At 46.9% G+C, this 103913-nt stretch carries 73 protein-coding genes, 1 tRNA gene, 1 other RNA gene and 1 pseudogene; 40 read left to right on the top strand and 36 right to left on the bottom strand.

Annotated features, from left to right (window positions below; genetic code table 11):
* The 4 genes and pseudogenes from NC996_RS14670 to NC996_RS14655 all read left to right on the top strand — a co-directional run.
* Positions 1–99, top strand: a pseudogene (locus NC996_RS14670) (IS982 family transposase); the annotation flags it as partial.
* Between the two features lie 120 nt (positions 100–219).
* Positions 220–1881: a D-Ala-D-Ala carboxypeptidase family metallohydrolase gene (locus NC996_RS14665; RefSeq protein WP_190687036.1), complete on the top strand. Its 1662-nt coding sequence runs from the start codon at positions 220–222 to the stop codon at positions 1879–1881.
* 344 nt (positions 1882–2225) lie between these two features.
* Positions 2226–2840 carry a gamma-glutamylcyclotransferase gene (locus NC996_RS14660; protein WP_190439763.1) on the top strand — a complete coding sequence of 205 codons (615 nt, stop codon included), beginning with the start codon at positions 2226–2228 and terminating at the stop codon, positions 2838–2840.
* 194 nt (positions 2841–3034) lie between these two features.
* A complete protein-coding gene (locus NC996_RS14655) occupies positions 3035–3979 on the top strand; it encodes a phosphodiester glycosidase family protein (RefSeq protein ID WP_190687033.1) in 945 nt (314 codons plus the stop codon).
* Positions 3980–4397: 418 nt separating this feature from the next.
* Here the strand turns inward: NC996_RS14655 and bchH are convergent, their stop codons facing one another.
* A complete protein-coding gene (bchH, locus tag NC996_RS14650; RefSeq protein WP_190687030.1) occupies positions 4398–8249 on the bottom strand; it encodes a magnesium chelatase subunit H in 3852 nt (1283 codons plus the stop codon).
* An 89-nt stretch (positions 8250–8338) separates the two neighbouring features.
* Positions 8339–9970 (bottom strand): hypothetical protein, encoded by a 1632-nt coding sequence (locus NC996_RS14645; RefSeq protein WP_190687027.1) that lies wholly within the window; start codon positions 9968–9970, stop codon positions 8339–8341.
* Between the two features lie 567 nt (positions 9971–10537).
* On the opposite strand from NC996_RS14645, the gene NC996_RS14640 reads away from it, so the two are divergent.
* Together NC996_RS14640 and NC996_RS14635 are read left to right on the top strand one after the other, a co-directional pair.
* Positions 10538–11611 (top strand): peptidoglycan-binding protein, encoded by a 1074-nt coding sequence (locus NC996_RS14640; protein WP_190687025.1) that lies wholly within the window; start codon positions 10538–10540, stop codon positions 11609–11611.
* 172 nt (positions 11612–11783) lie between these two features.
* Entirely contained in the window at positions 11784–12233 is a 450-nt protein-coding gene (locus NC996_RS14635) for a hypothetical protein (RefSeq protein WP_190412768.1), read from the top strand.
* A 58-nt stretch (positions 12234–12291) separates the two neighbouring features.
* Here NC996_RS14635 and NC996_RS14630 read toward each other — a convergent pair whose 3' ends face one another.
* The gene (locus NC996_RS14630; protein WP_190687022.1) at positions 12292–13332 is read right to left on the bottom strand and encodes an S-layer homology domain-containing protein; all 1041 of its coding nucleotides are present in this window, start codon (positions 13330–13332) and stop codon (positions 12292–12294) included.
* A 96-nt stretch (positions 13333–13428) separates the two neighbouring features.
* Here NC996_RS14630 and topA point away from each other — a divergent pair, with 96 nt between their 5' ends.
* The 5 genes from topA (at position 13429) to NC996_RS14605 (ending at position 32295) form a co-directional block, all read left to right on the top strand.
* The gene (gene topA / locus NC996_RS14625; RefSeq protein WP_190687020.1) at positions 13429–15639 is read left to right on the top strand and encodes a type I DNA topoisomerase; all 2211 of its coding nucleotides are present in this window, start codon (positions 13429–13431) and stop codon (positions 15637–15639) included.
* Between the two features lie 1020 nt (positions 15640–16659).
* On the top strand, positions 16660–20889 hold the full coding sequence (locus NC996_RS14620; RefSeq protein ID WP_190687018.1) for a type I polyketide synthase: 4230 nt from the start codon (positions 16660–16662) through the stop codon (positions 20887–20889).
* A 107-nt stretch (positions 20890–20996) separates the two neighbouring features.
* A complete protein-coding gene (locus NC996_RS14615) occupies positions 20997–23408 on the top strand; it encodes an SDR family NAD(P)-dependent oxidoreductase (protein ID WP_339380375.1) in 2412 nt (803 codons plus the stop codon).
* 113 nt (positions 23409–23521) lie between these two features.
* On the top strand, positions 23522–30454 hold the full coding sequence (locus NC996_RS14610; protein WP_190687014.1) for a PfaB family protein: 6933 nt from the start codon (positions 23522–23524) through the stop codon (positions 30452–30454).
* Positions 30455–30639: 185 nt separating this feature from the next.
* The gene (locus NC996_RS14605; RefSeq protein ID WP_190687012.1) at positions 30640–32295 is read left to right on the top strand and encodes a PfaD family polyunsaturated fatty acid/polyketide biosynthesis protein; all 1656 of its coding nucleotides are present in this window, start codon (positions 30640–30642) and stop codon (positions 32293–32295) included.
* Positions 32296–32422: 127 nt separating this feature from the next.
* Here NC996_RS14605 and NC996_RS14600 read toward each other — a convergent pair whose 3' ends face one another.
* Positions 32423–33331: a LysR substrate-binding domain-containing protein gene (locus tag NC996_RS14600; RefSeq protein ID WP_190687010.1), complete on the bottom strand. Its 909-nt coding sequence runs from the start codon at positions 33329–33331 to the stop codon at positions 32423–32425.
* A gap of 227 nt (positions 33332–33558) precedes the next feature.
* On the opposite strand from NC996_RS14600, the gene NC996_RS14595 reads away from it, so the two are divergent.
* Entirely contained in the window at positions 33559–34440 is an 882-nt protein-coding gene (locus NC996_RS14595) for an aspartoacylase (RefSeq protein ID WP_190687008.1), read from the top strand.
* A gap of 143 nt (positions 34441–34583) precedes the next feature.
* Positions 34584–35462, top strand: a complete 879-nt coding sequence (locus NC996_RS14590; RefSeq protein WP_190687006.1) for a hypothetical protein — start codon at positions 34584–34586, stop codon at positions 35460–35462.
* Between the two features lie 176 nt (positions 35463–35638).
* On the opposite strand, the gene NC996_RS14585 is transcribed toward NC996_RS14590, so the two are convergent.
* Complete coding sequence (locus tag NC996_RS14585) at positions 35639–36244, bottom strand: thioredoxin family protein (protein ID WP_190412892.1); 606 nt, start codon at positions 36242–36244, stop codon at positions 35639–35641.
* A gap of 72 nt (positions 36245–36316) precedes the next feature.
* Between NC996_RS14585 and NC996_RS14580 the strand changes: the two genes are divergently transcribed.
* Entirely contained in the window at positions 36317–36721 is a 405-nt protein-coding gene (locus tag NC996_RS14580; protein WP_190412776.1) for an NIL domain-containing protein, read from the top strand.
* Positions 36722–36757: 36 nt separating this feature from the next.
* Here the strand turns inward: NC996_RS14580 and NC996_RS14575 are convergent, their stop codons facing one another.
* A complete protein-coding gene (locus tag NC996_RS14575; RefSeq protein WP_190439792.1) occupies positions 36758–38911 on the bottom strand; it encodes a HEAT repeat domain-containing protein in 2154 nt (717 codons plus the stop codon).
* A 78-nt stretch (positions 38912–38989) separates the two neighbouring features.
* Between NC996_RS14575 and surE the strand changes: the two genes are divergently transcribed.
* The 4 genes from surE to NC996_RS14555 all read left to right on the top strand — a co-directional run bounded on the left by surE (position 38990) and on the right by NC996_RS14555 (position 41154).
* Complete coding sequence (surE, locus tag NC996_RS14570) at positions 38990–39667, top strand: 5'/3'-nucleotidase SurE (protein WP_190439794.1); 678 nt, start codon at positions 38990–38992, stop codon at positions 39665–39667.
* 97 nt (positions 39668–39764) lie between these two features.
* Entirely contained in the window at positions 39765–39953 is a 189-nt protein-coding gene (locus NC996_RS14565) for a hypothetical protein (RefSeq protein ID WP_242030430.1), read from the top strand.
* Positions 39950–40207, top strand: coding sequence for a hypothetical protein (locus NC996_RS14560; protein WP_190412779.1), 258 nt, complete (start codon positions 39950–39952; stop codon positions 40205–40207). Before NC996_RS14565 ends, NC996_RS14560 begins: the two co-directional genes overlap by 4 nt.
* Positions 40208–40218: 11 nt before the next feature.
* Entirely contained in the window at positions 40219–41154 is a 936-nt protein-coding gene (locus NC996_RS14555) for an NAD-dependent epimerase/dehydratase family protein (RefSeq protein WP_190687004.1), read from the top strand.
* A gap of 71 nt (positions 41155–41225) precedes the next feature.
* Here NC996_RS14555 and pgsA read toward each other — a convergent pair whose 3' ends face one another.
* The 4 genes from pgsA to NC996_RS14535 all read right to left on the bottom strand — a co-directional run bounded on the left by pgsA (position 41226) and on the right by NC996_RS14535 (position 48600).
* Positions 41226–41753 (bottom strand): CDP-diacylglycerol--glycerol-3-phosphate 3-phosphatidyltransferase, encoded by a 528-nt coding sequence (pgsA, locus tag NC996_RS14550; RefSeq protein WP_190687051.1) that lies wholly within the window; start codon positions 41751–41753, stop codon positions 41226–41228.
* Positions 41754–41864: 111 nt separating this feature from the next.
* Positions 41865–42503 carry a sugar transferase gene (locus NC996_RS14545; RefSeq protein WP_347276560.1) on the bottom strand — a complete coding sequence of 213 codons (639 nt, stop codon included), beginning with the start codon at positions 42501–42503 and terminating at the stop codon, positions 41865–41867.
* Between the two features lie 467 nt (positions 42504–42970).
* Entirely contained in the window at positions 42971–44887 is a 1917-nt protein-coding gene (locus tag NC996_RS14540) for a hypothetical protein (RefSeq protein WP_190687001.1), read from the bottom strand.
* A 74-nt stretch (positions 44888–44961) separates the two neighbouring features.
* A complete protein-coding gene (locus NC996_RS14535) occupies positions 44962–48600 on the bottom strand; it encodes a hypothetical protein (RefSeq protein ID WP_190686998.1) in 3639 nt (1212 codons plus the stop codon).
* Between the two features lie 530 nt (positions 48601–49130).
* On the opposite strand from NC996_RS14535, the gene NC996_RS14530 reads away from it, so the two are divergent.
* The 4 genes from NC996_RS14530 (at position 49131) to cobT (ending at position 52483) form a co-directional block, all read left to right on the top strand.
* Positions 49131–49838, top strand: coding sequence for a Crp/Fnr family transcriptional regulator (locus NC996_RS14530; protein WP_190412784.1), 708 nt, complete (start codon positions 49131–49133; stop codon positions 49836–49838).
* A gap of 58 nt (positions 49839–49896) precedes the next feature.
* The gene (locus NC996_RS14525; protein ID WP_190439805.1) at positions 49897–50424 is read left to right on the top strand and encodes a universal stress protein; all 528 of its coding nucleotides are present in this window, start codon (positions 49897–49899) and stop codon (positions 50422–50424) included.
* A 114-nt stretch (positions 50425–50538) separates the two neighbouring features.
* A complete protein-coding gene (locus NC996_RS14520) occupies positions 50539–51294 on the top strand; it encodes a DUF2232 domain-containing protein (protein WP_190412786.1) in 756 nt (251 codons plus the stop codon).
* Positions 51295–51382: 88 nt separating this feature from the next.
* On the top strand, positions 51383–52483 hold the full coding sequence (gene cobT, locus NC996_RS14515) for a nicotinate mononucleotide-dependent phosphoribosyltransferase CobT (protein ID WP_190686995.1): 1101 nt from the start codon (positions 51383–51385) through the stop codon (positions 52481–52483).
* A gap of 92 nt (positions 52484–52575) precedes the next feature.
* On the opposite strand, the gene NC996_RS14510 is transcribed toward cobT, so the two are convergent.
* On the bottom strand, positions 52576–52953 hold the full coding sequence (locus NC996_RS14510; protein ID WP_190412895.1) for a hypothetical protein: 378 nt from the start codon (positions 52951–52953) through the stop codon (positions 52576–52578).
* A gap of 490 nt (positions 52954–53443) precedes the next feature.
* On the opposite strand from NC996_RS14510, the gene NC996_RS14505 reads away from it, so the two are divergent.
* Together NC996_RS14505 and NC996_RS14500 are read left to right on the top strand one after the other, a co-directional pair.
* Positions 53444–54079, top strand: a complete 636-nt coding sequence (locus NC996_RS14505) for a phycobiliprotein lyase (RefSeq protein WP_190686993.1) — start codon at positions 53444–53446, stop codon at positions 54077–54079.
* 49 nt (positions 54080–54128) lie between these two features.
* On the top strand, positions 54129–55283 hold the full coding sequence (locus NC996_RS14500; RefSeq protein WP_190686991.1) for an extracellular solute-binding protein: 1155 nt from the start codon (positions 54129–54131) through the stop codon (positions 55281–55283).
* Here the strand turns inward: NC996_RS14500 and NC996_RS14495 are convergent.
* The 5 genes from NC996_RS14495 to NC996_RS14475 all read right to left on the bottom strand — a co-directional run bounded on the left by NC996_RS14495 (position 55231) and on the right by NC996_RS14475 (position 64602).
* Entirely contained in the window at positions 55231–55905 is a 675-nt protein-coding gene (locus tag NC996_RS14495; RefSeq protein WP_242037614.1) for a hypothetical protein, read from the bottom strand. The two genes, NC996_RS14500 and NC996_RS14495, sit on opposite strands and share 53 nt — an antisense overlap.
* 99 nt (positions 55906–56004) lie before the next feature.
* Positions 56005–57804 carry an EAL domain-containing protein gene (locus NC996_RS14490; RefSeq protein WP_190686989.1) on the bottom strand — a complete coding sequence of 600 codons (1800 nt, stop codon included), beginning with the start codon at positions 57802–57804 and terminating at the stop codon, positions 56005–56007.
* A 519-nt stretch (positions 57805–58323) separates the two neighbouring features.
* Complete coding sequence (locus NC996_RS14485) at positions 58324–62556, bottom strand: PAS domain S-box protein (protein WP_190686986.1); 4233 nt, start codon at positions 62554–62556, stop codon at positions 58324–58326.
* Positions 62557–62872: 316 nt separating this feature from the next.
* Positions 62873–64000 (bottom strand): aldo/keto reductase, encoded by a 1128-nt coding sequence (locus NC996_RS14480; protein WP_190686983.1) that lies wholly within the window; start codon positions 63998–64000, stop codon positions 62873–62875.
* Positions 64001–64101: 101 nt separating this feature from the next.
* A complete protein-coding gene (locus tag NC996_RS14475; protein WP_190412793.1) occupies positions 64102–64602 on the bottom strand; it encodes a bifunctional nuclease family protein in 501 nt (166 codons plus the stop codon).
* Positions 64603–64734: 132 nt separating this feature from the next.
* On the opposite strand from NC996_RS14475, the gene NC996_RS14470 reads away from it, so the two are divergent.
* Together NC996_RS14470 and NC996_RS14465 are read left to right on the top strand one after the other, a co-directional pair.
* Positions 64735–64905: a hypothetical protein gene (locus NC996_RS14470; RefSeq protein ID WP_190439813.1), complete on the top strand. Its 171-nt coding sequence runs from the start codon at positions 64735–64737 to the stop codon at positions 64903–64905.
* Positions 64906–64993: 88 nt separating this feature from the next.
* Positions 64994–65701, top strand: a complete 708-nt coding sequence (locus tag NC996_RS14465) for a riboflavin synthase (protein ID WP_190412795.1) — start codon at positions 64994–64996, stop codon at positions 65699–65701.
* A 33-nt stretch (positions 65702–65734) separates the two neighbouring features.
* Here the strand turns inward: NC996_RS14465 and NC996_RS14460 are convergent, their stop codons facing one another.
* The gene (locus NC996_RS14460) at positions 65735–67402 is read right to left on the bottom strand and encodes a M23 family metallopeptidase (RefSeq protein WP_242037612.1); all 1668 of its coding nucleotides are present in this window, start codon (positions 67400–67402) and stop codon (positions 65735–65737) included.
* A gap of 119 nt (positions 67403–67521) precedes the next feature.
* Positions 67522–68349, bottom strand: coding sequence for a biotin--[acetyl-CoA-carboxylase] ligase (locus tag NC996_RS14455; protein ID WP_190686980.1), 828 nt, complete (start codon positions 68347–68349; stop codon positions 67522–67524).
* Positions 68350–68444: 95 nt separating this feature from the next.
* Here NC996_RS14455 and pgeF point away from each other — a divergent pair, with 95 nt between their 5' ends.
* Complete coding sequence (gene pgeF / locus NC996_RS14450) at positions 68445–69236, top strand: peptidoglycan editing factor PgeF (RefSeq protein ID WP_190687042.1); 792 nt, start codon at positions 68445–68447, stop codon at positions 69234–69236.
* A 230-nt stretch (positions 69237–69466) separates the two neighbouring features.
* Here the strand turns inward: pgeF and NC996_RS14445 are convergent, their stop codons facing one another.
* The 3 genes from NC996_RS14445 to NC996_RS14435 all read right to left on the bottom strand — a co-directional run bounded on the left by NC996_RS14445 (position 69467) and on the right by NC996_RS14435 (position 75802).
* On the bottom strand, positions 69467–72031 hold the full coding sequence (locus NC996_RS14445) for a hypothetical protein (protein WP_190686977.1): 2565 nt from the start codon (positions 72029–72031) through the stop codon (positions 69467–69469).
* A 468-nt stretch (positions 72032–72499) separates the two neighbouring features.
* Complete coding sequence (locus NC996_RS14440) at positions 72500–74668, bottom strand: iron uptake porin (protein ID WP_339380371.1); 2169 nt, start codon at positions 74666–74668, stop codon at positions 72500–72502.
* A gap of 441 nt (positions 74669–75109) precedes the next feature.
* Entirely contained in the window at positions 75110–75802 is a 693-nt protein-coding gene (locus tag NC996_RS14435) for a RibD family protein (RefSeq protein ID WP_190686975.1), read from the bottom strand.
* 263 nt (positions 75803–76065) lie between these two features.
* On the opposite strand from NC996_RS14435, the gene NC996_RS14430 reads away from it, so the two are divergent.
* Positions 76066–78237: a sensor histidine kinase gene (locus tag NC996_RS14430; protein ID WP_190686973.1), complete on the top strand. Its 2172-nt coding sequence runs from the start codon at positions 76066–76068 to the stop codon at positions 78235–78237.
* 178 nt (positions 78238–78415) lie between these two features.
* Here the strand turns inward: NC996_RS14430 and NC996_RS14425 are convergent, their stop codons facing one another.
* From NC996_RS14425 to rnpB, 5 genes are all read right to left on the bottom strand, one after another.
* Positions 78416–79498 (bottom strand): Gfo/Idh/MocA family oxidoreductase, encoded by a 1083-nt coding sequence (locus tag NC996_RS14425; RefSeq protein WP_190686972.1) that lies wholly within the window; start codon positions 79496–79498, stop codon positions 78416–78418.
* A gap of 90 nt (positions 79499–79588) precedes the next feature.
* Positions 79589–80218 carry a ribonuclease III gene (gene rnc / locus NC996_RS14420; RefSeq protein ID WP_190527984.1) on the bottom strand — a complete coding sequence of 210 codons (630 nt, stop codon included), beginning with the start codon at positions 80216–80218 and terminating at the stop codon, positions 79589–79591.
* Positions 80154–81563: a DICT sensory domain-containing protein gene (locus NC996_RS14415; RefSeq protein ID WP_190412801.1), complete on the bottom strand. Its 1410-nt coding sequence runs from the start codon at positions 81561–81563 to the stop codon at positions 80154–80156. The genes rnc and NC996_RS14415 overlap by 65 nt, the downstream gene beginning before the upstream one ends.
* Before the next feature lie 234 nt (positions 81564–81797).
* Entirely contained in the window at positions 81798–81923 is a 126-nt protein-coding gene (locus NC996_RS14410; RefSeq protein ID WP_277879758.1) for a hypothetical protein, read from the bottom strand.
* 53 nt (positions 81924–81976) lie between these two features.
* Positions 81977–82384, bottom strand: an RNA gene (gene rnpB / locus NC996_RS14405) — RNase P RNA component class A.
* A 176-nt stretch (positions 82385–82560) separates the two neighbouring features.
* On the opposite strand from rnpB, the gene NC996_RS14400 reads away from it, so the two are divergent.
* From NC996_RS14400 to NC996_RS14390, 3 genes are all read left to right on the top strand, one after another.
* On the top strand, positions 82561–83439 hold the full coding sequence (locus NC996_RS14400; RefSeq protein ID WP_190527816.1) for a 6-carboxytetrahydropterin synthase: 879 nt from the start codon (positions 82561–82563) through the stop codon (positions 83437–83439).
* Positions 83440–83703: 264 nt separating this feature from the next.
* Positions 83704–84762: a tetratricopeptide repeat protein gene (locus tag NC996_RS14395; RefSeq protein ID WP_190412803.1), complete on the top strand. Its 1059-nt coding sequence runs from the start codon at positions 83704–83706 to the stop codon at positions 84760–84762.
* Between the two features lie 421 nt (positions 84763–85183).
* Positions 85184–85570 (top strand): CAAD domain-containing protein, encoded by a 387-nt coding sequence (locus NC996_RS14390; RefSeq protein ID WP_347275920.1) that lies wholly within the window; start codon positions 85184–85186, stop codon positions 85568–85570.
* A 293-nt stretch (positions 85571–85863) separates the two neighbouring features.
* On the opposite strand, the gene NC996_RS14385 is transcribed toward NC996_RS14390, so the two are convergent.
* From NC996_RS14385 to NC996_RS14375, 3 genes are all read right to left on the bottom strand, one after another.
* Entirely contained in the window at positions 85864–86460 is a 597-nt protein-coding gene (locus NC996_RS14385; protein WP_190412805.1) for a pentapeptide repeat-containing protein, read from the bottom strand.
* Positions 86461–86628: 168 nt separating this feature from the next.
* Positions 86629–87465 carry a pentapeptide repeat-containing protein gene (locus NC996_RS14380; RefSeq protein WP_190412806.1) on the bottom strand — a complete coding sequence of 279 codons (837 nt, stop codon included), beginning with the start codon at positions 87463–87465 and terminating at the stop codon, positions 86629–86631.
* Positions 87452–87643, bottom strand: coding sequence for a hypothetical protein (locus NC996_RS14375; RefSeq protein WP_190412807.1), 192 nt, complete (start codon positions 87641–87643; stop codon positions 87452–87454). The genes NC996_RS14380 and NC996_RS14375 overlap by 14 nt, the downstream gene beginning before the upstream one ends.
* Positions 87644–88305: 662 nt before the next feature.
* On the opposite strand from NC996_RS14375, the gene ilvD reads away from it, so the two are divergent.
* From ilvD to NC996_RS14355, 4 genes are all read left to right on the top strand, one after another.
* Positions 88306–89991 (top strand): dihydroxy-acid dehydratase, encoded by a 1686-nt coding sequence (gene ilvD / locus NC996_RS14370; RefSeq protein ID WP_190686970.1) that lies wholly within the window; start codon positions 88306–88308, stop codon positions 89989–89991.
* A 109-nt stretch (positions 89992–90100) separates the two neighbouring features.
* Positions 90101–91432, top strand: a complete 1332-nt coding sequence (locus NC996_RS14365; RefSeq protein WP_190439843.1) for a cytochrome P450 — start codon at positions 90101–90103, stop codon at positions 91430–91432.
* Positions 91422–92021: a hypothetical protein gene (locus NC996_RS14360; RefSeq protein ID WP_190527810.1), complete on the top strand. Its 600-nt coding sequence runs from the start codon at positions 91422–91424 to the stop codon at positions 92019–92021. Before NC996_RS14365 ends, NC996_RS14360 begins: the two co-directional genes overlap by 11 nt.
* Positions 92022–92225: 204 nt before the next feature.
* On the top strand, positions 92226–94037 hold the full coding sequence (locus NC996_RS14355; protein WP_190686969.1) for a UvrD-helicase domain-containing protein: 1812 nt from the start codon (positions 92226–92228) through the stop codon (positions 94035–94037).
* Between the two features lie 179 nt (positions 94038–94216).
* Here the strand turns inward: NC996_RS14355 and groL are convergent, their stop codons facing one another.
* Together groL and groES are read right to left on the bottom strand one after the other, a co-directional pair.
* On the bottom strand, positions 94217–95854 hold the full coding sequence (gene groL, locus NC996_RS14350; protein WP_190412812.1) for a chaperonin GroEL: 1638 nt from the start codon (positions 95852–95854) through the stop codon (positions 94217–94219).
* Positions 95855–95975: 121 nt separating this feature from the next.
* Positions 95976–96287, bottom strand: coding sequence for a co-chaperone GroES (groES, locus tag NC996_RS14345; protein ID WP_190412813.1), 312 nt, complete (start codon positions 96285–96287; stop codon positions 95976–95978).
* Between the two features lie 305 nt (positions 96288–96592).
* Here groES and NC996_RS14340 point away from each other — a divergent pair, with 305 nt between their 5' ends.
* Positions 96593–97045 (top strand): ferredoxin, encoded by a 453-nt coding sequence (locus tag NC996_RS14340; RefSeq protein ID WP_190412814.1) that lies wholly within the window; start codon positions 96593–96595, stop codon positions 97043–97045.
* Between the two features lie 201 nt (positions 97046–97246).
* The gene (locus NC996_RS14335) at positions 97247–97894 is read left to right on the top strand and encodes a response regulator transcription factor (protein WP_190412815.1); all 648 of its coding nucleotides are present in this window, start codon (positions 97247–97249) and stop codon (positions 97892–97894) included.
* Positions 97895–97952: 58 nt separating this feature from the next.
* Here the strand turns inward: NC996_RS14335 and NC996_RS14330 are convergent, their stop codons facing one another.
* The 4 genes from NC996_RS14330 to NC996_RS14315 form a co-directional block, all read right to left on the bottom strand.
* Positions 97953–98198 (bottom strand): NIL domain-containing protein, encoded by a 246-nt coding sequence (locus NC996_RS14330; RefSeq protein ID WP_347275919.1) that lies wholly within the window; start codon positions 98196–98198, stop codon positions 97953–97955.
* 99 nt (positions 98199–98297) lie between these two features.
* On the bottom strand, positions 98298–99179 hold the full coding sequence (gene cysW, locus NC996_RS14325) for a sulfate ABC transporter permease subunit CysW (protein WP_190439852.1): 882 nt from the start codon (positions 99177–99179) through the stop codon (positions 98298–98300).
* Positions 99169–100026, bottom strand: coding sequence for a sulfate ABC transporter permease subunit CysT (gene cysT / locus NC996_RS14320; protein WP_190427910.1), 858 nt, complete (start codon positions 100024–100026; stop codon positions 99169–99171). Before cysT ends, cysW begins: the two co-directional genes overlap by 11 nt.
* Before the next feature lie 135 nt (positions 100027–100161).
* Complete coding sequence (locus NC996_RS14315; protein WP_190686964.1) at positions 100162–101301, bottom strand: sulfate ABC transporter substrate-binding protein; 1140 nt, start codon at positions 101299–101301, stop codon at positions 100162–100164.
* Positions 101302–101571: 270 nt separating this feature from the next.
* Between NC996_RS14315 and NC996_RS14310 the strand changes: the two genes are divergently transcribed.
* Together NC996_RS14310 and NC996_RS14305 are read left to right on the top strand one after the other, a co-directional pair.
* A tRNA-Thr gene (locus NC996_RS14310) sits at positions 101572–101643 on the top strand.
* Positions 101644–102016: 373 nt separating this feature from the next.
* Positions 102017–102478: a GNAT family N-acetyltransferase gene (locus NC996_RS14305; RefSeq protein WP_190686961.1), complete on the top strand. Its 462-nt coding sequence runs from the start codon at positions 102017–102019 to the stop codon at positions 102476–102478.
* Positions 102479–102853: 375 nt separating this feature from the next.
* Here the strand turns inward: NC996_RS14305 and NC996_RS14300 are convergent, their stop codons facing one another.
* Positions 102854–103060 (bottom strand): hypothetical protein, encoded by a 207-nt coding sequence (locus NC996_RS14300; RefSeq protein WP_190536310.1) that lies wholly within the window; start codon positions 103058–103060, stop codon positions 102854–102856.
* 107 nt (positions 103061–103167) lie between these two features.
* Between NC996_RS14300 and NC996_RS14295 the strand changes: the two genes are divergently transcribed.
* A complete protein-coding gene (locus NC996_RS14295; RefSeq protein WP_242033976.1) occupies positions 103168–103647 on the top strand; it encodes a MerR family transcriptional regulator in 480 nt (159 codons plus the stop codon).
* Positions 103648–103913 lie beyond the last annotated feature (266 nt).

The raw sequence follows: 103913 nt of genomic DNA, 5'->3' as shown, positions 1-103913 counted from the left end.
CCTGTCAACTTTGCCGTCAATTTGATAGCCGGCTTAATTGCCTACTGCCACCAGCCCAAGAAGCCCTCCCTGATCAACGATGCTGCCTTGCCTGCTTAACCCGAACTCACGTTAGTTAGCGATCGCACTGATTGATATTTATTCTAGGAATCACTCCGGAAAAGCTTCGGAACGGGTGCCAAAGTCATAGAGTGGTTAAGTGGGTTATCAAAACTGGCTATGCCAACACTGACACCAGACCAGCGCAATTACTACTACCTCTTAGAAGCGGAACGAACTGGCATTCACAAGCCGATTCTGGCAGCGCTTTATCAAGTGCTATCTTCACCGCAGTTTTCGGACGGAGAAAAGGGACTGGGCATCTCCCCAGCGAATCGCATTCCCCTACAGGAGGTGGATTCTTTTCCCAAACAAGTGCAATATGCTGCCAATACTATCCGCAGTTTAAGTAACAATCTGGTCGCTCAGGGGTGGAAAGGAGCGGATCTGTGGGACGTACAAAAAGGGCGCTACAGCGATCGCTTTATTCAAGCTGTGGCTGATGGTTATGCACCGCCAGCAAGCGAACCGACAGCAGCGCGGTTGGAAGCCAGCGATGCCAAGGCGTTACTGCAAGCGTACCTAAAAGACATCGAAACCGATTTCAGTGCGGAAGGCTTGCCCCACAATCTTGCCTACCTGGATAAGGCGCTACTGACCCTAGTGGAGCGAGTTCCAGAATACTATACTGGCTTGCCTCATCAACGGGATGCTGCCCTGGAAGTGGTGCGGATGTGGCGTCAGATGGATACAGAAGAAGCCGCGATCGCATCTTTGCTGTCTCCTGGCACTGTCATTGGCGATAACTTCGAGGAATCCCAGATGGATGTTCCTCTCAAGCAATTTATCCAGCGAATTTCTCCCAATTACTCCGGTTATCCCTATCAGCGAGAAGCCCTGCTGCGGCTAGCCCAGCTGTGGCGTCAGCTAGAATCGCGGGAAGTTGCGATCGCTTCTTTGAAAAACAACACCTCCGCCGATACAGGGATTAAAATTGTCGATCCGGCCCTGATTGCCTTTATCCAGCGCATTCCGCAGTACTATCAAGCTTCAGGCAACCAACGCAACGCGCTAACTGAATTAGTTCGGATCTGGCGAAAGTTGGACTCTCGCGCTTCCGCGCTGGCATCATTGGGAATCGACCCTCTACTGCTGAGTGGCACGACAAGCGATCGCACCAGGTTATCGAATCTTGCCGCCCAGCTAGATCGAGAATTGCTGAATTTTGTTCGGCGTCTGCCGATTGAATATAAAGAAATCGACCACCAACGAGAAGCTTTAATCCGCCTGGTTCAACTTTGGCGCGATTTGGCAACCAGAGATCAAGCCATTCGCTCCTTATTTGAGGATCTCAAACGCATGAATCAGGCACGGAAAGATTCTCCGGACGCCGCACCCAAGCCTGTCCCAATCGCTGTCGCCAAGCGTCCCGACAGGTGGACGCTAAGGAATATTCAGCTGTCTGCCCCCATCGTTCCGGATGGCAACTTTACCTGGGCAGAAGCTACCCACGGCGGCACCCGGATGCCTCCTAACCAGGCGACGCTGGATGCCATGATCCGGATTGCGAGACTCGCACAAAGGGCACGCGATCGCATTGGGCGACCCTTCATCATTACTAGCTGGTATCGACCTCCAGCGATCAATCGTGCAGTTGGTGGGGCAAGATACAGCCGTCATATTGTTGGAGATGCGATAGACTTTCTCTGCGAAGGTCTTTCTGGCGATCAACTTTACTGGTCTCTCGACCCTTGGTGGCCCGGTGGTTTGGGTCGTTACACCAGCTTCCCGAACCTGTGTCATCTTGATGCGCGAAGCTATCGGGCACGCTGGCGAAACTAAAGTGAGGCACAGACGTACACAAAAGCTCTTTTTTCCATCAATGGTGAGGGGTTAGGGTTAGCTGACAAATCTTTCCGTATAGGTTGGGTTTCACGCTGTTGAACCCAACCGCAGCCAGTGCTTCGTTGGCTCCGTGCGGGAATGAAACCCAACCTTGTATTTGTACTTCCGCAAGGAAACTCCAAAACATTTGGCTTTTTCAACCCTACCAATCTTTATCCGGTTTCCGGAGGAGAAAACAAAAATTTAATCTACGGTTTGCCTATCGGGATATGAAGGTATACAATAAAAACATTCTGCTAGAATCATGTCCATAGTAAAAACATTTCTATACCTATAGATAGATGAGCGATCGCATTGGACACTTAAAACACACCTGGGTACAATCTCATAATCCTTCACATCCAGCATTGAGATTGCAACAACAGCAACAAACAGAGCCGATGTTCTACTATTTTGCTTACGGTTCTTGTATGTGCCCGGTCGATTTAAAGCGTACATTCGGCGAGAACACCCATAGTTACGTGATTGGTGCTGCCACACTGAAAGGATATCGGCTAGGATTTTATCGTCGCTCGGCGCTTCGCAACTGTGGTGTTTTAGATATGGTGAAAGATCCATCAGCCTCAGTCGAAGGAGTTCTGTATCGACTACCGTGGAGATTGAGCGATCGCTTAGATGAACGCGAAGAAGTCCCTCAAGGCGGTTATCGCCAGGAAATGGTCAACGTTTCCTGCCAAGGTCGGACATATACCAGCGTTCGTACCTACGTTGTCGTTAACAAATTAGCAGAAGAACTCGCCCCCAACGACTGGTACTTCAACGTTGTCCTGCGCGGTGCCTTAACCTGCGGGCTTCCAGAACAGTATTGCTGGCAACTGTTTAACCATATGCATCAGTTACAACAGCGCCACTGGGTCTCATCAGTCTCTACGGTTCGTTTAGTTAGCGGTAATTGATCGTTCGTCATTCGTCATTAATGATTCGTTTTTGGTCAGCAATTCTGAGCAAACACCCAAAAGCTCATGACAACTGACAATTCCCCCCTATTTATTATTTATTAAAATACTTGTAGGGTAGTTAATTTTTACCCTCATCCTAGGTATTGCTAGCCTTAAAATGTAAACATACATTTTTTGTAAATTCTTGGTGTATGTTTACAAAAGCAAAATTTCTAAGCATATTATTAGTAACATTCATTATTGTATCCGCTATTCATATTTATTCCAAAAATGCTTCAAAGATTCCTCAAGTTCAAGTACAAAAAATAATAAACGGAGAAAATACAGCTAATAATTTATGCGATTGCCAAAGCCAAGAATGCCAATTCAGCATAGAATTTATCAGAACGGATCATCAAGGAAATACAAAGGCTAAAGGGGCAAATTATGTTCTTATTTTTGATCCAAAATCTCCGAAACTAGATTTTAAGGTTAGTCTTGCTTTAGCCCATGAAATTTATGCTAAAGATGCTAAAGGAAGATTCCGCAAAGAATATGTTCCAAAACAGTTTCATGAAATTATAGCCGATGAAAATGCAAAACTAAATGGCAAGAAACCGATTGCAGCCATTAACGGGGATTATATAGATCCTGAGAATAAACCCCAAGGCTTGAACATTTCGAGGGGGGTAGAATATTCTGGTTTATTTAAAGATAAGCGGTCTTCCTTTGGAATTTCAGGAGGCACAGAAGAACGAAAAGCGACAATTCAGATTGGGAAAAGAAACAAGCAAAATTTAAACTATAACTTAGTAGGAGGTAATGGAAGATTTTATAAAGATGGAATATTTAAAGATATTTGTAATGACTTGGGAGAATATGCCTGTCAACACGAAACCAGCCGCTCAATGGCAGCGATTACTTCCAAAGGCTATGTAATTTTATTGGTTAACAACGTCGAAACCGATGGGCCATTGTATCCAGATAAGTTTGATGATGTCCTGAAAGGAATTTCTAAAAACCACTGTTTAGGAAATATTCAGGAAGCAATGTTATTTGATGGTGGGTTTTCAACAGCTTTTTACTATAACAACAAAATCTATGTAGAAAACTCTAATCCAATTGGCTCAGTTTTCTTAATTTATAAATCCGAGTAAAGCTTTATTAAGCTACTTTCCAATTCAGGATACAGCAATTCTCTATTGGAGCCAGTAAGGTTTAACCCCATCCCGTTCGTAGAGAGGTTTTTTATATTCCCTCCTGTGAAAGTTCGTGGGTTGGGGTGAGTTTCCAAGCCTATATTGAGCTAAGAGTGATGGAAGAGCGATACGGTATTGAGGTTTAGCACCCAGATGAATTTAGCCTACACCTGCTTGACCTTAACTCAGCAGCAGTCTGCAAAGCAGCATACAGGCAAAGAAGCAGGCTCAAAAATCCGCCTAAGACATTTGATAAGTATCTAGAGACGCTTCTACAACAAGAACTTCCAGAATCAACTGCTACACTGCGGGAGTTGTGTTACGAGATATAGTGTTGTTGGCAGTGCAGGTGTATAAGCAAATTTTTCTATATTTTTTAAACACTTACACCTTCAATTTTAGCCTCCGATAATTCATACAATTCGCGTAACTTCTGTAATTTTTCCTCTGAAGGTTGCCAGAAACCGCGACCATTTGCTTCTATCATTCTGGCGACAATATTGCGGAAAGCTTCGGGATTTGCCTCGCGCAATTTATTTGCCATTTCTGCATCTAAAGCATAGGTATCTGCTGCTTGGTTGTATACCCAATCATCGGTAAAACCAACCGTACCACCCCAACCAATTAGTGCTGTCATGCGTTGGGAAATTTCGTAAGCGCCACCGGAACCTTGATTCGCCATTGCTTCTGCCCATTTGGGGTTTAGCAATTTGGTACGGTACTCCATCCTCAGCAAGTCGTCTAAATTGCGAGGCGTGGTGTCTTTAGAGAAGCTTTCGACGAAGCTGGCGCTAACTTTTTTACCGCGTTGTTTTTCTGCGGCTTTTTTCAAGCCGCCAGTGTTGGCGTAATATTCTTGAATATCGGTAAGACCATATTCAACCGAGTCGATTTCTTGGACAATGCGATCGCTTGTTTGCAACAACTGCGTCAGCACTTCTGGTCTAGCTTGTCCTTTGTCCTTTCTACCGTAGCTGAAGACATTGCGATCGCGCCAAGTATCCCCCAATTCATCCCCCGATTCCCAGTTACCATCGGTTACGCGATCGTTCACTAGAGAACCAAAATCACCGGCAGGGTTAGAAAATAATCGCGCTGAGGGATTGTCTACACCTTGAGATTTCAACGCTAAAGCGTGTTTGCGGATAAAGTTTTGGTCTTCCAGTTCCTCAGCATCAGCGGCGCGTTGAAACAAATCATCCAACAATTCAATAATGTTGATAAAGGTATCGCGGAAAATTCCCGAAAGATTCCCTAACACATCAATACGCGGATGACCGACTTCTGCAATTGGTTTCAATTCATAACGGACTATTCTTCCCGTACCTTCCTTAACAGGTTCAGCACCTACTAATTCCAGCAAAATTCCCAGAGATTCGCCCTTCGTTTTAATCGCATCCAATCCCCATAACATCACTGCCACAGTTTCCGGATAAGAAGCCTGTTCCTTAAGATGTTGGGCGATAATCCTTCTAGCAACTTCTCGACCCCTTTCGTAAGCGGCTGGGGAAGGCATCCGATAGGGATCTAAAGCATGAATATTCCTGCCTGTTGGCAACACACCAGCACCATCCCGCAACAAATCACCACCCGGTGCAGGCGGAATATATTCGCCATTAAGTCCCCGCAGCAAATTAGTGATTTCTTCACTATTTTGTTGCAATAAATCACGTATTTTTATCGCTTCATCTATTAACTCTGGAAGATTAGGATTGATGCGAAATTTAACATTAGGATATGTTTTGTTTAAGGATTCCCAGTGTGCTGATAGTGCTGCCTGGTTGTCTGCGCCTTTAGCAACTGCCTCAATAATGTCTTTTGGCAATTCAAAATAAGCATCAAAATAGCTAATTAGTCCTTCTGGAGTTGGTGGTTCCCCCAGCGTATGCAAACCAGATGAGAAAAGACGATTTTCTAGAACTTGCAGATATTCATACAGTTTTACTAAGTAAGAATTAAAAACATCTGCACTGAACAGTCTGGCATTCTCAGGAGAGAAGTCAATACCTAAGCGTTTAGCATCCTCAAAAGAACAATCTGCATCCAAACCCGTATCTACAATCTTTTTACAAATCGCTTCCTTGAGGGCGTAATTTTTTTGCGGGTCTTCCCGATACTCCGCGATTAAATCGCGCAGCGACACCAATTCTTTGTACAATCCAGCACGACCATAAGGCGGCACATTATGGGAAATCAGCACCCCGTAGCCGCGACGCTTTGCCAACATTGATTCAGAAGGATTGTTCGCCGCATAGATATATAGATTGGGGATATTTCCTAGCAGAATATCAGACCAAGAATAGCCCGTATTACCGAGCGGAGATCCGGGCAACCATTCAACCGTTCCGTGCATTCCGAAGTGAACGACAGCATCAGCTTGAAAGTCGTTTTGCAACCATTTATAGAAAGCGGAATACTGAGGGTGAGGTGTTAAATCGCGCTCAAACATTAGCCGCATCGGGTCGCCGGAAATTCCCAAGGGTGGCTGTACGCCTATCCAAATATTTCCTAGTTGTATCCCTCCAATTTGAAATTCATCTCCATAAGTTTTGATGCCAGTTCCAGTGAGGGATTTCCACTGTTTTTCGATGCGGGTGGTGAGTAGATAGCCTAACCATTCTTCTAGGGTTTTAGCATTAACGTTTGTACCTCCCCTAGCCCCCCCAGATAATCTTGCCCCCTCCCCGTTCACGGGGAGGGTTGGGGTGGGGTTCTCATCCGCCTCTTTCACTATGCGAATTAATTCTTCCCCATCTTCCGGTAATTCTCCAACGTTGTAGCCTTGGTCTTTGAGGGCGTGGAGGAATTTAATTAGACTTCGCGGTACATTCAATAAAGCCGCTGTCCCCGTCGCCCCATATCCAGGCGGAAAACCATATAAAATCACGGCAATTTTACGTTCAGCCGTTGGCTTTTGTCGCAGGGAAATCCATTTTTTCAACCTTCCAGTTAAACGCTGAACTCGTTCTGGAATTAGATAAATATCTTCTCCTACTAATCCACCGAGGGGAACAGGATCGATTGCCCCATCCAGTTCTGGCAAAGCATATAAAACAACACTTTGTAACCCGCCCACACCCTGCCGCGTCCAAGAATGGATATCTTGAATTAGTAGCGGTGCAGCGACGATATAGGGTACATTCTTGGCAGTTAGAATGCGTTTTGCTACTTCCACTTGTCGCCCTGCTTCCATTGACCCCGCAGGGCCACCGACGAGGGGAAAGCCAATCGTAGAGACAATTGCATCTACTGGAACCGCATCTTCAGACAGAGATGAAGTTTCAAGATTACCGAGTTGTCGCTGTTGCATTTCGTAGTCTGTGGTCATCCAATCCCGCACCGCCACATGACCTTCGACGCCGTTGATAAAGATTGGCAAAGGTATCAACCCAGCTTTCTCAAAGTGGCGAATGAGTTGGGGAATGTAAGGCTGTTTGGTGATAACGTGCTTGCGATAAAGCAGAATGCCGACAACTGGGGATTGGAAATTGGGAATTGGAAATTGGGAATTGGAAATTGGTGAATTCTCTTTGTTTTTATCTTCTCCTTTGCGAAGCTGTCGATACCATTCCAAATATGCCCTTGGAGATTCAAAAAAGCCTTGATAATCGGGATGCAGCAATCCCATATTTGGAGTTTCAACTGGCGGCGGAATTTCTCCTACCTTTAACTGCAAATATTTCTCTGCCAGCGTCCAGAACATCGACGCGACATTTTCTGTTCCACCAGCGTTCCAATAACCGTAAATAATTAGCCAGTTGCGTAAGTCTTGCACTTTTTGCACTGGCACAAATTTTAATAATTTTGGCCCAACTTTTAAAAAGCTAATATAACCGGCAAGTTTGTCTTCTTCTCGCCCGTTGCTGAATTTGTCGAGAATGAATTTAACAGGTTTGGGCATTCCCTTGGGCTTGTCGCCAATTTTGAACGCGCCTATCTGAGTGAGGCTCATCAATTCCAAGGCTGACTCAAAGACGAGGCGAATGGGGATATTTTGCACCCTTTGGCGCAACCACATGACTTGGTCGTAATCAAATAGCAGACTGCCAAAAAAGACATCTGCCCCTTGGAGTGCGGCTTCTACGGCGTCTGGTTCCGTCGTGAGGGCGCGATCGCTAAACACCCGAATATCCAACTCCGGACACCTAGCCTGAGCCAAATGAGCTGCCTTCCGGTACAAGTCAGCGTTGAATGATTCAAACCCAGCGATTAGAACAATGCGTTTCATGCCCAGAGAGATTAAAGGTTCCTACTTTCGATCTTAAGCAGGAACCTTGGGGATGGGACGCCTAAGCCCACCCCGACCTCAGATTGCTTTTAGTAACTTGCCCTGAGCATCCCGCTGAAGATATTAAAGTTCTTATCAATCAAACCGATTAAACTCTGAGCATTAGAGAGCGATCGCGGTGGGTTAGAAATCAGCGTATCTAAGGCAATCAAGCGATTAAAATCAACTTTGATGTCACCAGTCCGCTCGGTTTTCCCATCGCTTTCATAAAACTTAACCCCCGCCTTCTTGTGCATAATCTCAATCAACTCCTGCGCCATGATGCCATAGCCAATGGTAGTGGGATGAATACCATCCAAAGAGAATAAGCCGCCTTGAGTGCGACCCGTTGCATCAGATTTAAAAAAGCGGGAATCTGGTACAGGTGAAAGTGCCTGAAGCTCAGGTGGCAACTCGTACTGACCACCCACTTCATCCCACCAAGTCGGTCTGGCTTCCGGGTCTTGGATATAGCGCCTGGATGCCAAGCGATCCAACAAGCCAGCCATTTCAAACAGATACCAATCTCTGCCTTCCTGTCGAGCCTGACGCACCGCATCGGTTATATAGTCGTTGTACTGGTCGATGGCACTATCGATTGCTCGTGCCTCCTCCTCTGTCAGGTACGGGTGCTTATCCGGATCGAATTCTTCTTCGGTAAGCCAAGGCAAGGAGTAGTAAGGGAAGTATCGAGATCCCGGATTAGCTTTATTCCCCTCTTTATTTTTGTTGATACCACGGGCAAAAGGAACGATCGTGACGTGAGGAACCGTTGCCAAGATTACATGGCGAGCGCCGATTTGCTTCACTTCCTCAACCAGCTTGTCCAGTTCAGCCTTAAAGTGAATCGGACGCCAGACAGTATAGCGATCGTTGACCGCCATATCGTCATAACCTTCAGCAGTCCAAGCTGCCTTAAATGTCAGAATACTACCCAGCGCATTGTTGCCACCGATGATAACAAGCAGCGTTTCAATGCCGTTACCATCGCTTTCTTGCGTCCCCTCAGCGCCCAGTGCTGCCGCCGCTTGCAGTGGCGTCAGCGCGTTGCCTTGTGCATCCCGCGCCGAATTCAAAACTCGGATGGCAGCGCGTTCGTTATGATACTCGACAACCTGCCGGAGATAATCGTCTTTGGGGGGATTTTTCCGAATGATGTCTAGGCAAATGTCCGCAGTGCGCGACAGGGTATTCCGCAAATCCCAGCCATAGACTGCCAGGTTGTGATTAATCCCGCGTTGAATGGGGAAGCGGGAGCCTGCGTCACGTTCCCAATAATCCTCTATATCGTCCATGTAGTGGCGTATAAACAACAGCGCTGGAGCGAAATCCAACCAGTTGATATCACCAAACTCCCGATCGAGTTGTCGAGCCAGATGTTCTAGGTTCAGCGGAAACCCGTCTCCTGGCCCGTCGTAGGTGGGATAACGCATCTGGTTAGACCAGCCCATTTCCTTGGCAATCATCATCGGATAGGAGAGGCTAGTATTGAAGATTGCCCCACTTTGAAAGCCGTGAGAGAGAGAGTCCCCAATCGTGACCAGCCGATGCTTAGGAGTTCCTTGTCTACTCACTTCAACGGCAATACCCAGGCTGGGATCTGTAATGGGTTTTCGCGCCTGTGCCTGAATAATTACATCGTCTGGCGTGCGATCGCGCATTCGATTTCCAGAGTCTGCCATAAAGTCTCCTTATTAAAAAAAGCGAACATTCGTTACCAGATGCTCCACAACCGATGAGATAAAATCCGGAATTTGTGTTAAATCAGCAGCGGTTTCAAATTAGCCGGTAGAATCTCTAAGACGATAAGATTCAATTAAATATTGTAGCAATTTGTAACAATATTTAAATCTTTTATTTGAAAAGTGGACAGAAGATTAGGTAGAGGTTTTACTATAAAAGCTACCTCAAGTTCAAGAAAATTTAATTTTATAAAAAAGCCAGATAATTAATTAACTATTAATTATCATAAGTTAGAGGATTGATTTTAGGCATAATATATTTTCCAATAATGTAATTATTAGAATTAAATAGGAAGATAGACAGAAAATGGAAATAATAACTAAAGTTATATATCGAAACTTATTAAGCATTAAGCTATAAAATGCAAGTGTATCGCACAAGCAGTGTAACTCTCATTGGCTGCGTTCTTTTGCAGTGCTAAAATAGCACAAAAGCTAGACTTACTCGATGGCTTTCTGTTGGCTAGTTAACAGAAAAGTTAGCAATATTGAATTCAGGTGGAATCTATGGCTTTTAATATCAGTGCGCTGAAATTACCCACACTCAAAATCGGCTCTAATGGAGCAGCAGTCAGTGCTTGGCAAAGCTTTTTAAAAGAGGCTGGTTATCCGATAGGAACCGTTGATGGAGACTTTGGTAAGATTAGCGATACAGCTACCCGTAGTTATCAGCAAAGGAATAACTTGCCGGTTAATGGAGTTGTGGATAATACCACCTACACCAAAGCTTTGAGCGACGGTTTTCTTTATAAAGTTCCCAATCTTACGGCAGCAATGTTGCTTGCTTATCTGCGCTTTGGCGAGGCAGAGGTTAAAGATTTACAAAAGTCTTTGAATACAATATTGGTTCCGGATTTAACCGTAGATGGAGACTTTGGAGCTAGAAGTAGCCAAGGGTTAGCCCAAGCTTATCTCCAAAGAGATGTGCGCTTGCGTGATGAATTGGAAAATCTACTTTCTGCAACGACTAAGCAGAAATTAGGCGCAGATTTTATCCCAGCAATGGATATCCTCAACGCCTATGCCAAAAGAATTCGATTTCGCTTGAGTGGTCCGCATTGGTATGACAACTTTCCGACTAGCCGCTCGATTTCTGATTTAGCTTCGCCTTTCCGAGAAAAGGTAGCAGCTTTTCAAAAAGCTTTAATTGATGCGGGTGCCCAAACTATTATTGCCGCTACCTATCGACCTCCACACAGAGCTTATATGATGCACTATTCGGCTCGGATTAGTCGAGGAGAAATCAGAGCAGAAAATGTGCCCAAAATGGCAGGAATTGACATTGAATGGGTACATTATACGAACGCTGTAGCTGTACAAGCCGCACAACTGATGGTAGATGAATTCGGCATTGGCGGGAATCCGGTGGCTCTAAAATCTCGCCATACTGAAAGGCTAGCCATCGATTGGAACATTACCTGGGAAGGAATTCTAAAAATAAAAAAGAGAGATGGCACCCTGGTGAATATTGGCGCTCCCACGAATGGTGCCAACAATACGGCTCTCTATAGTGTGGGTGCATCTTATGGCGTATTTAAGCTAGCAAATGACCCGCCCCACTGGTCAGTTGATGGTCGCTAAGGCTGAGGAGTTTTTTGAGTTAAGATTTTGAGTTTAGATTGTAGAGACGCGATTTATTGCGTCTCTATTTATCGATAGTTCAGAAATTTAGATTGGGCAACAGTAAAGCAAAATGGTATGAAAACAAAAGGTAAACTTTGCTGATTGCCGAACATCTACCCAACTGAGAGCTATGCAAGTTCAAAGATTTGACCTTAGCGCGGTTATCATCCGCACTACTGCGATCGCTCTACTGGCATTAATTGCTGGCTGTTCATCCGATCCATATACAGAATCAGCACTCCAGCCAACCAAATCCTCGAATCGCGCCGCTACTACAGCAGAAGTGGGTTTAGCACGCCACTTGAAGCGCACCAAAGCCAAATTTTACGGCGCATATTGGTGCCCTTTCTGCACAAAACAGAAAGAACTGTTTCCAAAAGAGGCGCTTGGCTATATAAACTACATCGAGTGCGATGCGGGTGGTAAAAATCCGCGTCCAGACCTCTGCACGAAGGCAAAAATCAAAGGCTTTCCCACTTGGGAAATTAAGGGGCGGCGTTACTCAGGTCTGCTTTCTTTAGAAGAACTCGCCGAGCTATCCGGGTATAAAGGCGATCGCAACTTCCAAAACCGAATTTGATGCGTGTCGCCAAACGCTTCGCTCAAACGAACAATGCCATGCCCCTACGATGGTTCCCTCATTGTGGCTGCACAGCGGCTGGAGAGGAAATGGGTTGTGCTTGTCCGGCTTGTACGAGAGCTTGATAAATTGCAGCAGCTACCTCAGCACGAGTCGCCGCTTGATTCGGTTTGAGCAAGTTTTGATTCGGATAGTTAATCACAAGACCGGCTGCTGTAGACGCTGCGACACCTTGGGTCGCGTACTTAGGAATCTCCTTGGCGTCTTGATAAGTCTGCAAAGCTTGAGCCGGATTGGACGGTGGTTTCAGCCCTAAGCCGCTAGCAAGCGCAACCAAAACTTGCGCTCTCGGAATTTCTTGGTTTGGGAGAAACCGATTTCCCGGATATCCTTTCAAAAAACCCGTTGCCACAGCCTGCTTGATTCCAGCTTCAGCCCAGTACCCAGCGGGGACATCTTGAAAGTTTGAAGCATTCTGAGCCGGTTTTTGACTAAAAGCTTTTCGCAACGGAGCCGTAAATTCCGCTCTCGTGATCGGTTGATCGGGGCGAAAAGTGCCATCGGTGAAACCCGCGAGGATGTTGCGCTCAACCAGCGCTTGAATGTAAGGACGCGCCCAGTAATTATCAGGAACATCGGAAAAGTCGATCGGTTTAGCTGGGGCAGAAGCTGTGGGGGCTGGTACGGGAACAACCGCCGCTGGGGCGGAAGGTGCAGGCGCGGGTACTGTAGCGGGGGCGACTGACGGCGCTGGGGCGGAAGGCGCGGGTACGGGTACGGGAATCGGGACGCTTCCCGATACCGTGTTTGGATCGTCCGGTATGAGTACCGTTGAGTTTGAGTCGTTTGGTGAAGCAGAAGGTGCCGGAACCGTTGGCTGGGTGGGCGATTCTCCGGGTATCACTATTGGTAGCGGCGCTGCTGGCTTTGGACTCGCCGTGGCGTCAGGAGTCGGCAATCCGGTCAAATTCAACCCTGGCTCCCTTCTACCAATTGACCAGAAGAAAATCGTGCCAATCACGCCGAAGGCAACAACAATGCCAATCAACTCATCAAAGCCAAGCCGAGAGGAACGTGGATCGGGGGGAGGTGATGTCATTTACCTGAGTTCATGCAGCAAGTAGCTTATACCCTAAAATGCCTAGCTAAGTCATCCTTCTTAAAGCAAGAATTAAAAATTTTTGGAGGACAGAACATGAAACTTGTTTTGATAGAAAGCCCTGGAAAACGGCAGAAATGGCAGAAAAGCCTTGGTTCTGGCTACCGAGTGATGGCAAGCATGGGTCATGTCGTTGAGCTGGCGAAAGACGGGGAAGATGCACTGGGATTTGACCTATCAGGCGATCGCGTTACTTGTCGATTTGTCCCCCGTGGCGACCGAGGCAAAAAGGTTCTCACCGAACTGAAACAAGCGGTCAAATCAGCAACCGAAGTCATATTTGCAACAGACCCAGACCGAGAAGGTGAGGTCATTTCTTGGCATCTGGCACGAGAACTCAAGGTAAAAAATCCTCGGCGAGTGGTGACGAGCGAGATTACAGAAACTGCGATTAAAAAAGCAGTGAGCAAACCCCGTCCGCTCGACCAGAACCTCGTAGATGCAGCTCTTTTGAGGACGTGTCTCGACAAGCTGGTTGGCTTCAGAGGCTCCCCTCTCGTTTGGTCGCTCAAAAACGGAGCCAAGTCCGTCGGTCGGGTTCAAAGCGCGACCTTGCACCTATTATGCGATCGCGAGAGAGCAATTACAGCCTTTGTCCCTGAAGATTACTGGTCTGTTTACGTTGACTACGCCGAGGGGTTTCGAGCCTTTTATGCCGGACAAGTCAATGGTTCCGATGAGCCTGAAGTAGAGGAAACCGATGATTCTGAGTCTCCTGACAGCAAAAAAGCTGCTGAAGGAACCAGAGTGACCACACAAACTCTGGCGGATCAACTGGTAGCGACGGCGAAGAGTCATCCTCATCAGGTAGTCAGCACCCAAGGTAAAGTGAGTTTCAAAAAACCACCCGCCGCATTTACCACCAGTTCCCTTCAGCAGGCAGCAGGAGCGCGTCTAAAGCTGAATCCAGAGAAAACAATGCAAGTGGCGCAAAAGCTGTACGAACAAGGATACATCACCTATATGCGTACAGATAGCCCAACTTTATCTGAGGAGTTTTGCGCTTCGGTGCGGAAGTATCTGGAGCAAAATGACCCAGAGAATGTCCCCCAAAAGACGACTGTTCGCAAAAGTGCAGCGCTGTCCCAGGAGGCGCACGAGGCAATTCGACCGACAGAGATTACCCGGCTACTATCCGTCATTAAAGCAGAGTTAACACCCGAAGAAGCTGGATTGTATGACTTGATATGGCGACGCGCGATCGCTTCTCTGTGTCAATCAGCGCGACTCTTGAAGACGAGAATTATCACAAAATCTGGTAGCGTAACTTGGCAAGCTTTGGGTCAGGTGCTACAGTTTGAGGGCTATCTGCGCTACTGGCGGGACATTGGCTCAGACCAAGTGTTGCCGACGCTGAAAGAGGGGCAATCGCTTACCTGTACCCAAGCGGGTGCCGATCAGAAGCAGACAATGCCACCACCCCGCTATTCTGAGTCTAAGTTGATTCAGGTGATGGAGAAACAGGGGATTGGGCGTCCTAGCACCTATGCTCCGACGGTAAAGACTTTGAAAGAGCGGGAGTATGTGGTTCTGAAGAAGGCGTTGCTCGTTCCGACCCAGCTAGGGATGGAAGTTGATGAGTTTTTGGGTCGGGTGTTGCCTGAGCTGATTCGTGCAGATTTCACGGCAAAGATGGAGCGGGAATTGGATGCGATCGCTCACGGTAAGCTGGACTGGCAAAAGTATTTGACTAGCTGGAACCGCGACTATTTTGCCCCAGCACTCAAGAAAGCCGGGGCAAAAATTCCCGTTTCTATGCCGACTGTAACGAATCCAAGCCGAGTTAAGGTCACTCCACCTGTTTGTGAACCCCCGGATACTCGCACCGATACTAGCACGGAGACTCGGTCTGAACTTACTAATATTCGGTGTCCGAAATGCAAACATCCAATGACGAGGGTTTACTCGAAGTCTAAAAAACTTCAAACAGACCATTTTTTGAGCTGTGATGAGCGCAATAATGGCTGCGGTGCTGTAATGTTTTTTAACGTATCCACGCTAGAGTATGAATTGCCTGACGCTAAGCGTAAAAATCCGCCGCGTTCTGACAAGCCTTCTCAGCATTCTTGTCCGATTTGTGGCACTCCCCTAGAGCGCTACAAGTACAGCAAAAATGGTCAAGATAAGGCGATGTTGCGTTGTTCTAACCCGAAAACCAAACAAAATAAATGCAAAGAGGTAGCCTTCTTTGAGAGTAAAAAAGGTAACTGGTGGTCGCCAAAATTTGGCGAGCTTGAAGCGGAGTAATTCAGTAAGAATGCGTAGGTACACCTGTGGCTTGGTTTCTTGATTTACAAAGCGCCTAATTGAAGGACGTTGTTTGCTTGATGGTTTAAGGGTCTGGCGTGTACGCAATCATTATCAAGTTTTAACTAAAAAATAAACGCCAAGTCAGTCCCCCAATTCCTCAACTTGAATTGCATTCTCTTGGCGATCTATTTCAAACTACAGCACAACTATTCACAAAGATCAGCGGCATTTCAACACTTTGGTAGTTGCCCTTATACATAGCTGGAAATAAAATGGCTGTGTATAAGCATACTTTGGGTAAGATTCAGTGGTTAAGGGCACCACATTTATTTAAAAATTTTTATTATACAAGATAATAAATAGAGCTAAATTTAAATTGATAGCAAACCTTATTTTTGCTGCAACGCTTAATAAATTTGAAAAGTATTTTTGTTGTTTTTACCATTGTTTTAATAATAAAGTTAAAACAAAAGGAACTCACCTAGTCTTTTATAGATTATAAAATCAAAACTAAAATAAATACACTCTTCTACCTTTTCAAATTGAATCAAATTTAAATTGTAAAAAATTGAAACCTGTAGTTCCAGCGTACTTGCGATTCTAAATTACCAATTTTAAATACTCTAAGTTTTACTGTGCCTGGGTTTTAACCCCTAAAATTTTTTTTAACCACGATCCCTTAGCTTTATACCCTGTACCCAAGGCTTGGCAGAGAACTCAAAAAAATCAAGTCATTATAACATAAAATTTCAACTACAAGAAAATTTGTTAAAATAGTTAACTTGCTTCAAGGGACTGAAATTGCTATTATTTAAATTCCTGATTTTGCCTATCTCCGTGCAGCCTACAAAGCTTTCGCCCAAGCTGAGAATATGAAGCTGGGTGTACCCACTCGTGTGAAAATAAACAGCAAACTTCCACAGGTTTAAATTGAGTGGATATACAACTACACTAAAGCGGAATAACTTGGTATCATAACCCTTTGAACCAGGAACGTCACTAGCGTCAGGTTGAGGAATGAAGTCTGATAAATCATTGATAAACAACAAAATTAAGCGGCAACTGCAACAAACACCAGTGGCGATTATCGGAATGGGTTGCATTTTTCCGCAAGCCAGGACTCTAGAAGAGTATTGGGAAAATATCATTACAAAAACCGATTGTATCTCTGATGTTCCTCCCTCACGCTGGCGGATTGAGGACTACTACGATCCAGATCCCAAGGCACCGGATAAGACTTATTGCAAACGAGGCGGATTCATCCCGGATATTGATTTTGATCCGATGGAATTTGGGTTGCCTCCCAATATTCTAGAGGTGACAGATGTCGCCCAAATGCTCTCGTTGGTAGTTGCCAAACAGGCAATGGAAGACGCTGGTTACGGTGAATCCAGAGATTTTAATCGGAAAGGCACAGGCGTCATTCTGGGCGTAGGGGGCGGGCAGAAACTAATTACGCCGCTAACTGCCCGTTTGCAATATCCCGTTTGGGAGAAGGTTCTTAAAAACAGTGGTGTATCTGACGAAGATACCCAAAAGATTATTGAGAAGATAAAACTTGCCTATATCGGCTGGGAGGAAAATTCTTTTCCGGGCATGTTGGGGAACGTGATTGCCGGACGAATTGCCAACCGCCTAGATTTAGGAGGGATTAACTGTGTTGTAGATGCAGCCTGTGCCGGGTCATTAAGCGCCCTGCGGATGGCTTTGAGTGAATTGACCGAGTATCGTAGCGACATGATGATCGCGGGCGGTGTGGATGCCGACAATTCGATCTTCATGTATATGTGCTTTAGTAAAACGCCTGCCTTTTCTAAAGAAGGGAATTCTCGTCCCTTCGATATAAATTCCGACGGGATGCTGTTGGGTGAAGGCATGGGAATGATGGTTCTCAAGCGGCTTGAAGATGCCGAACGAGATGGCGATCGCATTTATGCCGTCATCAAGGGAATGGGCACCTCCAGCGATGGCAAATCTAAGAGCATTTATGCTCCTCGTTCGGAAGGGCAAGCCGTAGCGTTGCGTCGAGCTTATGAAGATGCTGGATTTGCACCCTCAACAGTCGGTCTGATTGAAGCTCATGGTACAGGAACCGTCGCTGGCGATCCGACAGAGTTTGCAGGCTTAAATGAAGTTTTTAGCCAAAACAACTCCCAAAAACAACATATTGCCTTGGGGAGCGTTAAGTCTCAGATTGGACATACCAAAGCAACAGCAGGTGCAGCCAGCCTGATCAAAACGGCTTTGGCTTTGCACCATAAGATATTACCCCCGACGATTAATGTTACCCAACCCAACCCTAAACTTAAAATAGAAGACTCACCCTTCTATTTGAATACCGAAACCAGACCCTGGCTTGGCATTGATGATGAAACGCCAAGAAGAGCAGGGGTCAGTGCGTTTGGCTTTGGAGGCACGAATTATCATGTCGTCCTCGAAGAATATCAAAGGGAACATCAACAGGCTTATCGTTTACACAGTACGCCAGCGACCATTCTGCTGGATGCTCCAACAGTAGGAGAATTATTGGCGAAGTGTGAAACCCTAGAGTCGCAATTAGCAAGCGATCGCGGCACACAACATTACACAGAACTTGTCAGCGCTGCGAGTTTAAAAATTCCCGTTGTCTCAGCCAGAGTGGGATTTGTCGCCACCTCTGCCGCAGAAGCGCGTGAATTATTGCAGATTACGATTGACTTACTGAAAAACAAACAGCAAGCCCAATCGTGGGAGCATCCCAAAGGAATCTATTACCGCAAAACTAGCCTGAACCCCCAAGGGAAGGTAGTGGCGCTGTTTTCGGGGCAAGGTTCGCAGTATTTGGAGATGGGTAAGGAACTTGTCCTTAACTTCCCTCAGCTTCGCCAAGCTTACAGCGATATGGACAAATACCTGGGCAAGAATGGGTTGCCACCGATTTCCCAAGTCGTTTTCCCGTGTCCTGTTTTTGACAACGCCCAAAAGGATGCCCAAATTGCGGCATTACAACAGACCGAAAATGCCCAACCCGCAATTGGTGCCTTGAGTTTTGGTCTCTACAAGATTATAGAAGAGGCAGGGTTCAAGCCTGATTATGTGGCAGGGCACAGCTTCGGGGAACTGACAGCACTATGGGCGGCGGGCGTTCTGAATGACGAAGATTACTTTTTCCTCGTCAAAGCCAGAGGTCAAGCGATGGCATTCCCCGACGATCCAAAAGTTGATACCGGCATGATGCTGGCGGTGAAAGGGGATATTTATAAAGTCAAAGAAGTTGTCGAGAATTTCCCCAAAATCACCATTGCCAACTGGAACTCTAACAATCAGGTGGTATTAGCGGGGGCGAAGGGAGAAATCGCCAAAGTCCAGCAAAAATTGGAGCAGCTTGGGTATTCGGTTGTTTTACTACCCGTTTCCGCAGCTTTCCATTCACCGTTTGTCGCTCACGCTCAAAAACGGTTTGCAGAGGTGCTGGATCGCGTTACTTTCAATCAGCCGAAAATCCCGGTATACTCCAATACAACCGGAAATCTTTATCCAGACAATTCCCATACCATCGGACAAACCTTAGCTGCACATATTGTCAATCCTGTGCATTTTAAGCAGGAAGTTGAAAATATTTACGCAGCCGGGGGATATTTCTTTGTCGAAATTGGTCCCAGGAATATCCTGACCAATCTGGTGAAGAATATCCTCGAAGATCGACCCCATTTAGCGATCGCCTTGAATGCCAGTAGCAAAGGAGATAGCCAGCGCCAGTTGTGCGAAGCCTTTGTTCAGTTGCGCGTGGCTGGCTTGTCTTTAGATAACCTCGATCCTTACCTAGTTAAATCAAAAACATCCAATTCTCAGCAAAAGAAGAGATTGAATGTGCCTTTAAACGGCGCTAACTATGTCAGTGAGAAAACCAAAGCTGCTTTTGAACACGCTTTGCAAAACGGACACCAAATCAAGGGAAATCCAGAAAGGGAAAACAGGAATGGGAAATTGACACAGGAGCCGAAGAAATCTTTAGCCCCGAAACCAACACCACACATCGCCCCAATCCCTACCCCTCAACCCGTAATTCCCGTACCCGTAATTCCCCAAGTCAAAATGCCAGAGCCGATACCAGTTCCACCCGCAACCAAATCAGAGGCGCAACCCATGCAACAATCTTCTGTAAATAATCAGGGTCTTCTAGAAAGTTTAGAGCGCAACATGATGCGCTTTCACGAACATCAAGCTGCCAGCCAGCAAGTTCACGAACAATACCTGAAAAATCAGTTGGAATATTCCCAAAGATTTTTCCAGCTCATGCAGCAACATTATTCTCTTTTGGGGGCGGGTAATGGTGCGAATGGGTCAGTTGTGAATGGTCAGGCGTCAATCGCGCCGGTTCGGAACTTTGAGCAAGGACAAAACGGACAAGGAACCTCTGACAAACCACAGTATTCGGTTGTTTCCCCTACTGCCACGACTGTCGTACCGACACCCGAGAAGCTGATACATTCTGGGCTAGCTGCCCCAGAAATCGTCCCTACAGTGCCAGTATCTCCCGTTTCCAGCAATGGTTCGCAGCCAGCCCAGGCTCGCCAAGTAGAGACAAACGGCCTGCAAAATCAAATCGCTCAAGCAGAGCAGGCAGAAGTTGCGCCATCGATCATCGAAAAGACCTCTAGCCCCTCTGTAACAGCGCCGGCGGTGGATTTGACCCCCCTAATCGAATCCCTGTTAGAAGTAGTCAGCGAGAAGACTGGCTACCCCACGGAAATGCTAGAGCTTTCAATGGATATGGAAGCGGATTTGGGGATTGACTCGATCAAGCGGGTGGAAATCTTAGGAGCAATGCAGGAGTTATTCCCTGATTTGCCGCCGGTGAATCCAGAACAGCTAGCCGAACTCCGCACCCTCGCTCAAATTGTTGAATATATGGGCAACAAAGCGCCATCAACAGAGGTTGAGGTTTCTGCTCCAGCGGCAGCAGTTTCAGCGAAGGCAGAAAACGGATTTGTCTCCCAGGAGAAGGCGAATGCTCTGATCCAATCCCTGTTAGAAGTAGTCAGTGAGAAGACTGGCTACCCCACGGAAATGCTAGAGCTTTCGATGGACATGGAAGCAGATTTGGGGATTGACTCGATCAAGCGGGTGGAAATCTTGGGGGCAATGCAGGAGTTATTCCCTGATTTGCCGCCGGTGAATCCAGAACAGCTAGCCGAACTCCGCACCCTTGCTCAAATTGTTGAATATATGAGCCAGGAATCGCGGGTGGCTGAAAAAAAAACTTAACCCCAGAATCGCAGCAAGTTGAAGCTTCAGATGAAGCTTCAACTGAAGTTGAGCACAAGATTCAACGCGGTCGGGCGAGGCTCCAACCTCTAAGTGAGGTAGATTATTTGGATTTCACCTTGCCCGACCATCACATTTGTTTGCTGACCGATGACGGTAGCCCTGCCAGTATCAGATTGGTCAAGTCTCTTTCAGACCGAGGGTGGAAAGTGGTTGTATTAAGTTTCCCCGAATCTGTTATTGCCCAAGGGCTACCGTTACCGGGAGGAATTAACCGTGTGGTGCTGGCAGATTTGAGCGAGGAGCATTTGAAACAACAGCTGATGGCGATCGCGCAAAACTACGGCTCGATTGGCACGTTCGTTCATCTGCATCCCTCAATTCAAGCAAGTCTTGGGCAGGAATCGGAAAGAGCCATCCTCAAGCATATTTTTCTGATTGCTAAGCACCTCAAAAAATCACTGAATGAAGCAGCACGTCAAGGACGCAGTTGTTTCCTCACCGTGAGCCGCCTGGATGGGCAATTCGGTTTAAGTCGCAAAACAGAGTTTAGCGCCATCGGTGGGGGGCTGTTCGGCTTGACGAAAACCCTCAACCTGGAATGGGAACGGGTGTTTTGTCGCGCCATCGATTTGAGTCCCGCTTTCGATGAAGAATTTGTCGCCCAATCGATTGTCGCGGAACTTCACGACCCCAATCGGTTGATTACCGAAGTCGGGTACAGTTCCCAGGGGAGAACCACCCTGGTAGCCGAGATGTGTAGGGTTAAGAAGAACGCTCGCGGCACAACACATCAAATTACTCCATCCTCGGTGTTTCTCGTCAGCGGCGGTGGACGCGGGATTACTTCCCAGTGTGTCATCAAGCTAGCGCAACGCTACCGATGCAAATTTATCCTCCTCGGTCGCTCAAGCATCAATCCGGAGCCAGCATGGGCAAAAGGCTGTGTTGATGAATTTGATTTGAAAAAGCGGATTATGGCAGATATTACTGCACGAGGAGAGAAACCCACCCCAATCAAAGTCCAAAAGACACTGAAGGGGATTTTAGCCCAACGAGAAATCGCCCAAACGCTGGAAGCGATTAAGCAAGCGGGTGGGAAAGCAGAATATCTCAGCGCCGACATTACCGATGCGATCGCTTTAAAGGAAAAACTAGCAGATACCGTCCAGCGTTTTGGAGCGATCTCCGGAATTCTTCATGGCGCTGGCAATTTGGCAGATAAATTGATTGAGAATAAATCCGAACAGGATTTTGAAGCCGTTTATACTGCCAAAGTCAAAGGGTTGGAAAATCTGCTGAGTTGTGTCAATCCGAATCAAATCAAGCATTTGGTGTTGTTCGCTTCAGCGGCTGGGTTTTACGGGAATATTGGTCAATCGGATTATGCGATCGCCAATGAGATTCTCAATAAATTTGCCCATCACTTTAAGCGCCTCCATCCCGAATGTCACGTAGCTTCCTTTAATTGGGGGCCTTGGGATGGCGGGATGGTTACGCCTGAGTTAAAACAAATTTTTGCCGAACGCAAGGTTGAGGTAATTCCCGTTGAAGTGGGAACTCAGATGCTAGTTGACGAACTAGATTTTGGGGAATGGGAAACGGTACAAGTATTGGTGGGGAGTCCTTTGGTAGTCGTGTCTGGAGAGTTAGATTCAGAACTCCGGACTTACCAAATTCATCGAAAATTAAACCTGAAAGCAAACTCCTTTTTGCAAGATCATGCGATTGGTGGTCAAGCAGTATTACCAACCGTTTGTGGTTCAGTATGGCTTGCCAATGTTAGCGAACAGCTATATCCTGGCTACAAGTTTTTTAGCTGCGAAAACTTCAAAGTCTTAAAAGGCATTGTTTTCGATGAAACATTGGCAAGCGAATACATCTTGGAAGTTAAGGAAGTCAATAAATCCCAGAACGAGCAGCTCGAACTCGCAGCGACGATATGGAGTGAAGCGGAACCCGGAAAACGCCGCTATCATTACAACGGTCAGGTGAAACTCCTGAAGGAAATTCCGGAAGCTCCCACTTATGAATTTGACCCCACTCAAAATCAAGAGTTTGCGTTTCTATCGCCTTATCAGGATGGTACCTTGTTTCATGGCCCTAGTTTTAAAGGGGTCAAACAAGTTTTAAATATTACGCCAGAAACCCTGACGATGGAATGTGTTTTACCCCAAATCGCTGAAGAACAGCGGGGACAGTTTCCGGCACAGGCATTCGATTTTGTCGCCAAAGATGTGCAATTTCAGTGCATGTTGATTTGGGTAAGGCATTTTTATCAGGCGGCTAGTCTCCCTTTACGCTGCCAGAAAGGAGAGCATTTCCAAATGATTCCCTTGGGTAAACCATTTTATGTGTCGATGGATGTCATTTCTAGCAATGAAACTAAGTTAGTGGCGAATATTACTTCCCACGATATCCAAGGAAAAGTTTACTCGCGAGTATTTGGGGCAGAAGTGACGATTAGCAAACAACTGAACCGTCTATTCTTTAACTCAGAAAAAGTAGGAGTTAAGTAATGGCGAGTTAAGAAACCATTCAGCGTGCTGTAGTAGCGATCGCTGCTACAGCACAATAGTTAGAGCTTATTTAAAATAAAGTAGTTTTTGATTAAATTTTTTAGGAATATTGAATGGAAAAAATTGCAATCATCGGGTTATCTAGCTTATTCCCAGGCGCAGAAAGTCCTGAGCAATATTGGCAGAATTTAATTGCTAAAAAAGATTTTAAAAGCTTAGCAACAGTCGAACAAATGGGAGTAGATCCCCAAAAGTTTTATTCGACAGATAAAGGGAAGCTAGATAAATACTATTGTTTAAAGGGAGGGTATATTCGAGATTTTCAGTTAGATACCAGCGAGTATCAGATGCCTCCTGAGTTACTGAAAAACTTAGATGAAATTTATCAATGGTCTTTATACGTCTCAAAAGAAGCTTTAAAAGATAGCGGTTATTTAGGAAATCCATCAGTTCTGGAAAAGTGCGGCGTGATTCTGGGGAATCTTTCTTTTCCTACCCGCTTTTCCCATCGTTTTTTTGCACCAATCTATCAAAAGTCTCTGGATTCAGCCCTTCAGCAACTTTTAGAAGAAGAATCTTTCCAACTAAAAAAACCACCTTCTGATGGATCTCTTTTAAATGGAATGTTAGCTGGGTATCCGGCAGCAGTCATTGCTCAAGCGCTGTCTTTATCTGGAATTAATTTATCTCTGGATGCAGCCTGTGCGACATCGCTGTATGCAGTTAAATTAGCTTGTCACTATCTGTTATCCGGCAAAGCTGACCTGATGTTAGCGGGTGCGGTGAGTTGCGCCGATCCGTTCTTCATCAATATGGGATTTTCCATTTTCCACGCTTATCCAGAAGATGGGATATCGCGTCCTTTTGATAAGTCATCCGGAGGACTCGTAGCTGGAGAAGGAGCCGGAATGGTTGTCCTGAAACGATATAGCGATGCGCTGCGAGATGGCGATCGCATCTACGCCACAATCTGCGGTGTTGGCTTATCGAATGACGGGAAAGGGAAATTCGTCCTCAGTCCCAATCCCAAAGGGCAAATCTTAGCCTTTGAACGGGCATATACCGAAGCCGGAATTCATCCCAACAGTATCGATTACATTGAGTGTCATGCCACGGGGACTCCGGTCGGAGATATCACCGAACTCAACTCGATGGAGACCTTCTTCGGTCAGTCTCAAACGGTGCCTCTGATTGGTTCTGTCAAATCCAATTTTGGTCACTTATTAACGGCTGCGGGAATCGCGGGTCTCATCAAAGTGATTTTGAGCATGGGTGAAGAGATCATCCCGGCGACAATCGACGTAATTGACCCCCTCCGTTCAGAAAAAGGCGCGATCGCTGCTGAGCAGATGGTTACTTCCCCGACACCCTGGCCTCAAAAACAACCGACAAAACGCGCCGCCATCAATGCTTTTGGTTTTGGTGGTACTAATGCTCATTTGATTTTAGAATCTTCAGAGGCAACGGCTGGAGAAGGTGAGGATTCCCAATCCCCAATTCCCAATCCTCAACTCAACACTCAACACTCAACACTCAACACTCAACACTCATTAGCGATCGTCGGCATGGATGCCTTCTTTGGCTCCTGTAAAAGTTTAGATACCTTCGAGCGCACGATTTATGAGGGAACGCAGCATTTTATCCCCCTTCCGCCTCAGCGCTGGCAAGGTATCGAAGAGCAACCCCAATTACTCAAAGAATATGGCTTGGCAAACGGTGAAGCGCCTCTGGGAGCCTACATTCAAGATTTTGAACTCGATTTTCTCAATTTCAAAATCCCGCCCCGCGACGAAGATCAACTAATTCCTCAACAGCTATTGATGCTAAAGGTGGCGGACAACGCTATCAAAGATGCAAAACTATCTCAAGGGGGAAATGTCGCCGTGATTGTGGCGATGGGGACAGAACTCTCCCTACACCAGTATCGCGGTCGATGCGATTTATCTTGGCAAATCAAAGAAAGCTTGGAACAAGCGAATATTTCTTTGTCTCCCGAAAAACTTGCCGAACTGGAAGCCATTGCCAAAGATAGCTTGCATCCTCCGGCGCAAGTTAATCGATACACCAGCTTCATCGGTAATGTGATGGCTAGTCGCATTTCCGCCCAGTGGGATTTCACTGGCCCCTCTTTCACCATTTCTGCTGAAGAAAATTCGGTTTTTAAAGCTTTAGAAGTCGCTCAATTACTTCTGTCTAATGGAGAAGTCGATGCTGTTGTCGTCGGCGCTGTCGATCTCTCTGGTGGATTAGAAAACGTATTATTTCGTCAGCAGTTAGCACCAATTAATCAAGGGATTCCTACCTTAAGCTTTGATGAAAACGCGAATGGCTGGATGGTCGGGGAAGGTGCAGGTGCCGTCATTTTAAAGCGGCACGAAACAGCTAAACAGGAGCAAGACCGAATTTATGCTGTTATTGATGCCATCAGCTTAATTCAGGATAATGCCACTCATCAATCGACGAGCGATCGCATACTCACACAAGCTTGTCAGCAGGCGTTCGATTTAGCGGGTATTCACCCTACAGACATCGGGTATCTGGAAGTTTTTGGCAGTGGCGTCGCCTCAGAAGATGAAGCCGAAATCAAAGGTTTACTCTCTGCCTATCAGACTTCCCAAGCGAGTTTAAGTTGTTGCCTGGGAAGCGTCAAAGCCAACATCGGTCATACTTATACCGCTTCCGGGATGGCGAGTTTAATCAAAACTGTCCTCTGCCTGTATCATCGGTATATTCCTGCGACTCCCCAGTGGTCTAGACCGAAACTGCCTCAGATGTGGCAAGGAAGTCCCTTCTACGTCGCCACCGAATCGAGAACTTGGTTCTTAGAACCCGAAGCGTCGAAAAGAGTGGCTGCCATTAACGGCTTAGGCATAGATGGTACTTATTCTCACATCATCCTCTCGGAAGAATTGAGCCAAAAAGAGCGTCCTAGCAAGTATCTGGAACAAACGCCCTTCTATCTATTTCCCCTCACCTCTAATCATCAATCTGCGTTGCTCGAACGCTTGCATTCGCTCCAAAATCTTATTGAAACAGGTGACAATCTATCCGTTGCAGCAACACAAACTTTTACGGCTTTTAGGCAATCGCCCCAGGCGACTTATACGCTAGCGATTGTCGGTTCTCATAAACAGGAAATATTGCGGGAAATTCGCTTAGCGATCGCAGGTATCAAAAAAAGCTTTGAAACTGGCGGAGAATGGAAAACACCGCTTGGCAGTTATTTCACACCGAAACCTTTAGGAAATGAGGGTAAAGTTGCCTTTGTTTACCCTGGTATGGCTAGTTCTGGTCTGGGGCTGGGACGGGACATTTTCCAGCTATTTCCTAAAGTTTACGATAGCTTCTCGGCTCTGACTCCCTATCCAGGTCAGGTCATGCACGAGAAACTTCATTATCCCAGAAGTTTAGAAAAACTTTCCACTCAAGCACAAGCAGAGAAACAGGCAGAATTTTTGGGTGACGGAGTAGCAATGTGCCAAACCGGAATCAGTTTGGCAGTGCTATATAGCCTGATTCTCAGACAGTATTTCCAAGTCCAACCCCAAGTTGCATTTGGGTATAGCTTGGGTGAAGCTAGCAGTATGCTGTTTGCCCTTGACATTTGGCGCGATGATGGGAAATTAAGCGAAGCTTTAGTGTCCTCTCCTCTATTTAGAACTGATTTATGCGGTCCCTGTTTAGCGGGACGTAGGTTTTGGGGTTTGCCAGAAAGCGATCGCTCGGAAAAATTTTGGATTTCCTATGTTCTCAAAGCGCCCGTATCGACAGTTAAGGAAGTCCTAAAGCAGGAAGAACGTGTTTATCTGTCATTTATCAATACTCCAGAAGAAGTAGTAATTGGTGGAGATCCGCAAGCTTGCTTAAGAGTGATTGAAACTCTCAAGTGCAAATATTTCCCCATCAATTTTGACAGTGTATTGCACTGCGAACCAACAAATACTGAGTATGAGGGATTGGTTGAATTACACACAATTCCCATCCAAAATGTACCCGATATTCAGTTTTATTCTGGAGTAAATTACGCTCCGATTAAGCTAGATACTAATTCTCTGGCCCATAACGCCGCCAAAATCTGCTGTATAACGGTTGATTTCCCTAGAATTATTCATCGTGTCTACGAAGATGGTGTCAGAATCTTTATTGAGGTAGGCGCAGGAAACAACTGTTCACGATGGATTAGCGAAACGCTTAAGCAACAAGAGCATATTGCCATATCCATCAATACCAAAGGCGTTGATGACCATACTGGGGTGGTCAGGGTTTTAGCAAAACTTGTGAGTCACGGTGTCTCTGTGGATTTGTCCCCACTTTATTCTCAAGTGCCAGAAAAATCTATCCAACGTCAATCAATTGTTAAAAAAGTTACTTTGGGTGGAAGCCGAATTTATTCTAAAATTTTGACCGCTAAAAATTGTGAGATTTTCCGAAAAGAGATAACAAGAGGTAATAAAGCAAAAGCCATGACAATAGCAAAAGAACCCCAACAGACAACTAATCATCAAAACCAAATGATGAAGATATTTCAGCTACAAATAGCTGTAGCCGAACAATTATTGAATCAAAATATATCAGCTCAGAGCAATGGTCAGATAGCCCCTGCAACTTCAGATCCTCAGCGCAATAGTTACACAAAGCCTTCTAATATTGTTTGGGATGAAGCAGATTTACTAGAATTTGCTGAAGGGAAAATTTCCCGTGTCTTCGGTAAAGACTATGAAATTATCGATTCCTATTCCCGGCGAGTGCGGCTGCCAGTCCCTCCCTATCTCTTAGTGAGCAGGGTTACTAAACTCGATGGGGAAATAAATAGCTTTAAACCCTCTTCAATTACAACCGAATACGATATTCCACAGAATGCCTGGTACGCTGTTGATGGTCAAGCTCCTTGGGCAATCAGTGTAGAATCTGGTCAATGCGATTTATTATTAATCAGCTACCTAGGAATTGATTTTGAGAATAAAGGCGACCTAGTTTATCGCTTGCTTGATTGCACCCTAACGTTTCTGGATGATTTACCCAAAGAAGGACAAACCCTGCGTTATGACATCCGCATAAATTCTTTTGTGCGAAGCGGAGATAACCTACTATTTTTCTTTAGTTACGAGTGCTTTGTTGGGGATAAAATGATCCTCAAAATGGACGGAGGCTGTGCCGGATTCTTTTCCGACGAACAACTCGAAAATGGTAAGGGAATTATTGTTTCCGATAAAGAACTTGAAGCGCGAAGCAAGATTCCAAAGCAAAAGTTTGAGCCTCTGCTAATCTGTCAAAAATCAAGCCTAGATGAGTCAGATATGTTATCCCTCACCGAAGGTAATATTGCTGCCTGCTTAGGAGACCATTATTGGCAAGATGGCTTAAATCCCTCCCTGCGCTTGCCCCCGAAGGCAATGCTCATGATCGACCGCATCACATCAGTAGAACCGACAGGAGGGGCTTGGGGTTTAGGTCTAATTATCGGCGAAAAATTTCTTGACCCAGATCATTGGTATTTCCCCTGCCACTTCAAAGACGATCAGGTGATGGCTGGTTCCCTGATGGCAGAAGGGTGCGGTCAACTCTTGCAATTCTATCTTCTCTATTTAGGATTGCAAACCTACACGGTTGATGCTAGATTTCAACCGATTCCCGGTTTGCCACAGGTCGTCCGTTGTCGCGGACAGGTGACTCCCATTTCGGGCAAATTAATCTATCGGATGGAAATCACTGAAATTGGCATTACACCAAAACCTTATGCAAAATGTAATGTTGAAGTCATCCTGAACGGCAAAATTGTTGTTCACTTCCAAGACCTAGGCTTGCAGCTATCTGAAAAGAACCCCAATCATTCAATTTCTGTTGAACAAGGGATAAACAACTCTCAACAAAAGGCAGGATTACCCCGAAAACCAGCCTTATTAAATGAAGATCAAGTCAACGAGTTTTGTCTGGGTTCGGTTGCTAAGTGTTTTGGCCCAGAATTCGAGATTTATGACAACGGTGGCGTCAAAGCTTCGCGGATGCCCAATACTCATCTCAATTTGGTGCATCGCGTTTTGGAAGTGAATGGTAAGCGCCATGAACTAACAAAAAATTCCAGTATTGTTACTGAATACGACGTTCCCACAGAGCCTTGGTATTATCGCCAAAACTCCTCTCCGACAATACCGTACTCAATTTTAATGGAGATAGCTCTGCAACCCTGTGGTTTTCTCTCTGCTTATTTAGGAACTACTTTGTTGTATCCAAATCAAGACTTGTACTTCCGCAATCTTGATGGACAGGGTCGCCTTCTCAAGGATATAGATATTCGAGGAAAGACGATTACGAATACAGCCCGGTTACTGTCTTCATCCAATATCCAGGGAGTGATTATTCAGAGTTTTGATTTTCAAATGGTTTGCGATGGCGAACCGTTTTATGAAGGAACTGCCGCATTTGGTCATTTTAGCCCCCAATCTTTAGCAAATCAGGTAGGACTGGATCGCGGTAAGGATGTTCCACCCTGGTACGAAACTGAAAATACCACCGGACTCGCGAAAGCAAAAATCGACTTAAGGAGTCCAGAAAGTAGAGCCAAGTTTTATCGCCTTAATCAGGCTCGACCCCATTATCGGCTTGCTCAGTATCAGTTAGACCTCCTGAATGAAGTACGAATTATTCAAGGAGGAGGGAACTATCAGCAAGGCTACATCTATGCCCGAAAAGAGGTAAAGCCGAATGACTGGTATTTCAAGTGTCATTTTTACCTTGACCCGGTCATGCCTGGTTCATTAGGAATTGAGGGGATTTTGCAAGCGATGCAAGTCTATGCCTTGCAGAACGATCTTGGTAAACAATTCAAATCTCCCCGTTTTGTCCAAGCCATCGACCATCTAATCGTTTGGAAATATCGCGGACAAATTCCTCATGGTCATACCGAGATGTATTTAGAGGTTCATATTTCCAAAGTGGATATTACTCCAAACAAAGTCACCTTAATCGGTGATGCCAGTTTGTGGAAACCCAACCTGAGAATCTATGAAGTTAAAGACATCGCTCTTTGTTTAGTTGAGTCTGATTAAAATCTATCAAACTCACACTATGGTTCAGTTAGTACTGTTGGTGAATTAAGAACCTAACCCCCAGCCCCCTTCCCTAGTAGGGAAGGGGAGTCCGGAAGCCCCTCTTCTCCTAAGGGAGGGATTTGGGGAGTCAACCCAACCGACAATCTACAATCTGTTATTGGCTTGAATTGGAAAAAGAAACTATGTTGGCAATACCTTTAACGCAAAACAAAAATGGTCTTCGTTTCTCAGGAAATCCGAACAATCAAAATCCAGTCTGGCAGGGTTCTTTAAATTCTGTAGCTTTTGATGAAGAAGGTATCAAGACTAAACTGCTGAATTTAGATAAACCCTGTTACATCGTTAGCAAGCAAGGCCAAATTGGGGTCACGAACGAAGGTTATTTAGGGGATGCTAATAACGGCAAAACTGAATCCGTGGAAACTTTGACAGCAGTGCCACCGCTAGTTCCTCAACAGTTGGGAGACCCCAGTTTCCTGACTTTCCACGGGGTAAAATATGCTTATAGTACAGGGTCAATGGCGAATGGCATTGCCTCCGAAGAAATGGTAATTGCCCTTGGTAAAGAAAAGATTCTCAGTGCCTTTGGTGCCGCGGGCTTAGTTCCTTCTCGCATTGAAACTGCTATTCACCGCATTCAGCAAGCACTTCCAGAAGGGCCTTATGCATTTAATTTGATCCACAGTCCTAGCGAAGCTGCAATCGAGCGGGGTGCAATCAATTTATATCTCAAATACGGCGTCACCACTGTTGAAGCTTCCGCATTTCTGGATTTGACACCCAACATTGTTTATTATCGGGCAGCGGGACTTAGCCTCAATTCAGCGAATCAAATCGAGATCAAAAACAAAATAATTGCCAAAGTTTCTAGGACAGAAGTTGCAACTAAATTTTTGCAACCAGCCCCAACTAAAATGCTCAAGCAATTGGTCGCTCAAGGGCTAATTACTGAATTGCAAGCTTCCTTGGCTGAAAAAATTCCAATGGCTGACGATATCACTGTAGAAGCCGATTCTGGCGGTCATACAGATAATCGTCCCTTGGTTTGTCTCTTGCCTTCGATTCTGACTCTCAGGGATGAAATTCAGGAAAAATATGGTTACGAACAACCTGTCAGAGTTGGAGCTGCTGGAGGAATTGGTACACCGCAGTCAGCGTTAGGGGCATTTATGATGGGAGCCGCTTATGTGGTGACTGGCTCCATTAACCAGTCCTGTCTTGAAGCGGGAGCTTCCACTCATACTAAAAACTTGCTAGCTCAAGCGGCTATGGCTGATGTGAGTATGGCACCAGCGGCGGATATGTTTGAAATGGGGGTGAAATTGCAAGTCCTGAAACGTGGCAGTCTCTTCCCAATGCGGGCGCAAAAACTCTTTGATTTCTACAAGAACTATGACTCAATTGAAGAAATTCCGGTTGTGGAAAGAGAGAAATTAGAAAAAGAAATCTTCAGGAAGAGTCTAGAGTCGGTTTGGGAAGATACGGTTGCTTATTTTTCTCAACGCGACCCGGATCAAATAACCAGAGCAGATAACAATCCTAAACGTAAAATGGCTCTGATTTTCCGCTCCTATTTGGGCTTGTCCTCCCGTTGGTCTAATGCGGGTGAAAAAGGTCGTGAAATGGATTATCAAATCTGGTGTGGCCCCTCAATGGGATCGTTTAATGAATGGGTGAAGGGTTCTTATCTGGCTCAAGCGAATAATCGTCGTGTAGTTGATGTTGCCGATCACATAATGATTGGTGCTGGCTTTTTGTACCGGCTGCAAAACTTGAAACTACAGGGGTTATCGATGCCTGCACAATACTGGAACTATTGTCCAAAACCTCTTTTTTAGGATAGTCTAAACATTTTTGGTACCAGGGGCTGGCATTTTAAAGAACTTTGCCGTAAAAAGCCTCTGGGCTGTCTCTATCGGTATGCCTTAAACTGTGGAGGCAAGCGATCGCGTATGGGCGTTTTGATTAAGACGCTTTTGAGTGAGTCTGCGCGATCGCTTTTGTCACTCCCAAGAACTCGCGCAAAGTCGCTGAAGCATCGTCCTGTCGCCATACAGCCGCCATTGGGACAGTTGGTGTTGGTTCAGCGATGTTTTTGTATAAGACACCCTTGCGTTGAAGATTTTGGACATTAGCAGGGAGCAAGGCAACTCCAACCCCACCAGCGACTAAGCCGAGTATTGTTAGCATCAGCGTTCCTTCTTGGATGACAACGGGGGAAATACCCGATTGTTGGCACAGATGTTCGAGCTGTTCAGATAAGACTGGAGAGAATTGACGAGAAGGAAGGATGAACACTTCCTGTGCCAGTGCTTTTAAGGAAACTTGAGGTTGGCTCGCCAGTGGATGAGTCTCTGGTAAAGCGACAATTAAAGACTCATGGCAAATCGTCATCCAGGCTAAATCAACTTCTTCTTGCATCCAGGACGGCAAATGGAAAAAGCCAACATCCAGATGGCGATCGCGCAGTGCTTGCATTTGGATGGAAGTTGCTAACTCTCGCCAGACGAGTTCCACAAGCGGAAAACGTTCAAGATAAACTCGCAGAATATCTGGCAAAAAGCTGTTTGCCATTGAGCTAGTAAAGCCGATTACCAAACGCCCGATTTCTCCACGACTAGCACGTTGCGCCATATTGACCGCACGATCTACGCTAGCGATCGCGCTTCGAGCTTCGTCTAAAAAGACTCTTCCAGCGAGGGTTAACTGGAGCGGTCGCTGGGTGCGATCGAACAGCTGCACTCCCAGATCGTCTTCGAGATCGTGAATTTGTTTGCTCAAGGGAGGTTGCGCGATATGCAGACGAGCAGCAGCACGAGAGAAGTTTAACTCCTCTGCAACCGCGATGAAGTAATGCAAATGCCGAAGCTCCATTCGTTCTTCACCACTATGTCTTTGCCCTAATCTTGGCAAGATAGGAATGCAAATGTCAAATTAATATCAGTTTTTAAACACTATATCTTTGCAATATAGTTGCCTAGCCAAGAAAGTATTAGACATCTAGTAAACCCTTCGTTAATCTAGATGAAAAGACGTTATCAACCTCAACACATCTAAGTTAATAGATAGTGTTGTAAATAAGTATAGGGAGCCATTATTTTATGAAGAAGATCGAGCGTGTTGCCATTGTAGGGGGAACGCACGGAAACGAACTCACCGGAATTTACTTAGTGAAGAAATTCGAGCGATCGCCCAACTTGATTCAGCGACCTAGCTTTGAAACTCTTACCCTGTTAGCGAATCCCAAAGCCTATGAAATCGGGAAACGATATGTTGATACCGATCTTAATCGCTGTTTTCTACGCCGAGATTTAGAGAATCCCAATCTTTCTAGTTACGAAGCGCAACGAGCCAAGGAGATTTATGAAAAATTTGGCTCTGGGGGGAGCCATCAGGCAGATTTGGTTGTTGATTTACACAGCAGTACAGCAAACATGGAGCTAACAATTATTCTGGCTAGCAAGCATCCTTTTAACCTTCAACTAGCCGCTTATCTCACATCTTTTCATTCAAAAGTGAAGGTACTTTATTCGACAACCAGAAATCAAGGCACGCCTCATCTGGACTCAATTTGTGAATTCGGCTGCACAGTTGAAGTCGGTGCGGTGGCTCAGGGGATATTAGATGCAACTTTATTTCAGCAAACTGAGGAACTTGTCCAGGCAATTTTAGACTACACGGAAGCCTCTAACCAGGGAACGCCACCTCTTGTAAAAGATACGCTCACCATTTATCACAGCATCCAGACAATAGACTATCCCAGGAATGAGTTTGGAGAGATTCAGGCAATGATTCATCCCCAGCTTCAATTTAGAGATTATGAAGCGCTTCATCCCGGCGATCTCATGTTTTTGACATTTGATGGTCAAGCGATCGCCTATGAAGGTGAATCAACAGTTTATCCAGTCTTTATCAATGAAGCAGCCTACTATGAAAAAGGAGTTGCCATGTGTTTGACTGAAAAGCAGCAAGTCACCATTTAGCAAAAGCCTAAGTGTCGAATTCAGATTCAATCATTTCTAACTTTTCGTCAGTTAAAAAATATCGCGAACTTGGAATTGTGGATTTTATTGATTAACAAAAATAAAAATTAAATTGGTAATTCAAAAACATAAAGGAGTCATAAATGAAGGCGCAGCAGGCAGAATTTTACCAAAGTATTCAAGAATTTTCTCTTGACGATCCTGGGGCTGCTTTTCCCTTTAGTCAAAGGTTAGCAAGAGAAAACGGTTGGACAGTTCAATATACTCAGCGTGCCATTAACGAATACAAAAAATTTATCTTTCTTGCCCTTGTAGTTGGGCATCCAGTCACGCCTTCCGATCAAGTAGATCGAGTTTGGCATTTGCACTTAACTTACACTCATTCCTACTGGAATGAGTTTTGTGACAAAGTTTTAAAAAAACCATTGCACCATCACCCAACGAAGGGCGGTTCCAGCGAACAGGATAATTTTTATAGGTGCTATAACGAGACGCTGAATAGCTACGAAAAACTCTTTGGACAGCAACCTCCTAGCGATATCTGGTCGCCACCCGATACCCGATTTGGGAAAGACATCCAGTGCAAACAAGTCAACACTCATCGGTATTGGCTCGTACCCAAACCATCTTTTACTCTGGCTTGGTTGCCATCTATTTATCTCCCTCGCTTGCCTTTGCGGCAATTCCTAGCGATCGCTCTATTGTCATTTATATTAGTTCTAACTATCAGCAGCTCTACGCTACTGATAGCAGGGATTTCTACCCAGACAACTCACTCTACAAGCTCTGAATTAGCACTGGCTCAAACAAGCGAAAATTCTCCGCTACCTCGCAAGACTCCAACCCCTACTCCTAAGAACAAAGATCGTCTTACTTCGGAAAAATCTTCAGGATCGTTTTGGTGGTGGCTACCAATATTCCTCATTTTTTCCCTGTTCGGAAGTCGCGGCAATAACAGTGGTGGTGGTAGTAGTGGTAGTAATGATAGTACGAACAACGGCTGCGGCTGTGGCTGTATGTGATCGGGCATCTGTTCAAGACCGGACAAGAGACATACAACTAGAGAAACCCTGTCCAAAACCCTTGAGTGGGCGTCATTTTTGGCGTTACCTTCAGCAATCAGATATCACCAGGATGGATTTCTGATTGATCAGTGCAAACCCCAAAAATCTTCTAACAGCGACTGTTCTCGTAATTCTTAATTGCTTTTTACTTGGCTACCGTGGCTGCGAGGATCATCCTGACTAACTTTGGCGGGTGTAACGGGTGATTGGAAGGCAGAAACCTGTCCCCCAGCTTGGGCGTAAGGCAGAGGTACAGAAGCAACAAGGGCGTCAATGTTTGCCTGCATGACGGGACGAGGCACCTCACCAATCGTTTGAGCGATCGCGTCTCCGTTATTGCCGAAATATACAAAATGGGGAATCCCATCAACGCGGTAGCGCGTCATCTCTGGCAACCACTTATTGTTATCCACATTCAGCATGACAAAATTCATCGAATCAGCATACTGCTCTTTCAGTTCGCCCAGATCCTTTGCCATCGCCTGACAGCTGGTACACCAGTTCGCATAAAATTCCATCAACGTCGGCTTGCCATTGCTCAAAGCCACTTCTAACGGTGTAGATTGCTCAGCTTGGGTGTCCAGGGAAACTGAACTTGTCTCAGTTTGCAGTCCCAAGAATAGGAAAACGCTGAGGACAATCGCTACTAAAGCAATCAAGAAGTTTGTGACACGTTTCGCGCCGGTTCCTGGCGACGGCGGCTGGGAGGTTGCAGTTGATTCAGGTGAATTCACAGCCATCGAAGATTTTTTCACGATTGTTATAGATGAGCTACCTTTAGTGTACCAACTCCCTCCAGAGCTACCTTTGCCGTGAAAAAACGAGTAACGTTGACTTTTCCCAAACGAGCGATTCAGATGCCAGTGACTTATCGACTGGCGAAGGATTTTAATGTAGCGGCGAATATTATTCGTGCCCAAGTGGCACCCAATCAAATTGGGAAGCTAGTGGTGGAACTTTTGGGCGATATTGATGCAATAGATGCGGGAATCGAATGGATGCGATCGCAAGACATCAGCGTTTCTTTTGCCAGTCGCGAGATCGCGATCGATGAAGACGTTTGCGTTCACTGCGGGTTATGCACTGGCGTTTGTCCCACAGAAGCTTTGACTCTGGAACCGCAGACATTTCGGCTTAATTTTACGCGATCGCGCTGTATTGTCTGCGAACAGTGTATTCCCACCTGTCCCGTAGAGGCAATTTCTACTAATTTTTGAATTGAAAATGCTTTTTTTTGGCAATTGAGTCCAAGACTAGGCGATCGCATAATTGTAGTAACCACAGCGCTCTTGAATGGCAGCGATCGCATCGAGAATCGTGCTAAGAGCAACGCTATTCTCCGATTTTAAGAGCATCTGGCGTAGATGAGGTAATGCTCCAGCGCTGCCGATTTTCCCCAAACTATAGGCAGCCTTCTCACGAACGCTAACGTCTTCGTGGTTAACAGCTTGCCTGAGCGCCCCTACAGCCGACGGGCTATTGATTTGACCTAATGCCCAGGCAGCACTCCCTCGAACGCTAGCGTCTGGGTGGTTGAGAGCTTGTCGCAGTGCTGCTACCGCCGCTGGAGTGCCGATTTGACCTAATGCCCAAGCAGCGCTTCCACCCACAGTCGCGTCTTCATCGTTCAACGCCCCCAACAGCCCCACCACCGCAGCCGGAGAACCGATTTCCCCTAAAGCCTCCGCAGCCTTCTCGCGCACCCGATAGTCGGTATCGTGCAAAGCCTCCAGCAGCCCGGTTACGGCAATCTGGCAGCCAGTGCTACCTAAAGCAGAGGCAGCATTTTCGCGCACCCGATAGTCGGTATCGTGCAAAGCCTCTAGAAGTCCCGCTACCGCTGCTGGGGAGCCTATTTTTTCTAACGCAGCGGCAGCACTTTGACGAACCCCAAAGTCTTCATCATGTAACGCTTGTCGCAGCCCCACAACGCTGACTTCACTGCCGATTTTCCCTAAAGCCTCAGCAGCTTTTTCTCGAACATCAAAGTTTGGATGGTTTAAAGCTTTCAGTAGCGCCGCTACGCCTTCCTCCTTGCCCATAGAACCCAGGGCATAGGCAGCCATCCAACCCACCCACGAATCGTCATCGTCCAAAGCTTCTAAAAGCCCAGCTACCGCCGCTTGGGCAGGCGCAGGCTCGATGCCCTTTCTGCCGATTTTCCTTAAAGCATAGGCAGCACCCCTGCGAACATAAAAGTCACGATCCTTTAAAGCTTCTAGCAACCCTGACATTGCCGCCGGAGAACCGACTAAACCTAACCCATAGGCAGCACAACTGCGAACCTCATAATCTTCATCTTTCAGCGCCTTCAGCAGCCCCGATACTGCCAACGGATTGCGGGTAAGGCCTAAGCCGAATGCAGCCCTCTCGCGCACCCGATAGTCTCGATCCTGCAACACTTCCAGTAGTGTCGCCACCGCCTCCTCGCTGCCAATTTTTCCTAAAGCATAGGCAGCTCTTCGGCGAACATCAAAGTCATCATCGTTCAACGCTTGCCGTAGCGCCATCACCGTTTCTTGCGTGCCAATCGAACCTAATGCTTCGGCTGCTTTTTGACGCACCCGATAGTTTTCATCATTTAACGCTTGCAGTAGTGCTGATACCGCCTGCTGAGTGGGAATTTGACCTAAAGCATAGGCAGCATTGTAACGCACCCGAAAATCTGCATCGTTCAAAGCTTCCAGTAGCGCCGACACTGCTTCTTCGGTGGGGGTTTGACCTAAAGCGTAGGCAGCTCTCCCACGCACATCAAAGTCCTCATCGTTCAATGCTTGCCGCAGCACCCCTACGGCTGCCTGGGTACCAATCGCGCCTAAGGCATAAGCTGCACTCTCGCGCACCTGAAAATCTTCATCGTTCAACGCTTGCCGCAGTCCCATCACTGCGGCATCGGTGCCGATAGAACCTAATCCATAAGCTGCACTCAAGCGAACACCAGAGTCGTCATCGTTCAATACTTCCAGCAGCGCTGTCACGACTGCATCGGTGCCGATGGAAGCTAAGCCATAAGCTGCACTTTCACGCACCTTAGCGTCAGGGTGGTGAAGCGCTGGGAGTAGGCTGGGGATTGCACTATCAGAGCCAGTGATGCCTAAAAGTTGAAATTTCAACTCTTGAGGAACTTCTAGAGAAGCAACTAAACCGACGGTTGCGGCTTGAAACTCCGGTTTAACGGCTCCTGCCATCTGTGCGCCTAACCTCAAATCCACTTCTAAGGCTAACTTCACGACTCGCACTACCTGAGCTTTTTCCTCCAAGCGCTGTAACATCTGCACTATGGGGTCTGTCCATTTTAGATAATTTAAATACTCCTGCTTGAGCTGGTCATCACTCAGTGAGAGTACCTGTTGGAGGAGGTTTTCGGCGGTGTAAGATTCCTGAATCGGTTGGTGATGCAATTCCATCTAGTTGCCTTCTCACATTTGAATCAATGGGTGCTTGAGCAAACCGTCTAGGCTACGTCCGACTCAGCAAAAAAATATATGACTTTGATTTTAACGAACGACGACGGAATAGACGCTCCTGGAATCCGAGCGCTGCACAAGGCGATGAATGGCAAGGGGGTGATTGTGGCTCCTAAAGACCATTTATCCGGATGCGGTCATCAGGTGACGACGACTCAAGCGATTCATGTCCGGCGTCGCTCGGATTTTGAATATGCGATCGCGGGTACTCCCGCTGATTGCGTTCGCATTGCAATTACACATCTTTGCCCTACTGTCAAGTTTGTCCTTTCTGGCATCAACGCCGGTGGCAACTTAGGAGCCGATGTTTACATTTCAGGGACTGTCGCCGCTGTGCGCGAAGCAGCCTTTCATGGCATTCCGGGGATTGCCGTTTCCCACTATCGCAAAGGCAAACTGAATGTCGATTGGGATGTGGCGGCGAGGTGGACGGCTGGAATTTTAGCCGATCTACTCAACCGTACCATTGAACCGGGAACGTTTTGGAATGTGAATTTGCCGCATTTGTTACCCGGAGATCCCGATCCGGAAGTGGTGTTTTGCGAACCTTCTCGGCAACCCTTACCAGTTAACTATCGCGTTGAAGGCGATAATTTTTACTACGTCGGAGAATATGCCAAACGCGATCGTACGCCCGGTAGCGATGTTGATGTTTGCTTTTCCGGCAAAATCGCCGTAACTCAGCTGCGACTTTAAAAAAGGTGAGGTAAGATACCGCTCCCATAAGAGTTAACGAAAATCCCTTAATGCAGTCCCTTCGTGTAAGATAGCCAAGGTTAAATTGAACTCAATAGTGGTGGAACCATCCGAAGCACAATACCTAATTCTCAACGCCTTAGATACCTTAGAGCTACTTAGCAATGCGGTGTATGATGAAGACACAGGAATTTGGGTAATTGAAACCCCTAGCAATGTCTTACCCTATGCTCGACTCCTGCAAAATAGCGATATTGTTCCTATCAAATGGGTATCGGAACGATGACAAAACCTACTGAGATTGAAAAGCAACAGTATGCAAGAATAAAAGAACTTTTTGCTTTATCTCGACAGCGCTACTTGGATGCAGGAGGCGATCCTCGAAAGCGCCCAAGTGGTCTGAAAGGTGATGACTACTTGACAGATGAAGAAAGGCAAGAACTATTTGCGATCGCTCGCGGTGGAGTTAAAATCATCGGGGACGAAGTTCACTGTGAAGGGCGGTCTTGGAAAATATCCGCAAAAGATATAAATAATTAGAATTAATCAAAATGCGAATTTTAATCATGGGCGGAACCCGTTTTATCGGGGTTTATCTAACAAAAATTTTGGCGGAACAAGGGCATGAAGTGGTGCTGTTCAATCGGGGAAATAAACCAGCGCCCGTTGAAGGGATCAAACAAATTCAGGGCGATCGCACGGATGCTTCGCAACTAAAAGAAAAGTTATCTCAAGAAAAATTCGACGCAATTTTTGATAACAACGGTCGGGAATTGAGCGACACCCAACCTTTAGTAGAAATTTTTAAGGATCGGGTGCAGCATTTTATCTACATGAGTTCTGCGGGTGTGTATCAAAAGTCAGATCAGATGCCTCATGTAGAAGGGGATGCCGTCGATCCAAAAAGTCGTCACAAAGGCAAGCATGAAACGGAAGCTTACCTAGCACAGCAAAAAGTGCCTTTTACATCGATTCGTCCTACCTATATTTACGGCCCGCAGAATTATAACGATCTGGAAGCTTGGTTTTTCGACCGGATTGTGCGCGATCGCCCAATTCTCATGCCCGGACATGGCTTCCATCTCACCCAACTCGGTCATGTGAAAGACTTAGCGGTAGCAATGGCAGCAGTGCTGGGCAATTCTCAGGCAGTGGGACAGATTTATAATGTGTCGGGCGATCGCTATGTTACTTTTGATGGTCTAGCGCGTGCTTGTGCGATTGCAGCCGGGAAGTCCCCTGAGAATTTACAAATTCTCCACTACGAACCCAAAAAGTTTGACTTTGGCAAACGTAAAGCTTTTCCTTTCCGACTTCAGCACTTCTTCGCCTCAGTAAATAAAGCCAAGACTGAACTAGGATGGCAACCAGAATATGACTTAATTTCTGGCCTAAAAAACTCGTTCCAGAAAGATTATCTTGCCTCTGGTCGGAACAAAGCCGAGATAGATTTCTCAATTGATAACGAAATTCTAGAAGCAGGCTAAATCAACTACCAAGACACGAAGACACGAAAGAGCGATTAGTCGTTGTAGAGATACGATGAATCGTATCTCTACTAGCTAACCGCTGAGGGTTGCTCGGTTTTTTGGGGGAGAAGGTAAATAACTCCAGAAATCAAAGTAAAAGCAACGGAAATCCAGAAAGCACTTATGGCGGGAATTTCCCAAGAGACAGGCAGTGGTGCGATCAAAAGCGCGATCGCAATAATTTGACTGACTGTTTTTAACTTGCCCCAAATATTCGCTCCACTAATGGTCGTTTTGTTAACGCGCCAACCAGCGATCGCTAGCTCTCTTGCCAAAATTAGAAATACGCCCCATGCCGGTACTTGACCGAGTTGAATGAGCGGCAATAGGGGAGCCAACACCAGTAATTTATCAACTAACGGGTCAAGAAATTTACCCAAATCTGTAACTTGATTCAATTTACGAGCCAAGTAGCCATCTAACCAATCCGTAGCCGCCGCAACCAGAAAAATTACTAACCCCACAGTGCGAGTTTCAGTTGTTGGGGTGTCCAGGCAATAAAGCAGAACTGGCAACGCCAGTAAGCGAGATAAAGTAATCCAGTTGGGTAGCGTCATAACAAGCATCGATCTGATAAGTTAAAAAGACTGTAGACTCCGGACGGTTTCGCGTCCAGAGTCTACAGCCTGAAATTCTAAGTTTACAGTTAGCGATTCGTGATTCGCTTTTTAACAAGCACCTTTCTTCTTCACAACTGCCATCACCGTCTTGAAAATCAAGCTGAGGTCGTAAGCAACAGACCACTTTTGCTGGTAATCAATATCCATGCGGACGATGTCTTCAAAGTCTTGGACGCTAGAACGACCGTTCGCTTGCCACTCGCCAGTAATTCCCGGCTTAACATTCAATCTTTCCCAGTGATGAGCATCGTAGCGCATGACTTCATCAACGGTCGGCGGACGGGTTCCTACTAAGCTCATGTCTCCCATTAGAACGTTCCAAAACTGCGGGAATTCATCTAAGCTGGTGCGACGTAAGAACTTACCGATGCGGGTAATTCGGGGGTCATTTTCGTTTTTAAAAATATGCCCTTTCGCTTGGTTATCGACCAGATGCTTGAGCTTCTCTGCACCAACAACCATCGAACGGAATTTCCAGATGCGGAACTTGCGTCCATTCAAACCGCAGCGAATCTGACTGTAAAAGACAGGACCTGGGTTATCCAGTTGCATTGCGATCGCAACTGGAATTGTAATTGTCGCTGCGATCGCTAACCCCACGACGCCTCCCAAGATATCAATCAGGCGCTTCTCTTTGCTAGTGACAGATGGATGACAGCTTGGCTTTGCAACATCAACCAGGTAGATTTCATCAAACGCCGACGAAGCAACGTCGAGGGATTCGGGGAGGTGGGAAGTAGTAATCACTGTTTTTAAGTTGGCTTCTAGAATCAGGTTGCTCTTATGTCAATATAGGCAACACCCCTTACAGATGAATCGTTGAAAGCCCTTACTTTACCGAATCTTTAAGGGAATCGGTATTTTTTTAAGTTTTGTTAGAAGTACGGTTGACAAGGTACAGATTTCAATTATTTAATCCTCTGCCTGTAGGAGGATTGAGAATGGATAATTCTTTTTACCTGAAAGTACGTCGTTACGCGTCTCTTGCGGGTCAGAACTTACCCGGCAAGGATTGAGAAGGATAATTTTTCACCTTGAAGTACTCCTCCCCAGTCTTTTGCAAACAAAGATTTTTCCCGATTTTCCTCCGCACGTAGGGGGAATTGCGGAGGGATGTTCTTGTGACTGAATACAAGCAGTCTCGGATCTCATCGCTAAACTGTTGCCGGTACTAACAAGTCAAAAACTAATGGTTCTTCTAGTTTTTGATAAGTGCTTGTCAGGATAGTGTTTAAATAGCGAAGATAGCGATCGCCCTGCTGAGCATTCAGTCGATACATCTGGGTCGCTTCTTTCTCAAAAAGTGGAGCCTCTGCGATCGCTTGATAGTCAGGATTTTGCTCGGAGGTGGAACTCAGCAGTCCAAACTCGGCTTCCGACGGCACGATACCCGCAGGCAGCTTTCCTTCCAAAAGCGCCATGACGCGAGAATAACAAACCCGCGTATTAATGCCGCGATACTCTAATAACTGCATAATTTCATTCAGCGGCAGCGGTTCTTCGGGTAAAGCGCGTAAAAGTTCCAAAAGCAGAAAATAATCGCTGTACTGCTGCGTTTGTTGCTCCAACAGTTGAGGATACAGCGGTAACGTAGCCAAACCGTAAGCCACTGGACTACAGTTTAGGGTTGAGTCGTTTGCGCCAGTATCCCGAATCAAGACTGCTTTTGGGAGTTTTTGTCGTAGCCATTGAGCGATTTCTCCGACGGCTGCGGTTCCGCCAGTACAGATAATTTGATGAATTCCTGATGCGGGTATCCCTGCCTGAGTTAGCAGCGCATTCAATTCTTGATTCAGTTTTTCAAGAAACGGTTTGAACACGCGGTTTTCTAAATCTCGGCGTGTCACCAAACAGGACTTTCCGCCCAATTCCACAGTATAGCTGTCTTGCTGTTGCAGAATTCGTTTGACAGAATTGGCAGCTTCCAGAAGCGCTTGTCCTAGAGGAGAACTTTGCAATAACGATGCCAAGCGATCGCGCGTTGCTAAATCGGGTTCCCCGGCTTTGGGAAGGCTCAAGGATGAAGAATGCAGGATGAAGGATGACTCGAATTCATCTTTCATTTTGCCTTCTTCATCGTTCAAGAGTAATTGACCGATGATGTCTTGATCGATAGCGTTGCCTGCATAGGCGAGACTCCGACAAGCAAACTGGGAATACGTTAAGTCTTTAAGATTTTCGGGCAAATTCACCACAGCGAGTTCGATGGTAGTGGCACCCGCGTCGATCACCAGAGTCCCGCCTTGCCAGGGGACTCCCGGTAAGGTTGCACCTTCAATTCCTGCCAACAAAGTAGCGATCGCATCTTCAAGAAAGAAGATTTCCTCCGGATTTTCCACCAGATGGGCACCCAGTACGGCTTCGCGGATGTTGAAGCGGTAGGTATCCCCCCATTTAGCAGGACAACCGACAATCACACCACTCAAGCAACTCATCGCTGCATTTAGCGTAGAGGGCTTTAAACCAGCGGCACCCACTAAATTAGGTCTCAATTGTTCTGTGGGGGATAGCGGGTTTCCCTGCCTTCCTAGAGGTCTTAGAGTGGCAAATAACGCTTGCAATGAGCGCCCCAGCCAGTAAAGGGAAATTGGCTGGTCGAGCGACCACTGCAATATCGGCTCCCATTTTTTGGCAGATGAATAGTAAGGAATTCCCACCTTCAAGTACGGTTTAAAGCCTTGAATAAAGACGCCTTCTTTACGATTGGCAAGAGAAGACGCCAGAACACCCACTGCGATCGCCGCTGGCGTATGCGCGTAAGTGTTACTCGCGGCTGGTGTATCGGCGTAAGCGCTACTCGCACCCCCCGATGACTGCTCTGAATTGCTCCAGGCTGGCCCCGTGTAAGTCACTGCGGGTAAACGAAAGCTGGTTTGGGTAGATTCTGTCTGTCCTTGGCTTATCCAATAGATGGGATATCGTTCACCCGTCGAACCATTTAACAAAACCGCAGACACGCCAGTTGTGCCAAAGTCAATACCTAAGTACCAGGCATACTTGCTGACATTCTCCGCAGGCGATGGTTTTGCAGACTCAAGGACAGTGGAAGAATGTATTGAATTTGGATTCATTATCCCGATCGGGAGCAATTTTGTACTTTCTAAAACTAATGGGGATTCAAGGGTAATTTCCTGAGTGGGTATCCCTACGGAGTTTTTTTTTCCGGGTTCGATGAGTCTGAAAATATATCCAGCTCCAGATCAAAATCGTCAGTTTGAGGCAGCGTCGGCTCAGAAACGGCTTCTTCCTCGGTTGCCATTGGTGGATTGTTAGGGAACTGAGCGATCGCATCGTCTGGTGGAGCGATCAGTTCTTCCAATCGCAATAATTCTTCCTGCCAATCCGATTCCCCTAGGTGTGTTATTTCCACTTGAGAAATTTCCGGCATTTCCTCAAATTCCCAGTCGCCTAAATCTTCTTCCTGCAACCCAGTTAGCGCATCAATATCGGCATCAGACGCGATCGCCCTTTCTCTGGGTGTTTCTAGACTCTGTTCCTCATCGGCAAATAATTCCCACGATTCATCGAACTCAATCGATACTGCTGTCTCCTCACCAGTAATTTCTGGCGTCTGTTGTGCTTCCGAGTCAGAGAAGTATTCTTGCTCTAGCGCCGCCGTTTCAGTAGGTAGTAGATTGACTTCTTCGGGGAAGAATGACAACGATTCATCGAAATCAATGGTGGCTGGTGCCTCCCTTGACGGATTGGCTGACTCCTCCCACTCCCAGTCGGCAACGTATTCTTGTTCTAACGCCGCCGTTTCGATTGGTGGTAGCTCTAAATCGACTTCTTCTTCGGGGAATACCAACGATTCGTCGAAATCGATGGTGGCTGGTGCCTCCCTTGACGGATTGGCTGGCGGTGGCATTTCTTCCCACTCCCAGTCAGCAACATATTCGTGTTCCAGCGCCGCCGTTTCTGTAGGTAGTAGATCGACTTCTTCGGGGAATACCAACGATTCATCGAAATCGATGGTTTCTGGCATCTCTTCTGGCGTTTCTGTTGACGTGATTCCTAACGTCTGTTGCTGGGAATCGGCTATATATTCTCGATCCTCCTGTATTTCTAGTTCTGCTTCTGTTACTGAACCCAGCGAGGGCGATACTTCCGACGATTCATCAAGATTAGCGGGGGGAAGAAAAGCGATCGCTTTGTCTGGCGCTGGATCTAAGGGTTCTACAGGGAACAAAGAAGCCAAATTCCAATCCGCTCTTTCATCGGCTGTTGTCGTGTTCGCCGTTTCCGGTTGCTCCTGATGGGAATTTTGTGGATAGTGAGCGATCGCGTTTTCTGTTTCTGAACCTAAACTGAATTCCCCAGACGGCAATCTTTCCGACTCCTCATCTGTTCCAGGAACAGAATCCTCCTCCACAAAGCTATCTAGGGCGAGATCATCCCAATCTTCCATCAACAACTCATCCAGTTCCGTCACTGGCAAAGCTTCCTGATGTCTCGTCCTCTGGGTTATTTCTGACGCTTCTGCTTGTGTTTCAACAGCATCAACCGTCCCTTCTGGTATCTCCGTCCCAAAAAGCTCTTCCTCCTCTGCGAACCAGTCATCTTGAGTCTGGATCTCTATAGCGTTATCGCTAAAATCCGCCTCTATATCCCTTCTCTGCTCCTCTGATGGCGGGAATACGCCCCCCTGCGGTGCCTCAAAGCTAGACAAATCTTCGCTCAGCAGTTGCAGTGTATCTCTATCCAGCCAAAAAAATTCGTCTTGGTCAACTGAGAAAGTATCCATCGCCAGCAGATTCTCGTCTGGCGAAGCTGGAATGTAGATATCTTCTTCCAGACTTGCAGCTTCCTCGGTTGCAGGTTGCTCTGTATCCTGGATTTGAGTGTCCTGGATTTGGATGTCCTGGATTTGAGTATTCTGGATTTGAGTGATTTCCTCCACACTCGGAGGTGTGACGATTGGCAAGGGAGATTCCGGTGGCAGTACTTCTTGCTCCTGGAACAGATCCTCCTGCAACAGATCGGTTAGTGCCGAAATGACCAGATCCCCTTCTTCCACTGTTTCAGGATTGAAGGCTTCATTGGTTTCGACATTTTGATTGTCACTGGCAATCGTCGGAGCGATCGCCCACTTCTCAGCTTGGATAACCGTCTTTTCCCAATCTTCGGGAAATAAAACATTTTCCCAAGAGTCCTCGACTTGCTCGACTCTCGCAGGTGGTTGCGCGATCGCGGCATCTTCAGCGGGGTCTTCCAAACCTGCAAACAGGGCATCTTCTAAAGAGTCCTGACTGCTATAAGGGCGAGGGTTCCTCTCTCCGGCTGAATCTTGAGGAATGATTGGATTTATACTTTCTGCTTGAGTTTGGGTATCTCGGGCGGGATTATTCTCCGGTTGTTTCTCAACTTTTTGAGCTTGTTGTTCGGGACTCTGTGGGATTGGCGGCGTCCCAAACAAGCTTTCAAAAAAATCGTCGATTTCGTCGCGCTTCCTGTCGGGAATCGTGGGAAGGATAGGCTCCGTCTGGAAGATAGTTTTCATATCATCGTCATCCAGCGATGCCATCTCCAGATTGCCCAAGTTCTCTAGATTCAAGTCTTCCAGACCGCTACTCTGGGCACCAGAGGTAGGGTTCGATGGAGTGCTAGCAGACGATGCTGTCCCAAAAAGATTATCCTTTGAGGAGGCTTGCCTTTGTACCGACTCCCCTAAGCGGTCCGTTGGCAGATTGAACTGGGGACTTTGCGACTGCTCCTGTTCCACCGAGCGGAGGGGCAATTCAACCCCCGGATACGGCAATGGCTGTCTGGCGACAGGAACATCATTCGGCGAGAAATTGAATTCGTTGCGATTAGAAGGTGGAGAGGAGGGTTGATCCAGCGTTTGGGGTTCCCTCTGGGGATAGGGCAGTTGCAGAGCGCCGATTCCTGGTGTTGTCGCAGCCGGACTCGCGCTACTTGCATCTACTTGTGACTGCCGAGACGATTGCAAAATTGCTGAGGCTTCTTGCTGGAACTGCTCGGTGAGCTGATTTACCAACTCTGTAAACATCACCTCGCTTTGCTGCCCCAAGTTGTGCATTTTATCAAGTCCTTGGGCTAAGGACTCTTGATAGCTAACAAGATTGCGTTGCAGTGCCTCGAAGACTGTACGAATGGTTGAATCCAGCGTTGCTAGCAGTTGATCGGATTTTGCCTGTAACGTTTGCAGTTGTTCCAGGCGCTCTCGCGGATGTAAAGGTAAAGAATTGCTAGATATCGCGTCTGAATAGCTAGGTGAGAAATTATAGGGTTGTTTTTGACCTTCTGGAGGGAGTACCTCAGCACTCAAAAACTGAGTTTCCAAATTTCTCAGGGTTTGAGCCATCTGTTGCGTGAGAGTTTCCTGCAAGCGACTAGAAAGTACCTGCAAAAATTCGGAAATCAGTTGCTGCTGTGCCGCTTGTTGCTGAGCAAGCGTTCGATGGTGCAGCCGATAACTCTCCATCTGTCGAATCTCTAAAACCAGAGATTCCCGCTGTTGGCGAAGACTCTCCAGATCCCCCTGCAAGGACTGCATCAAGCTGGTTCGCACCGCTTCCATGTCTTGCTCAACCGCTTGCACAATCTGTCGTGCTGTTGCCTGCGGTTGGTATTCCTGATGCTGAGCTTCATCTCCAGCGCCTGATTGTTGCCGTGAGACTAAATAGGTACGAACCTGCTCCAGAAGCCGACGCTGCTCTTGGACATCAACTGACCTGAGCCAAGGCCGACGGGAGCTGGCCTTGTGGAGGATGCTGTCAATGTTAGCGATTAGTGTAGAAATCGCATCCGTCTCGTGAGTCACAATGGAATCCCTGGCTAGAACGATTGCACAGTTATCAGAAGTTACTATACTGCCACTGCCTATAATGTTAGACTGCCCAACAAGAACAACTTATATTAAACAGGGTGTTGCATCTACCGGGTGAATTATTTCAAGACTGGTAATTCTAAATGTAGATAGAATTTTGGGTTGTAGCGTTTTGTCACCCAATGGGTACAAAGAAAGCGATCGCCCAAAATCAAAGCGTTTTGGATTAAGATGTGAGTTTTGCTAGATGCGTCAGCAGCGAGTCGCGGGTTTCCTCTATGAGGATAATAAAGATAGGGTCACTGGCTCAATGGGTGCCTCCTAACTCTGATTGGTACGCTGCCAAGAGCCTCCTGTTCAGCCTAATTATCTTCGAGAGCGTAAACACCATATTCGGGAGATGCCGACCTGATTGCTGAAAGTTTCCGGCTCAACGGTTGCTCTTGATTCAAACGCTACCAGCTAGCCCCACTCCAGTGGGCCACTCTTTATCAGTTCTTAGCTTTTTCATTTGTGTTGGCCCGATGGAAGACCGATACACCCCCCGCGAACCGAACTCTAACATGAATGCGTTGATTCGCTCCACACCTTTGTTTACCGGCTTACCAGAGACCGTTGTGGAGAAAGCCACTTCCCATGTCGTCACTCGTACCCATCCTGCAAATCAGGTGATTTTGCTGGAAAATGACTGGGGCGGCTCTGTCTACTTTATTCTGGAGGGTTGGGCGAAAATTCGCACCTACAACCTTGATGGTAAAGAGGTAACGCTGAATATTCTTGGCAAAGGAGAACTTTTTGGCGAAATGGCAGCGTTGGATGAGGTTCCTCGTTCAACGGATGTAATTACGCTAACTCCTACGACGATTGGCAGTATGCCTGCTCAAGATTTTGTTCAGTTAATTCATAACGAACCACTAGCAGGCGTTCGCTTGGCTCAGTTGATGGCAAAACGCCTGCGTCAAGTCAACCGTCGCCTCCGATTGCGAGAATCAGATAGTATGTCCCGCGTTGCCGACACGTTATTATTCTTAGCAGAAGGACAGGGAAAAACTGCCCAAAAAGGAACGATGATCCCCAATTTACCCCATCGTGAGTTAAGCAGCCTCAGCGGTCTGGCGCGAGAAACGGTGACACGGGTTTTAACAAAGCTGGAAAAAAAGGCGCTGATTATGCGCGACCACGATATCTTGTGCATTCCCGATTTGGCGGCTTTGGAACGGCTAATCGTCTAATAAATACACGGCAGCGGCACTCTGGGTGCCCGACTGCCATTTATCTGGGTGCCTAGTCATGGGTTTTCAGAAAATATTGGTTGCTATCGACGACTCTTCTTTATGTCAGGCTGTCTTCGCTCAAGCGCTGGAATTGGCGCAGGCGAATCGTGGAGCAATGATGCTGCTACATTGCCTCAATAGCGAGATACTCGGTGAAATAACGCCACGGCTCTCTGGTGAGATGGGTTTGTATCCTCAGATGATGACATCCTATGAGAATCACCACCTCACGCTCGAAAGGCGAATCCAGCAGGTGCAAGATTTGCTCCGAAGTTACTGCGAAAAATCTACCCGTCAGAAAGTGCCGACGGAGTTTGATTACAAAGTAGGCGAGGCTGGGCAAATGTTATGTCAAGCAGCTGAGAATTGGGGTGCCGATTTGATTGTGATGGGACGTCGGGGGCACAAGGGATTGACAGAAGCTTTGCTGGGGAGTGTGAGTAATTATGTGCTGCACCACGCTCCCTGTTCGGTGTTGGTAATTCAGGGCATAGATACGGAGCATCCTGAATCACTGGCGACTGGGGAAATAGCGGATGGATAAAGGGATACTGGAAATTGGTAATGGGTCTTGTAATTCTCTCCTGAAGCTGCTGAAGCTCGGCTCAAAACGGGAATAGAGGTTAAATTTAGGATCTGGCTTTGTTTTTTAATCTGCATGAGCGATCCTTTTGAAGACGGTCAAGCTTCTGGTCTGGGGAATTCTCAGAAAATCGAAGATGAGGCGAATCTAAGCGAAACGCCCCCGGCAACCAGTGCCCAAGGGAACAATTATTCCGAACCCCAGGTGAAAGCAGTTGCTCCCCTGATCATGGTGGAAACTGCCTTTCTGGCTAGTACTTGTAGCCTGATTTGGCTGATTAATTATTACTTTCCAATGGGACCGCTGCTGCGGATGTTTTTCCCAATCCCGATTGCCCTCGTATACCTGCGATGGGGACACCGGGCGGCTTGGATGGCAGCGTTGGTTTCTGGGTTGCTGTTGTCCGTCCTAATGGGACCAACTCGCAGCATTCTGTTTCTGATCCCCTACGGTCTCATGGGTGTCCAACTGGGGGCTTTGTGGCGGCGCAGGAGCAGCTGGCTGTTCTCGATTGGTACGGGGACAATTATTGGTACGTTTGGATTCTTTTTTCGGTTTTGGCTGCTGTCGATTTTATTGGGGGAAGACCTCTGGGTTTACATGACTAGCCAGGTGACGGAACTGGCAGAGTGGGTATTTGTCAAGATCGGGCTACTGCAAGAGCCGAGTCTATCTTTGATTCAAGCGATCGCATTCGGCATGATTATTCTCAATAACGTTATCTATCTGTTTGTCGTACATTTGGTGGCTTTGCTGCTACTCGATCGTTTGGGTAACCCGATTCCCCGTCCCCCTCATTGGGTGCAAGTGCTGCTGGATTATGAAGAATGAGGGAGAAAAGTTAAAGGTTGATTTCGCCTTTTTCCAGTTGCTTTGAGCCTCACCACGACTCAACCCTCAATCCAAAATCCAAAACTCGATGATTCATGTCTACACTCAGATAGAACCGGGACATCGATGGCTCCAGCGATATCGGGGACGTCCATCGGTGTTTGCTTGTATTTTGGGCTTTACCGCCACCGGGCTGATCCCCGGTATTTCAGCAGCTGGAGCAACGCCAGAGGATCGACAATATACAGCGATCGCAGATGCGGAATTTTTGTATAAAGGCCCTCAGCCTCAGCCTCAATATCCTCTGCCTCCTCTGCAAGCGGGTGCCTCTCCAGTGCTAATCTCCCGCGCGGTGGTTGAAGCACTTGGTATTCCCGTTTATTTATTCAATGCTGGATTGCCCCAGCCGCCAACTGTTCCAGTCATTGATTTGGAAGGTGCCCCTGCCCAGTGTCTCAGCGGCGGAAATGCTTTGCCTCTCGCGACAGTGAAACATCTGTGGGAACAAGGACTAATTTGGGGGCAAAAACTAGCGGCAAGTATCCCGGATGGATATTTAATTCTGGGAGAGTGCGTGGTAGGGGGAACGACAACGGCTTTGGCAATTTTAACGGGCTTGGGTGTCCCCGCTGCCGGTAAGGTCAACAGCAGCTATCCTAGCTGCAATCACGCGCAAAAGTGGGCGGTGGTGGAAGCTGGGCTGAAAGCCTTTAGGAGCAGAGGAGACGAGGAACATCCTTTCCAAGACCCGTTATATCTGGTTGCGGCAATTGGCGATCCGATGCAAATTGCGGTTGCGGGGATGGCGATCGCTGCGAGTCGCACTTGCGGTGTCATGCTGGCTGGTGGAACGCAAATGCTGGCTGTCTATGCCTTGATGCAAGCGCTTGGGCGTCAATATTCCCTATCTTGGGAACCCGAACAAGTTGTGGTGGGAACGACTCGCTGGGTGGCAGAAGATCCAACTGGTGATACGGTCGGCTTAGCAAAAACAATTAGCCCAGTCCCCTTATTGGGGACTGGGCTGAGTTTTGCGCCCTCTCGTTATCCTCAACTGCGGGCTTATGAGCAGGGATACGTTAAAGAAGGCATGGGTGCGGGCGGATGTGCGATCGCGGCTCATTTAACTCAGGGTTGGCACCAGGAGCAATTACTCCAAGCCATTGAAATGTTAATCGAGCGTTGTTGAAGTCCGAAATATGAAGTGTGAAGCATAAAGCCAGTGTTTATTCTTTCTTCTCTATCTGCAAGCCTTCTAGCTGTATCCCGCCTGCCGATTGTTTAAGAGTGAATTCTCTGAGAGAGTAACTGTTCTTCTAAAGCAGCAATGCGATTATAGGCAGCGGTGAGCTGTGCCGTTAGCCGTTGGATTTGAATGGTCGGTGACAAATCTTTCTCGCTGCTATGAGAGTTACTATCTACAGAGTTTGTATCAACTAAGACATCTTTGTGCTCCATTACTGGAGACTGATTGCTGTAGCTTTTATAGGCATAGCGGCTATTACTGACTCCTAAAGGTGCGGGTGTACCTCCTTGGATAGCCGCTGCTTTGCTTTTAGACAAAGCTTCAGAGACTTTTTCGCTCAACTGGTCAATCATTTCGTAAAGGACATCAACTTTATGATTTAAAGTGATGACTTGCTTTTGAAGTGAATCCATGCAATTCCCACTAGGCGTTAACTTGATTTCTTTCATGTTATAAAAAAATAGTTAAAAAACTGTTTTACTTACAAATTATTTAACTATTGAGCAAGATGAATTTATGAAGCTGGAGTTGGGATCGATTGAGCCTTTTTAGGTCAAGGCTGAATAAACATGAAAAGCGGTTTTTCTAGCAGGATTTATGATGTAGAAATATTAAATTCTCAATTCTGAAGATTTATTGGAAATTTTCGCGATTCTAGCCCTATATTCCGTTTATTTTGATTTTCAGCCCTAAGAAGTTCCTCTATCAAAAGGAGGAACAGAAAATATACTTATCCAATATACTTATCGAATAGATAAAGAAGATGGCAACGGCGATCGCAGTGCAAAAAACTGTAGCAAAGGCTAGAACCTTTATCAGCACCGAAGAACACGGACGTATGCTAAGTTAATCAAGCAAGCTAATTACCTTTTACTTGCGTTAAATATTGCTTTTTTGGAAAAAATGCTCAGCATCAGAGAGTTTTTTACCGCTTGCACGGGGGTATGGACAACAGAAAGAATGTATCATTCTGTCCTTAGCGGTCAGATTGAACGCTCTCATACGGAATATTCGGTAAAAGCCCTGACATGGGAACAAAAGCAGCAAATTTTGTCCTTTTCTTCGTCAAATGGCATAAAGGTAAATCTTGCCCAAGCAACCGAAGAACAAAATGCCTGTCCTGGGTTTGCGATCGCCTTTGATACCGTCTCGGAAACGGGCGAACGAGTATCCATGAGTTTGAAGGCTTTATTTGTGCCGGATGCCTACGTGGTGCCTGGGGAATCGCCCGCCGAAATCCCCGCTCCACCGATCGTGGCGGAAGTTGTAGATGGGGAAGCGATTAAGGGTTTTTATCTGCGGGATGAGGGATACTCAGAAGCGGGAGCGATCGCGGGGCGGTTTACCTATCAGCCCACTCGCCAAACGCTGGAAATGATCACCTATTATCGACGTTCTGTTGCGGTCGATCAAATGCGGATTGTAGCGCCGGATACGCGGCTCAGAACGATTATTACTTACCAACGACCCGAACCCGGAGAACAACCAACGGTAATCGATTTGGTCGGCTTTGGCGTCGAGCGCCGACAAGCGCTATAAACAGCGAATAGCGAATTGCTAATCAGAAGGATTGCTAGTTGCTACAACTATGAAGAGACGGTCTTTTCTGCTGGGTGCTGGAACGCTGACCTTGAGTCAGATGCTTGCAGGGTGTGGAAATTCCCAAAACCCCACACTAAGAGTTAGACTTCTGAAAAATTCCATTCCCGCTCAGCTGTTAACTAAATTTCGCCAGAGCCTCAAGCAATCGGCAACTCTAGATTTTACGCCAGCCACACAGTTAAAAGATTTATTTGCGAGTCTAGAAACTTGGCAGAATCCCGGTAAAGCGAACCAGGGCTGGGGTCGGAACTTACCGCTGATTACCCCGAAAAAACCCGTCATTGCCGATCTAGTGACTTTGGGAGATTTCTGGTTAGCACAGGCAATTGAGCAGAAACTCATTCAACCCCTCGAACTTACACAGGCGGGAGGGTGGAATCAATTGCCAATCCGATGGCAAGAACTTGTGAAACGCAATAGTCAAGGTCAATCTGACCCCGCTGGAAAAATTTGGGGTGCGCCCTATCGCTGGGGAAGCACAGTAATTATCTATCGCCGCGACAAATTCAAATCTTTGGGATGGACACCGACGGATTGGCAAGATTTGTGGCGAGAAGAACTGCGCGATCGCATTTCACTTTTAGATCAACCGCGAGAAGTGATTGGTCTAACCTTAAAACGGTTGGGTCATTCTTACAACACGGAACGGATAGACAGAATTCCTGAGTTGAAAAATACCCTGCAAAAGTTGCACCAGCAGGTGAAATTTTACAGTTCCGATACCTATCTGCAACCGTTATTGCTAGGAGACACCTGGCTGGCGGTGGGTTGGTCAACAGATGTATTGTCGGTGATGAAGCGCGATCGCAACATTGCTGCGGTGGTTCCTATGTCTGGAACCGCCTTGTGGTCAGACTTATGGGTGCAACCTGCTGGTGCTGCGGCGAATCCTCTGTTGCAAGATTGGATTAATTTTTGTTGGGAATCCAAACCTGCTACGGAAATTTCTCTGTTCAGCCGCGCTGCCTCACCAGTTGTTGCTGGCATGAACCCAGCAGAGTTACCTGAATTTTTAAAAACGAACTCGATCTTGCTGCCAGATACTCAGATACTGGACAAGAGTGAATTTCTGTTTCCGCTTCCCCAGTCTACGGCGCTTGCGTATCGTTCCCTGTGGCAGGAAATCCGCCCAACGGTTTAGAACGAACTCGCAGACTATTTTGACCAGAGGAGACAATATCCAGATCGCAGACGACTGGACTGGTACTGAAATTACAAGTGTAGGTTGCTAGCGGTTCTTGTGGTTGATTGGCAATAAACACCCTGGTGTTATAGCCATAATCTCTGGCAACCGTCCCAAAGCTGTTGACAAAGCTATAGCGTCCTATATAGTTCAGAAGGCTCCAGAGTTGTCGGTTTACAACCAAATCCACCCGCTGGCGATCCGGGTACGCTAGCCAGTTCTCTAGTAATTTGCCACCAAACTGTTCCTCCGCCCACCAAAGGCTGGGAACCGTTGGTTTAGCTTGGGACATACTATCGGCTCTAATGACTTGACTTCTCGGTGGGCGAGACTCTGGATCGAGTAGTTTTAAGTCTAAAGGTTCGGGAGAAGGCAGCAGTGTGGGTGGTGTTTGTGCCTGCGTTAACAAAGGGAAAACACACGAAGTAAGAATTGCTAAAGCTGATAACAGCAAGGAAGAAGCAATCTTTTTCCCTGTTTGATGGATCTGACTTCTCGCAGCATTGTCATCTGCCGTGTACGCCTGCCTAAATTGTTTAAGTTTCGCCCCAGATTTGGTTGGTTCCTGTAGAGGTTCCATGTTTACTCGCGCTAATTCATGCAGTTATTGTCTGGTAAGAATTGCTAATGGTTCCAGCGATTGATTCAGCGAACGGTTTGTAAATAAACGTAGATTAATTCATACAACTTGCATCGGCAACCGTTTACCGGCACTTAACAAGGTTTCAAATTCTGCTGCGGGTACGGGACGGCTAAATAGATAGCCTTGCATGGCATCGCAATGCTGCTGGCTTAAGAAAGCCAGTTCAGCGCGAGTTTCTACCCCCTCAGCCGTAACTTTCAAATTCAGATTGTGAGCGAGTTGAATCACGGCGGTCATAATCGCTCGGTTTTGGGTATCGCTAGTAACATCCTGAACAAAGCATCGGTCAATTTTCAAAGTGTCAAAGGGAAATTGTTTGAGATAGCTTAAGGAAGCATAGCCAGTACCGAAATCATCAATTGCGATATGAATCCCCAACTGTTTCAGTTCATTTAAAGTAGCGATCGCCATCGAAGCATTTTGCACAAGGATACTTTCAGTCAGCTCCAATTCCAATGCATCTGGGTTCAAACCTGTAGTTTCCAATACTCGGACAATTCGCTGGCTTAAATCAGCTTGGCTAAATTGACGCCCCGACAAGTTCACTGACACGCGGAACGATATAAATCCAGCGTCTCGCCATTTTTGCGTTTGGGCACTGGCAGTTTGCAATACCCACTCGCCAAGCGGGACAATTAAACCCGTTTCTTCTGCCATAGGAATAAATTCAGCCGGTGAAACCAGCCCCCGCGTCGGGTGCTGCCAACGCACTAAGGCTTCTGCACCGCTAATTTCTCCGGTTTGGAGATTTACTTGGGGCTGATAATACACTTGAAATTCACTTTGTTCTAAGGCACGGCGCAGACTCGCTTCTAGCACCAGCGCTTCGCCATAATCAGCCTTGATGTCCGTCGCATAAAACTGATAGTGATTTCCTCCCAGCTTTTGGGTGTAGGACATCGCCGCTGCTGTCATCTTCATCAGGGTGTCTAAATCTTGCCCGTCGTTGGGATAGAAGGTAATGCCAATGCTGGCAGTGAGGAAGATTTGACCGTCTTCTAAGGAGAAGGGTTCATTCAGCGATGACAAAATCGCTTGGGCGACACTGGCAACCGTTTGTCTTTGACTTAAGGTTGCCAGAATAATTGCAAATTGATCTAAATTCAATCGCGCAATCGTGTCCTGTCGGCTGAGACAGGTGGTGATTCGTTCGACAATTAGTTTAATTAATCGGTCACTCCCTTGATTTCCCAAGGTGTCACTAATCCGTTGAAACCGATCTAATCCTAGAAACAGCAGCGGGACAGGTTGAACGTTGAGTGGCTGCTGGGCAGAGGCAAGAGGCGATTCGTTCTCCTGGGTTTTGGAATCGCTTTTGTTTTCATCTTGCCGCTTACTGATAACTTGATTAAACCGCTCTCGCAATAGCAAGCGATTGGGAAGGTTTGTCACGCTATCGTAATGAACTAAGTGATTGAGTCTTTCTGCTGCTTGCCTGAGCGCTAAGGTATAGGGTTGAGTAATGGCTCTTTGTCTTTCGAGGCGGGCAGCGATCGCTTTGAGTATTTCCTCAGGCGTACAAGGCTTGGTTAAATAGTCGTCTGCCCCTAATTCCATCGCTTGACGCAAATCGGCTTTTTCAGCTTTGGCAGTCAGAAAAATGAAGGGAATTGTTGCGGTGACAGGATCTTGACGCAGCGCCATCAAAACACCAAAACCATCTAAATCGGGCATCATGACATCGCAAATAATTAAATCTGGGCGAATCGTTCTTGCTATCTGTACGCCAGCAAGACCATTTTCTGCACCTGTCGCCTCGAACTCTTCTGCCTCCAATAGTTCTAATATGTTTTCGCGGATTGCTTCTTCATCTTCAATAACTAGAATTTTTGCCATTTCTCTAAATTTCCTTTAATTTATGGTTTTTCTTACAAAATCAAACTTTTTATTTCCCCGATGTTGTGCAAACTATTTAATTTATAAAGGTTGTCCTGCTTCCTGAATTTAGATTTTATCAATCTGTAATAACATTTATTTAAGTAAAATTATGCACCCTCTCACTGGATAAAAGTCTATTTTTATACTTTTTCAAAGCCAAATATACCAGCAATATCTATGGGGTTATCCATAAATATTAGACAATTAATTCATTATAATTTCACTCGCAAGGGAAAGTAAATTAATTGAATTCAAAATTTTATATTTAATGCTTATCAAAAATAAATATAAGAAGTTCTTACCTTCCTATAGTAACTAACCTTATTAATCGAACCTAGGTAACAGTCAAGCCGCCTAGAATGAAAAAATCAGCGAAGACAGGAAAAGAATGTAGAGGAAGATTTTTTCCAAGTTTGGTATATAAAGATACCGTTATTAAAATCCTTGCTATAACGGGTTAAAACTAGCCCCTGAAGCTTAACAATCCCCGCTCAACGGTAACTTAATCGTAAAGGTTGTACCCACTCCGACTTCACTTTCTACGGTGATTTTGCCTTTGTGTAAGTCTACAAAGTTTTTAATAATCGCTAATCCTAAGCCAGTTCCAGGAATATTGCCAACATTAGAAGCTCTATGGAAGGTTTCAAACAATCGTTGCCGATCTTGTGGAGGAATGCCAATTCCTCGATCTTTAATTTGGAAGATGGCTTCCCCATTGTGGCAGCTAAGTTCGCATTTTATAATACCCCCCCCTGGGGTATATTTGATAGCATTTGAGAGTAAATTGCTGAGGATGTGGCGCAGCAGTTTTTCATCAATGCAAGCTGCGAGACATTCTCCCTGACTTGAGAAAATTAGGGAATGGCGATCGCCCGCTGTTAGTTGCATTTCTGCTACAAGGTCTTGGCAGAATGTTTCTAGCTCTATCGCGGCAGGGTTAAACTCTGTCTTGCCAGCTTCATTTTTGCCAATAAGCAACACTTCATCTAACATCCCGTCCATCCGTTGAACAGCAGTTTTAATTCGATGCAGATGAATCCTTTTCTTCTCTTCTGTCCATTTAAAGCCGTAATTTTCAAGCAATCCAGCCGAAAACAAAATAGTCGATAACGGGGTACGAAATTCGTGAGAAGTCATAGAAACAAAACGGGATTTTAGTTCGTGCAGTTCCTTTTCTTTTTCCAAAGCATTGCGAATTTCTTCTTCTGCTCGCTTGCGCTGCATGAATAATCCCAATTCAGTTGAAGCGGAAATCAGTTCGATGAGTCGTTCGTCTTGTTCGCAAGATTCAAACATATAAAACACAAGGACAGCCAAAACAGTATCATCAGCAATAATTGGAATTCCCAAAGCGGCTTTTAATCCAATTTTCATTGCCAAATTTACCCTGAAATAAACTTGATGCGACTCACCGGAAACATCTCGTTGCCACTCTGGTTGTTTTGAGACCCAGACACGACCGGGTAACCCAATCCCTGGTGCAAAGGTCAAGTTCTCGCCTCCTTGCCGGAATTCCTCTAGACAAGTGGCACGGCTATACCAACCTCGACTGCATTCGAGAACGCTGTTGTCGGATTGTGGAATCCAGGCTTCCCCAAAATCCCAGCCAGTGGCTTCACACACTTTCTGGAGTGCTACGAATAGCGCTGAGTGAAAGTCTGGAGACTCAAAAATAGCTTGGGTCATGGTTTGCAGGAAATGAACCTCCTCTTCCGCCCGCTTGCGATCGCTAATATCCTCTGCAATTCCGGCAATTCGATAGACTTGCCCTGTCTCGTCCCGAACTGGAAAGGAGCGATCGCGTATCCACCGAATCGTCCCATCCGGGCGGATAATCCGATATTCGTAGTCGTCCACTTCTTGCTGGCGTTTTTCAAGCCCATCTATCACCGACTGCCGATCTTCTGGATAAATAGAATCCAGCCAAGATTCAGGCTGCTGATAAAGGCTTTCGCAAGTTTGCCCCCATACATGCTCGTAAGGGGGACTGATATAGAGCATTTGTTTCTCATCGGGAGTCGTCATCCAGAAAACTTGCGGAATATTTTTCGCTAATTGGCGGAAACGCTCTTCCGATTCCCGTAGCGCTGCTTCTATCTGCTTGCGTTCGGTAATGTCTTGAATGGTGGCAGTACTAAATTGCGGGGCACCACTGGCAGTGCGAATCAAAGAAACGGTCAAATAGCCCCAAGCCACATGACCATCCTTGCAGATATAGCGCTTTTCCAATTGGTAAGAATCCTGCTTTCCAGTCATTAACTCTTGGTAAAGTTCCCGGTCTTGCATGGCGTCATCTGGATGCGCCAACTCACTGAAAAGCATCCCTTGTAGTTCTTGTTCGCTATAACCTAAAATTTCCCGAAACTTGGGATTACTTGCCAAAAGCCGCCCCTCTAAAGTGGTCAGGACGACACCCATGGCTTCTCTTTCAAAAATTGTTCGGAATCGCTCTTCACTTTCCCTCAAAGCTTCTTCAGCTTGTTTGCGTTCGGTAATATCCCGATCTATACCGCGATAGCCACGAAATTTTCCAGAGCTATCAAAAACTGGGACGCCACTGGTTTCTAGAACAACTCGATGACCGTTTTTGTGGATGTTGATATTTTCTAGGCAAGAGAATGGTATTGCTTGGGCAGCAATTGGCCCAAAAGTGTTCGCAATCCGGAAGGCTTCTTCCGGCGGCATTAAGTCAAAGGGCGTTTTTCCCAAAACTTCTTCAGGTTCGTAACCTAAGATGTCGCGCACTTTGGGACTTGTGTAAATGTAAACAGCATTCTCATCTACCTCCCATACCCAATCGCTGGTAGTTTCCAGCAAATTGCGGAACCGTTCCTCGCTTTTTTGCAATGCCTCCTCTGCCAGTTTGCGTAGCGTGACGTGCCGGAGGCTTTCGCTGATATCCCGAATAATACTTAATAAAACTCTTTGATTGTCAATTACCCAGCTTTGGGAACTGACTTCCACTGGAAAAGTGCTGCCATCTTTGCGGCGGTGAGTGGTAGTAAATAAGATGCCTCGCTGTTCTGCTTGCTCCAGTTGTTGAGCGATCGCTGTATGAGTTGGAGGATCTCGCAAGTCCTGAATGTTTAAGGCAACAATCTCTTCGCGTTCGTAACCGTATGCCTGAATTGCCGCCTGATTCGCTTCGATAATTTGCCCTTGATTCCCAATAAATAAAACAATGTCACGGGCATGTTCCGATAGCAATTGATAATGCTTTAAGGTTTCTTGAGCGAGCTTGCGTTCGGCAATCTCTGCTTGGAGTGCCTGGACAACATCTTCTAGCTCAACGGTACGCTCTTGGACTCGGATTTCTAACGCCTCATTTGCCTGCCGTAAGGCTGTTTCTGCCTGCTTGCATAACATCGTCTGCCGCTGCCTTTCGCTGATGTCTGCGGTACTGCCGTAGTAATAGAGAACGCCATCCTCTATGGCAGGTCTGGCTGTAATTTCAAACCAGCGATCGCCTCTATGAAGAGTGTGAAAAAGATAAACAACCCGATAGGGTTCGCCATTGGTAATCGCTTCCCAAGCTATCCGAATTGCTTCTTGGGATTCATGCCCTAAATCGACTCGCTCGTCCCAAATTTGATAATTCTCAAAAAATGCTTCCCTAGAAATGCCGCTGAGTTCGGTCAATATCTCGCTGGCATAGATAAACTGGGTGGTCGCAGGGCAGAACTTCCAGACAAAACTGGGCAGCATATTAAAAATTTGATTAATCTCGCCAGCACTTCGCTGAAGTAACGCTTCAGCGGCTTTGCAGTCTGTGATATCTTGCAATGCCCCCAAAATCCGAATAACTCTTTGTTTTTGCTCATCCCATTGCGATCGCGCATAATTTCGTAACCATCGAACTTCACCGCTTCGGGTCACGATCCGGTGTTCGCTAATCTCAGAGGAACCAGAAACTAGGTTGAGAAAGTTTTGCTGAACTTTTAACCAGTCGTCGGGATGGATAAGCCGCCGCCAGCCATCAAGAGTGATAATTTCCGCGAACGTGTAACCGCTCACTCGCAAAAAGGTCTCTGACACCCATTCGGTTGTCATTTGACCGTCAGGGGCAACTGTTAGGCAATAGGTATCAGAGGTCAGTTCTGAGATAACGCGATATTGTTCCTTACTGTCGAACAGTGCTTGCTCTGTTTGCCTACGGCTGGTAATGTCTTCAACGGTGCCTTCGTAGTAAAGTAGTTTGCCACTGCGATCGCGCACAGCACGGGCATTAGAAGAAATCCAAATGCAACTGCCGTCGGGGCGATTAACCTGAGATTCAAATCCCGTTACGGCATCAGTTTTTTGGAGTAATTGGTACAACTCCAAATTGCTTGCGTGCCAATGAAGATTGCCAATAAGTTCATTTGGTGAGTTGTAGCCATAAATGCGTGCCAGCGCTGGATTCGCATTCATATAGCGTCCATCATCCGTAACTTGATAAATTCCCTCAACGGTGTTCTCAAAGATACGGCGATAATTATGCTCGGATTGTTGCAATTGTAAGCCAGCGCGAATTAGAACATACAACAACCCGCTAATAGATAGAATAAATCCCCACTTTTTCAGCGTCTCTAACTGGATTAAAAACGCTAAATTCTTGCTCAGTAAATTAAGTATTTCATTCCCAGAAACAATATAAATAATGCTAATTAATATATAAATAGATACAATTCTGCGAACTAGATTTTCTGTAGAGGTAAGCTGATTTTTCATGACTACCAAATATAGTTATGGAATATTCAAAGCCCACCTTCTCAAAGTCAAACTTTAAACCAACCTTAACCAATGGATTAGCAAAATTCTTTTTTAAGCTATTTTACATAAATCAATGTGTCGGTAATCCAGATCACTAAACATCTTAACAAGTATATATCTTTAGATAGGTGTAAAACTTAAACCAATAAGCTAGAGATACTGTTCATCGTCGGAGTGATAACAGCATCAGGCAAGGGCACAAATACCCTGTCCATACATCCTGGTTGCCTTAAAATCTGTTCACGCAACTATCTTTACGCAACTACCGTTACGATTATTCCCAAAGCCGACGCCTAGGTTGTCCATTCAGACGCTGGTGAGAATCACGCAAAAGCGCTGGAATGTCTAAATGTTGAGGGCATCGGGGCAGACAGTCACCACAGTCAGTGCAGCGATCGCCTTTCATCCCCGGAAACCAGTGACCGGCATTTTCAAACATTCGGTAGCGGTATTGACCATACGCTGTCATGTCATAGGCAACCGCTAAATTACGCAGGCGCAATATTTCTGGAATATTGATGTTTTCTGGGCAGGGCAAACAAGCATAGCATTGACTACATAAATCTGGAGAAATTACTCCTAAATGAGCTTGTAAGCGGTCGAAAACTTCAATTTCCTCCGGTTTTAGCGGTTCATCGCGCTCAGCAACCGCCAAACATTCCGTCAATTCGCTGGGGTTCGCTGGGCCAACACTGAGGGTGGTAATGCGGCGATCGCTCAACAGAAACCGATAATTTAGTTCTAGAGGTGAAAAGGGATGGCACAGATGTTGAAGCGTTTCCGGTGGCGTGTAGAGTAGTCCCCCCTTATCCGCTGGTGAAATAATAAAAATCCCCATATCCTTTTGGTTGGCTAACTCAACCGCTGGGGCATGACGCTGGAAAAAGTAATAATAATGCAGGTTGACGAATTCAAATAAATTGGTGTTAATCGCCGCCAGAATCACATCCAGCGGCCCGTGGGTGGAGAAGCCAACGTGTCGAACTCTGCCATCTGCTACGGCTTCCTGCACCGCCTGCATACAGCCTCCATCCGCTTGCACCCAGTTTAAATGTTCCCAGGTGTTAAGGCCATGAATCGCCAGACAATCCACAAAATCAGTCTGTAAGTTCAAGAGCGACTCATCAATCCACCGACGCATCGTATCGGCGTCACTGCTTGGGGGAAGTTTGGTAGTGATATAAAGCTGTTCTCGCGACTGGGGCAATCCTGCGGCTAAAGCGGCTCCGAGATATTCTTCGCTTTTGCCGTAACCCCTCGCGGTTTCTAAGTGATTAATTCCACAAGCAACGGCTTGATGCACCGTCTGGTAGGCATCTTCAAAGGAAGCCAGACAGCGCATCGTCCCGCAAGAAAACACTGAAAGCGGTAAATTTGTTTTTCCAAACCGCCGATAACGCATAAAAAGTAAAAAGAAAGAGCAAGAGACAGCCGCGAGCGCCCAAGTAAAAAGTTCATTTTCTTGCTTTTGGCTTTTGTCTTTTTACGTTTGCCCTTGGTGTGCTATGATTCCGTGCTGGAGCCTCCTCGCTGGATCAAATCTTCCGGTCGCAGCTTCGAGACAAAATCACGGAAAGCTCGGCGTTCTGCTTCATCGGCATCGCGGTCAACGGGGATAGAAGCATCAGCAATGACTTCTTCCATTACCCAAATGGGGCTGCCAGTGCGGATGGCGATCGCGATCGCATCACTAGGCCGAGCATCAATCTCCTTTTTTACCTCACCCTGCCGGACACTCAAGATCGCATAAAAGGTATTGTCCTGAAGCGAGTGAATAATGATCCGCTCTAAGGTCATATTCCAAACGTCCAGGATATTCACCAGGAGGTCATGAGTCAGGGGACGGGGAGGGGTTTGTTTTTCCAAAGCGCTGATAATTGCCTTTGCCTGATCTTGCCCAATATAAATTGGCAAGGCTCGTCGCTCCGAGGCATCTTTGAGCAACACAATCGGGCTGCGCGTCACGGCATCTAATGCAATTCCAGCGACTTTCATTTCAATCATCAGCTTGGCCTCTAGAACACGGTAGGCGTCGGGGGGGATAAAGCAAAGCTATAAACTGGTACTGGAGGTAGTGGGGTTTAACAAACACGCTTGCGGTTCTAATCACCTTACCAAGCGAAGGTACAACCAGCTATGAAGACTTGGTTAAGTTGGGATCAACAAAGCTGTATCTCCCAGTATGCCTCAGTCTTAGAACGATTCGCTGGAGATTTTACTAAAAAATATAGACCGATTGCCTTCATCCCTTCGCTGGTTGTTCGCTATCAGTTATCAGTAGGTCGAAATCCGATTAATTACATCTAAAAGCAAGTTGTTTTTCGGTTTTTTCACTGAATCATGAGCGACGACCGTTTGCCAATGACCGTTATTTACCTAATTTCACTTAAAAACAGTGTTTACCGGATTAATTCAAGCTCTAGGAACTATTAATTCTCTGGGAGAAGACCGTTTTGGGCTTTCCTGCATGGGAGATACTTGTCAGTTGATACTGTCAGATTTAGCGATTGGCGATAGTGTGGCGGTGGATGGCGTTTGTCTGACGGTAGAGGAAATTTCGCCTCAAGGCTTTGTGGCAACCGCTTCTCCGGAAACTCTTAGTCGCACCACCTTAGGACAGCGAGAACAAGCCGCCGCCTACGTGAATTTAGAAACCTCTCTCCGGGTTGGCAGCAAGCTAGGAGGACATTTTGTGACAGGGCACATAGACGGAATAGGCTGTCTGCAAGAGTCGGTACAAACTGCTACTTCCTGGGAAATGCGCTTTGAAATACCGGCAGCAGAGGATGGGGAGCAGCGCCAGATTGCTCGGTACATCATTCCCAAAGGTAGTATTGCGGTCAATGGTGTGAGTCTGACGGTGGCAGATTGCGACCCTGATGGAAGTTGGTTTACGGTAGCGGTGATTCCTCATACTTATGCCGAGACAAACCTACCTTATTTACAGACTGGCAGTTTGGTGAATTTGGAAGGAGATATTCTGGGCAAGTACGTGGAAAAATTTCTGCGTTATCCAGCACGAACATCTGAGCAGAATGCACCCGCTACGATCGGGATGGATGGAATTACACCCGCTTTCTTGGTAGAACACGGGTATTCTTAGAAATCAAAATTCAAAAAGATGAATTTTTAATTCTTAGCTACCTGGTTGCGGGGTTAACGCAGCTGATGACGTTGCTGGAGCTGCGGGAGCAGAATGGGCGGTTTGCAAAGCTTTAATCATTTGCGCCAGACCATATTCCAAGTAGGCATCTGAGTCCACCGCCATCCAGCCTTCTTGCGTTAGCTGGCGGATTTCAAAGTGAAGGTGGGGACCTGTGGAATTGCCGGTACTACCAACCCGCCCAATCACGGTTCCTTGTTCGATCTGTTGACCGGGTTGAACCAAAATTTCCGACAGGTGAGCATAGAGAGTTTCTTGGGTTTCGTTGTGTTTGAGGACAACAGCTTGACCATAGCCGCCCATCCAGTCAGCGATCGCAACCTTCCCCGCAAAAGCTGCCAGAACGGGTGTACCCAGAGGTGCCCCTAAGTCAGTACCTGCATGGAACCGGCGAGTGCCGGAAATCGGATGCGTCCGCCACCCGAAAAGCGAGGTAATTGGCGCAGGAATCGCCAGTGGGAAAATTAAGCTGGTATTGCCGTTAGCCAAGCCCCGGAAAATGGTCGGAATCGGGGCTTTGTATTCGGGCACATTGAATGGAATAGAGCTTTGGCTGCTGCTAACGTTATTAGAAGCGATCGCAGTCGAGCGAGTAACGGTAGAGGAACCCAAAGACCTAGATCGACGACGGTTAATTGAGCGAATGCCTTGAGGGCGATCGCGAATCGGGTCAATTCCAACAGGACTTGCAGAGGCAACCAAGATTTGCTGACGGATCTCCCGTTCTGGCTGGTTTACCGCCAAACGGGCGCGGCTGACTCTACGATTCGCCAACCCAGAGGTCCGTAATGCTTCCGGTACGTCTGTGTCACTTGCATACTCCCTACGGCTTCTGGTCGGGTAGGTTAATCTAGCAGTTTCCCGTAGACGGTTGGTGTTCCTAGACGGTATCCGTGCAACACCACAGCTTCCACCAGATAAACCTTGCCCGCTCTGCAAGACTCTTTGACATCCTGTTGACCGTTCCGACAGCACAACGGCAGGTGGTTCATCGTAAGAACGAATCGGCTCCTTGCCTCGACTCGTTGCACCAAGACTATAGTCAGTCGGATCGATATAACTATTGTTGTAATCGCTGGAACTTATCCCGCTCTTTTCAGCTTTGCTCGGTCTAAGCTTGGGAGGCTTTACATAAGAAATCGTGTTTGGCTCCACCAACCTGGGAGGAGAAAGCTTTGCTTTTCTTGGAACAGCGACCGAAGTCTCTGGTGCTGATACTGGAAGCGAGCGACGACGGACAACTGCGGGTTCTGGAGCAGAACGGCGACGGCGACGGACAGATGTTGTCTCTAACGCACGCTGACGAGCCAATTGGCGACGACGGACACCCGATGAAGCGTTCTCTGCTGCTGGAGCCGAGCGACGGCGTACAACATTTGGCTCTGGTTCTGGCGCTGAAACTGAACGGCGACGAACAACCGTCGGCTCAGTTCTTCGCGGGGAGTGGGTCTCCATTTTTACAGTAGGCGGTGCCTCTTGAGTGGTAGGCGTGCCTATTGTATCTACGCTTGGATCGCTTTGTGCCCAAACTAAGCCGCTGCTGAGGACACCGATACCTCCAATCCAACTAAGTCCCTGCACCAGGGGACGGCGGCAAAACAGACCAAACTGAGTACAACTAGGGTGGTTTCGCTGGCTCATTTCCGAATCACTCCTCATCTCACTCACTCTATAGGGTCATACTGGTTAGTGTTTTTGGTGTAAAGACATGGTTATTGTCGTTTACCCCATCTATTTTCACTCCCAGAGCTTGTGGAAAATTACCCATCATAGCCAAGACTGATTGTACCGGGCTTGAGGCAGATTTCCTCGGCAGCTGCTAAAGAGTTCAAGCGGACTTGAAGTTCGCCGGTGGATGCGACACCCACAATGACTCCAGAGCGTCCGTCTACGATGACAGAACGCCCCCTGCAACTGAGAAGCTCTACGTAAGCGGGAAGTAGGGCGTCTATTCCTTCTAGGGAAACGTGTCGATATCCGGATAAAATGCCCTGCAAAGTTATTGCCGCTAATCTTTCCAAGGCGTTAGCGAACCGTGCGTGTAAGGCATTCGCTTCGATTGGCTGCTGCTCCAAAAACGATTCTAGATTGATGCCAGTTTCCGGGACTGGATTCGCCCAGTTAATTCCTACACCCACGACGGCTTTGGTAATCCGTCCTTGTTGCACTCTAGTTTCGGTGAGAATGCCCCCTAATTTGCGTTTGCACAAGATTAGGTCATTCGGCCATTTAATCAACGCTGGGATGCCGTAATTCCGCAATGTGGTAGCAATTCCCCAAGCGCTGCATAGGGTCAAATGAGCGCTATTGGTTGCAACTAAATCGGGAGCTAGCGCGATAGATAGGTAAAGTCCGCCTGTACTGGATTGCCACTGGCGTCCCCACTGACCCCGCCCAGCGGTTTGCTGAAGGGCAATGACAACGGTTCCCGGGGTTGCTCCTCGATCGAGCAGTTCCCATAGAGTTTGGTTTGTGGAAGGTAAAGTCTCAAAGATATGAAAAGAAAGCGGTAGAGAAACATCCCCTAAAAAGGCTTCCAGACAATGCCGATCGAATGCCACGGTTGCTAACAAATTGATTCGTAGCATAAGTTAGCATAATGTCACCGATATTTCAGGAGTTCCGAATGGCGATGCTTTCCCGCACCAATTTGAACCTGGGCGCAGGAGAATCACAAACTTCTATAAATACCTGGCACTGGCGGACTTGGGAAGGATTGCCCTATCTAACTTGTAGCTTGCTAGAACGCTGGTCTCACGGATTTTTTACTCAACAATTTTCGCCCCGTTCTCCGGCTGAATTAGTCAACGTTTTACAGCCGGATGCTAGGGTTTATCGAGTGAAACAGGTGCATGGCAATACGGTGATGACGCCCTCAGAGATCGAAGCGGCAACCAGTGAAGGCCAAGAGGGGGACTCACTACCCCCCGCTGATGGGATTGTCAGCGAGCAGGTTCAACAGGCAGTGTGGGTGTGCAGTGCCGATTGCACGCCGGTTTTAATTGCCGACCCCCAGACGGGGCAGGTGGCAGCGATTCATGCGGGTTGGCGCGGGACTGCTACCCGAATTGTCCCCCAAGCGATCGCCCGTTTCCTAGCTTCCGGCAGTCAACTCCAAAATCTGCTGATTGCGATGGGTCCAGCGATCGCAGGTGATGTCTATCAGGTGTCTGTGAATGTGGCATCTGAAGTAGGAGCCAGCATCTTACCAGATAAAGATCCGCAGCAAGATACAGAATTCATTATTGATGCCTTGCAACAGTTACCACATTCACCGTTATTAGACGATTCGCAACCAGGACGGGTGCGACTGGATGTGCGGCGAGTCAATCAGCTGCAACTAGAACAACTGGGAATTTCTAGCGAACAGATCGCGATCGCGCCTCACTGCACCTACCAGGAACCAAACCGTTTCTTCTCTTACCGGCGGGACAAGCTCAAAAAAGTCCAGTGGTCGGGAATTGTAAGTAAATAAGCTGTTTTATTGTTTAGAAACGGGGCGCACGTTGAACGTGCGCCCCGTTTGTTGTTTGTGGATATACGTGCCAAAAAAATCGCCTCCAAGTCATGGACTGGAGGCGATCGCTACACAATTGGTCTAACTCAAACTAGAACACCTTGCTGTTTGTCTATTTTCCTGTTTTCAGGAGCATGAGCTAAACGTTTGTCTTCAAACAGATAGCGCGCTATCTGTTTGAGTTGTGACTATTGTTGAGTAGCAGGGGCTGTTGTATCGCTGGATGGGGCAGCATTTAAGCCTTCTGTACCACCTGTGGTTGGAGTAGTAGTCGATGTGCTGGCGTCATCATCATCATCATCATCATCATCGCCATCATCATCGCCCTCGTCATCGGCTTCAGGAGTCGATGTGTTCGCATCATCGTCATCGCCATCGTCATCACCATCATCATCGCCATCGTCATCACCATTGTCATTGGTGTTGGTGTTGGTGTTGGTGTTGTCGTTAGTGTTGGTGTTGGTGTTGGTGTTGGTGTTGGTGTTGTCGTTAGTGTTGGTGTTGGTGTTGGTGTTGTCGTTAGTGTTGGTGTTGGTGTTGGTGTTGGTGTTGGTGTTGGTGTTGGTTTCAGCGCCAGCGTCACCTTCCACGTTAGTAACCTGCTCGGTTGAAACCTGACGCAGACCGACCAACCCAAAACCTAGACGGCTTTCTGGTCCCACTGACTGATAGGCTGCGACTGCCCGACCTTTCTTCTGTTTGTAGGTACCGAGAGCCAGACCTCGGCTATTTTGGCGCACAACCAGCAATCTTTGCTTGCCACGACCTTTCTCTACAAAGACGCCAACAGGGCCACCAGACGTGGAAGCAACGTTGTAAACCTTATTAGAACTCTGGACGAAGGCATTAGACAGAGAAATCAGATTGAAGGTTGTGCTGTTGTAAATGGTGATAAGCGATCCGCCGTTCCCCTCAGCGCTAGTGCTGGTGCCGCTGCCGCCGCCGCTACCACCTGTACTACCAGTGCTGGTGCCGCCGCCTGTGCTGCCGCCTGTGCTGCCGCCTGTGCTGCCGCCTGTGCTGCCGCCGAAGCTACCACCGCCGCTGGTGCCGCCGCTGCTACCTGTACCTATGCTGCCACCACCGAAGCTGCCGCTAGAGTTGTTGATGACGGTGTTGAAGTTACCATCATTTTGGAAGATGAGGTTGTAGCTCAAGCTTGTTTTAGAACCAAAGCCTGTGTTTTGGCCTGTAGCTGCACCTGCACCTGTCGAGTAGGAGCTGCTGCTGCTCTGGTAAGAGGTATTGTTCGTAGCAACATCGTATCCACTTGTTCCACCCAATTGGCTGGCAACTGCACCAACAGTGAATTGGGTACGACCTTGACTTTCACCTTTGAGTTTGAAGGCGTTCGATCCTTCTTGCCCAAATTCAAACTGGGTTTTGCTGTTATCGCTTAGATAGCCAACCGTGGTGTTGCCATTTATCGAGGTGATGCCATTCCCTTCGCCTGTAACTTTGAACTTGATGGCAGAATTGCTAAAAGCGCTGGGATTTGTCAGCTCAAGCTTAGTAGTACCACCGAGTTTAATATCTGTGCCAACTCCGGTGCCCTCAATCTTGAATTTTTCGCCTTCTATTTTGAATTTGGTTTGAGCATTATTGCTGCTGAAGGCTACTTTGTTAGTGCTGCTAAAAGTTTGAGCGTCGCCGGTGCCACTAGCGGTTGCAATTTGACTGCTTGTTGAGTCGTCGCTATCGCTTGTGGTTGAGGTGCCATCTGTTGGCGTCGTGCTGCCAGTTGCAGTTGTAGTTGAGGTGCCATCTGTTGGCGTCGTGCTGCCAGTTGCAGTTGTAGTTGTGGTGCCGGTTGTAGTGCCACTTGTTTGCGTGCCACCAGTTGCGGTTGTAGTTCCGTTGGTTGTGCCGGTGCCACTGCTGGTTGTGGTGCCATCAGCTTGTGTGCCGGTGCCACTGCTGGTTGTGGAGCTTTGAGTTGTGGGTTGATCCGAAAAAGTGCTGCTTAAGGTGCCGAATCCTTGCCCTTCCAGCTCAAATTTTGTCTTTTGCCCCAAGCTAGTAGATGGAGGAAGAGGAACAGAGCTGCCGCCATTGAACTTCAGGGATGTCGGCAAACCAATATTGCCCGCAGTGAGTTTGCCCTCAAAATTACCAACTTCTAAAACCCCAGATTTGGCAGTGTAGTTAGCCTGAGACTGAGTAGATAGTTTGACGTTTGAAACCGGCAGGAAAACCAGCGGAGCCGAACCTGTCTCCTTAGGAGCAATCAGCGAACCGCCCAAAAAGGCGCTGCTGGCAAAAGAATTCAGAGTAAAGTCTAGTTTCGTGGGGATGTTCGAGAAGGGAACAGCTGCGCCACCAGAAGTGAAGGCTAGACCGGATAGGGTACCGACTAAGCTACCTTTGTCATCTTTTCCAGGACGACCAACGTTGCCAGCACCGACGTCTTTGAAGTCTGCTGCCTGGGGTACGAAGCGAGCAGAGCTGGTGTTACCGGAAGTTGTTTGCAGTTGCAGCGTGGTGACGGCAGCGTCAAACAAAACCGGGCTACTTGTACCACCAGTAGTCCCAGTAGTAGTCTGTGACTGTAAAGGCGAAAAGAAGGCAGCTTGCCCTCCTAACAGACCGCCTGTGATTGAAATCGACTGAGATTGAGTGCTTGTAGCGGAAGTAGAAGTCGTAGTAGGAGCAGCAGTCGTAGTCGTCTGAGCGTGAGCTGTGGGAGCCAGAGCGATCGCCAAGCCTCCAGCGATACCGAAACAAACAGCATACTTAGTTGATTTCGCAATCATGTTAGGACTCCATCAGTGAGTATAAGAGGACAGGGTGAATAGCAGAATCTAGCTCAATTCGATAGTCAACAGGGGATCATAAGTTTCTTCAGCATTCATCCTGAGCAAGCTCAGAACTACAAGTATTAGAAGAGAGTAATAACAGCATCCTGATTGAATAAGCATTAGGGCAAGTGTGACTAGCATTAAGTAGAACTAGGTCATACTTGCTTGGCTTTGCTTGTGCCCGTGTTTGGATAAATGACTGTTTGGTTTCTCAACGAGTTCCCAGTTTTTTGCAAAGTTTTTGTAAAGTTATTTACCCGTTTTATATACGTAAATACACTTAAAAAATTGTTCTATTTTCGGCTGTTGCGAGGTTTGCGTTGAAATTACTTACGAAGTTATTTGTAATGTTTTTATAAAATTATCAGGGAGATCCTTGAATGAATCTCCCTGACAAAGCGATCGCTACTTTTCAGCCCACTTTTAGAAAGTAAAAGTGGTTCGGATGGCACCGATTGTGATTGTATCGTTGTCCTGGTTGTGAAGCGGATTAAATAATACGATCACCCCTGGCGTGACTGTAATATTGTCGGAAACCCGGAAGCGGTAGAAAGCTTCTACGTGAGTTGTACTTCCTGGCTGACCGCCTTCATCCCCAAAGCCACCCTCACTAATAAAATCAGGGTAGTTTCTTCCAATTGGCAGGTCACTACTGGTAATTTTGGGCGGCTGACCGACATAAATACCGCCGAGGTTGCCTTCACCAAGCAGATCGGGGAAATTGAGGTAAGCCATCCAATTGAATGTCTCTACATTTCCTGATATTCCTTGCGGGTCAGAAGTCGTGTAGCCGCCCCAACCGCCAATTGTAATGTTGGGCGTTGCTCGGAATTCTAAACTGGCACCAAAAGCATTCGTATTAATCGGTCCTCTGCCTGCCGGAGTCGGTAAGAGAACCAAATCATCGCCAACGCCAGTCCCCAATCTTCCAAACGGAGAGTAGGAGTTGACGTATTGCAGAGCAATATCAAGCGTATTCAGCGGCGATACAACTAACTGCAAGCCAGCTGCGGTTTCTCCATCTTGTCCACCGCCGATACCCCCACGAAAAGCATCTGCGGGTCTGCTGGCAGAGTAGACGCCTTGTAAACTGATCCGTGGATTCACTTGCCAGTCAAAGCCTAAGCCTCCACGTCCCCCGGTATTAATAATTGGGTTGCGTTGAGCAAAGCGGGAAAGCGGCCCTTGACCGGCACTTTCTACGCGGTTTGCTCCCCGGAAAACGTTCACTGGGTTAACTCCTTCCGGACCGATGATGAAGGCAAAGTTATTACCAATTAACTGACGATAAGTTAGGTCGCTCAGTACAATGTCGTTCCCGGTGTCTCCTTCATATCCCAAGAAGACCATGTCGTTATTGAGCAAACGAGGTCCCGAATTTCCAGAACCCGCTTGCAATCCAGTCAGCAGCAGGCTGCGAGGACTGAACTGGGTGAACAAACTTAACTGGACGTTGCTAATGACGTTGGGATTTGTATTCTGGTCTTCTAATCGGTTCCCAGTTGATTTTCGGTTCAGGAACAACTCAAATTCATTCTCATTGCGTCCCTGAACGCCGACGACTGCCTGTCCAAATAGCTTCGTCGTGGTTGAGAACTGATGGCTTTCCAAGAAGGCGGTACGACCTTCCAGATTATCTACCCGCGTCCGTAGGGTCGCCAGTTCCGGTCCAAACTCATCAACGAGTCGTCGCAGGGTTTCTAAATCCGCTTCGGTAGCTGCATCAGCCGAACTAGCGGCAATTAATTTCTCAATTTGCTGGAGACAGGCATTCACCCCTGCGGCAAATTCATAGCGACTGAGTGCCCGGTTGCCGCGAAAAGTGCCATCGGGATAGCCTGCAATACAGCCGTAACGCTCTACAAGACTTCGCAATGCTTCGTAAGCCCAGTCGCTTGGTTCCACATCGCTCAACTGGGAAACATTGGTGACTTGATCCAATGGGTTGGCTTCCATATCCTCTGGGTTTCCCATTTCCAAAGGATCGCCCGCTGGAAGCATTTGTTCGCTAGCCTCTTCAGAGGGCAGCACTTGAGCTTGCAGGGTGTTGGGATTGCTAACAGTTGCTGCGTCTACAAGAGTGCGAACCTCTTTTGTTGTTGCAGATGTTGTTGTTGCAGATGTAGTGGAAGATGCATCCAAGCTGCGACGGCTAGCAGACAAGATAGGAGACTTTGTAGTCGAAAATTTTGGTAAGCTAGCTGACGGTTGCAACTGGCTTGTTTCAGTTGGGGGGGTTAAATTTACCGCAGTGGCAGATTCTTGAGTTGCCGCTAAACTAGGCGAACTTGCTGCCGGTTCCGTTGGCGATGCTTTTAGTTCTGGCAGTACATTCGCCGATGCGAGTGTGCCCTCGGATGCAGCTACCGCCAGCGAATTTGCTGTCGATTTTGCCTCGGTTACATCCGTTCCTGTCGCTAAATCTGTAGATGTCGAGAATCCCTGGGTTGAAGACTGGACTGCCTCAGCAGCTGTGGTTGGTTCGATATCGGTGGCTGCAATCGCTGGGGAGAGGCTAACTGCTAGTAAGCCAAAGGCTGTAAACACTAGCGCTGAGGATGCTGTTTTCTCTATTCTCCACTGGGATTTCACGGGTCTAAAACTCCTCAAAACACACCATACTTGCTGAAATTTTACAACAATATTGTGTCAGTCGCTACTAACGCTTTGGATTCCTTTTCATTCGCTAGGGATTGAGGTTGGCAGTTGACGTTTACCCAAAAGGAAAGTTCCTGGCTGAGTTTCTTTTTTTTATAATCGCTGACAAAAAATTGCTCCTAGGGATTAACGGAGAAGCAATTTTTATACACGGAGGTTTGATACTCCGCGCCTAATTACTCAATGTCATCTGAGACAAGTGTGCGATCTCAGATGAACACAGCCGAAACAGGCGCGATCGCTTCTTCTGGGTCAAATTAGTTTATAAATCCTAACAATGAGTGTCCGAGCGATTTTCAACATCATTTCTGTTTCGTTCGTGCAATAGAGATGTGCAAATAATTGTCAACTTTCATCTACAATTACCAAATTCAACTAATGCTGCCGCCGGTAGTGTAGAAAAACTTCTTGCTCAATCGACTCGACTGACAAGAGTTCCAGCCTAGGTGCAAAATCTGCCAAAAATCCAGAACCTTCTACTGGCGTCGGTGCTGTCGCTCCTCCTAAAATTAACGGACAAACCGTGAACCAGAATTCATCGATTAAATCAGCCGCCACTAAAGCACCTACGAGTTCCCCACCTCCTAGGACAGCGAGATGTTCCAAGCCTAGCTCCCAGAGCTGTTGAAAAGCAGCAATCCAGCTAATTCCATCGGTCGTTGCCTCCACTTCTAGAATCCGCTCAAATTCTGAGCATCCTTGCCAGCGCTTGGCACCTGCCTCTCCTGTAAGTAACCACCGAGGTATGGGTTGACGAAAAAAGCGCCATTGCGGATCTAGATTGGCTGATTGAGAGCAAACAATTTGGACTGGTTGGAGCGATCGCCCTCTCTGTTGTCGCCAGCGGAGCAAATCGGGATTCGTGACGCTCAGCGTCGTACCGTAAGCGCGGAGAGTCCCTGCGCCAAATAAAACTCCGTCCGCTTGGGCAATCTGTTTTTCCAGGTGCGCCAGATCCGCTGGAGACGAAAATCGGGCGCGATCGCGACGAATATCCGCAATCTTGCCATCGGCACTCATTGCCAAAACAACTGTCGTAGAAGGGCGTTTCCAGACAAATCCCGTCATCGCTGCTGGTCGCTCAAATATTTAATTAAAGTTTAAGAATTGCTTATATTACGGGAATTAGTGTAGAGATTCCACAAAGTCAACCTTTCCAGAGTATACGAGGATCTGGAACCGTTCTAGGATGGAATGGATCTGTCAAACAGTATCGCTCTACCAACACGATTAACCCAGAAAAAAGTAGGCTAATCAATACCCCCACTCTGATGGGGTGATTTTTGAGAATTCTTGCTATTGGGTTTTACACCTCAAATTAGAGAAGTCCTATGGCTAAGCCGGGTCAATCCTCCTTCCGTCGCATCCTGCTGTCACGCATTTTGCTTTTGAGCGTCCCGGTACTGCTGATGGGGGTGTATGTAACCTACAGAAAAGCACGATCTAGCATACTGGAAACCGCTCGCCAAAATCTTACCGAAAGTGCAGTGAGAAAAGGAGAGAGCATGAACGAGTCAATTAAAGCGCTCTCTGCCAACTTAGTGACTGCAAGTGAAGCAGTCGTACTGCAATCGCGATCGCCCGAAGCGCATCAAAAATTTTTAAACCAACTCGCCCAACAATTGCCAACGCAAGTCCAGTGCATTCAACTCATCAACGTTGAGACGGGAAACATTGCTGCCAGCACTTGTGGGGAGAAACCCATCAGTACGCTAGATGCAAGTCACTGGCCCCAGCAGCAACAGGAATTACTGTTAGATACTTCCAAGGTGCAGGTGAAATCGCTGCTTCCAGGCATCTCCCCACCCAATTCAACCGTTAAAGAGAATCAACCCAGCCCAAAAAGCCAACTAAGATTGATTTTCAGTGCGCCTGTTTATGACAGCACGGGTTCTCTGCGTTATGCCCTGAGTGTCCAATCAGCTCTACTGAAACAAGAGCGTGCCAAACCAGGGTCTCTGAGTGGCTATCCAGTGGTGATTGACCAGGATGGAACCATTTTGGCGCATCCGATTACCCAGCGAGTTGGAAGAAATATTAAGCAGGAGGCAGATGGGGAAAGGCTCGAAACGGTCATGAAAAACGCGATCGCGGGTAGAAATGATTTTCTGCACTTGTTTTCTTTCGAGAAAAACGGTGTGGAATTACTCGCAGGGTATACCCCAATTCTCAGCCCGATTAGCAACCAGCCAGATCGCCAGTGGGTTATCTTAGCCGTCACTCGCTTAGATAGTGCCTTATCGGGTCTAAAAGAAATTCAACAGGTGTTGGTGATTCTGACATTTGGCTTAATCGCCGCTAGCCTGCTGGCAACGCTGTATATCTCTCGCGAACTGGCGCTGCCATTGGAGCAATTGAGAGACTACGCTGGGTCGAAAGGGCACTTTCACTCTACAGATCGAGTTCCTCAAAACTTCAAAATCCGGGAATTCAATCAATTATCGGAAGCCCTCGATAATATGGTGGAGCGACTGAAAGCATGGGCAGAAGAAATCGAAACAGCCTGGAAAGAAGCACAAGCAGCGAATCAGCTGAAAAATGAGTTTCTAGCGAATACTTCTCACGAACTAAGAACTCCCTTGAATGCGATCATTGGTTGCATTCGCCTGGTACGCGATGACTGCTGCGATGACCGCGAAGAAGAGATGGATTTCTTACAGCGAGCGGATGATGCAGCGATTCACCTCCTGGGAATCATCAATGACGTTCTGGATATTGCCAAAATTGAAGCGGGTAAGCTTTCCGTCGTTATGGAGGCAGTCGATCTGCGAAAGTTGCTTAAGGAAGTGATTGATTTACAGGCTGTTCCGATTCAGCAAAAAGGTTTGCACTTTAATACGCCAGATTTGCCAGAATCGATTCCTGTTCGTACTGACCCCGCAAAACTCAAGCAGGTGCTGCTAAATGTGGTTGGCAATGCGACTAAATTTACTGAAAAAGGCAGCGTTACGATTACCACCCGGATAGAGACTAGTTATGGCAAAGAACAGGCAGTGGGGAATTCTGTCCCTCCTAGCTCTCATTTATCGAATGGGGTCGCTCAAGCCGCGACAGTGAGTCATGAAGAACAAACAAAAATCCAGGCGGCGGCATCTGTGGGCAATGGGCAAGAAGTTAGAGGAGAAGATGCCTCTAGCATCTCGAATGGAGCTTCTAGCATTTCTCGAAGCCTTCTAACAGGAACTGGGAACTCTCTCAAAGAGCGTCTCGTCCCTTCTGCGCGTGTTGTTGTAACAGTTCACGATACAGGGATTGGTATTGACCCGAATCAACAGCATAAGCTCTTTCGCCCCTTTGTCATGATTGATGGCACGACGACTCGGAAATTTGGCGGCACAGGTCTGGGACTCGCAATTTCTCGGAACTTAATGGAACTGATGGGAGGTAGCATTACGCTATCAAGTGCAGGAGCTGGTCTGGGCACAACCGTGGAGATTGCCGTGCCCATGATTGATACTTCAGTGTTGCCAACTCTTGAGTCTACGAATGCAGCAAAAAATTAAGAATTCAGCTATCTGTTTGACTGCGGAATGAAACCCACTCCTCGTTAACGAGGAGGGGTGTATAGAAGGCATCTCAATGGTGAAAATTTACCTCAGACTCTTTCTCAATCCCTCTGTTTACATACAGGGAAACGTAAGATTTCGCGATCGCCTTGAAAGAGGAAAAATTGAAGAAGCTTTAATTTTTCACGGACTGGGGAACTGTAACCGTCAGTCCTCCCTGTTGTAAAGATTCGCTCAGACATCGAAGAATCTGTACCAGCTGGGCACCCACCCATCCCGAAGAAATCTCTGAAGATTGGTTCTGGTGGATACAGCTCAAAAAGCGATCGCAAACTCGCCCTAAAGGTTCGCCCGGTTCTATGCTCAATACTTCCCGGCTTTGATTGGCTGGCGTATAAGGGCCAGCACTGGTATTTTCAAAGCGTCCATGCTGAATGCTTAGCGGTGCCTCTGCTTGTAACTCATCAAAAATCAAAGTTCCCTCACTCCCCACCACACACAGGCGACGCTGTTTATCAGGATTCAGCCAGCACAGATGAATGAAGGCTTGAAAGCCGCTAGGGTAGGTGAGTGTCGCCCAAACAAGGTCTCTTAAAGGATGAAGAATCAGGGATGAGGGAGGAGTCTGAGAATTGACTTCATCTTTGATTCCGGCTTCTTGGTGCAAAAAAACGGTGCCGCTGGCTTGCACCTGAGTTGGCGTTGCCTGAAGCCAATTGTTGAAAATATTAATATCGTGGATGGCTAAGTCCCAGAGTGCATCAACATCCTGGCGCACAGGGCCTAGATGGGTACGGGTGGCGTAGCCATAGCGCAAATCTCCGAGAATTCCAGATTGGACAGCGGTTTTACCGCGTTCAACCGCTGGGTGAAACAAATAGGTGTGGTCTACGAAGAGTTGCCGGTGCTGTTGTTCTGCTAATCGGCACAGTTCTATGGATTCAGACGGATCGAGGGTGAGCGGTTTTTCTGATAAGACGTGATAGCCTTGCCGGAGAGCATCAGCGATCAAGGTGTAGTGCGTCGTGGCTGGGGTTGCGATCGCAACTGCCTCGACTTCCGGCATCTGCTGCACCTGGGACCATTCGGTTGTTAGCAGCACGCTGTCATCTAACTTAAACCGTTCTCGAAGTGCTTCCAGGCGCTCCTGCTTCGGGTCTAATACCGCGACCAAGCGGGATTGAGGATGCTCTAGGAAATTCCGCACGAGATGTACACCCCAGCGTCCAGCCCCCAACACAGCAATTCCAGTTTTCATCGTTGTTTATTGTTCGTTGTTCATTAAAGACTGGCTAATTGTTCTTTGTCATTCCCCATTAACCAGTCTTCAAATTAGCCATGAACTAGGCTAATTGCTAATGGCTAAAAAAGCTTCCCTCGCCGCAGCTTGTTCGGCAGCTTTTTTAGAATGTCCCTTGCCTTGACCCAATCGACGCCCTTGCAGCCAAACCTCGGCGGTAAAACGTTCTGGATCGCCGTGAATTCGTCTGGTTTCCTCGACTCGATATTCTGGCAGCATTTGGTAATGACCTTGCGTCCATTCCTGGAGGGCGTCCTTGTAGTTTTGGTAGGCTGGGTCTGTCCGAATTTCGGATGCCAGTTGTTTAAAATGAGAATCTAGCCACGGACGCACTAGTTCTAAGGTATGCGTACTCAGGTACAGGGCACCCAACACCGCTTCAAAGGCGTCTGCCAACCGCGAGGTAAGACCAGCTTTGTCACCTGCGGCACTTTCAGAAATTAACAGGTAGCGATCTAGTCCGTAACTATCTGCAATACCGGCTAAGGTGCGATCGCTCACCAGTACCTTGCGAATTGCCGAAAATTCACCCACAGAACAATCAGGATAAACTTCCCATAAAAATTCAGACGCTGCCATCCGCACTACCGCATCCCCCAAGAACTCCAATTGCTCATAGTTCGCCGTTGTCGAAATTGTGGGGTGGGTGAGCGCTAAGTTGAGGAGCGACCACTGCACTGGTACCTGCGGTGGAAGCCCTAACTTTTGGATCAGACTTTGCAGCTGCTTTTGACGAGGAGGATAGCTGAGATTCATGGGAATGCGTTGGACTTAGGGGAACCCCAATCATTTTTGCAACATCACTGAACAGCGCTTCAACCTGAGCCATCAGTTCTCGTTGAATTGGTAAGAGGTGGACTTCTTCCCGAAGTTTTTGCTGCAAATCGCGCAGGCGGGCGATGGGTTGACGCAACTTGGAGATTGTCTGCTCTAAGTGTTTGGCACGTCTGAGTTGTAACACGACATCCCCACTGAGCTGGGTCTTCTGTTCGATGAGTACCGCCAGCATTTTAGCGATCGCCATCACAGTCTGACCGTCTTCCTCATTCCATTGCTTCGGTTCTCTACCACCAACCGTCACCACACCGTAAACGCGACGACGACCTTGCAACGGGGCTGCCATTAACGTTTGAGCCGTGGGCATCAGGGGTTCCATCAAACCATTCTGGCGCACATCTTCGACATAAATCAATCTACCCTCACCGATTGCTTTACCGCTAGCTCCATCGCTAATTCCGACAATTGGTTTGTTGGTGCTGATGTTGCCTGCTGCGGAAACCACCATAAAATTGTCATTGTTCAAGTTGAGGGCAATGACGGCATCGGCGGCACCAAAATTGGTAAATAATATCTGCACCGCATCTCGCAATATACAAGGCAAAGGCTGATACTGCGATAGAGCGGTGGAAAATTTATGCAAGGTAGAAAGCTGCACCCAACGGCGGTGACTCGTGAGTTCGGCTTCTTTAAGCCGTCCCAGCAACCGTCCATTAATTTCGGCAATGTGGGCACTTTGCTGAACGTAGTTTCGCGTTCGGATCGGCTGGTAAAACGTCCCCATAACTTGGGACATCAGCAACGAAACCCGCGCCACTACCTCTTCATCGTAAGACCACAGCCCATCAAAGCTTTGACTACTGCTGTTGCGTTCTGGCCCTTCCACGGCTTGAGTCAATACCGCCGTCCAGAAATCGGGGGTATCAACCAGCCAAAACCGCTCCCTGGACAAGGCTGAGTTAGGCTCAAGCCCAATAAATTCGATTCCCGGAATTTCGGGGGGATGAACGTCGGGAACACCAAATATAAAGACCCGCCGACATACCTCACCTAAGTAACTATATCGACGGAGATGTTCAAGGAAGTGAGAGAAACGCTGGAAGCCAGCAAACAAATCAACCGGAAGTTTGTGGTTGAGCAACTGATCTTCGAGGAGATCGCCGATAACGTTCATCGTTGCGATCGTGTGAATACCGCGCAATTCTTGGTATTGGTTCGCAATCGAGCGGAACAATGATATGTCCACTAAGCCACCCTGATTAACAAGAGTTCAAAATCGTGTAAATATCGCTTCTGGCAGACAGATTACCGCTAAATGTTACGGGTGGCTATGCAAAATTTCTTGAAGTCTTGACTTTTGTGACTGCATCAAGAGAAAAACAAGCTCATTTTTACATGAAGCTTCACTGAATTTATTAATTAAATTGATTTAGCCTGAGAAAAGGATTACTTTTCCGACCGCTCGTCCTTGCAGCCTCTACTAGCGCGATCGCGATCGCCAATCAACACTGGGCTTTGCTCGTCCTGTTTTGCCGGGAAGACTCGATAGGCGATCGCTCAATTTACCCAATTTTTCAAATGCCAGTTGAGCTAGAGAATCTCTCAACCTAGACTCACCCTCGGCTCTCTAGCTCTTGTGAATAACCGTTAAGCGATTAAGGGAGAGAGTCGGTCATAAGCCGGGTTCTGTTCTCCACAGCAGCAGTGCCGCTGGAAGGGCGGTTATCTATCTGGGACGCCTGTTACCAGACGCCTCAAGCGGTTTTAAAACGGAATCGGAAAAAGACCAACCTGATTCCCTACCTTGCTCCCAACCGGGGTTTACCGAGCCAGCGCCTCTCGACGCTGCTGGTGCGCTCTTACCGCACCTTTGCACCCTTACCGAGACAATTAAAAATTATTCATTTTGCATTTTTAATTTTTAATTTTCCCGGCGGTATCTTTCTGTGGCACTATCCTCACGGTCGCCCGCACTGGGCGTTACCCAGCAAGTCTGGTCTTTCGGGAGCCCGGACTTTCCTCAGACTCGCACAAACAGCAAATCTGCAACCACCTGCGCCTACTCTCTCCCGTTCTTCAGTGTGGCATATTCAAGAGCTTTAGAGAGCGAATCTTCGCTTTTGAATTCTCACTTTGCCGATGCAGTTTTTCAAGAAAGATTGGAGATCCCCGCCTAAATTTCGATTATCCTGAATAAAGGGAATGATTTACGTAACTTAATAATTCTGCTGGTTACTGGACTTATGAGATGCATCATCAACCGCCGCGCTCAGTTTTCGGCGAGCCACCGTTATTGGCTGCCAGAACTGAGTCAAGCGGAGAATATACAAGCGTTTGGTCGCTGCACTCAGTCGCCCGGACACGGACACAACTACGTTTTGTTTGTCTCCCTTGCCGGGGATCTGGATGAGTATGGCATGGTGCAAAACTTGTCTGAAGTCAAACGGGTGATCAAACAGGAAGTCACCAGTCAGCTAGACTTCTGTTATCTCAACGATGTGTGGTCGGAATTTCAACAAACCCTGCCCACTACAGAAAACATCGCGCGAACCATTTGGCAGCGTCTAGCACCTCACTTACCGTTGGTAAATATTCAACTATTTGAACATCCCGAACTCTGGGCTGACTATCAAGGAAACGGAATGGAAGCTTATCTGACAATTGGTACCCACTTTAGCGCCGCTCACAGACTGGCTCATCCGAACCTCAGTTACGAAGAGAACTGCGAGATTTATGGCAAATGCGCTCGTCCCAACGGTCACGGGCACAACTACCACATGGAAGTAACAGTTCAAGGCGAAATTGATCCGCGCACAGGGATGATTGTGGATTTAGGAGCGTTAAACAAGGTAGTAGAAGATTATGTGGTTGAGCCGTTTGACCATACTTTCCTGAACAAGGATATCGCCTATTTTGCCCAAGTTGTTCCCACCGCTGAGAATATTGCCATTCATATCCGGAATCTTCTGCAAGAGCCTATCCGGGAATTAGGAGCAAAGCTGCATAAGGTAAAACTGGTTGAAAGCCCGAATAATTCGTGTGAAGTATACTGTACCGAAACCGCTCCAAACTTAGCGGGAATTCAACAGAGCGATCGCTCTCTAACGCCTGTATCTACTTGATGTTTTAGCCGGGAGACGCAAGTTTTTAGAAAATTTCGGGAACAAACCCGCTATCGATTTGCGTCTACCGAATCCTAAGCAGCGTTCGTCCAGTGGCAAGTAAGGGTTGCATTCCAACGCCTAAAGCGATAAATTGTAAGGTTTTTTGAAAAATTTGTTCAAAGCATGAGAGCTTAACCAGCCGATCCGGGAACACTAAAAAGAGACGACCTAGCCTTATACCGCAAGTCGGTGCTAAGCGAATCAAGGTGTTGAGAAAAATATATGGATCGCCGCGTTAACCATCACAACAGCCAACAAGAGGGCGACCTACCTGAGGAGGAACGCATCACTGTTGTTCCTCCTACAGATATTAGCGCTCATAGCCAGCATCAGCCAAAAACCGATAATTACACTAAGGGAGAAGCCGATCGACTGCTGGAGCAAGGTGCCCAGCAGCACCAAAACGGTCATTTCGAGGCGTCACGACTATCCTTTCATCAAGCACTCACGGTCTACGGCGAACTTCAAGACCAGCGAGGACAAGGAAGAACGCTCGGCAATTTGGGGCTAGTGTACTATGCCTTGGGAAATTTTGCCAAAGCGGTTGAGTATTCTGGGCAAAGTTTAGCGATCGCCCAAAGTATCAACGATCAGCGATTGGAAAGTCAAGCGCTGGGAAATATCGGCAATGCCTACCGTCACTTAGGCAACCATGCCAAAGCCATTGAGTTTCAGCAACAAAGTCTGCTAGTCGTGCGGGAACTGAAAGACTTGAGTGCAGAAGTGGCGGCGCTGAATAATCTCGGACTAGCTTACAAGGCACTGGGAGACTACTCAGCCGCCATTGAATACCAGCATCAAAGTCTGATAGTGGCGCGGGAACTCCAAGACCAAGAGGCAGAGGGTCAGATCCTGAGAAATTTGGGAAATGCTTGCTACGCTTTGGGAGACTATGTCAAAGCGATCGCCTACTATAAGCAGCGTTTAGCACTCGTGCAGCAGACTGGAGATCACCGTATTGAGGTACAGATCCTGAGAAATCTGGGGAACGCCTGCTACGCAATCGGGGACTACTCTGCGGCAATTGACTATGGAGAGCAACGCCTAGCGATCGCTTCGGCAACGGATGACCTCCGCTCCCAAGAGCAGGCACTTTCGCATTTAGGAGTGGCTTACGAGGCATTGAGCAACTACGCTAAAGCAATTGACTACTATGAACAACGCTTAAGGATAGCGCGAATCCTCCAAGACAGCCGAGTCGAAGGGCAGGCTTTGGGAAGCCTCCGAGTTGCTTGCTATGCTTTGGGCGATTACGCCAAAGTGATGGAATACGACCAATAGCATTTAATTAAAAATAAAAATTTATAAGGCAATCTATGTATTGCCGAGAGCTTAGTTGCGCCCGAAAAGCTTACTAGGTATGTTTTTCAGCTTTAGTTTCTAATCTATATCCGTACAGCGTAGATTGAGCTAAAAAGTTTCTTGATTTTTAATTTTTTATTTTCTCTAGCTACGTCCCGCTTTTGGGAGATGCATGGAGACCGCTCGCCCGATTATCACTAAGTTTTAACCGGAAAATTCTGGACTCAGCGAAGTGGTCTTGGGGTGTCTGATAATATGAGCAAGAGGAATTCACCCCGCAATTGTACCCAGCTATCTTGCCTAAACGATACACAATCGTACCTAAAACAACGATATGGAGGATATGGACACCATGCAAACTGATTATTCCGCTCCAGAGACCGAAAAAACCCAGGTAGAAATGAGAGTTGACGCCCCAGGCGAATTGGCAGCTCTACCCCCAGCCACCCAATCAACGGAAAAGTGGCAGCAAATTGGAGAACAAATTTCCGCATTTTTCGCAGAACTACCCGAATACTTAGGTGAGTTCTTCTCAGAGTACCAGCGCCCCTTGACCACTCTAGGTCTAATATTAGCTGGCATCATTACCGTGAAGGTGACACTGGCGGTTCTGGATGCGCTTAATGATATTCCTCTGCTAGCGCCGACCTTTGAACTGGTAGGAATTGGCTACTCAGCCTGGTTTGTGTACCGCTACTTACTCCGAGCTTCTAATCGTCAGGAGTTGTCCGAGGAGTTTAAAGCTCTCAAGTCGCAAGTTGTCGGCGGGGATTCCAATAACTCGTAAATTTCTCATTTCCGCATAGCTCATTTCCGCACAGCATTGTTGCCCTGCGTCTCTGATTTTCTGACTTAGGGGTAGCACACTAGTGACTGCCCCTAATAATTTTAGTTGTAAATTTCTTAATACTGGTAGAAAGCGCGTGTGCCCATCACGTGATATTTTTAAGCGAGTCGAATCCAAAATATCATTTTGGATTTTAGCTTCTAGATTGTAGAAGACTGGCAGGAATTGCATCTCTACCACTAAGTTTGGCGCGATCGTCGGATTTGATCGTTGAATTTACCAACGATCGCGGCTCATTTGCTCTCGCTGGGTGTAAAGTGTTCAACTGGCATAATTGTCCCGCTCAATTCCGCTCCACTTAAATCGGCTCCGTTCAAATCAGTTTCACTTAAGTCGGCTTGACTCAAATTCGCCTTAATTAAGTCGGTTCTATTCAGATTTACTCCAATGAGGAGGGCGCTAGTCAGATTGGCTTCACACAAGATTGCATCGCTGAGGTTGGCGTAGCTCAAGTTTGCCCTTCTCATATCTGCGCCAGTTAGATTTGCGCCAGTTAAGTTCGCTCCAGTTAACTCAGCACCAATCGGTTCGGTTTTAACGAGCCTTGTTCCAATCAGTCTGGCTTTATCAAAATTGGTTCCGATCAAGTCAGCACCCGTGAGATCAGCACCCGTGAGATCAGCACGACTCAAGTTTGCTCCACTCAGATCGGCACCTGTTAGGTTCACCCCCCGCAGGTTGGCTCCGGCTAGGTTAACTCCCTCCAGAATCGTCTCGCTGAAATCGACCTGGCGTAGGTTCGCTCCTTCCAGATTTGCCGCCTTCAAATCTAACTTCTGGAAATCCCGTTCTCCAGCAGCATATCGTGTTAAAACCTCATCCCCATCCATTTCTATTGCCTCTAAATTGCTTCCAGTTAGCGTGGACTTAGGAGTTTTGGATTTTAGATTGATTTTCGATGAATTGCCAATCTAAAATCTTGCTGGCGATCGCGTACAGCCCTTTGGGCATGAAAACAGCGAAGCAAGGCGTTAGTTTAGGGCTGACTTGTCACTTCGCTACTCGTGCGTAGCTGCATTAGGCATGATGGCACCAGTCATATCGGCGTCACGGAAATTGACCCGATTTAGGTTAGCGTCAATGAGAACCGCTTCAGTGAGAATTGCCCCAGTTAGGTTTGACCAGCATAGTTTTGACCTGTACAAGTTAGCTCCGGTGAGATTCGCTCCTCGCAGAGTCGCCCAACTTACATTTGCTCCCCTCAGATTGGCTTTAATTAAGATGACATTTGTCAGATTGGTTCCGCTCATCTTGGCGCGGCTCAAGTCTGCTTGCGTGAGATTTGCTCCAATTGCACTGGCTCCATTTAAAACAGCGTTCGCTAAGTTGGCTTTCTCCAGGTTGGCTCCAATTAGAATGGCATTCGTTAAGTTTGCACCTTCCAGCACAGCTCCAATCAACGTAGCATTCGTCAAGTTGCTTCGACTTAAGGGTGCATCAATTAGTTTGGCTCCAGTCAGATTGGCATCGCGGAGAATAGTCTCGCTCAAAAGAGCGTGACTCAGGTTAGCTCCGGCGAGGTTAGCTCCGCTGAGATTGGCAGCTCGTAAACTCGCTTCAGTTAAAATCGCTTCGCTCAGGTTGGCGTCAATCAGGCTAGCGCCGATAAGATTTGCCTCGCTGAGATTGGCGCGGAGAACCGCTCCATTGAGATTTGCCTCCCGTAGGTTGACTCCGATTAGGTATGCCCCAATTAGATTTGCTTCGCGCAGGTCTGCTCCCCGCAGGTTCGCTTCGCTCAGGTCAATTCCCATCAGGTCTGCTCTTCGCAGACTTACCTCTCGAAAATCTCGTTCGCCTGCTGCGTAGAGACGTTTCAGTTCATCGGCATCCATCTAGACCTCCCTTCAGGGTACTGCCGCTACAGTCGTTAGGGATGGGGTTCAACCCCTCTCCTAGAGTGGCAGGAAAATAGCGATCGCAGTCTATGCCAACTGCCCAAGGGTGGGATGACAGACGCTCAAAGCCAAAAATAAAGGTTCTAATCGACGATTGGGATCGACACAGAACCATGACACATTGAAGCAGGAGGCGACACTCCCTAACCCTTGAGTGCGTAAAACCTCCTGGGTACACAGGTAGAGCGAACATTTGTTTAGATCCTTCACTTCGAGCGGGATTCAAAAACGGTGGAACTCGCGTTTGGAGCCTGGGTCAGTTTAATTGTTGGACATTCAGTCAGTGTAGATGCTTGAGCGAGTTTGCCTGTTGGATACTAGAACCAGTAGCCGTGAGGTTGAGAAAGCTTACACTATAACCGTAAGGTTAAGTGTGGGATAAAGTCACTATGCTTCACCGCGCCTAGAATTTTGGCGGAGGGGTGGCAATAGCGTACAGCCCTTTGGGCATGAAAACAGCGAAGCGAGGCGTTAGCCTAGCGCTGACTTGTTAGTTCGCGCATTTTCTATCAAAGATTTACAAGGCTGGAAACTCCTAAATAATCATGAGAACTAGAGGTTAATCTCTAGCTACTGAATCTTATTCCTAACTTGAGCGCTCAACTCCGCTCAATTAACTCTAATTGTTACAAAATAGCTGCCACCTGGTAGCTGTCAGCGGGTAGCTCTTTGACAAGAAGATTCCTGTAATCTAGTTATATGGGGAGACCTTCTCTCAAACACCAAACCTGCAAAGAGAATAGCCGATCCACCGAAAAGCAATCTTAAGGACAGAGAATGCCGGAGAATTTGAGAAGCCAAGTCGTCACCCAAGGCGTACAGCGATCGCCCAACCGGGCTATGTTACGTGCTGTTGGTTTTGGAGATGAGGATTTTACGAAACCCATTGTGGGAATTGCCAATGGGTACAGCACCATTACCCCCTGCAATATGGGGTTAAATGATTTAGCGAAACGGGCTGAAGCTGGAGCCAAGGTGGCTGGGGCGATGCCTCAGATGTTCGGCACGATTACCATCAGCGATGGGATTTCAATGGGCACCGAAGGGATGAAGTATTCCCTAGTGTCGCGGGAAGTCATCGCCGATTCGATTGAGACTGCCTGCAACGGGCAGAGTATGGATGGAGTGCTGGCAATTGGGGGCTGCGATAAGAATATGCCCGGAGCGATGATTGCGATCGCTCGGATGAATATTCCGGCTATTTTCGTGTATGGCGGTACGATTAAACCGGGACATCACAACGGGCGCGATTTGACGGTTGTGAGTGCTTTTGAAGCGGTGGGGCAACACAGTGCCGGGAAAATTGACACGGATGAGTTGCTGCAAGTAGAACGCAAGGCTTGTCCGGGTGCCGGTTCTTGCGGCGGAATGTACACTGCCAATACAATGTCTTCCGCTTTTGAAGCGATGGGGATGAGCTTGCCTTATTCTTCCACAATGGCAGCAGAAGATGCTGAAAAAGCAGAAAGTGCTGAGAAATCTGCTTTTGTCCTAGTAGAGGCAATTAAAAAACAACTTTTACCGCGACAGATTGTTACCCGAAAAGCGTTTGAGAATGCCATTTCTGTAATTATGGCAGTGGGCGGTTCTACGAATGCCGTGCTGCACTTACTCGCGATCGCTCATACAATTGGCGTCGAATTATGTCTGGATGATTTTGAAATCATTCGCGCCCGCGTTCCAGTTTTGTGCGACCTCAAGCCGAGCGGTCAGTATGTCGCCACTGACCTCCACAAAGCCGGTGGAATTCCCCAGGTGATGAAGATGCTCCTGGTACACGATTTGCTACATGGGGACGCCCTGACCATCACCGGACAAACCATTGCTGAAGTCTTGGCAGATGTCCCAGAACAGCCCCGTGCTGACCAAGATGTTATCCGTCCCTGGGATAACCCGATGTATGCTCAAGGGCACCTAGCCATCCTGAGAGGCAATCTGGCAACGGAAGGGGCTGTCGCCAAAATTACCGGCGTCAAAACCCCTTCAATAACAGGCCCAGCGCGGGTATTTGAATCTGAAGAAGCTTCTTTAGCAGCCATTCTGGCTGGCAAGATCAACCGTGGGGATGTCCTGGTGATTCGCTACGAAGGCCCCAAGGGTGGCCCTGGAATGCGAGAAATGCTGGCTCCCACTTCTGCCCTGATTGGTGCGGGATTAGGGGATGCTGTTGGCTTGATTACCGATGGACGCTTCTCTGGTGGGACTTACGGCATGGTTGTCGGTCACGTAGCCCCAGAGGCGGCTGTAGGAGGCGCGATCGCTCTCGTTGAAGAAGGCGATACCATTACAATTGATGCACGCGATCGCCTGTTACACCTTCATGTACCTGATGAAGAGCTAGAGCGTCGTCGCGCTGCTTGGCAACCGCCTAAACCGCGTTATACAACTGGCGTACTGGCAAAATATGCCAAGTTAGTTTCTTCTAGCAGTGTCGGTGCCGTGACGGATTTAGATTTGGGTTGAAAACAGTCTTTAACTGTTAGATAAACCAAAAAATGAAGTATAAAAGAAGAACCCTGAAGTTTCTCTTTATACTTCATTTTTTTATAACTTTTAACGCAGATTAAAAATAATGAACAGCGATAAACTTCCTCCTGGTAGGATGGGGTTGCCGGTGCTTGGCGAAACACTCGCGTTTGTGTTCGACCCCAAATTTATCGAAAAGCGCTATCAGCAATATGGCTCTATCTTTAAGAGTCATGTTATTGGCAAACCTACGGTTTTTATGGTGGGGCCAGAGGCATCTGAATTTGTTCTCTCCAGCCACATGGATTGTTTCTCGTGGCGCGAAGGGTGGCCCAACAATTTTAAAATACTGCTGGGCGAATCACTATTTGTGCAAGATGGCGAGGAGCATCGGAGAAATCGCCGCCTGATGATGCCAGCTTTGCATGGCGCAGCGTTAGGAAACTACGTTGCCACAATGGAGTCGATTACGCAAAGCTATCTCGAAAAATGGCAGCAGAAACAGGAATTTACCTGGTTTGATGAGTTCAAACAGCTAACGTTTGATATTGCTAGTCAATTATTGCTGGGTACGAATCCGGGGGCTGAAGGTGTTCGGTTGAGCCAGTTGTTTACAAGACTAACAAATGGTCTATTTGCCATCAATCCGCTGCCTTTACCGTTTACGCAGTTTGGGAAAGCGATCGCTGCTCGTAACGAAATTTTAGAACATTTGGGCAAAGTGGTGCGCGATCGCCAGCAACATCCGACTAAAGACGTTCTCAGCCTTTTATTACAAGCTAAGGATGAAGACGGTAACGGCATGAGCGAAAAGGAAATCCGCGCCCAAGCAATGCTGTTACTCTTCGCTGGGCATGAAACGACCACTTCGATGCTGACTTGGTTGTGCCTGGAGTTAGCCCGTCACCCAGAGGTTCTGCAACGCGCCAGGGAAGAACAGCAGCAGCTTGCGGCTAGGGGAGGAGTAAATTTAGAACAATTAGGGCAAATGCCTTATCTAGACCAAATTCTCTGCGAGACTGAACGACTGCATCAGCCCGTCGGGGGTGGTTTTCGCGGTGTCGTCAAACCATTTGAGTTTAATAGCTTTCAAGTTCCATCTGGGTGGCAGGCGGTGTATTCGATTATCGGGACTCATCGACTATCAACGGTTTACCCCGAACCAGAACGTTTCGATCCCGATCGCTTCAGCCCCCAACGGCAAGAACACAAGCAGCGTCCCTTTAGTTTAATTGGTTTCGGTGGTGGGCCACGAATTTGTATTGGGATAGCATTTGCGAAAATGGAGATGAAAATTGTAGCCGCCCACTTACTACGGGGTTATCAGTGGGAACTATTACCAAATCAACGCCTAGATTCAGTAGAGATTCCCACCAGCCACCCAAGAGATAGGCTGCGCGTTCGGTTTCAACCGTTGCAAGTGCTATGTGAAACATAGGTGTGACGCGATCGCACTTGTTCGGGAAAACGATAACATCACAATTGAGGAACCAAAGGCTCTATACGAACAAACGCAGCAAAAAGCGTTTAGCTCTGGTGGTGTTATGTCTAATCCAATTCAAACAGCGATCGCTTCTTCTATCAATGAATGGCTGCAAGCTCACCCCTCCGTCTTGCGGCTACTTCAGGTATTCATCTGGGCGACGAATCACCCAATTGTCAGCTTAGTTGTTTTGTTGTTTGCGATAGCGATCGCTGGGAGCTTAATCAAAGCAGTTGGTCGCTTAATTGAGACAACTAGCTTATCAATCTTGAAAGCTCCTTTTAAGCTAATTCAGCTCTTATTTGGAGTTAGCTTTCAATCAATTTCCAAGTTTGGAGGCTTAGCTTTCCAACAGTTAACGGGTGCTAAGAATGCTGAACTCCCAGCTTTATCAGATTCAAATTTTCACTCTGTCGAGAAAGGTAAACAGCAACGACTGGCAGAGATATCCTCTAGGCTAGAAGCCATTCAGAAAGAACAAAACGAGCTTTTACAAGAAGTGGCAGCAATTCTCGCCTCAGACAAAATTAATATAGAAGTTTGAAAAAATTAAACCAAAGCCAGAGTGATGGCGCTGGGTAATGGTGGGTGCGCTCACTTTGCTTAAATTTAGGGTGAGCAACTGTAAAACTCCGTAAGTATATTTTTGTATTTATTTAAATCTAGGTGCTATTCCTGATGCGGATGCTTATTCGCTATGTTTGCATGGCTAGTAACGCACTTATTAAATAAACTTTTAATAAATTTTATGGCACGTATTTTTCCCAGTTGGAATGAAATAAATAATTTTAGCAATCCTTTGACTGAAGGCGAAAGAAAGCTAGCAGAATTTTTGGATAAGTATTTACCCCCAGCTTGGGATATTTATGTACAACCGTTTCTAAATGGTGACAGACCAGATGTTGTAATTTTAAATCCCCAGGTAGGTGTAATGGTATATGAAGTTAAAGATTGGAATTTACGTAGCTATCAATGGGACTCAGATAATTTATTTGTTAGTAATTCAACAGGAAAATACATTGTTGACAACCCAATTGAACAAGTACGACATTACAGGAACAATATATTAAATCTTTACATACCTAGTTTAGGAGAAAAAATTGATAATAACAAAAAGGCTTTTAGCCTTATAAAAACTGGTGTTTACTTTCACAAGGCAACTACTCAGGAAGTAACTGAGTTTCTTGAAAAATCAAAATATAAAGGCTCAAAATATGAGCCAATGATAGGTCATGATGCTCTAAATAAAGAAAAACTGCTAAGTATTGTACCAGATGCTAATTATCAACGCAGCAATTTTATTGAGCCTAAAGATAGCCAGATTTTTGAGACTTTAAGAGTTTGGCTTGCTCCTCCATTTCATAGTAAAGAGCAAGGTACAAAGATTAAACTAGATTCAAGTCAAGACCAACACTCCAAGCCAAATCCTGGGCATCACCGTATTAAAGCTGTAGCTGGTAGTGGCAAGACATTAATACTGGCTTATAGAGCAGCAAGATTAGCTTCAGAGGGTAAGCACGTTCTGGTTATAACGTTTAATATTACCCTTTGGCATTATATAAGAGATCAGATAGCCCGTACACCGTTTGACTTTCAAGGGAAAAATATTGTATTTAAACATTTTCATGGATTTTGTAGTGATGAATATAAGCGATTAGGCATGAAATGGCCTATTAGTAATAAAACTGACATTGATGAGATTTTTAAGACTATTGTACCAAACCGTTTGCTTGAAGCTATCACTGATAAATCTAATTATAAAGCTAGTAGACAGCAATTAAAATTTGATGCAATTTTGATTGATGAAGGTCAAGATTATTGTTGGGAATGGTACTGTCTACTTTGCAAGTATTTAACTCTAAGGAATGAATTACTCCTGGTTTGCGATCCCAGGCAAAATATTTATAAAAGAGATTTAGAATGGACAAATGGACAAATGAAAAATGTACAGTTTAGGGGACGCTGGGGAGAACTAAAAGAAAACAAATCATATAGATTACCAAATTTACTTGTACAAGTAGTCAATGATTTTGCAGTTCAATTTCTTGACCGAGATCCAGAGGATATCCCAATAGTTTCAAATCAAATGGAGTTATTTAATAATCCAAAACTTATTTGGGAAAATGTATCTCCTGTAAACAAAGGAATAGAACTTTGCGAAAAAGCATACAAATATTTTTTTGAAAAAGGTGTCCAGCCCAGTGACATTATTTTTTTAGTTCCAGACCATAAAACTGGCTGGAACCTGGTTAATATTTTTGAAAGTAAGGGCATAAATGTAAATCATGTGTTTGAAGATCCAGAGAAGAGCCATTATCACAAAAAATCATTCTGGATGGGTGATAGCAGGTTAAAAATGTCAACTATTCACAGTTTCAAGGGGTGGGAACTAAAGACAGTAATCCTATTGACACCAGAGATAAACCATCTCATGAATACAGGAAAATCTCTTGATTATCTGGTTTACACTGCTCTATCAAGAAGCATGAAAGATTTATGTGTGATCAATTGTTGTAATAAATATGATTTGTTTGGGAGTACCTGGGAGCGATTATCTTAGAAAGAGTCTATATGGCAACATCAACATTACGATCGCCCTCCTCTTTCTCTTGCTTCGTGCCCTTTGCGTCTAAGCGCTCCCTTGCGGCTTCGCTAACGCGGTTCAAACAAAAAAAGCTGCTTCCACTAGGAAACAGCTTTTTTAATTAGTAGGTGGGCAATGCCCACCCAGAGAGTAAATTAGTAGTCGAAGTCGCCGCCCATGCCAGCGCCAGCACCCGCAGGAGCGCCATCTTTCGGCTCAGGCTTGTCAACCACGATGCACTCGGTGGTCAGCACCATGCCAGCGATAGAAGCGGCATTTTGCAGAGCGGAACGAGTCACCTTAGCGGGGTCAACGATACCAGCTTCAAACATATCGACGAACTCATTTGTCGCGGCGTTGTAGCCGACGTTGAAGTCCTTCTCTTTGACGCGCTCAGCGATGACAGCGCCATTCTGACCGGCGTTTTCAGCGATCCGCTTCAGAGGAGCAGCCAAAGCACGAGAAACAATCATCGCACCTGTCAGCTCTTCATTCTTCAGGTTGGCAGTTGCCCACTCTTCCAGTTGGGGAGTCAGGTGAGCTAGGGTTGTGCCACCGCCAGGAACGATCCCTTCTTCCACAGCAGCTTTAGTCGCGTTGATGGCATCTTCCAGACGCAGCTTCTTGTCCTTCATTTCGGTTTCGGTCGCAGCGCCCACTTTGACGACAGCGACGCCACCAGCCAGCTTAGCTAGACGCTCTTGCAGCTTCTCGCGGTCGTAGGAAGAATCGGTTTCGTCCATTTGACGGCGGATTTGCTCACAACGAGACTTCACAGCAGCTTCGTTGCCTTCGGCGACAATTGTGGTGTTGTCCTTGGTGATGTTGATGCGGCGAGCTTTGCCCAGCATTTCTAACCGGGTGCTTTCCAGCTTCAGACCAGCATCTTCGGTGATCAGCTGACCACCAGTGAGAACGGCAATGTCTTCCAGCATTGCTTTGCGGCGATCGCCAAAACCAGGAGCCTTAACAGCAGCCACGTTCAGCACACCCCGCAGGCGGTTAACTACTAGGGTTGCCAGTGCTTCTTTCTCGATGTCCTCAGCGATAATGATCAGAGGACGACCAGCACGAGCGACTTGCTCCAGAACGGGCACTAAGTCTTGGACAAGCGTGATTTTCTTATCGGTCAGCAGGATGAAAGGCTCTTCCAGAACCGCTTCCATCCGCTCCATGTCGGTAGCGAAGTAGGGAGAGATGTAGCCTTTGTCAAAGCGCATCCCTTCAGTGATTTCTAGTTCGGTGGTCATGGACTTCCCTTCTTCTAGGGAGATGACGCCTTCTTTGCCCACCTTATCCATCGCTTCAGCGATCATCCGACCGACTTCTTCGTCGTTACCAGCAGAGATGGTTCCAACTTGAGCGATCGCTTTGGAATCTTCTACTTGTTTGGCGTGTTCGGCAATTCTTTCCACCAGGAAGCCAGTGGCTTTGTCAATCCCGCGCTTCAGAGAAATTGCATTCGCACCCGCAGCAACGTTTCTCAAGCCCTCTTTTACGATTGCGTGAGCGAGAACGGTTGCAGTCGTGGTGCCATCACCAGCAGCATCATTGGTCTTAGAAGCAGCTTGACGAATTAAGGAGACACCCGTGTTTTCAACGTGATCTTCTAATTCAATTTCTTTGGCAATGGTGACACCATCATTCACGATTTGCGGTGCGCCAAACTTCTTCTCTAGTACCACGTTGCGGCCTTTAGGGCCGAGAGTGACAGCCACTGCTTCAGCTAGGATGTCCATCCCTTTTTCCAGGGCGCGACGAGCGTTTTCGTTGTAAATAATGCGCTTAGCCATAGTTCCTCAGTTGTTTTGAGTTTTGAGTTTTGAGTTTTGAAGGAGTGTTGAGCGTTGAGTTTTGAGCGTTGAGTTAAGCAGATGTTTTTAACTCGGAACTCTCAACTCAGAACTCATAACTTTATGAAACGACTGCTAAAATGTCCTTCTCTGAGAGCAGAACGTACTCTTCTGTGCCGAGTTTGATGTCTGTGCCAGCGTACTTGGAGTAGAGAACCTTGTCGCCCACAGAGACTTCCAACTCAACACGAGTGCCTTTGTCATCGCGCTTGCCAGGTCCCACAGCGACGACTTCCCCTACTTGAGGCTTTTCTTTGGCATTATCAGGAAGAAGAATTCCACCAGCGGTTTTCTCTTCAGCAGCGCTCACTTTCACAAAAACGCGATCGCCCAGCGGCTTAACAGTGGATACGCTTAGAGATACAGCTGCCATACAAACTTCGCTCCTATTACAGGTTTGACTCAAGACACACGATTCGTTCGTTGAGAATTAGCACTCTCAACCTCTGAGTGCTAATTTAGCCCAACCAGTGTGCGATCGCAACAAAATTCTTTGTACGGGTTCCCGAACTTATCCGGTTGTCGGAAGACTTTAGTAGAAATGCTTAAGACACAAAGATAGCTTTAGTCATTGGGATGGCATAGCGCGCTCGCACTCAATCTGCTAAAAAAAATTGGAACCGCTAAAATCTCCTAAAAAACGGATATCTCGCTTCTTCCAAGGAAATCAAATAAATAATGACTGAAAACACAGTGGCTGAGTCTAGCCCTGAAATTCCTGAAACTTGTCAATCATCAGACCCAAACGCTCTCGCCGCTTGTGTGCAGACCTTGGGACTGAATCAAATTCAGCGCCATGTCTTCATCTGTGCCGATCCAACCTTACCCCAGTGTTGCTCCAAGGAAACCAGTTTAGAATCTTGGAATTACTTGAAAAAGCGACTTAAAGAGCTAAAACTAGACAAGCCTTCCGACAAAAGCCCTCTTTGCATTTTCCGCACCAAAGCAAACTGTCTGCGAGTTTGCTCCCAAGGCCCAATTCTAGTCGTTTACCCAGATGGTGTTTGGTATCGTGGAGCGACTCCTGAAGTCATTGAGCGGATTATCCAAGAACATCTGATTGGCAACAAAATTGTGCAAGAATACGCTTTCTTGGTTCATCCACTACCAAAACCCTATACAGTAACATAGTAGCTACGTTATATTCTTCCGTGTACCTACTAGATTTTCGTCGTTGTGACCCATGTCAGTGACTATAATTTTCTAAAAAGAGATTATAGGAATTGCCTAGACTTAGTAGGAGTCGGTGCAGCAGGGTGCTGAAAAAAACGTAAACTATACGTACAAAACGGTTTAAATTTTCACAATTCCAGGCTTGGCGAGTGGCACAGCATGAAAGACACCAGTATAAGAGATAACAAACGACTGTTGCTGATTGATGACGACCCCAACCTGATTTTGCTGGTCAAGGACTACCTGGAATTTCGGGGGTACGAAGTCATCACCGCTGAAAATGGTCGGGAAGCACTGGAAGTTCTAGAGCATGATATTCCTGACATGATTATCTGTGATGTCATGATGCCAGAGATGGACGGAATTGCCCTTGTGCAACACGTCAGAGAAGATCCCCGCATCAGCTGGATTCCAGTTCTATTCCTCTCAGCGAAAGGTCAAAGTCAAGACCGAGTCAAGGGTCTCAATACTGGGGCAGATGTCTACATGGTCAAGCCCTTTGAGCCTGAAGAATTGGTGGCGCAAGTGGAATCTTCTCTTAAGCAGGCCACTCGCCTAATTCATCATCCAGCTAGAGGAACCGAAGGAGGGTCGAAACTCCAGGTACCTGACACTGTAGAATTAACCCCGACCGAGCTGAAAGTAGTTCAGTTTGTGGCAAGAGGTATGGCAAATCGAGAAATTGCTGAGCAGATGAACGTCTCTCAGCGCACGATTGAGAGCCACGTATCCAATATGTTAGGTAAAACGAATCTCCATAACCGCACGGAGTTAGCTCGTTGGGCGATTGAGAGTAATATGGCTTAACAAATAAAAAGGCAAAATTAATAATTTCTATTATTAATTTTGCCTTTTTAAATTTTCGTTACCACCCATCTTGTTCGCTGTCAGATTTGCCCCACAGTTCTAGATCCAGTTCATTCAAATAAGTTAAGGCGCTTTGAAGTTGGCGAGTCGATCCTGAGAGTTCTAGGTCAAACCAGCCATCATCTCTAGCGTTGGCTCCTAAAAGGGCAGCAGCAATATTAACTGTGACACCGTGGTGAGAGACTAGTCGTGAGATGATTGGATCTTCCTGATATTCCTTGGGAATGCGGATTCTGACACGCATTTTAGTAGGTCTTTTATCTTCGTGCCCAGTCGTAGATTGAGCTGGTTTAGAGGTATTTACAGGCAAGTCATTTGTACTGTACATAGTCTTCAATTCCTCCTATTCAACATCTTTAATACTGGTTTTACGCTCTAGAATTTCTTTCAAGACCAGGGTCACTAACGCGAGTGCGCCAAGCAGAACGGCGGCTGAGAAAGATGCTTGAGTCTGGTATTGCTTATAAGCTTCCTCCACAAACAACGGCAGGGTTTGAGTTTTGCCCGCAATATTGCCAGATACAACCGAGACGGCACCAAACTCGCCCATGACTCTGGCGTTGGTCAAAATGACGCCGTAGAGGAGACCCCAGCGAATATTCGGCAGAGTGACGCGCCAGAAGATTTGCCAGTCATTCGCACCCAACGTTTTAGCCGCTTCTTCTTGATCTGAACCAGCTTCTTCCAAAACAGGAATCACTTCACGGGCGACAAAAGGCATCGTAATAAATGCGCTCGCCAATATCATTGCAGGCGCGGCAAAAATAATTTTTATGTTTGCTGCCGCTAGCAGCGACCCAAACCAACCATTGCGTCCATAGAGCAGCACGATCATCAGTCCAGCGACGACTGGGGATACGGCAAAGGGGATGTCTAAAAGGCTGATGAGAAAGGTTCGACCCCGAAATCGATGTCGTGCGACCACCCAAGCTGCACAGAGTCCAAACACGACATTCATCGGTACGACAATTAGGGCGATCAAGATAGTCAGCTTTACAGCATGAAGAAAGTTGGGTTCCGTCAGATTGTGTATAAAGGGGCCAATCCCTCCCTTAAATGCTTGCACAAAGACGTTGATGGCTGGAATGAACAGAATCACAGCTAAGTAAGCGATCGCTACCCCAATCAAAACAAATTTTACCCAGCTTTTTTCCTTCTGGATTGAGGAGACTTGAGGCGTTTTTGAATCTGGATTAAAAGACTTCCCTGCTACATTAGAGTTCATACCGTCGTCCCCACGCTTGCAAAAGATTAATTACGATTAGAACTAACAGCGAAATTACTAATAAAACGGTGCCAATCACCGTTGCGCCTGAATAGTCATATTGTTCCAATCGCTGAATAATCAAAACAGAGGCGATTAAGTCCTTAAAAGGTATATTCGCCGCCACAATTACGATCGAGCCATATTCTCCAACAGCACGGGCAAATCCCAACGCTACACCTGTTAAAATTGCTGGCATTAAAGGTGGCAAAACAACCCGCCAAAAGGTCTGAAATTTAGAGGCTCCCAAAGACCAAGCGGCTTCTTCAATTTCATGCTCCATTTCTTGCAATACAGGCTGCAAGGTTCGCACCACAAATGGCAAGGAGATAAACACCATCGCGATCCCCACTCCCAATCGCGTGAATGCCACCTTAATCCCCAAAGGTGCTAGCAGGGAACCAATCCAACCGTTCTCGCTGTAGACCGTTGCCAGTGTCAAACCCGCGACTGAAGTAGGCAGCGCAAAAGGCAAATCAATGGCTGCATCAATGAACCGTTTGAATGGAAACTCATAGCGAACCAAAACCCAAGCAATCAAAACGCCAAACACCCCATTCAGCAGTGCCGCAATCAAGGCTGTGATGAAGGTGACATCGTAGGTCGCAAGAGCGACGGGACTGGTAGCAATCCTCCAAAAATCAATCGGTTTCTCTGTACTTGCTTTCAACAGAAGGGCGGACACGGGCAGGATGAGCATGAAGGTGAGATACCCCAAAGTAATCCGCCAAGGCCAGGACATACTGGTTATCTGGTGAAATGGGTTTTTCGACACAGAAGTTTGTTGAGGAGGAGCCGATACAGCCATAGGAAAGTATCCAGGATTATAAGGATGATGAAATTTGGTACTTGTTCTTGGTTTTACTGGTGGCTAATTGCTAACGAATCTTAATCTTTTGTTGGTTGATCATGATGCAACTAGCAATTAGCTCCTAGTCAGTCTTTATCTGCCACCAGCTTGAATTTTGTCAAAAATTGTTCCGTCATCAAAAAACTTCTTCTGGATCTCGTCCCAGCCCCCTAAATCTTGAGCGGTGAAGAGAGTTTTAACTGGGGTATACTGCTTCGCGACTTCTTCCCCTACTGTCGGATCAACGGGTCGGAATCCCACCTTGGCAAATTCTCGTTGGGCTTCTGGGGTATACAGAAACTTGACAAACGCTTCTGCAATTTCTCTTGTGCCGTGTTTGTCAACGTTTTTGTCCACAACGGCGACAGGGCTATCGATGGAGATATTCGTATCGGGCACGACATAAGGCAGTTTCTGACCGTTTTGTCCAGCCAATATTACTTCGTTTTCATAGTTGATTAAAACATCTCCCTGTCCTTGCTTGAAAAAGACATCGCTGGCTTCGCGGGCGTCTCTCGGTAGCACGGGGACATTCTTGTAAACTTTAGTGACCAATTCTTGGGCTTTAGCATCATCACCGCCCGTTCTGGTCACAGAACCCCATAAACCTAAGAAGTTCCAGCGAGCGCCACCAGAAGTTTTGGGGTTAGCTGTAATGACTTGCACGCCATCTTTGGCTAAGTCTGCCCAGGTTTTAATTCCTTTAGGATTGCCCTCGCGAGTAACCAGTGCTGCAACAGATCTGGTGACAATTGCACCATTCGGTGCTTCTTTCTCCCAACCAGTTTCAATCAACCCGGCTTTCTCAATCTTCTCGGTATCAAGAGCGAGAGCCAGGTTTACAACGTCCGCCTCTAAACCATCGATTACGGCACGGGTTTGGGAGCCAGATCCACCATAGCTTTGGTTGAAGGTAACGTTTTGGTTGTGTTCCTGCTTCCACTTAGCAGTGAACTGGGGAATAATTTTTTCGTAGGCGGCGCGAGTCACTGCGTAGGAGACGAGGGTTACTTGTGCATCGCCGGTTTTTGCCGCGGGACTAGCACTACCTGGAGCAGTAGTTGTCGGGGAATTAGAGTTGCTGGGGGCGCAAGATGCGATCGCTACGCTTAAACTCATCCCCAATAGGAACAGAGACACAAAACCCTTCCGGGAAGTGACCTTCAGCCATCTGGCTGTCTGTTGTTTCCACGGTTGAAGTGCCTTAAGCCGAGTAATTTGCCACAAACGCATGAACGCTCTCCTTTAATCCCCGGTACATCGGTCGGGATACCGTAATTTATGGTTACGAACATACATCGTACAGCAACTGAGAACGTTTGTGTCTAGTTACGCAAGGAAATTTCAGCCAGAGGTTTGGCAAAGATGAAGGCGAGGGCGATCGCTGCTCTAGCCCAAATCAGCCGAGTAATTTATGAGACTCGTTTTTCTAAAATCGAATTGGGTATTAATACTGAAAGGACTGGATATTTAATTCAAAAATTGCTATTGTATACATTGGTTGCTGGTGTAGCTCAGGGGTAGAGCAGCTGATTTGTAATCAGCCGGTCGCAAGTTCAAATCTTGTCACCAGCTTTTTTGTGACGTTTGTGCCTTCTAGCTTCCTTGTGACTTTACCCATAACTTTGCCGCAACGGCAGGCTTATGCTTCCATCTAACAGTGGCAATATTATGGTTCCAGCTTTCACTAAAATTACTTCATTGGTGTAAATAGAGCTTGCTTCTCAGTTAGCGATTGACCTGCCCTAAAGCTAGAATTTGGTGGAATAATCTATGGGCTGCCCAAGCTATATAAATGCCTAATGCATCATAAGCAATAACTTTCAAAAAGTAATTTATAGATAATCGCGCGATCGCTACAAGTACACCTATAACAGCGACTTGGGTTTTGGAATCAAGCGGAATCCATCATGCCTTGGCACTTTAGAAAGTCTACGAGAACGGCTGGATGACTCAGGAGATAGAGCAATTAGTTAAAGATAAGCAAGGTCGCCAGTACCAAATGAAAGGCGATTATGACGATGAATCTGGGCTTCTTGTCGTCAAGCTGCAATATCAAAATCAGGAAGTTGGTCGGCTTCAATGCCTCCTAGAATATCCGCCAGGAGAAATGAAAATAGGCGACTTGATTATCTCCGATGATGTCGTGGAGATCCCAAGGTGGCGGAAAGTATTTAAACTCAAGCCCAGAAACTACCGCAACAAAGGACTCGGCACTCACCTTCTAAAGTTTGCGCTTAATTTCGCTCGCCAGAAGGGGATGAGACGCATCTACGGTTGCTTAACTCATAAAGATATCGCCACCACTCCAGGTCTTATCAACTGGTACAAAAAGCACGGGTTTGGGCTAGAGCCGCCTGCACCAGAAGACCGTCCTACGACAGCCCATAGAATATCTCAACGGCTTTGAGCGAGCGAGGAAATCGTTCCAGCGATAGCGAACCGACTTCTTCGGCGCAACGCGATCGCGCTCTTCTCTACTACGAAAATTTCGTAGCACCGCCCCTCGGCGCGAAAGAAAAAGGCGAAGTAAAATACAGTTACAGTTACTTCGCCTTCAGAAAAACCTCAACTAGGATTTATCTAGTTGGGAGTAGAGCGATAATGAGTCGGTACGGTGACTGTCTTGCCGTTCACTATCTTTTTGTGAGCCTGGACATAGACAATCTTCTTGCCTTCATTTGTCTTCGCCATTTATTTATTTCACCTCCTTCCTTTCGACAGTTTTACTTAAGTTTTCCGCCCCCCCTAGATCAAGTGAAGGCGGAAAAGCAGTAGGATGTACTTAGCCCTTATGTTTTGTCCGGTCAACCAGCTTGTATGCGTAGCCAGAAAGGATTCCAGGTGGAAACTTATTTCCTCGAATACAAGTGATTTCATCGCCCGTGGGTTTTCGGTTAACGCCAAAGAAAACCGCGTACTGACCACTGGAAGGAACAATCTCTCCAGGAAGATAAAACATTGGCAGATCCTCGTGAATAACGATAAGCATGAGTAGTTGCACCTAACTCATGCTTTTAAAAGCATAACAAATGTATTCAGTTTTGTGTTTTGAATAGTTTTATGGCAGTAGTCGATCGATTCAGCAGAAGAGAGATTATGGAGTTGACTGGAGCTACATCCAACCAACTACAGTCACTCGATCGCGCTGGACTGGTTGTGCCAGAGCGGATTTGGAACCACAAGAAGAAGCCAGAGGTTTACTACAACTGGCAACAACTTTTAGAAATTAAAGCTATACGCAATTTGCGAGAAAGCACGTCCCTTCAGACAATCCGCAAAGTTTTAGACTTCTTTGAGAAAGTTGAAGTGGATAAGACGCTGAAGGACAAAAGAATATTAGTTTTAGAAGATCAGGTCTTCTGGATAGAAAAAGACCTATCAGATATAGGAAAACAAATATCTGCCTTAAAAGTGGCAGATAAAAGGAACAGAGGCATCGGACAGTACACTCTACTTGTATTACCAGCCTTTCAGGAAATCATTGACCAAATTTGGGAAGCGGCTAGTAAATCTGAAGTTATTGACTTAGAAAGCTTTAGACAACGAGCTAAAACTCAATCCAGAAAAGCCAGCTAAAAAAAATACTCGTTAAACAATACTGATTTACTAAGTAGCTTTGAGGAGTGTGAAGGGGCTACGCTCTCTCCGCACTCCTCCAGGCCAATCGTTCGCTCGCCTCAAGAAGCGCGAACTGACGCGGAGAGCGCAACGCCCTGACGCAATCAATTAACCTGAGTTCGGGATAAGGAAGGGACAAGCGAGTAAGCTAAAAGTCATCACACAACAGCTTTACAGGCTCGTCCCATGCTTAGTCTAGAAGAACTTTTTTGCTCTGTCGATGA

This window comes from Trichocoleus sp. ST-U2 (genome assembly GCF_039961875.1).
GTDB lineage: Bacteria > Cyanobacteriota > Cyanobacteriia > Cyanobacteriales > FACHB-T130 > FACHB-T130.
The sequence above is the reverse complement of the archived record's forward strand: the minus strand, read 5'-3'. Positions and strand labels throughout refer to the sequence as shown.

What these genes read in the sequence shown, in the direction of transcription:
- NC996_RS14665 (WP_190687036.1), top strand. Translation starts at nt 220, where the DNA reads ATGCCAACACTGACACCAGACCAGCGCAATTACTACTACCTCTTAGAA.
- NC996_RS14660 (WP_190439763.1), top strand. Translation starts at nt 2,226, where the DNA reads ATGAGCGATCGCATTGGACACTTAAAACACACCTGGGTACAATCTCAT.
- NC996_RS14655 (WP_190687033.1), top strand. Translation starts at nt 3,035, where the DNA reads ATGTTTACAAAAGCAAAATTTCTAAGCATATTATTAGTAACATTCATT.
- bchH (WP_190687030.1), bottom strand. Translation starts at nt 8,249, where the DNA reads ATGAAACGCATTGTTCTAATCGCTGGGTTTGAATCATTCAACGCTGAC.
- NC996_RS14645 (WP_190687027.1), bottom strand. Translation starts at nt 9,970, where the DNA reads ATGGCAGACTCTGGAAATCGAATGCGCGATCGCACGCCAGACGATGTA.
- NC996_RS14640 (WP_190687025.1), top strand. Translation starts at nt 10,538, where the DNA reads ATGGCTTTTAATATCAGTGCGCTGAAATTACCCACACTCAAAATCGGC.
- NC996_RS14635 (WP_190412768.1), top strand. Translation starts at nt 11,784, where the DNA reads ATGCAAGTTCAAAGATTTGACCTTAGCGCGGTTATCATCCGCACTACT.
- NC996_RS14630 (WP_190687022.1), bottom strand. Translation starts at nt 13,332, where the DNA reads ATGACATCACCTCCCCCCGATCCACGTTCCTCTCGGCTTGGCTTTGAT.
- topA (WP_190687020.1), top strand. Translation starts at nt 13,429, where the DNA reads ATGAAACTTGTTTTGATAGAAAGCCCTGGAAAACGGCAGAAATGGCAG.
- NC996_RS14620 (WP_190687018.1), top strand. Translation starts at nt 16,660, where the DNA reads ATGAAGTCTGATAAATCATTGATAAACAACAAAATTAAGCGGCAACTG.
- NC996_RS14610 (WP_190687014.1), top strand. Translation starts at nt 23,522, where the DNA reads ATGGAAAAAATTGCAATCATCGGGTTATCTAGCTTATTCCCAGGCGCA.
- NC996_RS14605 (WP_190687012.1), top strand. Translation starts at nt 30,640, where the DNA reads ATGTTGGCAATACCTTTAACGCAAAACAAAAATGGTCTTCGTTTCTCA.
- NC996_RS14600 (WP_190687010.1), bottom strand. Translation starts at nt 33,331, where the DNA reads ATGGAGCTTCGGCATTTGCATTACTTCATCGCGGTTGCAGAGGAGTTA.
- NC996_RS14595 (WP_190687008.1), top strand. Translation starts at nt 33,559, where the DNA reads ATGAAGAAGATCGAGCGTGTTGCCATTGTAGGGGGAACGCACGGAAAC.
- NC996_RS14590 (WP_190687006.1), top strand. Translation starts at nt 34,584, where the DNA reads ATGAAGGCGCAGCAGGCAGAATTTTACCAAAGTATTCAAGAATTTTCT.
- NC996_RS14585 (WP_190412892.1), bottom strand. Translation starts at nt 36,244, where the DNA reads ATGGCTGTGAATTCACCTGAATCAACTGCAACCTCCCAGCCGCCGTCG.
- NC996_RS14575 (WP_190439792.1), bottom strand. Translation starts at nt 38,911, where the DNA reads ATGGAATTGCATCACCAACCGATTCAGGAATCTTACACCGCCGAAAAC.
- surE (WP_190439794.1), top strand. Translation starts at nt 38,990, where the DNA reads ATGACTTTGATTTTAACGAACGACGACGGAATAGACGCTCCTGGAATC.
- NC996_RS14560 (WP_190412779.1), top strand. Translation starts at nt 39,950, where the DNA reads ATGACAAAACCTACTGAGATTGAAAAGCAACAGTATGCAAGAATAAAA.
- NC996_RS14555 (WP_190687004.1), top strand. Translation starts at nt 40,219, where the DNA reads ATGCGAATTTTAATCATGGGCGGAACCCGTTTTATCGGGGTTTATCTA.
- pgsA (WP_190687051.1), bottom strand. Translation starts at nt 41,753, where the DNA reads ATGACGCTACCCAACTGGATTACTTTATCTCGCTTACTGGCGTTGCCA.
- NC996_RS14540 (WP_190687001.1), bottom strand. Translation starts at nt 44,887, where the DNA reads ATGAATCCAAATTCAATACATTCTTCCACTGTCCTTGAGTCTGCAAAA.
- NC996_RS14530 (WP_190412784.1), top strand. Translation starts at nt 49,131, where the DNA reads ATGGAAGACCGATACACCCCCCGCGAACCGAACTCTAACATGAATGCG.
- NC996_RS14525 (WP_190439805.1), top strand. Translation starts at nt 49,897, where the DNA reads ATGGGTTTTCAGAAAATATTGGTTGCTATCGACGACTCTTCTTTATGT.
- NC996_RS14520 (WP_190412786.1), top strand. Translation starts at nt 50,539, where the DNA reads ATGAGCGATCCTTTTGAAGACGGTCAAGCTTCTGGTCTGGGGAATTCT.
- cobT (WP_190686995.1), top strand. Translation starts at nt 51,383, where the DNA reads ATGATTCATGTCTACACTCAGATAGAACCGGGACATCGATGGCTCCAG.
- NC996_RS14510 (WP_190412895.1), bottom strand. Translation starts at nt 52,953, where the DNA reads ATGGATTCACTTCAAAAGCAAGTCATCACTTTAAATCATAAAGTTGAT.
- NC996_RS14505 (WP_190686993.1), top strand. Translation starts at nt 53,444, where the DNA reads ATGCTCAGCATCAGAGAGTTTTTTACCGCTTGCACGGGGGTATGGACA.
- NC996_RS14500 (WP_190686991.1), top strand. Translation starts at nt 54,129, where the DNA reads ATGAAGAGACGGTCTTTTCTGCTGGGTGCTGGAACGCTGACCTTGAGT.
- NC996_RS14495 (WP_242037614.1), bottom strand. Translation starts at nt 55,905, where the DNA reads ATGGAACCTCTACAGGAACCAACCAAATCTGGGGCGAAACTTAAACAA.
- NC996_RS14490 (WP_190686989.1), bottom strand. Translation starts at nt 57,804, where the DNA reads ATGGCAAAAATTCTAGTTATTGAAGATGAAGAAGCAATCCGCGAAAAC.
- NC996_RS14485 (WP_190686986.1), bottom strand. Translation starts at nt 62,556, where the DNA reads ATGAAAAATCAGCTTACCTCTACAGAAAATCTAGTTCGCAGAATTGTA.
- NC996_RS14480 (WP_190686983.1), bottom strand. Translation starts at nt 64,000, where the DNA reads ATGCGTTATCGGCGGTTTGGAAAAACAAATTTACCGCTTTCAGTGTTT.
- NC996_RS14475 (WP_190412793.1), bottom strand. Translation starts at nt 64,602, where the DNA reads ATGATTGAAATGAAAGTCGCTGGAATTGCATTAGATGCCGTGACGCGC.
- NC996_RS14470 (WP_190439813.1), top strand. Translation starts at nt 64,735, where the DNA reads ATGAAGACTTGGTTAAGTTGGGATCAACAAAGCTGTATCTCCCAGTAT.
- NC996_RS14460 (WP_242037612.1), bottom strand. Translation starts at nt 67,402, where the DNA reads ATGAGCCAGCGAAACCACCCTAGTTGTACTCAGTTTGGTCTGTTTTGC.
- NC996_RS14455 (WP_190686980.1), bottom strand. Translation starts at nt 68,349, where the DNA reads ATGCTACGAATCAATTTGTTAGCAACCGTGGCATTCGATCGGCATTGT.
- NC996_RS14445 (WP_190686977.1), bottom strand. Translation starts at nt 72,031, where the DNA reads ATGATTGCGAAATCAACTAAGTATGCTGTTTGTTTCGGTATCGCTGGA.
- NC996_RS14435 (WP_190686975.1), bottom strand. Translation starts at nt 75,802, where the DNA reads ATGACGGGATTTGTCTGGAAACGCCCTTCTACGACAGTTGTTTTGGCA.
- NC996_RS14430 (WP_190686973.1), top strand. Translation starts at nt 76,066, where the DNA reads ATGGCTAAGCCGGGTCAATCCTCCTTCCGTCGCATCCTGCTGTCACGC.
- NC996_RS14425 (WP_190686972.1), bottom strand. Translation starts at nt 79,498, where the DNA reads ATGAAAACTGGAATTGCTGTGTTGGGGGCTGGACGCTGGGGTGTACAT.
- NC996_RS14400 (WP_190527816.1), top strand. Translation starts at nt 82,561, where the DNA reads ATGAGATGCATCATCAACCGCCGCGCTCAGTTTTCGGCGAGCCACCGT.
- NC996_RS14395 (WP_190412803.1), top strand. Translation starts at nt 83,704, where the DNA reads ATGGATCGCCGCGTTAACCATCACAACAGCCAACAAGAGGGCGACCTA.
- NC996_RS14390 (WP_347275920.1), top strand. Translation starts at nt 85,184, where the DNA reads ATGAGAGTTGACGCCCCAGGCGAATTGGCAGCTCTACCCCCAGCCACC.
- NC996_RS14385 (WP_190412805.1), bottom strand. Translation starts at nt 86,460, where the DNA reads ATGGATGGGGATGAGGTTTTAACACGATATGCTGCTGGAGAACGGGAT.
- NC996_RS14380 (WP_190412806.1), bottom strand. Translation starts at nt 87,465, where the DNA reads ATGGATGCCGATGAACTGAAACGTCTCTACGCAGCAGGCGAACGAGAT.
- NC996_RS14375 (WP_190412807.1), bottom strand. Translation starts at nt 87,643, where the DNA reads ATGGTTCTGTGTCGATCCCAATCGTCGATTAGAACCTTTATTTTTGGC.
- ilvD (WP_190686970.1), top strand. Translation starts at nt 88,306, where the DNA reads ATGCCGGAGAATTTGAGAAGCCAAGTCGTCACCCAAGGCGTACAGCGA.
- NC996_RS14365 (WP_190439843.1), top strand. Translation starts at nt 90,101, where the DNA reads ATGAACAGCGATAAACTTCCTCCTGGTAGGATGGGGTTGCCGGTGCTT.
- NC996_RS14355 (WP_190686969.1), top strand. Translation starts at nt 92,226, where the DNA reads ATGGCACGTATTTTTCCCAGTTGGAATGAAATAAATAATTTTAGCAAT.
- groL (WP_190412812.1), bottom strand. Translation starts at nt 95,854, where the DNA reads ATGGCTAAGCGCATTATTTACAACGAAAACGCTCGTCGCGCCCTGGAA.
- groES (WP_190412813.1), bottom strand. Translation starts at nt 96,287, where the DNA reads ATGGCAGCTGTATCTCTAAGCGTATCCACTGTTAAGCCGCTGGGCGAT.
- NC996_RS14340 (WP_190412814.1), top strand. Translation starts at nt 96,593, where the DNA reads ATGACTGAAAACACAGTGGCTGAGTCTAGCCCTGAAATTCCTGAAACT.
- NC996_RS14335 (WP_190412815.1), top strand. Translation starts at nt 97,247, where the DNA reads ATGAAAGACACCAGTATAAGAGATAACAAACGACTGTTGCTGATTGAT.
- NC996_RS14330 (WP_347275919.1), bottom strand. Translation starts at nt 98,198, where the DNA reads ATGCGTGTCAGAATCCGCATTCCCAAGGAATATCAGGAAGATCCAATC.
- cysW (WP_190439852.1), bottom strand. Translation starts at nt 99,179, where the DNA reads ATGAACTCTAATGTAGCAGGGAAGTCTTTTAATCCAGATTCAAAAACG.
- cysT (WP_190427910.1), bottom strand. Translation starts at nt 100,026, where the DNA reads ATGGCTGTATCGGCTCCTCCTCAACAAACTTCTGTGTCGAAAAACCCA.
- NC996_RS14315 (WP_190686964.1), bottom strand. Translation starts at nt 101,301, where the DNA reads ATGCGTTTGTGGCAAATTACTCGGCTTAAGGCACTTCAACCGTGGAAA.
- NC996_RS14305 (WP_190686961.1), top strand. Translation starts at nt 102,017, where the DNA reads ATGACTCAGGAGATAGAGCAATTAGTTAAAGATAAGCAAGGTCGCCAG.
- NC996_RS14300 (WP_190536310.1), bottom strand. Translation starts at nt 103,060, where the DNA reads ATGCTTATCGTTATTCACGAGGATCTGCCAATGTTTTATCTTCCTGGA.
- NC996_RS14295 (WP_242033976.1), top strand. Translation starts at nt 103,168, where the DNA reads ATGGAGTTGACTGGAGCTACATCCAACCAACTACAGTCACTCGATCGC.